Source organism: Pedobacter terrestris (genome assembly GCF_052343045.1).
GTDB lineage: Bacteria > Bacteroidota > Bacteroidia > Sphingobacteriales > Sphingobacteriaceae > Pedobacter.
On the sequence record NZ_CP180264.1, the window covers coordinates 2593356 to 2708698 of the forward strand.

Sequence of the window (115343 nt, forward strand, 5' to 3'; positions counted from 1 at the left end):
TACGCCAAAAAAACCCACTGGTTTTCCATAGGTTTTAGTTCCGGCAAGTTTAACGTTCATATACGGTTTTAAGCAGTTTATAAGCAATTCACTTGCAGATGCTGTACTTCCGGAAACGATAAAATAAACACTCTTAAGATTATCCAGAGTTCCTTTCTTACTAAAGTTGTATGTGTTAGCTGCTTCTGTAAAATCTACATCGGCCATTGTTGCCGGGCGCCCCTGGTATGTTACAGATTTGCCATTTGCATCCAGATAAGGCTGATGCCGTAAAATTAGTGCCTGATCGTTTTGCATTTGCGCATTAAATTGCTCCGAATACATTTTCTTTCCGTTTAAAGATGAAGACCCAATCAGGTTGGCAATATATTCTGCAGTTTCTACATATCCACCGCCGTTGCTGCGCATATCAACCACCAGATCGGTAACGGATGCCGCAGCGAGTTTACTAAATGTATCGTCTAAATAGCTTTGAGATTCAGCGAGTTTCGGAAAAGAGGAAAGTACAATATAACCTACTTGAGAAGTGCCTGCGGTGATGGAAGACGTTAAAGTAATCGGATTGACTGCAATGGCATCAGTCAATCCGGCAACCTGGCCGCCGCTGCTTACGCCCGCAACAAGGTAAGAGTACTTTGGCACACCTGCCACGCCCCGATACTCGTAAGGCAAGCCGGTTGATGTGTTGATTTTAAGTTGTGTAATATCAAATAACTCGGTATTAAATGCGGTCAGATCTGATGTGGTGTTGCCGTATTTTGTACGCGGATCAAAAACGGCATACGTAGGCAAAGCATCATTCCACAAATAAACCTGTTTGGCATAAAGAAAAATTGAATCCAACGTGAACTGCTTCCGGGTTCCGGTTGTTGGCGAAACAATTTCTTCAACGGCTTCACCTTCTTCCTGATCCTTTTTACATCCTGTAAAAGCAAGAACTAAAATAAAAATAACAAGAGGTAAATATTTAATGCGTTTCACAGAGTTTCCTTTTTTAATGCTAAAGCTATTGAAAAACTTTTACCGCACCAAAAACTTCAGAAAATTGCGCAAATGTATCATTTGCTGAATCTATTACCTCTTGTTGCTGGGTTTCTGTCTGGCCATTTGCATTCATGACACCAACAAATTTGCCCCACATTTCACCTGTGGCGGCGCCATAACCTGAGAAGAAAGAAACCCCTTCGGTAATGCCGCCTTTTGCCAGCATCTGCACAATAATGCTTCCTCCCATAATAGAACCTTCCATCACATACAGTGCACCCAAGGCTTGCAAAATATTGGTAATTTCCGGAATGGAAACTTCAGGAAGATCTGACGCATCACCACCCAGAGATTCAATATCCTGTTTCAAAGCACTTGCATGGCGGCGGTCTAAATAATCAGGTAGAACATCAATAGTGATAAAATGTGCAATGGCTTCTTCTACCGCGCCAAAATACGCATAGAAATGTTTCAACAAATCTGCGTAATCTGCATTGCTGCGGATGGCTTTCAATTTTAAAACCACTTTTTTCTCTAAATCCTGGTGTGCCGCTTTTGTGGCTTCTTTAATGTTTGTACTTAACATAGCATGCTGAATTAATGTTCGTTTGTATTTGTTAGTTTGAAATAGGTAGATGTATATGTTTTTTACTGAGTAACGGTAATCCGCCTAGTACTTGCTGTGATGGCCAGAACAACGTCTGTTGCCGCGGCATGATAAGTATCGGCAGTGTAACTGTATTTAAAGTACTGGTAAGTTCCTGTAGGAAAATCTGAAGGAATGGTAAATGTGATTGAGTTGCCGTTTCTGGCAGAAATTGTCAACGGGTAATAGGTACCTGTACTACTGGTTGCTAAACTGGCGGCTGTAAAATAACTTGCGTCTCCAACTCCGGTTAAAGTAAATGAACCACCGCGTTGTACCGTTTGTGCGGCAAACAAGGTGAGTGCCATTGTTGGTGCTGCGGGAGCCATTACGTAATTTGTTGTTCCGGTTACACTTTTAATTCCAGAAACCACAGTTACTTTAAATTCTGTACCTATCGGTGGAAAAGTGTTCGCGGTAGCCACAGTGCTGGTTACCCGTGTTGAGGTTACCGAACTTACAGGCATTTGATAACGCTTTCCGTTGGTTGCTTCAAGATATACGTGTGTTTTGCTGGTGTCGGCAATTAAATAATCCGTTGTACGCACCACAATTGTAGAATTGATTCTGAATAAATTAGTGGTTCCAAATACGCTGCTACCGGTTAATGTAAAAGAATTAAAATCTGGTTGTGTAAATACAGGTTTTAAATTATAGGTACTTATCGTTCCATCTTCTGCGGTAACTTTAAAGGTTGTTGCTTCTGTAAAAGCAACGCTTGTTCCTGAAGCTGGATTAACAGTAGCCCGCTCGGAAACAGAAATTGCCGGACTGATACTTGCCGGGACTTCTTGAAATGGTGGCCAATAGACCATAATATCCTGCCCAAAAATACTGGCGCTAAGTGTACTACCATCGCTTGTTTTGATACTAAAGCTTTCGATTTTATTATATGGAAAATCGGTATATTCTTTCTTACAGGCATTTAAAGCCAAGATGAGAACCAAAATGGAAATCTTGGTCAAAAAGTATTGAAAGTATTTATTTTTCATTTTAATGCTGTTTTGCGTTCAACTCTGTTGTTTATCGAATGATTTTGCCGTAGGTAGACCAAGTTTAACACTTGATTATGACGTTTTTTTATGCTGATAATCTTCCAGATTGAAGGTAATTTCCCTTGTCCATTTTTCGTATCTGAATAAAATGATTGAGGGTATAAATAACCAGATGCGATTATTTTTTATAATTTCGCACCTGGTTATTCAGGTAATAATCCGGGTTTGCTTCATGTGGCCCGATCTGATCTGCGTAGAATGGAGCTTAAGTTTTGACGGTTTAGGCCTCCGTTCTTCGTAGTTATCTATCAAGCCATAGGGTTAATTAGTTTACTTTTTTGAAATTGAAAGATACAGTTCCAAAGAATTTTCCTGTTGTTCCATCAGCTACAGTGCCAATAGTATTTAATTGAGTAACATAAACAGCGCCTTCGCCAATGAAAGAACCAGCGTAAATTACTACATAACGGCCAGGTACTTTAGAGTTTGCGTGTGTATCTAAACTGTAAACATACCATCCTGGTCCAGGTGTATTATAACCTAAAGAAGTAACGTTTGTAGCTTCTTCTACATCGGTAAGTGAAACTGCCGATAAAGCTGGACTGCTTGCAATATCAACATAAGCCAAAGTATAACCAGAACCTGCGTTAATTACGCCGTCCCAAGCGCCATTAAATAAGGCCTGGCCACCGCTTGCTACAGTTGCGTTGTTTTCCAGATCAAAATATGTTGTGCCCCAGTTTCCAGTTGAACCTGGCGTTGCCGAAAGTGGTGTTGTAAAGTTTCCGGTATATACAGTTCCTACAACAGCAGCTTTAGTACCAGTTAAAGACAACTGGCTTGGAGTTTCTGCAGTGTCTTTTTTACAAGAGGTTGCTAAGATTGCTGTTACAGCTAAAAGGCTCAAAAATTTGATTGTTTTTTTCATGTGGTTTAAATTTAAAAGATGTGTATTTATATATATTTTAGGGATGCAATCCCCGGATTATTCTGTTACCAGTAAGGCCGTTACTGAGGCATTTGCAAAACCTGTAAAGGTGCCGGTTAAGGTGACCAAATATCGGCCAGGGGCTAAATTTGTTGGAACACTGGCTGTTGCCGTTGTTTCACTTTGTGATACAATTGGAAAATTGTAGGTTACACCATCTATTACTCCGGTTAATGAGGTGAAATTTTTAAAAATAGTACCTGTAGTTGGGAAAAATGTAAAATTCGCTCCTGCTTTTGCAGTAATTGTGGTGATGTTTAGTCCAGGTTGTCGGAATTTAATTTCTAATGGCGTAGTGCCGGTTGCGGTTAAACCAAACACCCGAACTTTTACATAATAGCTTCCTTCTGCGATAGTTGCAGGAATAGCGAGTCCGTTTAAGTAGTAAAGTCCGCCTTCAGAAACATAAGTTTTACCAAAAAGATACGGTTGTAACTCTGCTGTTTCCTGCCCTGCTGCGTTTACCATCGTAACATGAATATCATCCATATTTGCAGCGTAGAAATTTCCGCCTACAGTAAGCGATGTGTACGGTGCACTATATTCTGCTGTTTGAGAAGATATATACAGTGGCGTTTCCTGTTGCACAACAATCTTCAGTTTATAGGTGCTTGTACTTTGATCTGCACCAACAACGGTATATGTTGTTGTCGTGTTGGTTAATGCTACCGGAATTACTTCTGTTTTAAGTGTTGCACCTGTAGATACTTTTATTTCAGGATCAATAACGCTTAGCTTGAAGTAAGCCGGGAGGTAAACGGTAATGGTTTTATCACTTTCTGTAATAGCGCCATATATGTCGCCATCTAATGATGAAACTTTGAATTGTGTAATGAGATTTGCTGGTAACGGATCAAGGCCGATTGTTTTTTTACAGGCGGTAATTCCGGTTACCATTAGGATGAGGGCAAGAATGATGAGGTAATTTTTTTTCATCTGTTTAACTTTGTGTTTTCCTTTTAATTGTTGAATGTTGTTTTTCTGGTAGATTGTTGATGTAAAGGATTATTTAATTTCAAATTTTGTACTTCCGGCAGGCACCAAAACATATTCAAAAGTGAAATACATATGAGGCACATCTCTGCTCCATTGTGCCAATGTAAATGCATCTTTATAGCAGCTTATCATTTTAATTTTTGCGTAATTTCCTTTTGCTGTTTTCACTACAATGGTACGTGGTTTTATAACCGTTCCGTTGGCGAGGGTTAAAGCTGTAGACAGTGCGTAGGCTACATGTTGTTTATCGTAACTGCCGTCTCCAACTTTTAATCCGTTAAAATCGTAGAGGTACCAGCCCATTCCAACACCATAATCTCCGGCATCGTCTGTACCAACCACATCTTTCCCGGTTTTAAAAAGAGCATCAGCAGGCACATCTGTTACATCATCAAAAGCTTGTTCCAGAATTAATATGCCGCCTTTTCCGCTGGTTCCATAACCATAATTGGTTGTTGCGCTGCCATTGTTTCCGCTAAGAAAACTATTGTAAAGCCCGCCGAAAGCAACGTCCCACCGGTTGGTTTTTGCATAATCTGTAGTTACTGCAGCTTTGCCTTCCAGACTAAAATATATAGTTGGCGGTGTTGTGGTTGCATCATCTGTTAAGGTCGCTGCAAAATTTTCTACACGCAGCAACTTATTGTAGGCAATGGTAGTTGTAGGTTCTGTTACTTCTGGTTCTGGCTCTATCACATCCGATTTTTTACAGCCAAAAGTGCATACCGCAATGAGTAGTATAAAAATGGAGGTTTTCATGTTTATGTATTTCTTCTGTGGGTTTATCTGGTCATTCTTATTCATAATGTGTTTGTTTTTATTTAGTTCTCAAATTGCGGCTTCCATCCTGCTGTGCGTAATACCTGAAGGTTAAATATGGCGCGGGCCAGTTTAAGTCTGTTACCGCCGGTGGATTGCCTTTATACACACTAATCAATTGTAGTTTTGCGTACTTTCCGTCTGGCAGGCGAATGGCATAACAGCGGTTTGGAACGGCTTGCATAATGTGTGTATTTAAACTGTAGTAAAACCATCCGCTTGTGCCGTCACTTACTGCCCAGCCAATTTTGGTCATATCACTTGCATTAAATTGTGCATCGGTTGGCGCATCGGTTACCGAATCATAAGATTGTGGCAACATCACGACTTTACTTTCTGCCGAGCCACCATAACCCGGATTGTACATATAGTTTTTATCATTCACATACACTTCGCTATTGTACGGGCCGGTAAAAGCAATATCCCAGTTTTTGGTTTTTAACCATTGTGCAGAATCTGCTGCCGTACGAATCCAGATTTGTTTCTGATCGCTAAAGCGGAATAAAAAAGTATAAAAATCGCGTTGTACTTTGCCTGGCGTGTTTGTAGACATAGATGCTTCTGTATCTCCAGCCAAATCGCTGATTACCGTACTGCTTCCATCCTGCAAAAGTGATGTCGGATCTTCTGCATCTTTAGAACAACCAAACAACATGGCGGCAACAATACACAGTAGAAAGATTAGTCTGTTTATTTTCATAACTCTTTAGTTTAATCTTTAAAAAAGCGATACGTCAATCCGGCAAGTATTACCCTTCCCGGCTGTCCGGGCATGAGCATATCTGTGTAATTCATAATGTTATCGGCGGTTACGCGAATAGAAAAATGCCTTTTCCAGAGTTTCTTTTCTATGGATGCATTGATCAGAAAGAAACCATTTACAAAAGTGTCATACCGGTCGATAAACTGATTGCCGTTGCTGTCTCCAAACGGATATTTTCCACGATAATTTACCCTTCCGGTAATGCTTAAATCAAGCGGCCGGTATTCATAAAATGCCTGAAAATTGACCATATGCCTCGATCTGTTTTCTATCCCCCAGTAATCTGAAGTGCTAACGGGATAAGAATTTCCGGTTTTTGGATCGTGGATATTCTGGTTGTAAGGATAATTGCCCTGACGGATGCTATCCAGTACGCTTAAATCTTTAGCAATCAGATACTGATATCCCATACTGATTTCCAGACTTTTTAAAGGACTGAGCTTCACCGATGCATCAATACCTTTGTTTACAGCTTTTGGCAAATTCTGATAGGTGTAAATAATTCTGTTGTTGCTGCCTGTAGCAATTTGAATGCTGTTGAGCTGGTTGCGGAGTTGATGGTAGAAAACGCCACCTTCAATTTTCAGGCCTTTCCCCGCATTCCAGACAAAGCCAGCATTGAGAGAGGTGCTTCGTTCTGCTTGGAGGTTTTGATCCAAAGAATTCAGCAAATATTGTCTGATTTCGCTAATCTGACCTTGATTCTGCAATTGCGTTAAGGTGCTGCGCAAAACTTCGTTTCCTATGACCAAATAATTAGCCACCGGATTGTAGAACACCAGATAACGGGTTTTAAAATCTGGTGCTTTGAAACCTGTACCTACTCCGGCTTTCAACGTTAATTTTGGTAGAAGCTGGTATTGCAGGCCGAAACTTGGGTTTACTTTACCGCTGTAAGAATTGGTATAATCATATCGTAAACCACCAACAGCACCCAGTTTATCGTTGATCTTCCAATCGCCTTGCGCATAAATAAATGCAGTATTCAAAGCACCCGGAGCAGTTAAAGATTGATCGTTCATGGTTTCGTGACTTCCACCAAAACCACCGGTAAATTTTAAATTATCTGAAAAACCATAAGCAAACTGCTGTTCAAAGCGGTGGAGGTTTTGTTTAAACACATCATTCGTTACGGTAGAATTGGTTTGTTCCCAATTTACATGTACGTCTGATTGAAAATCGGTAAAGTAATAGCGTGTCATACTGCGTAAGCCAGATCTAAAATTGTAATCGTAGCTTGCAGAAAGATTTATTTCTTGCTCGTCTTGGTTATCACCAGAAATAATCCCCAGCCCGAAATCCTTCTCCATAAAAGATTTACGCAAACCAAAACGGCCGCTAACGCCTAACGTTCCATTTTTACTCAACTGGTAACGAAATCTACCTTGCAAAGCATAATTATCATAAGGCGGCGCGGTTGTACCGGCCTGTATATATTTCGGATTGGTATTAAAACCGTCACTGTGGTAGTAATTGGCAGAAAAATTTGCAGAGCCCCGCTGACTGGCAAAAGGCGTTTCGCCTTCTAAAGTGGCATCTACAATATTTAAACTTCCGTAGGCTACAGAAGCCATGCCTTGAGGTTCTATTGCGCCATGCCTGGTGATGATGTTAATTGCGCCTCCAAGTGCCTCACTACCGAAAAGACAAGATGAGGCGCCTTTTAAAATTTCTATCCTTTCGATATTGCTTACGCTGATTCTGGAAAGATCAAAATTTCCATTATTCCGGCCAACCATTGGTTGTCCGTCTATTAATACCATAACATATTCGCTGCTAAACCCTTGCATCTGAACGCCAACAGAGCGTGCTCCACCAGAAATATTGTTTACAATGGCAATTCCGGTTTGTTCTTTTAAAACTTCATCCAGCCTTCTGCTACCCATCAACTCAATGGTTCTGCGCGTAATTACCGTTACGGGCATCGCACTGCGTTCTAAACGCATCAGGTTATCCGGACTTTCTCGCCTTTTCGCAATTTCTACTTCATCCAGCTGATGCTCTGCCGCAACAAGTTTTACTTTTAAAGTGGCGGTTTGATTAGAAATGATATTTACTTTACCTTCAAAAGATTGATGCCCGATCATTTGCACAAAAACCTGATAAGTTCCGGCATAAACTTTCTTAAATACATAACTACCGTTTTGATCTGTTTCTGCCAGATGCCTGTCTGGCTCTAAACGGATTGTTGCACCGGGTAAAGCTTTACCATTCCCTTCTGTAACCACGCAACGCAAGCCACCGAAAGATTGCGCATGTATTTTGAAAGAAAGAACAGACAGGATTAGCAAAATATTTAAGGTTTTCATGTATCAATCGTAAAATCTTATCCATTTGTTATTTTTAATCATTCTAAATAAGACCGATACAAACATCCGTAATCGTCTGCACAATTGGTTTGTGCAATCCGTATTTAGTTTTGTGCAATCCGTATTTTAATTTGTTCAATCCGTATTTTTTTCAGCAAGACGAAGAAACACATGAGCGAAAAACAGATCACAAAACACTATATATCAAACAATTAAAAAATATACAAATACCTTTAGGTTATTTCAAAAACTAACTAGAAAGCAGTCAGCTATTTGTAATTAGTATAATTAAAGAGTTGTTTTGTTGAAACAAAAGGAAAATCCTGATGATGAGAAAAAGAATTCTGGTGTTGTGTTGTTTGGTTTCGCTATGCTTTTGCAGCTTTGCGCAACCGAAAAGGATTGTGACACTGAGTGCCGCAATTAGTGAAACCGTAAATGCACTCGGACTGGGCAAAAACATTGTTGCTGTAGATGTAACCAGCGAATATCCGGAGAATATCAAGCGACTACCGAGAGTTAGCCGTAATCGCTCGCTATCTGCAGAAAGTATTGCCGCTTTTCGCCCCGATTTAATTCTTGCGCCATCTGGCGACCTTTCTAAAGAAAACCTGGAGCAATTCAAATCGCTCGGTATTCGTGTGGTTCAGATTACTCAAGAATATTCTGCGAAAGGTGCGTTAAAATTTATCAGGCAAATTGCAGCCGCAACAAATACAATTGAAAAAGGCGAAATACTGGCGAATGCTACAGCGCGCCGACTAGAAAGTGCATTAGCCCAGTCCAAAAAAAATACAAAATTGCCCAAAGTATTGTTCATTTATGCCCGTGGTGCAGGTACAATGAATGTTGCAGGTAAAGGCAGCAGTTTGGATGCAATTATAAAACTTGCCGGCGGCAAAAATGCCATTCAGGAATTTAACGAATTTAAACCCTACAGCTCCGAAGCCCTGATAAAAAGCAATCCGGATGTGATTTTAATGTTTGATTTTGGCATAAGCAGCCTTGGCGGTAAGGAAGCCATTTTGCAAATGCCCGGCGTTCAATACACCAATGCCGGCAAGAATAAAAAAATTGTAGATATGGATGGTCCACTACTGATCAATTTTAGTACACGTTTACCAGACGCTATTAAAGCGCTAAATTTTCAAATCCATTAAATGCGCCATACTCTAATTTATATTTTCCTGTTTTTTGTTTTAGGTTTAACCATTGTAGCTGCGCTGGCTTTGGGCGCCATGCAAATTTCTTTTGCCGAAGTTATTGCCATTCTGGCTAAATCTGCAGGTTTCAAATCTTCGTTATCTATTGATCCGGTAAATGAAGGTGTTGTACTGATGATTCGTTTGCCCCGGTTACTCATGGCGCTTCTCGTTGGTGCTGCTCTGGGAATCTCCGGTGCCGCAATTCAAGGAATATTCCGCAATCCGTTGGCAGAGCCAGGTTTAATTGGCATTTCTTCTGGTGCTTCTTTAATGGCTGTGGTCATTATTGCTTTTGAGACGCTGTGGTTTTCTACCATGAGCCAGGTTTTAGGCTATTACCTTTTGGCACTGGGCGCATTTGTTGGCGCAGCAGTCTCAGCATTACTGGTTTACAATCTATCTAAAAGCAATGGAAAAGCAAATGTAGTAACCATGTTATTGGTTGGCATTGCCATAAACGCACTGGCAGGCGCACTAACCGGATTGGTCAGTTATCTGGCCGATGAGCAGCAATTGCGTAGCATTACATTTTGGATGTTGGGTAGTTTAAGCGGTGCATCCTGGCAAAATGTAAGTTGCATTGCGCCGTTCGTTGTAATCGCATTAGTCGGTCTTCCGTTCTTCAGCAAAGGTTTAAATGTATTTGCTATAGGCGAAAGACAAGCAGAAATGATTGGATTAAATCCCGATTGGATTAAAGGATGCGTAGTACTTTTGTCCACAATGGCGGTTGGTGCGTCGGTTTCTGTTTCGGGCATTATTGGTTTTGTAGGTCTGTTGGTGCCGCATTTGGTGCGTTTGCTTGGCGGTGTAAACCACCGTTTTGTATTGCCAGCTTCTGCCCTGCTGGGTGCATTGGTACTCACAGTTTCTGATTTGATTTCACGATTGATTGTTCAACCAATTGAACTGCCAATTGGTGTTGTAACGGCGTTGCTCGGAACACCTATATTTTTATATATCCTTATCCGCGATAAAAAGAAATTAATCCATTAAAATATGCTTAGAGTAGAATCGGTCAGTTATCAGGTAAATAAGCGTTTTCTGCTTCGCGATATTTCTTTTAGCGCCAAAGCTGGAGAAATCATCGCGATTCTGGGTGCAAATGGTGCCGGAAAATCAACACTGATGCGTATCATTTCCGGAGAACGCAAAGCGAGCAGCGGACGGATTATGCTGGATGGAGAAGCACTTGAAAATCATCCGCGCAGGCATCTTGCAACCAGACGTGCAATGTTGCAACAACAAAATACCCTTAATATTGGTTTTACTGTAGAAGAAGTTGTAATGATGGGCCGCTACGGACAATACAAAAACAGACCCGCAGAAAGCGACGAAACAGCGTTAAACGAAACTTTGCAGATTTGTGGCCTCTGGGATTTGAAAGACCGATCCATTTTACAGCTCTCTGGCGGCGAGCAGCAACGTGTACATCTTGCCCGTACACTTGCCCAGGTTTGGAATAGCTCAAATGCATTGCTTTTGTTGGATGAACCACTCAACAATATGGATTTGCAGTTTCAACATCAAACCCTCGCGATTTCTAAAGCGCTGGCAAAAAAAGGCTTTATCATCATTATGGTGCTACATGATGTAAATCTGGCCGCGCAATACGCCAACCGATTAATTATGATGAAAGACGGCAGAAAATGGTGGGACGGTTCTCCGTCCGAAGTTTTAACACCAAAACATATGTACACAGCTTTTTCCGTTCATGCTTTGGTTCATACAGATCCGAGGAGTTTAAAAACCGTTGTCGTTCCGCAAGAAATTGTTTTAGATGCATCGGTATTCAACTCAAACATAAAAGCACAATTGGCTGAAAGTACACCGCCCTCAGGCGAATGCAGCCAAAATGAACATCTTAAAATCCCCTCACCTACCAACAAAAACGAATCTTATGGAAAGACAGCTGAAGTTTAACCAACTTTTACCAAGTACTGATGTGCTCCTGAACCGTGCGGATGTTTTACATCCTACAACAGCAATTTTGCATAAAATAGCCGCGTATTGTAAACAGAATAATCTACTTTTTTTGCCCAAACGATTTCTAATTGCCGAGAAATTATGCATGCAGAAGCGTTACATCACAGCAGAAGACTTATTTCTGGAACTGAAAAAAGACAACTGCCCAATCAGCATCAGCTGTGTATACCTGAATCTTAAAACGCTGGCAAAAGCCAATCTTCTTATTGTGCAAACAGATAAAAACGGATTAACGCATTATCGGATTATACCTTAATTTCACTCGGCAAAATGCCGTAGTATTTTTTAAAGGCATTGGTAAAACTGGCCTGATGTTTAAAACCCACATACATCCCTACTTCATACATATTCTTGCGTTCTTCGATAATCAGCTTTTTCGCCATTTCCATTCTAAGTCGTGTAATGTAATCGTAAATGGTGCTGCCAAAGTACTTTTTAAATCCATTACGGAGTTTAAATTCGTTAAGCAATACCATTTTAGACAGTTGTTTATGCGTAGGTGGATCAATGTATTGTTGCTCCAGTATTTCGCGTGCTTCTTCTAAACGTGGAATATCGCGCTCAATTAAATCATCGCGTTCGTTGTCTGCATGCTGACTAAATTGTTCCAGTTGAAAGAAAATCAGTTCGGTTATACGTGCATCTGTAAATAAACGTTTCAACTCACCTTCTTGCTTACATGCCCTGATGGCTTCTATTGTTCGCCGCATTTCATGCGTTGCATACAAATCCTGCTCGCCAAAAGATGCCGATTTGCCTTTTTGCATTTCCTGCATAAAATGCTCATGCAGCGGCGAATATAAATCGACAAGATTAAAATAATAGTCTTTAGAGAGCACAATCATGAAATATACAAACTCTACATTTGGCCGTACTTCGTAGCTTTCATTTGAAGAGGGAATATAGCGGATATTGTGCCGACTGTGCCCATAACCAAAGTTTCCTTTTTTATTGGCCAGCGGATTTTCTTTACTGAGGATGAACTGACTGGTAATCGCCTCGCCACTTACTTCGGTTAAAATCCGGGTAGTTTCGTCAAATTTCATTTCTGAATACACCAGAAACAATCCGTTGGTTGATAACTGATAGGTGTTAATCCCTATCGGCGCTTCTTTTATTGTTAATATTTTCTCAGACAGGCGATGATCGGGGATGTATTTGTCTGGTATCTCTTCCCTAAAAAGAAAATCTTTATGATGTTCTATTCGCGCACTTACAATCATTTTCCAAGAGGTTTAGATATTTTGGTTATCGGTGAAACCCGATTAGTTTGCGAATATACGTATTATTTATATTCATTCTAAACAAAAATAATCAAAGGAAGGTTAAAAATTGTACATGGCGGCAGATGATTGTCGCTTAGCCTTTTTTATCGGAATGGCCTAGATTTTTATCGGGGCTTACCCAATCGCGGATCAATTGTTTTAACTCCTTTATTTCAGGAAAACGCCCGATTTCTTTCCGGTCAAATACCAGTTTTTCATCAACAGAAATTAGAAAACTCCCGCCAGTTTCACTTGGCTTTAAGGTCACGCCATTCAATTCATCGCTAAATGTCGTCAGTAATTCTTGCGCCATATACGCTGAACGCAGCATCCATCCGCATTTCGGACAATATTCTATGGTTATAGTTGGTTTCATATGGATGGAAAGTTAACCTTTTACAGTTTAACACGCAATACAGCTAAAACAACAAAACCCGGCAATAGATATAGAGTTATCTATCGCCAGGTTTTATCGGACTAATAAATTAATTTACGGAAACATCCATCAATTTTAGCCAGCCTGTAGTTGTGATATTGTTTTTTGCAGAAATATCTAATCCTTTCTGGTTGTTTTTGGTTACATCGACCAATGCAACTGCCCAAGTATAATCGCCGTTGGTTACATTTTGTAAAGCCGGACTAAACTCATAGCTGGTTGGTGCTTCTTTGAGCCATTTGGATAAATCTGTATTGGTATCTACAAAAGTGTATTTGACTTCCAGCGTTGTTTTATCCAGCAAAGCGAAAGCAACTTTATACTTCTGATTCCATTGCGGAAGATTTGTTGGGCAGAAACCAATGCCGAGATTTTTCCAGCGGTGCGCAATTTTAATTGGAACGGTCTTATTTACTGCTGCAGGAAGTGACAACTGATCCGGATATAATCTGTAAGCGCCAAGGGCGATGAATTTATTTACTAAAGAATAAGCATCTCCAAACCAGGATCTGGCCTCTTTTATGTCTCTTAAATCCATTACATTTACCCGCGCATTCATGGCATCGTCATACTCACCTTGCCAAACATCTCCCCAGTTCTGATAACCGCGCGGATCTGCCAGATAACCGTTTCCATTATGCAACCAGCCACCTTCACAAATGATTGGACGATTTGGGAAATTTTGAGACGCCATGTTTCGCTCCCAGTTTGCATAATAGGTAGTCATACCGAAAGCATCTTGCCGCAACATGTAACCTTTATTAAAGGCGCTTACCAATAAAGGTTTACTGTTTGCATCTGGTCCGCCCCAGCCTTGTGTGGTTCCAATAAGGCGGTGATAATTAATGGCTAAAGGCACTTTTGTGAAGTATTGGGTATACAAATCTGTAATCCAATTGAACACTGAAGCACGATTGTTTACATCCAGATACAATACGGTATGCGCTTCTCCCCATTTGCCGAGGCCATAACCATCTACAAAATCGACCACATCCGGATCATTAAATTTTGCGGCAAAAGCTTGGATAAAATTGGCATATTTCTGTTGAAAAATGGGATCATCAGGATATGGCGACCAAACGGTTTTGCTTCCGGTTTGCGTGTAATATCCTTGTGCGCCGGCATCGCGTACAAAAGAGGGCGTAAAATCACGAGGTTTATCTCTGCTATCTACTACAATTCTGAATGCCAGTTTTAATCCGCGGGCCTTTGCTCCGTCGATTAACATTTTAATGGTTGCATTATTGTCCCAGGCATACTGACCTTCTGTAGGCTCAAAATCTGCCCACCCAGAACGGATGTACAAAATGTTGGCATAATCTGCCGCTTTGATTGGATTGGCTAATCCCGGAACGGTAATATTTTCGAGAACGCTCCAAAAATCGGCAGTTACGCCTGCACTGCCATAAAGTGCCCATCCGGTTAAAGGATTCCGCAACATTTTTACAGAATCGGGTTCTACCGTAACAATGGTATTTCCGCTGATGTTTGGATCGGCAGTAGCGGTAATCTGGCCTTTTAACTCAGGTTTGGTTGTTTCCAGCTCAGTTTTTGTACAACCCAAACCCGCACAGGCGAGCAACAGCAAAATGAAGTTTTGTTTTTTCATAGTGACTCATAATTTGATTAGAAATGGTTAGAATTAGTCAAATATATAGCCGGAAGGAATAGATAAATAACTGATAACAAGTTATTTTACTTTGGGAACGGTACCAAACTTTGGGAACGGTACCAAAGCGAATGCACGTAGCACTACATTGTATTTATTAAGCAACTACAGCACAAATTTGCATGTACATACAAGTGATGAATAACAAAACCACGTAAAAAAAGGGCATCCAAATGGATACCCTTTCCCGCTCCCAAACAGGAACTTAGAGCGCCTAAACATCTTTTTGGGCGACGAATTTATTTTCTAGCCTAGAAGCGTAGGCGTAGATTTAATTCGAAACTGCCGTTGCTGTAACTATTAAGCACCGAAGTGTTTGAGGTGTATTGTGCAGTAACCAGATATTTTTTGCGGAAATCCATTCCAACGCCAAAAGTGGCACTTTTTGTACTGTGGTAAATAGTAGAAAGCAAAAGCTGACCAGACATATTTAACTGTGCGCCGGCATCCCACATATTGTCATAACCGTAAACACCTCTGTACGCAACCAATGGTTCAACAGAACTGGCATCTTCACCTCCTTCCAAATTAATTTTATAACTGGCCGCCGTGTAAAAACTGGTTAAATCGGCATAGGTAATGTCGCGTTTAAAAACTTGTTTCAGGTTTGGAATCGAAGCCTGAAGCGTCAAGTTAGATGCGGTATATGCCGCGCCAAAACTGCCATCAAGATACGTTTCCCGATCATTGTAACGGCCAACCAATACATCGCCCTGGTTGCCGATAATATCGCCCTGGTTGATTCTCTGATTTGTAAACCCCATAGAAATACCAAAACTTAAGCGATCGGTTTCACCAAGTGGTAAATGATACGCAAAACTTCCAGCAATATTGGTTTGCCTAATCAAACCAGCCTTATCATTGGAAACATTTAATCCCAGTCCAACTTTTTCAAAACCATGATCGAGGGTTAGACTTTGTGTAATTGGTGCGCCAGGAATATTGTTCCATTGGCTCCGGTATACCATATTTAACCGGGTATCTTGCTGTGCACCTGCAAACGCAGGATTAATTAAATACCGATTGTTAAAATATTGAGCGGTTAATGGATTTAACTGAGCAAAGCATGCCGCAACAGGCAGCATAAACAACAGTAATCCAAAAATTTTATGTTTAATCATTTTATGTCAGATTATAATTTACGGAGCGCGTTGATACGCTCCGGGATTGATTTTTATTTGCCTTCTCTAATAATGGTAATGAATCCTTTTTGTGTGAGCTTACCTGCACCAAAATCAATAATGTAGTAATATGTACCTTCGGCAAGTGGATTACCATTGAGCATACCTGCCCAGGTATTGTCATATCCTTTTTTACTGTACAACATTCTTCCGCTTCTATCAAAAATTTTGACGGTGTTGTTCGGATATAAATCGATATTCTCGATTACCCAGGTATCATTTATTCCATCGCCATTTGGCGTAAGCAAATTGGTAGCTTTAATTTTATAGTCCTCTTCAACCTGTATAGTAATGCTTTTCGTTTCTGTACAACCGTTTGCATTGCTCACCGTAACTGTATAAGTTGTGGTCTGACTTGGGCGAACCGTTAGCTGTGCATTGTTAGAACCGCTGATGATTCCGGAAGCCGAAGCCCATGAATATCGTACGCCGCCTGTTGCAGTTAATACACTTGCATCGCCCCTACTCACCGAAGTACCCAAACTGCTTGAGATTTCTACCACCGGAAGCGCAAATACTGTTAAGGTTGCATTTGTGTAAACAATTGTATAATTATCTGCCGTTGCACCGCTTACCACAATCGGGAAGTTTCCGGCCGCACTGTTGCGTGTGGCCGTTGTTGTCGCTGCCGCTGAGGTGCGAAGTACAGAAACACTCTCGCCATTTACAAAACCAGAATAATTCAAGTTGAACGTAGGATTTGCTTGTCCGTAACAACGGGATTGATTTGTCGCCGCAATGGTTAAGGTTGCTTTATTTACGGTTAATGTTCCATTGTTGAAATTAACGATGTAATTGGCAGCAGTTAATCCCGAAGGAATAATTGTGTAGGTTCCTACATTTTTTGCAGATTGTGCAGTTCCTGAAAAGGCCAAAGTTCCACTAACACTATTTTGGGAATTATCTTCATTGATAAATCCGGAGTATGCGATTCCGTTTTCACCAGTGAAGGCCAAACCATCGTAAATTTTGCTTTGGTTATTTGCCGTGATGGTCAATACTGCTTTACCGATTGTTAAAGAACCATTTACGTAAGTGATCGCGTAATTGGCTGCCGACAAGCCTCCTGGAATAATGGTGTATACACCAACATTTTTTGCCAACTGTGCAGTTCCTGTAAAGGTAACTGTTCCGGTTAAGCTATTCAAGGCATTGTCACCATTTACGAAACCATTGTAAGAAAGTCCGTTTCCGCCGGTAAAGGCAGCACCATCATATGTTTTTGAGGCGTTTTTAGCCGTAACGGTTAACGTTGCCGGTGTAATCGATAATGATCCGTTTGCATACGCAATCGCATAGTTTGTAGAAGTTAATCCGGAAGGAATGATTGTGTATGTTCCAACATTCTTCGCCGATTGTGCAGTTCCGGCGAAAGCGATTGTTCCGCTTAAACTGTTTGAAGCGTTATCGCCTGTAGCAAAACCCGCATAGGTTAATCCGTTTCCGCCGGTGAAAGCAGTTGCATCATAAACTTTAGTGGCATTGTTTGCGGTAACGGTTAGAGCAGCTTTTGTGATCGATAATGATCCGTTTGTGTAGGTAACCGCGTAGTTAGTGGAAACTAATCCTGAAGGAATGATGGTATACGTTCCCACGTTTTTTGCAGATTGTGCAGTTCCAGCAAAAGCGATTGTTCCCGTTAAACTGTTTGAAGCGTTATCGCCTGTAGCAAAACCGTCATAGGTTAATCCGTTTCCGCCGGTGAAAGCAGTTGCATCATAAACTTTAGTGGCATTGTTAGCCGTAACAGTTAACGTTGCTGGCGTAATCGATAAGGATCCGTTTGCATACGCAATCGCATAGTTTGTAGAAACTAATCCTGAAGGAACAATAGTATACGTTCCGACATTCTTTGCCGATTGTGCAGTTCCCGCAAAAGCGATTGTTCCCGTTAAACTGTTTGAAGCGTTATCGCCAGTAGCAAAACCCGCATAGGTTAATCCGTTTTCGCCGGTGAAAGCAGTTGCATCATAAACTTTAGTGGCATTGTTAGCCGTAACGGTTAATGTTGCCGGCGTAATCGTTAAGGATCCGTTTGCATACGCAATCGCATAGTTTGTAGAAGTTAATCCGGAAGGAACGATCGTATACGTTCCCACGTTTTTTGCAGATTGTGCAGTTCCAGCGAAAGCGATTGTTCCGCTTAAACTGTTCGATGCGTTATCGCCAGTAGCAAAACCTTCATAGGTTAATCCGTTTTCGCCGGTGAAAGCAGTTGCATCATAAACTTTAGTGGCGTTTTTAGCCGTAACGGTTAACGTTGCTGGCGTAATCGTTAAGGATCCGTTTGCATACGCAATCGCATAGTTTGTAGAAGTTAATCCGGAAGGAACGATCGTATACGTTCCCACGTTTTTTGCAGATTGTGCAGTTCCAGCGAAAGCGATTGTTCCCGTTAAACTGTTCGATGCGTTATCGCCAGTAGCAAAACCCGCATAGGTTAATCCGTTTCCGCCGGTAAAGGCAGCACCATCATATGTTTTTGAGGCGTTTTTAGCCGTAACGGTTAACGTTGCCGGTGTAATCGATAATGATCCGTTTGCATACGCAATCGCATAGTTTGTAGAAGTTAATCCGGAAGGAATGATTGTGTACGTTCCGACATTCTTTGCCGATTGTGCAGTTCCAGCGAAAGCGATTGTTCCGCTTAAACTGTTCGATGCGTTATCGCCTGTAGCAAAGCCTTCATAGGTTAATCCGTTTCCGCCGGTGAAAGCAGTTGCATCATAAACTTTAGTGGCGTTGTTAGCCGTAACGGTTAGAGCAGCTTTTGTGATCGATAATGATCCGTTTGTGTAGGTAACCGCGTAGTTAGTGGAAACTAATCCTGAAGGAACAATGGTATACGTTCCCACGTTTTTCGCAGATTGTGCAGTTCCAGCGAAAGCGATTGTTCCCGTTAAACTGTTTGAAGCGTTATCGCCTGTAGCAAAACCCGCATAGGTTAATCCGTTTCCGCCGGTGAAAGCAGTTGCATCATAAACTTTAGTGGCGTTGTTAGCCGTAACGGTTAACGTTGCCGGTGTAATCGATAATGATCCCTTTGCATACGCAATCGCATAGTTTGTAGAAACTAATCCTGAAGGAACAATAGTATACGTTCCAACATTCTTTGCCGATTGTGCAGTTCCAGCAAAAGCGATTGTTCCCGTTAAACTGTTTGAAGCGTTATCGCCTGTAGCAAAACCGTCATAGGTTAATCCGTTTCCGCCGGTGAAAGCAGTTGCATCATAAACTTTAGTGGCATTGTTAGCCGTAACGGTTAACGTTGCCGGTGTAATCGATAATGATCCGTTTGCATACGCAATCGCATAGTTTGTAGAAGTTAATCCTGAAGGAACAATGGTATACATTCCCACGTTTTTTGCCGATTGTGCAGTTCCAGCAAAAGCGATTGTTCCCGTTAAACTGTTCGAAGCGTTATCGCCTGAAGCAAAACCCGCATAGGTTAATCCGTTTCCGCCGGTGAAAGCAGTTGCATCATAAACTTTAGTGGCATTGTTAGCCGTAACGGTTAACGCTGCCGGCGTAATCGTTAAGGATCCGTTTGTGTAGGTAACCGCGTAGTTAGTGGAAACTAATCCTGAAGGAATGATGGTATACGTTCCCACGTTTTTCGCAGATTGTGCAGTTCCAGCAAAAGCGATTGTTCCGCTTAAACTGTTCGATGCGTTATCGCCTGTAGCAAAACCCGCATAGGTTAATCCGTTTCCGCCGGTGAATGCAGTTGCATCATAAACTTTAGTGGCATTGTTAGCCGTAACAGTTAACGTTGCTGGCGTAATCGATAAGGATCCGTTTGCATACGCAATCGCATAGTTTGTAGAAACTAATCCTGAAGGAACAATAGTATACGTTCCGACATTCTTTGCCGATTGTGCCGTTCCAGCAAAAGCGATTGTTCCCGTTAAACTGTTTGAAGCGTTATCGCCGCTCGCAAAACCGTCATAGGTTAATCCGTTTCCGCCGGTGAAAGCAGTTGCATCATATGTTTTTGAGGCGTTGTTAGCCGTAACGGTTAACGTTGCCGGCGTAATCGTTAAGGATCCGTTTGTGTAGGTAATCGCGTAGTTAATGGAAACTAATCCTGAAGGAATGATGGTATACGTTCCCACGTTTTTTGCAGATTGTGCAGTTCCGGCGAAAGCGATTGTTCCGCTTAAACTGTTTGAAGCGTTATCGCCTGTAGCAAAACCCGCATAGGTTAATCCGTTTCCGCCGGTGAAAGCAGTTGCATCATAAACTTTAGTGGCATTGTTAGCCGTAACAGTTAACGTTGCTGGCGTAATCGATAAGGATCCGTTTGCATACGCAATCGCATAGTTTGTAGAAGTTAATCCTGAAGGAACAATAGTATATGTTCCGACATTCTTTGCAGATTGTGCAGTTCCAGCGAAAGCGATTGTTCCGCTTAAACTGTTCGATGCGTTATCGCCAGTAGCAAAACCTTCATAGCTTAATCCGTTTCCGCCGGTGAAAGCAGTTGCATCATAAACTTTAATGGCGTTTTTAGCCGTAACGGTTAACGTTGCCGGTGTAATCGATAATGATCCGTTTGCATACGCAATCGCATAGTTTGTAGAAACTAATCCGGAAGGAACAATAGTATACGTTCCAACATTCTTTGCCGATTGTGCAGTTCCCGCAAAAGCGATTGTTCCGCTTAAACTGTTCGATGCGTTATCGCCTGTAGCAAAACCCGCATAGGTTAATCCGTTTCCGCCGGTGAATGCAGTTGCATCATATACTTTAGTGGCGTTGTTAGCTATAACGCTTAGAGCAGCTTTTGTGATCGATAAGGATCCGTTTGTGTAGGTAACCGCGTAGTTAGTGGAAAATAATCCGGAAGGAACAATAGTATACGTTCCGACATTCTTTGCAGATTGTGCAGTTCCAGCGAAAGCGATTGTTCCGCTTAAACTGTTCGAAGCGTTATCGCCTGTAGCAAAACCGTCATAGCTTAATCCGTTTCCGCCGGCGAAAGCAGTTGCATCATAAACTTTAGTGGCGTTGTTAGCCGTAACGGTTAACGTTGCTGGCGTAATCGTTAAGGATCCGTTTGCATACGCAATCGCATAGTTAGTGGAAAATAATCCTGAAGGAACAATTGTATACGTTCCGACATTCTTTGCCGATTGTGCAGTTCCAGCGAAAGCGATTGTTCCGCTTAAACTGTTTGAAGCGTTATCGCCTGTAGCAAAACCTTCATAGCTTAATCCGTTTCCGCCGGTGAAAGCAGTTGCATCATAAACTTTAATGGCGTTTTTAGCCGTAACGGTTAACGTTGCCGGTGTAATCGATAATGATCCGTTTGCATACGCAATCGCATAGTTTGTAGAAACTAATCCGGAAGGAACAATAGTATACGTTCCAACATTCTTTGCCGATTGTGCAGTTCCCGCAAAAGCGATTGTTCCGCTTAAACTGTTCGATGCGTTATCGCCTGTAGCAAAACCCGCATAGGTTAATCCGTTTCCGCCGGTGAATGCAGTTGCATCATATACTTTAGTGGCGTTGTTAGCTATAACGCTTAGAGCAGCTTTTGTGATCGATAAGGATCCGTTTGTGTAGGTAACCGCGTAGTTAGTGGAAAATAATCCGGAAGGAACAATAGTATACGTTCCGACATTTTTCGCAGATTGTGCAGTTCCAGCGAAAGCGATTGTTCCGCTTAAACTGTTCGAAGCGTTATCGCCTGTAGCAAAACCGTCATAGCTTAATCCGTTTCCGCCGGCGAAAGCAGTTGCATCATAAACTTTAGTGGCGTTGTTAGCCGTAACGGTTAACGTTGCTAGCGTAATCGTTAAGGATCCGTTTGCATACGCAATCGCATAGTTAGTGGAAAATAATCCTGAAGGAACAATTGTATACGTTCCGACATTCTTTGCCGATTGTGCAGTTCCAGCAAAAGCGATTGTTCCGCTTAAACTGTTTGAAGCGTTATCGCCTGTAGCAAAACCTTCATAGGTTAATCCGTTTCCGCCGGTGAAAGCAGTTGCATCATAAACTTTAGTGGCATTGTTAGCTGTGATTGTTAACGCTGCTTTATTGACAACTAAACTCCGGGACACATCAGTTGCAGCCAAAAAGCTAGAATTTCCGGCTTGTTTGGCAATGATATTAACCGTACCTGCTTTTAGAATGTGTACAGTATTCCCACTTACCGATGCAATAGTTGGATCGGAACTTTCAAACGTTACCGTTAAGCCAGAAGTTGCCGTTGCTGAAAGTGTAAAATCTGCATCACCATAGCTTCTTGCCGTTAAGGTATTGAAAGTGATTGTTTGCGTATTATTAACGGTAACCGCTGATGCAATATTTGAATAAGTACCCTGTAAATTTACGCTCGTTTTATTCGCTTTTAAACGGTAATAATAGTTTTTACTTGGCGTTAAACCTGTAACATCGAAAGTCATTACATTTCCAACATCCTTATTTTGATAGCCGCTTACGAAGCTCGCGAATACGTTCGATTCGGAGACATCCAGAATATAGTTATTTATAACGCCCGTTTCTGGTGCATCCCAGTTTGCAGTGAAACCGTTCGCGGCAAGATTTGTTGCGTCTTTCGCAATTGGAGCAACTAAAGCATAACTTTCAGTATAATTTGATGCTGTTCCGGTTTTAGTAAAGCCAGTTAACATACTCGAATTGCCTTTAGCCAAATCAACGGTTGCAGTAAGCGCTGTATTGTCGCCATTTGCAACTCCTTCAGAAAAACGGTAGTATGCGGTTAAGCCAGAAGTTGCCGGATCGATCTCGTGATACATATCGGCTTTGATTTGTGCCAACGTACGCTGAACATTCCAAATACGCACTTCATCCAAACTTCCATTAAAGTATCGGCCAGCATTACTCAATGTACCGTTAGCATTCCATTTACCTAAATGTAATGGATTACTTGAATTGGTCATCGCAGAGGGTGTAGTTGTCGTACCAATTAACGTACCGTTCACAAACAAACTTAGAGTAGAATTTGCACCGTTGTGGGTTGCCGCAACATGGTACCACACATTTGTTTTTAAGTTTGTCGTAGGATAATCGACATGCTGATCAAGTCCGCCACCCATCGCAAATACGGCGAGTTTACTTCCATAAATAATCAATTCCAAACCGTTACTGCTGGTGCTTTTACTAATGATTTCCTGATCGCTGACCAGGTTATTGAATTTCACCCAGGTTTCTATGGTTTTCATGGTTCTGGCATCAAACGTAGTAGAAGAACCAATTTCTACAAAATCGCCATTTCCATCAAAAGTTAAGGCATTTCCGGGTGGCGCAGTTGTAACGGTTAGTGTAGAAGTTGTAGTACCTGAGGTATAATATCCGGAAGCAGCTTGTGTGGCGGTAATGGTTGTACTGCCTGGCCCGGTTACGGTTACTGTATTCCCAAAAATTGTGGCAACTGCCGGATTACTGCTGGTGTAGCTGAATGCGCCGTTGCTATTGCTGCTTGGTGCAGTTAATGTAAATGTAGTTGTACCGATTGGCTTATTGATATTGGCAAAAGTGCCAATAGTTGGGGCACCAGTAACGGTAATATTAAAATTCTGATCTGCACTTGTTGTGCTGTTTGCAGCGCGAAGAACAACATTATGCAAACCAATATTGCTTTGAGTGGGTGTACCCGCAAGTGTTGCCGACGACACTGAAACTCCGGAGACAAAGGCATTTCGGTAATCACTGAAATAAACTGCACCAGATGGAGTAGTCAATACGCCATAAGACTGTAAGCTACTTAAGCTTGTTGAATTGATCAAGTTTGGACTGTATTTAAGAATACCACCACTAAGTTGTGAAGTGTAAGCATTCCCAGATGCATCAAACTTGATGTCGACAACATTTATAATTCCACTTATTGCCGTAGTTACACTGGTTCCATCAAACTTTAAAACTGATGACGTAGAGCGTTGCGCGAAGTACAAATTTCCAGATGGATCAAAACCCAAGCCCCAAATGGAAAGTGCCGGCTGCCCCGTAACGTAATCTGTTGCGGTAAGAGATGTTAAGTTAAATTTAATGATTTTTCCGGCACTGTAATTTCCAATGTACAGGTCATTATCCTTAATTGTTAACCCTATTCCGGCAGCACCAAGACTGTACACAATTGTTGATCCCAGGCTCGGGTTAGTGAGTGACATCCGATATACAGTTCCTGTATTGTATATTAAATAATAAAGATAATTCGCATCAACTGCAATCGAATACACTGTTCCAATTGCTCGCGTTCCAAAAATACTAATGGTACCATTTGGAGAAATTTTTGAAATAGTTGTATTTGTAAGAGAGGCAGAATATAAATTTCCGCTTGCATCCATCGCCAGACCAGTTGGACTTATATTTACCGGATAAGAAGCTGCGCTTCCTGCCGAGGATGAAAAAGTGAGCCACGCTGGTAGTGTTGGCGCAGTATATGTTAACTGACTATTATTCGGATCTGTCGCTGTAACTGAATAACTGTAATTTGAACCAACTGAGACCGATGTTACGGGTGTTGATGTAAAGGTTGGCTGCTGTGCAACAACTATAGAAGTTGTAAAGAGCAGTAAAAGTGCGAGCAGCGACTGCTTCCACTTTTGGCCGGTTTTTTCAAAATGATAATTTTTGTAGAGTTTTACCATAAATAAAACATTAGATATTGGGATGAACAATTTGCAAACATTCCGTTGTAGAATATCGCTGTAAAGTTCTGCCAATAATCTGATGTAATGGCTCATACAGTAGACTGTATTTGTACCGATTTAGTAAATCAGTACATCAAAAACTACGCTGCGGAGGCTTTTAAACCCGAAAGATAACTGGAAGGCGAAAGACCTTTCACTTTTTTAAAAGCGGTAAAAAATGTATTTCTCGACGTAAAACCAGCATCATTTGCAATCGCTTCCAATGTAAACTGACGCCAATCGCCCTGATCCAACCGAGCTAGAATATAATCAATTCTTAACGTATTGATGTAAGAATTAAAATTTTGCTTAAAGTGGCTGTTAAACAATTCGGAGAGTTTGTGATTTGGAATTTCGAGCACCGAAGACAATTCGCTAAGTGTAAGCCCGCTTCGCCTGAAAATCTCCGTTTCAAACATACAACTTTCTACTTGCTCTATTAAACGGCTGTCAATCATTTTGACCTCACTCGCTTCTTCTCCGGGCGCTGCAATTTCATCCGCCACTGCGTAAGTTTCTACCAAAATCGATTGTTTTTCTTGCGCAGCTACCGGAATAAAGCCGTAAAGAAATTCTGGATTGATAAAGAACAGCGTACTTAATCCCAGAAAGCAAAAACAAAGAAAAATAATGAATTTACTGGAGGTGAGTATTGGTCCGGCTTCATCAATATTATGCAATATAACAGTGTTTATCAGCAATAAGCCCAGAAATATCAATGCGCAAATACCGGTAAACAAATACACCCAACCTAATTTCTTTTTACCTCTTTTAGAAACCATTAGCGTAAACCTGAACTGTAAAAAGGTGTAAAACAATGCACTGATTGGAAATGCAAACCAATGCCATGCCCCAACAATATATGTGCTGTCGGCAAATGCAAACCGAACATCAGCAACTGCTTTGGCCACCACTTCAGATTGCGCACTTAAACTCAAAAAGGTATAAGGTAAAATTGATGCAACTGCAGGAAGTGCGATTAAGAAATGAAGATAATCCAACTTACGCGGCCTTTCAAATCGGATATCTAAAGCCCCCCTTATGTATAAATAGAAACAAGGCGCAACACAATAATATAGCGGCAAACCCTTATTGAATAATATAGGGTAATGCTGGATTTGCTTGCTCACCGTTAACAGGTAAACCAAAGCATACCAGACAATTCCAAAAATGCCAATGCATAGCAGGGTATTTAGAATGGCTTTTTTACGGCCATAAATAACAAGTTTAACAATCGCCAGGCACAATATAAATATTGCACCTACTACTGTAAGAAATATGGGATTCAACTTCTAGTGGTTTGTTTGCAGTTGTAAAAATAGAGATAACATTTCATGTGTAACGAATAATATTACAAAATACACTAATTACATTGCAAAAAATTTGATTTACAAAGACTTAGATCAAAAATATGGATTTACAATACTACTCCATCAAAAATAGGCCAGTGTTTATTTTCAGGTTATTTATTGGCCACAATTACGCATAATATATTATTCATAAAATCTTCATCTGCCTGCAGTAGTTTTGTTTTCAGAGAGCGTTAATTTAGATGAGGGGATCGGGTTTTAGGACCTGTCCCCTTTTTTATTGGTCATCAGTTCATTGGTTGATTTGTTTACCAGTTTGTATGTCTAAGGACGGATACATTTGTCATGTTTTTCAATGCCACATCTTAATGGTATTTCAAGCCCACTTACTCTTGCATGGTACAATTGTTTCAAATCCAGATATCAAATAGCACATCTGGCTCAATCTCGAATAATTCAAAACGATCTTTCATGCTTCCCGTTACTAGGAAAACATGAAAACGATAATATGAAAAAGTTAGAGCAAAACATCGCGGTGGTTACCGGTGCAAGCAGAGGAATTGGACAAGGTATAGCACTTAGCTTAGCTAAAGAAGGTGCTAAACTGGCCTTGGCCGATGTAAGTTTAGAAGCCCTTGAAGAAACTAAAAAACTAATTGAGGCTGAAGGCGTAGAAGTAAAAACCTATGAAATTGATGTGAAAGATGAAGATAAAGTTTCTGATACCTTCAAAAAAATTGCAGCAGATTTTGGAACAATTGATATCGCTGTAAATAATGCAGGCGTAATTGGCATTCATAAAACGGTTGAGATGACCGCAAACGATTGGGATAAAATTATGGATGTGAATGCACGTGGCGTTTTCTTGTGCGCAAAAGCTGAACTGGAAATTATGCTTCCTAAAAAATCTGGAAAAATCATTAACGTAGCCTCTATTGCCGGCAAAAAAGGAATGGAATTGCTGTCTGCTTATTGTGCATCAAAATTTGCTGTTGTAGGTTTTACCAACGCACTTGCATTAGAAGTAGCCAGTACTGGCATTACCGTAAATGCTTTATGTCCGGGTATTGTAGGTACAGGAATGTGGCGTGGCGAAAACGGACTGGCGAAAGCCTATGCCAATGAGGGCGAAACCGAAGAGGCTTCGTGGGAACGTCAACAAAAAGCTTTATTGCCACAAGGCGAAGCACAAACACCAGAAGATATGGGGCAACTTGCTGTATTTTTGGCTACTGCGCCACATGTAACCGGGCAAGCCATTTCTGTAGATGGTGGTTTCGGGATGTAATCGAATCGGTATCTTCATACAAAAGCCAGATGCATTTTTGTACACATCTGGCTTTTTTTATGAAACGACTTAACTTAAAATTACTTGGTACTTTTTAACGCCCAATAAATTAACACTGGCTGAAAAAACAAACGTGCAAATCTTTTCTGATCGGTATTTAAGCCGAATGCACTTCTCTTGTGTGTATATTGCGCAATGTTTCCGGGAAAAACCGCAGTAAAAAGAGTAGCCGCTAACATACCGACTTCTTTCCTATATTTTTTTGGCGAGAAAATTAAAGCCGCGCCCAAAGCGATTTCTACAAAACCCGATGAAACCACGGTGTCGTCTTTTTTCAGCGGAACCCAATTGGGCACTTGTGCCCGAAAAGCTTTTCTGGCAAAACTAAGGTGGCCTGTTCCGGCAAAAACCAATGCGCTTCCAAGTGCTACCCGCGATATATTTTTCAATGTTTTATCTGTCATGATGATCATTCTTTCTAGCAGAACACCAGGATCTGTACTTTGGTTTTTTGGCGGTTAGAAGAACCATCAAGATGAATTAATTGCCTATTGAAATTGGTATCTTAACCAGATTATATCGTTTTCAACTTGCTTAATTGATTTGAGTTTAGCGTGTTTTGCCATATTCTTGTTCAGGTGTTCCGAAACTTCAAATAAGCTTGGTGATTTTGGTGTTCCATCGGCAATGGGCAACAAAAGTAAACTCAGCTCATCAATTAAACCAGCGTTCATTAAAGAACCATTCAGGTGACCGCCGCCTTCTAACATCATCGTTTCGATAGGAAAGAATAAAGTAAGTTGTCCTAAAACAACAGCAAAATCAAGCGTATCTTCCCCGCCAAAAATGTAAGAAATTTTCAATTGCTGAAGATAGTGGAGATAGTCATCGCTTACATTTTCGGTCAGAACCTCGATAATATGGTCGCCGCCGGTTTCGTTACTTTCCCATTCCAGTTTGCCATGTGCATCTACCGCAATTGCGAAAGATTTCGCTTCTGCATTGCCAATAAAAGCTTCTCGAGTAATCGAGATTGGTGCCTTATCCAATGTCGAAATCAAACCTTTAGCGAAATCTCTTTCCATGGTTATCCTTCCACACATCCAAGCCTGATTTTCAAAGGTGTTGTGGTATTTTTCAAATGCGCCACCGTAGATTGCCTGCAAATTTTCGCCCCAGTTTGAGGTAAGTATTTTACCATCTAATGTGGTCATCATGTGGCAAATTACATAAGGTTTTTTCATGTTTTTAAGTGTATTGATAACAAAAAACAAACAGCCTTCCGGTTAAAAAAGCTGTTTGTTTAAATCACAATAATCCTGTTTAAGCGCGATATTGCTCTTCCGTGACAGGTTCGAGCCAATTTACAGCACCTTTTTCTGTATTGATGTTAATGGCGATATGAATCATCTGTTGTTCTGGCGATGCGCCGTGCCAATGTTTAATTCCGGGCAAAATATTGATAACCGAACCAACCGGAAATTGCTTAACCTCCTGCCCTTCTTCCTGGTAAAGACAAATTCCTTCTTTAACAATCAGAATTTGGTTACTTGGATGCGTATGCCAGTTGTTGCGCGTACCGGGTTCAAATAAAACATCGCTCACCATACAATTGGTAATTTCATCTGGCGTAACAAAACTTTTTAACCAGGCTTTTCCGGTAAAATAATTTACAGGTGCGGGTTTGTAGCCTTGTGCCTCAAAATCTTTCTGATGTTCCATAATGCAGTTTAATTTAATGCTTTTAAAGAGGCCATATCAATAACGAAACGATATTTAACATCGCCTTTTAACAGGCGCTCATACGCTTCATTAATTTGATCAATATTAATCATTTCAATATCGGCAGTGATATTATGTTTGCCGCAAAAATCAAGCATTTCTTGGGTTTCTGCAATTCCGCCAATAGCAGAACCAGCAAAGCTTTTCCGGCCGGGGATTAAGCTAAAAGCAGCAACAGGAAGTGGATGTTCTGGTGCGCCAACCATAGCCAAAGTTCCATCAACTTTAAGCAAGCTCAGGTAGGCATTAATATCGTGCGCAGCAGAAACGCAATCTAAGATAAAATGTAAGGTACTGGCATTTTCTTTCATTTGTTTTTCATCAGACGAAAGGATAATTTCATCGGCACCAAGGCGTTTTGCATCTTCAATTTTGCTTTCAGATGTTGTGATTACCACCACATGTGCGCCCATTGCTTTTGCAATTTTTACGCCCATGTGGCCTAAACCACCGATACCTACAATACCTACTTTTTTACCCGGACCAACATTCCAGTGGCGCAAAGGAGAATATGTAGTAATACCCGCACAAAGCAATGGCGCTGTTGCTGCAAGGTCTAAATTCTCTGGAACATGCAAAGCGTAACTTTCATCTACCACAATACTTTCAGAATAACCGCCATAAGTTTGTGTACTTAAATGTTTATCGGGCGAATTGTACGTTTGGATATTGCCTTCTGCGCAATATTGTTCTAAGCCTTCTTTGCAATATTCACACTCGCGACAAGAATCTACCAAACATCCTACTGCGGCAAGATCACCAACTTTAAATTTCGAAGATTGATCGCCAACTTTTACCACCCGGCCAACAATTTCATGTCCGGGTACAACAGGATAAATTGTTCCGTGCCATTCATTTCTGGCGGTGTGTAAATCGGAATGGCAAACGCCACAATATAAAATTTCGATTTCAACATCCGTAGGCGTTACTTCACGGCGCTGAATATCCATCTTTTTTAAAGGTGCTTCGGCAGCGGTTGCACCAAAAGCTCTTGCATTTGTTGTCATACTTGTTTCTGTTTAATGAGTTTACCGTTAACGGATTTAAAGTGTTGTTAAGCTTACTAGTAAACGGGCAGACCGCCGGAAGGTTTCGTCGTTTACTGAAATACAGATTTGTTTTTTTTCGATCGGCTTTGCTGCATCTTTAATTCCTTAACCAATACAAAGGTTGTTATTGTGGCTCTGGCAAGGTTAACGACAATCAAACATAAAACTATAAATTTCAAACAATCTGTTTACGCAAAGATTTAGGTACCGTGCCTGTTGCCTTTTTAAAAAAATTGTTGAAGTAAGTAGAATATTCAAAACCGAGCGCGTAGGCAATTGCTGCAACACTCCAATCCGTATGTTGCAATAAAGCTTTGGCTTCTGTGATAATGCGTTCAGATATATGTGTAGTGGTCGATTTGCCGGTAACTTCTTTTACAGAACGGTTAAGATGGTTTACGTGCACAGCTAAGGAAGAAGCAAAATCATTTGCACTGCGCAATTTCAGCATATCTTCGGGGCTTTCTATCGGAAACTGTCTTTCTAAAAGCTCTAAAAACATTGCTGTAATACGGGATGAGGCATTATTGTGTTTCTGATAATTGCTTGCTGGTTCCATTTTCAGCGCTTCATGAATCATAAGATTGATATAATTCCTGATCAACTCATCTTTAAACGCATAATCAGAATCCTGCTCGGCCAACATTCGTTTAAACACACCCAATATAAATTCTCTCTGCTCTTCGTTGATGTGAAAAATTGGCGTACCACTTATTTTGAACAATGGCGATTGCTGCAAACTTTCTGTGCGCTCATTGTTTTTCAAAAAATCTTCTGTAAATAAACAGGCATGACCAGTGTAATCAGAAGAAATAACTTCCCATGAATACGGAATATGCGGATTGCCAAAAAAAAGTATGCTTCCTTCGGTTTCAATTCCGCGGTCGGCATAATGAATGCGATTTTTCCCTGTAGTTAAACAGATTTTATAAAAATCACGTCTGCTATAGTTTGGCACCTCATTTACACCATTTGCAATGGCATAAACTTTAAAGCCTTTTAATTTTAAATCGCTATTTGTACTTTCTTTACGCATAACACAAAGCTAAGAAAAACAAACAGTTTTCATTTCAGAAAATAATCCTGACACTTATTTTCAGAACCCTAACAAACGCTCAGTATTTCTGTAAAAGACCTTAAACACAATTGGCGATTCTGCCGAACATTTGTATTTTAGTCCAAATCAAAAATATGTTCACAGATTTTCCTTTTTACCTGATCCTGATTCTGATTATTGTGTTCCTGATTATGGCCGCAAATAAAATCAAAGTGGCGTATCCAATTTTATTGGTACTTGCAGGTTTAGGCATCAGCTTCATTCCGGGCATTCCGCAAATCCATATCGATCCGGAGCTTATTTTTATCATCTTCTTGCCTCCACTTTTGTATGATGCTGCCTGGGCAATTTCCTGGAAAGAACTTTGGCGCTGGCGGCGAATTGTAAGCAGCTTTGCCTTTATTGTTGTTTTCTTTACGGCACTCTCTGTTGCCTTTGTGGCCAATCATTTTATCCCAGGCTTTTCTTTGGCACTCGGTTTACTTTTAGGCGGCATTGTATCACCGCCAGATGCCGTAAGTGCCGGTGCCATTTTAAAATTTGTTAAAATACCCAAAAGGATGGCCTCGATCCTGGAAGGCGAAAGCTTGCTGAACGATGCTTCATCGCTAATCATTTTTCGCTTTGCGCTGATTGCCGTAGCTACCGGCCAGTTTGTATGGTACGAAGCCGCGTATAATTTTGTTTGGATGGTTGTTGGTGGCGTAGGAATAGGTTTAACGATTGGTTTTTTATTTATGAAGCTGCATAAATTTTTACCTACAGATTCCAATATGGATATTGTTCTTACCTTTTTAACGCCGTATTTTATGTACATCGCGGCAGAAGAGTTGCACAGTTCTGGCGTGTTGGCAGTTGTTGCCGGCGGATTGCTGCTCTCCAACAAACGCCATTTGTTTTTAAGCAGCAGCTCTCGCCTACGCGGGGTAAATGTTTGGGAAAGCCTTGTTTTTATTCTAAATGGTTTGGTTTTTATGCTGATTGGTTTGGATTTACCCGAAATTACCAACGGTTTAGGCAACGTAAGTGTGGTGGCCGCAACGGGTTATGGCGTGCTCATTACGCTAACATTGATTTTAGCGCGGATGGTTTCTGCATATGGTGCAGTTGTGGTTACCTTAATTGCCAGAAATTTCATCACAGTGGCCGATGCCAGTAATCCTGGTGCAAAAGTGCCTTTTATACTTGGATGGACAGGCATGCGTGGTGTAGTATCGCTTGCCGCCGCATTATCCATCCCGATTCAATTGGAAAATCACGCGTTTTTTCCTCAACGAAACTTAATTTTATACATCACTTTTGTTGTCATTTTACTCACCTTGCTGGTGCAAGGTTTAACCCTTCCATATCTAATTAAACGCATCGGTATTCCGGATAACGACCATAGTTTGCCAGAAGAGCAAGAAGAATTGCACCTGCGACAACAACTAATGGGTTATGCACACAGCTATTTGAAGGACAAGTACAGCGCAGACCTCAGCCAGTTTCCTTTTTTACAACAAATGGCCAACAAATGGAAATCGCACAGTCCGCTAAGCGATACTCCTCCTATTTCCGAAAAAGAAAAAGCTGCATACCTGGATATTTTAGACGCACAACGCAGGTGGTTGCTAGATAAAAACAAATCAGAAAGTTTGCTGAACGAAGATTTGATTAGAAAACAACTTACTTATCTCGATCTTGAAGAAGAAAAAATGCATTTTGTTTAGAAAAATTAATTCTCTCAAGAAAATTAATTAGCTTAAATAACACAATAAGTCTAGGCTATTTTAGAATTCCAATGATGTCATATTTTAGCCATAATCCTGAATACGATTATTGTTTAAAGGCATTTAACCGCCATATCTGGCACCAGATTTTATAATGACGTATAATTAACCCACAGGAAATCACCACTTTTTGTAACAAAAAGCTTACTTTCGTTCTCCGAATATTATTTAGCAGCAGATGATTAGGTGTATAGCAGTAGACGATCAAATTAGTTCATTAGAAGGCCTTCGTGGATATATAGAAAATAGCCCTGGTCTGGAATTAGTACAATCTTATACCGATTCCGTACTGGCTTTATCTGAAATTAGTAAAGGCGAGCAGGTAGATATTATCTTCCTCGATATCAATATGCCCAATATTTCTGGATTAGAGCTGTCTAAAAGTTTAAGAGCAAAAACGAAAAGACTTATTTTTACCACTTCCCATCAGGAATATGCTTTTCAGGCTTTTGAGGCAGAAGCAGATGCATATTTACTAAAACCTTACAGTTTCGCAAAATTTGCCATTACGCTTAACCGTCTGTTTCCGGATGATGAAGTACGCCCAACTGCTGGCCGCGCACAAAATGACTATTTTCTGGTAAAAAACACCGAGGAAGGTTTGCGCGCAGAAATGGTTAAATATCAAGACATTATAGCTTTTGAAAGCTTCAGTAACTACGTTAAAATCCACACGGTAAAAAAGACCATTATCGCGTATCTCGGATTAAAAGATGTAAAAGAACAAATTGGCACAACAGACGATTTTATGCAACTGCACCGTGGTTACATTATCTCTTTAAACCATATTGAACATATAGACGGAAACCAGATTGCGCTAACCAATAATCTATCTTTCCGCGTTGGCGAAAGTTACAATGCCGAATTCAAAACATTCCTGGCAGATAAAATGCTGAGAACGAACAGAAAAAAGTAAATAATTGATATATTTATACTTGTTTTTAAGTTGATGTAAACGTTTTTACACAAATACATCAAATCATCCCCCGATTAAAACAAAGTGAATGAATAACATTTTAGGCAGAAGTATCCCATCATCAGGGCTGAATAAAATCCTTCAGTTCTTTGCTGCCTATCAGATTCATTTTATTGCATGGGCGATATTTATTGGCTTCGAGATTTCTATACTTTTCGCTTCCGGATCAACTAACCACACAATTGTATCGTATATTACGTTTTATAGCCTGAACATTTCACTTTTTTACATCCACGCATCTACCCTTTCTAAACTGCTGAATCAATCGTCGAAAAAAAATGTGTTAATTTTCGCCTTTCTGATCTTCGAAATTGCAATCTATAACCTTTTAATTCTTGGATTGGAAATCTCGCTAAGTTATTTTGATCTCTTAGTGAAAATACCGGTACAACGGGTTAAGATTAATTTAAAGGACATTCTTTCTACCACTTGGCGTTGCACATATTTCATCTTTTACGCCACCGCATATTGCTTTCTGAAACGGTATTTGAGTGAACGCAGAGAACGCCTAAAGGCTGAAAAGCAGCGTTTCAAATTGCGCTTGGATAGAGAAACTCTTGAGAAAGATCTCTCGCGTTCAAAACAAGAATACCTGAAAACGCAAATTAATCCTGATTTAATTTTTAATACACTCGGCATTTTGCAGCGCGACGTTGGAAGGATATCTCCTGAAGATGCAAAAATTGTTTCCTACTTATCTCAATTAATGCAATTTGTATCTTCTGATGAAATGCAAAAAGGCGATGTTGCAATTCATAAAGAAATTGAACATTGTTTTCTTCTGATTGCACTTCATAAAACCATACTTGGAAATATCCATATCAACATTAACCATTCTGCAGAACTTACTGATGTGCACATTCTGCCCTGTTTATTAATTTCTGCTTTGGAAAATATGTTTAAACATGGCGATTTAAGTGATCCCCGCATTCCTGGTCAACTGAATATTCATCTTGACGGAAATGAACTTTTTATCCAAACCGTAAACCAATTCAATTCGGTTAAAAAGCGATCCGGACTAAACTCTGGTTTACTGAATTTGAAAAAACGACTGGAATACAGTTATGGATCTTCTGCAACGCTACACACGCGGTACAGCGATTTTCTTTTTATGCTGGAGATTAGAATTAACAGTAGATTGATGAAAAACCAAAATTCTAAATCTGCCACTCAAAACCGGGTTAACGATGCATCAAAATAAATCCAACATCCGGCACGCTTTCTTAAACAAGCCTTTTCAATTCAATCAAATTGCAAGCTACAAACTGCATATTTTATTTTGGGCAGCTTTTATCTTTTGGGAAGTTATAGCCAACCTGGCCATGTTTGAAACTGGAAAACAAATGTTTTACATTATCTTTCTGGTTTTCGGGATTGGATTATTTTACTTCCATGCTTATTGGTTAAATAAAATTCTGGAACAGAACCAATCTTTAGCGTGGAAAATCCCGATACTTATTGCTACAGATTTTTTGCTGTATTTTTTGTTGTCATACGCGGTAATCCGTTTCCTTTTTTCCTTCACAGATTTGCTCTCTCATGCCCCAATTTATACTTTAGGCAAGCGTCAATCCATTAGTATGCTTTGGCGGGCGTCTTATTTCATCATCCATTCTACAGGGTTTTGTTTTATTAAACGTTATCTGGCAGAGCGTGTAGAACTGGAAAATACAGAAAGACAGAAACTGGAATTGGAACTTCAAAAAGAAGTTTTGGCGAAAGAACTTGCCATTTCAAAGAATGAATTTATGAAAGCGCAGGTAAGTCCACATTTACTCTTTAATGTATTGGAATTGCTGCATCAAAGAGTAAAAACATATTCTATTGCAAGCAGCGAACTGATTTTAGATTTGTCAGAAACCATGCGTTTTATCGCCTCTGGCAATGAGCATCACCAGAAAATTTTTCTGGAGAAAGAAATTGTACACTGCGAAAGCATGCTAAATCTTCACCGAATTAATGGACGCAGTTTCTGTTTGGATATTGTGTATGCGGCCAATGTAGCCAATGTAAAAATTGTGCCTTTTATCTTACTCTCTGTTTTGGATAACATTCTTAAACACGGAAGTTTATATAATGAAGACAGAAGAGCTTCGCTTTCTATTTATTTTGATCGCGATGCCTTGTACATAGAATCGGTCAATCAAATTAAAAGTTTACCTAATCTGCTTAAGCAAAACGGTGGCTTGCATACCATAAAAAAGCGCTTGGAGCATACATATGGAAAAAATGCTACTCTGATTTATGGCATAAAAGCCGAAGATTATTTTGTTCTGGAAATCAGAATAGAAAAGTCTGTATTAAATGATTTTGATTCTTCTGCGGAAATGAAGTATGCATTTACCGAGAACGAAAACTAGCAAGGGATTTTACTTTTCTCATAAACCCCTTGCCAAATTCCATAGATTAGTTTTCTCGTAAAACTATCCTTTCTCCATCTTCTTTTGCAATTCCTTTTTTGATGGCAATTTGTACACCCTCAAGCATGGCACGTTCTACATTCGTTCCAATTCTTGCATAACCAAAAGCGCGTGCCATCTCGCGGATTAAATCCGATTTAGATAAACCAATTTGATTTCTTACGATGCTTTCTGCGACTACAGCGACTTCTTCTGGCGGAAGATCATCTGCATCTCGTTTTTCAGATTCCTGTTCTGATGTACGATAGATTGCATAAGTTTCAGGTTCCTGGTTTTTCTTCCAGAAAAATACGTTTCTCTCTCCTGCTTTGCTTTTAATATCCAACTGCGCAAAAACAGAATCAAGATAATCGTTAATTCTTCCGCCCAATCTGTTTATTCCCCAGGCATTCAAAATTCTTTTGGTCAATAGCGTTTTACTAATTGGCGCTTCAGTTTCCATCACATTAAAAATTTGGGTTTTAATGCGGACTTTATTCTGCGGTGCCATCAAATCGTCAGCGGTTTGCAAAGGCATAACATCCAGCATACAAACCTCATAAATTACGGGTTTCAAAGCGGAATCTGCAATTTTGACGGATCGCTCTGCGCTTCCTTTTATCTGATCTGAAAGTGAAAGGCTTTTGAGTTCATCAACGCGAACTTCGGGTTTCATCAATACTTCCGGTTTAATTTGCTGGGCAGTTTCTGTTTCTGCAATTTGGATTTGAGCCAAAATACCGTTCAGCACTTTCTCTCTATTTTCCCACCATTCTAACAGCCAAACTTTGTGTAATTTCCAACCCAGCATTGCAAGTACATCAACCTGAACAATTTCGCGATCGCGCGAGGTTGGCGCTGCATGGTAGTTTTTTCCATCGGTTAAAATGCCAAGAATATAATTTCCGGGGTCTTTTTTATCTACAATGGCCAGATTTATTTTATAAGTAGACGCACCAATTTGTGTATGCACTTCATAACCATGTTTACGGATTTCATTGGCAATTTCATTCTCCAGCGCGTTAGTTTCGGCTGTTTTTTGCTGCACCGGAAAAGGCAAAGCCGATTTTCCTTTCTCTGCATAAGCCAGAAAAGCTTTTAATCCTGCAACACCTTCAGAACCTGTACGGTTCAAATTAATCTGATCTGCTTTAAGCGTAGAAAAAACTTTCATTTCATAACGGGCGCGAGACACAGCTACATTAAGCCTGCGCCAGCCGCCTTCGCGGTTAATTGGCCCAAAATTTAAACCCACTTTGCCGTTTTCATCAGGCCCATATCCAACAGAAAATAAAATTACATCGCGCTCATCTCCCTGCACATTTTCCAGGTTTTTAATAAACAGCGGTTCATCTGAATCGAGCGCTATTTTTTCCAGATCGGGCCGCAAGCTAAACACTTCATTCAGCAAATCTTCTATTAAAATTTGTTGCGTAGAACTAAAGGTTACAATGCCAATACTGCGCGTAGCCAGTTGCGGATCTGAAAGTCTTCTGACAACTTCATTCACAATTTCTTTTGCTTCAAAACGGTTTTGCCTGCTTTTTCCTTTATCATAATGGCCCTTAACATGTACAAACTGCACCTTGCTGGATAAATCGTCTTTCGATGGAAAAGTAAGCAATTTATTGTCGTAATATTTGGCGTTACTAAAAGCAATTAAACTTTCGTGTTTACTGCGGTAATGCCACAGCAGATGTTGCGAAGGCATAGAGAGGGCAAGGCAATCGTCCAAAATACTTTCCAGATCTTCTTTTTCAATATTTTCTTCGTCGATGGTATTGGTATTGAAAAAATTGGTTGGCGGCATCTGTTTCGGATCGCCCACTACAATGACGTGGCTTCCGCGCGCAATGGCACCCACAGCTTCACAGGTTGGCATTTGCGATGCTTCATCAAAAATTACCAGGTCGAACCGGGTTTCGTTTGCATCAAAATATTGTGCAACAGAAATCGGACTCATGAGCATGCAAGGTTTTAAACGAGGCAGCAATAAAGGTATGGAATCGAAAATTTTCCTAACGGATAAAGCTCTTCCATTATTCCGGATGGCTTTTTGCAAAAGCCCGATTTCTGAGCTTTGCGACGCTTCTTGAACAAATGACGGTATTTTTGCTGCCAGGCGTGCATAAATTTCGTCTTTGGTTAGTTGCTCAAAGCGGTTACTGATGTCTCTGAACTTTTTAATTTTCTCATTAAAAAGCGTTCCGTTAAATGTTGCAAGTTGAGGTTTCTGTGCAATAATATGTTCTGCCGCAGCGCGGTAAACACCTTTTAAATAAGCAGAAACAATTTGATCGGGTTGCAATAAACCTTCTTCAAAAACTTTAACCAAAGGTTGTAGACCATTTGTTAATGCGCGTTTTTTTAAATCGAGCCAGTTGTACCAATCTTTCAGTTGATCGATATTGTCCAGCCATTGCGTACCCAACGTAATCAACGTTTTCTGTTGAGACAGATTGACATCGCCCTGCGCGGTAAAGTCCAATCCGACTAAATTCTGCAGCTGTGTTTTTAGACCAGAATAATGCTGCTGTACATGCAAAAACTGATCAAGTACTGCGCCGTGCTGTATCAAATAAGCTTTGCTGCCTTCAGCAAATTCTGTACTTAAACGTCGCCGCCACGCCGCTACACCATTTGCACCAAACAATACACTTGCCGTACGGTTTAATTCTACCAGTGTGGCGCATAAAACTTTAACCTCACTCCAGTCGCAGGCTCCATTTTTCCACAGAAAGCCTAGTGTTTGCGGTAAAAAATGTGCCTGATCAATGGTCGATTGTCGATCCTGGAAGTCCATAAGTTTATTCAGCAACGCCGGAATTTCTGTTTTTTCCAAATTACCCGCTTTAGTATACACGCGCAGCGATTTCAGAATTGAATTTTGTTTAAACCAGCGCGAAAGAAACCACCGCTCTGCAGCCATATTCCAGTTAAGCAAGAACTGAGATGCAGGTAATGTCAATCCTTCGCGGCTCAGTGTTTCAAGCAGTTCATTTCTTAGAAAATCGCGTTGTATTCCAATTTCGGCAACTCCTTCTATCTGCGCAAGCGTTTGTTCAAACGCATCAATCTGGAAAATCGAGGCTGGCACATCGCCAAGTTTCAGAAGTAAAGAAGCCAGCCGAACCAGCGCAACCTCTTCCCCTTCTGTATCTATTGAAGAATCTATTTTCAATACAGATTTAACTTTCTCTATTTGCTGCATCAATTCCGGCAAAACCTGCAACAACTGCTGCAACCCTGTTTGAACTTCTTGCTTAAACCCAGAATGGTATTCTTTTGGTTTTAATACTTTTAGCGGATGAATATCCGGCTGACCAATAACTGTCGCAATTCCTTGAATTTCTTCTGCAAGGTCTTGCCATTGCTGAAGTTTTGCTTCTGTAAGTTCTGGAACAATAGCATCCGGAAAGTAAACCAGATCGCCTTTGGCAATTTGGGCTGAATAACGCGAAAACAAATCATAAAGTGATAATCCAAAGTTTTGCTTCTGGTGTAATGCGGCAACGTATGCATTCAATTCTGTTCGCAATTCATGCAAGCGTGAGGCTTCTGTCTGAAAATTTTCAGGCAATTGATGTGCGGCAATTTCTGTTGCCGTTTTTAACTGCTCTAATACCGCTGATTTTTTTGATTTATTGGAGTGCAGTTCCAGGCAAAATGGAGAAAGACCGATGGATTTTAACCGGCTTTCTACCACATCTAAAGCGGCCTTTTTGGCGGCAACAAAAAGCACCTTTTTCCCAGCATATAAAGCATTTGCAATAATATTGGTAATGGTTTGAGATTTCCCCGTTCCCGGCGGGCCGTGCAAAACAAAACTTCGGTTACGCCCGGAATTAAAGATGGCATGCAACTGCGAAGAATCTGTGCTAATGGGCAATGCAATATCTTCTGGGCGAAGTTCAACATCAGAAATTTCAAGCGTGTCGAAATCTACTTCGGGTTGCCATTCCAATTTTCCAGACATTAAACTGGCTACAACTTTATTTTTCTGTAACTGATGTGCATTGTGGTGTATATCGTTCCAGAGAATAAATTTACTGAAAGAAAATGTGCCCAAAACCGCTTGTTCTTCTACATCCCAACGTGATTTTGCCATAATGGCCTGGCGGATGGTATTGAAAATCAATTTGACATCTACGCCATTCTCATCTTTCGGCAAGGTATCAAAACCGCTGATTGTAATACCGAAATCCTGCCGGATCATTTCCAGAAGTGTAATATTCATAATCGCTTCTTCCTCGCGACTGCGGATTACATATCCTTTTTGAGCAGTTTTTCGTATAATTTCTACGGGAATAAGTAAAATCGGCGCAAAACGCGGGCGCTCACTTATATCTGTTTCGTACCACTTTAGCAAACCTAAACCCACATAAAGCGTGTTTGCGCCATTTTCTTCTATAGATAAACGCGATGCGCGATAAATATTTGTTAAACTAAGTGCCAAATCCTGATCAGACAGATACGTACGGATTCTTTTGTGCGCCAACTCGTGCTCAACCAATTGTGTTATCGGATCTGTTTGATGAATAGCGGCATATAAGCCGGCATCGCGTAGGTTGTTTTCCCAATCTGAGGGTTTAGAAAGTACCTGAAATTCTGCACCATCTGCAAGTGCATCTTCCAATTTATGTACATTATTAAGCATAAATTGTACAACACTTCGGGTAATGCGCACATTTAACAAACTGTTGCGCAAGGTTAAATCAAGCAGCTTACGCTCCCACAAACGCTGTTTTGTCAGTTCAATTTTTTCTGAGTACACCAGTTTATCCCCAACAGAAATATCTTCAGGTAAAATATTGGTGCGCAATTCATCTGGATGATCGGCAATTTGCCATCCACTTGCGGTTGCAATCCGAATCGGTAATGGCCTGATTCCACTAAAGCGACTGCGTTTTACATCTACAAAAAGCAGAAATTCTTCTGTAACGTTCATTTTCTGATCTGCAGACCGAACTGCATCATCAAAACTCATGTGCTGCCCGGCATTCATTCCAGTTGCTTCAACTACAACGATGTCATTAATTCCATCCGCTGTGCGTTTGGTAATTAAGGAAGGATCATCGTTTACAGAATCGGCAAAAGATTCATCAATCAGCCATGCGCCTGCAAAAGCGTGCCCTTTAACTACAACCACTAAAGGATGAATACCAACAGCTTCAAGGCAAGCGGCATAAAGGAAAGTCAGATCGAGGCAATTGGCCAAACGGTCTTTAAAAATTACATCTGCCAATCGCACACGCTGTCCGCGTTCTTCAAAACTAGCTGGCGCACTGCAGTAAATAATATTCATTTCTGCAATGGCTTCATAAATGGCAGCCATTTGCTTGCGTACACGATCTGGATTGCGCGTTTGATATTCATCAAAAGAGGGATTGCCCGTCCATCGTTTTAAAATTTCTGCGGCTTTACGAATGACCTGAGGAATTTCTGGATGATTTGGCGTGATAAACGCCGAAAGCAATTCGGGCAGTAAGGCTGCGCCATTCCATTGCTCATACGTGAGTAAATCGATCTGAACATTTTGCTCAATTACTTTTTCACCTTCAACAAAGGCAGACAAAACCAAATGCGCAGAACTTCTTTCGGTTAAACTGGCCAGATAATCTCCAGAAACCTTAAACATTGTATTCTTTATTTCTATCCGTTCTCCGGCTTGTACCGATGGAATTGTTTGTGTCCAAACGGTCATAAATTCTGGTTCAGAAACAATTTGTAGCGTTATATTGGTGAGTAATTCTGCTCCGTTGTTCTGTACAAAAAGCGTTCTTACAATGGGTACGTGATTTTGTTGAAGTGCAAAATTTAATGTGGGCAGGCAAGTAAATTCTATCTGCAATGCTGTAGTGATATTTTTCGCAACCTGTTCAATGTTATTCATATCGGAATATTAAGTGCTTTGAGCACAATCATCAAGTAAATTCTATAGATTATTTCGCAAACGAAAGGCGATAATGTATGCGTATTAAACGCCCGGAAATTACTTTATTGTAATAGATGGCAGAAAAACCATTTTCTTTATTGGATAAATGTACATTCATTGTTAGCGAGATTAATCTAGAGAATGCAAGATAAGAATTATTTTAAATCAGACCTTTTCTATCCCTTTTTTCCGGAACTTCGTTAAACAAGCTCATTTTTAAACTTCGTTAGTAAATCTATGTTGGTAGAAAACCTAAAAGAAGGTGAGCAATGCGTGGTGATTTCTGGAACATCCAAAGGGAAATCTGGATTTGTACACGATATCCATAGAGTAAAACCGGCCACATGATTATAACTGTTGTTCAGGGCAACGGTATTCGTTTTAAAACATTGGCTAGAAACGTAAAAATCCTGGTTGAGTAGATTAGTTTTAACCTCTATTCAACCAGGATTTATAACCGTATTTCTTAAATGCCGCTGCTTTTATCAATAGTTAAATGTTAATCCGGCTCCATAACCCATGTCGCTATCGTAATGTGTAGATAACGAAATGTATTTCGTAGCAATGTAACTTAATCCAGCCATGTACTCTGTATCTGTATTGACCATGAATTGAAAACGCAAACGCTTGGAGATCGGAATATCTTCTCTCCTTAATTGAATCCGAACATTTCCTTTGTTATCTACAGATGCATCTGCTGTGATGAGCATAGGCAAGGTATATTGAAAACCAACATGCACCACCTGACGGAAATTTTTGGTATTTCTTTGTCCAAAAATATTCTTTGCTGGCGAAAGACGCTGACCAAAAAGATTTTTCTCATCAAAGCCAACGGTACGTTTCCTGAAATCCCAACCTACATACGGGAAAAACCATTGGTTGCGGCCAACATAACGCCCAAAGTGAGTTTCAGATTCATAGCCCATTTCTTTATTAAAACCAACGCGCCATTCTGTAGAAAACTGATAACGGGTATTTGCCAGCATGATTGTGCCGTCACTGCCATTGCTTTCAATACCAATACGAGCCATCGGATGAATTTCACGATCGTCCATAAACAACATGCGTTGTGCCATTTTCGGATCTGGAAGTTCAGGATTTGGAGCAGAATTTTCATAACTGACCACGCGCCCCATTCCGCTCATCATATGATAAAGAATGTGGCAATGGAAAAACCAATCCCCTCCCGGTTCTGTTGCGGCAAACTCAATCGTGTCTCGCTCCATTGGCATAATATCCAGTACGTTTTTGAGTGGCGCGTAATCGCCTTGACCATTTAAAACTCTGAAATCATGGCCGTGTAAATGCATCGGGTGGCGCATCATGCTGTTGTTGTATAAGATAATGCGCAAGTTCTCCCCTTTTTTAATCAAAATTTTATCACTTTCTGAAACCGTTTTATTGTCCATACTCCACACATAACGGTTCATATTTCCAGTAAGTTCAAATTTCAGTTCTCTAAGCGGCCGATCTGGCAAAGTTGTTTTTTGAGGTGCACGCAACATATCATAATTCAGTGTTATCAGCTTCGGATTGTGTTTTTGCATATTCATCCCATCCATCTTGCCATCTGCATTTTTGTTTTTATAGTTTTCTTTGCCAGAAATTTCAGGATACATAACGGTATTCATATCCATAGTTTGATTTTGCATTTTCATTCCAGCCATTTCTACCATATTGCCATTCATATCCATCATGCCATTCATCATTTCCATTCCGGCGAAATACTTCAGCTTCGGCATTTTTGGTGCATACACTTTATTGCCTTTCCCCAACCATAAAGAAGCAAATTTGGTGCGATCTTCTGGTGTTACCAAAAATTCATAACTCCCGTCTTTTGGAATGTTTACCACTACATCATATGTTTCTGAAACTGCAACAATCAGGCGATCAACTTCAACGGGTTCCACATCGTTTCCATCATTGGCAACAACGGTAATTTTTCCACCAGCATAACTCAGCCAGAAATAATCTGAGGCGCCTCCGTTAGATATTCGCAGTCTAACTTTAGTTCCGCCCTTAAACTGTTTTTCTACAAGTTGGTTTTCGCCATTTAAAAGAAAATTCTCGTAATACACATCGCTCACATCCATTGCATTCATCCGTTTCCATTCATTAGAGAGTTTAGTTTTAAAATTGCCGCCACGTATTGCTTCGGCATAACTTTGAGTCGTTCCTTTCTTAATTGAAAACCAATCGTTAGCACTTTTCAGGTTGCGCATTACCTCTTTCGGTTTAGTATTAGTCCATTCGCTAATCAAAACGGGCAAAGTCGGGATATCCCATTCTTTACGTTTGTTGATGATAAACGACCCGTACATACCAATTTGTTCTTGTAAACCATAATGACTGTGGTACCAATGGGTACCGCTTTGGACGATCGGAAATTTATACATATACGTAGAATCCGGAGCAATTGGCATTTGCGTCATAAACGGAACGCCATCCATACGGTTTGGTAAAAAAAGGCCGTGACAATGCAACGCTGTTGGCTCTTTCAGTAGATTATGCACGTATATCAAAGCCGTATCACCTTCCGTAAAAGTTAACGTAGGCATCGGAATTTGCCCATTTACAGCTATCGCTCTTTTTGCTTTACCGCCATAATTTACAGTTGTGTCGGCAACATATAAATCGTAGCGCACTGTCCTAGGTTTTAGGTCGGCTAATTTGAAGTGAATTTCGCCAAGGTTATTTTTCGCCTGACTGATCTGTTCTTTCAAACTCCGTTTTCCGGATTTATGTGTAGGCGTTGCTTGGTCATGAGTATTAATATGTATTTTTTTCGCCACTAAGTCCATTCCGCATTTAGGGCATTTTCCTGGATTTTCTGATAATATCTCCGGATGCATCGGACAGGTAAAAACCTCGCTCGTTTTGTGCGTAGCAGGCATTTCGGTTTTCGTACTGCTTTGTGCCGAAACTGCAAAAGCAACAAAAACCAGATAGATTGTGAATATCGTTTTCATTTGTTTTTTTTGATGGATAAACTTGTGCTCCACTTTATGCTGAAGCGATGATTTTACGCCGCGAAGGCGTTTGCATTTTATTTGTCCATTCTAAATCTGAAAACGCTGTAAGCGAACACCAATATCCGTATCTAAATGAACCGCGTATTGCTTTAAAGTGAAGTACAAATTTGAAGGATTACCGTGAGGTTCCGCAGAAAAGAAAACACTAAATCCAGGCAGTAAAACTACGGGTTGAGAAAATTGCGTATGGTATTCCTCTGGCGCAGACGCATTTCCCTGTCGCGCTTCAGCACTCATCAAATCACAACGGTAAGCAGAATCTGCTTTAAAAGTTTGATTTTTCTTTGAATTGGTTTGCCAGATATGTTTTGATATAGAGGCCGCGCGCAAACCATCAGCCATGCGAATTGCACACATTAAACCTGCAAAAAGGTTGAATAACAGAACAATCAAGAGTAAACTGATTTTAATTTTCGCCACGATACAAATCTCCGCATTAAGTTTGCGTCGCACTTACATAATTTTAAAATTTTGTTATATAATTTCCTATCGGCAAAAGCGCTGGCAAATAAATTTTCCTTATAATTTGAGCACTGACATAGGGTTGTCAGTCGCGCTGGTTTTCTTTGTAGAAACAAAACGAAAAATGAGAAACTTATACAATCAGGAAGAAACGATGCTGATTTTAGACAGGCTGGAAAAACTGAATCCAGATGCACAAAAACAGTGGGGAAAAATGAATGCGGCACAAATGCTTGCACACTGCAGTGCATCATTAGAAACTGCGATGGGGCGCAATACACCAGAAAAACTGCCATTTTTTATCCGGATGATTGGCAGAATGCTAAAAACGCGTTTTCTTGGCCCTAAACCAATGCCAAAAAATTCCGGAACCGATAAAAGTTATATCATTACCGATGAGCGGAACTTTGAAGTGGAAAAAAATAAGGTAATGCAACTGATTAAAGCATTTTCTGAAGGTGGTCCTTCCAAATGTACCACCGCTCCACAAGTATTTTTTGGAAAAATGACTCCAGATGAATGGGCAATTATGCAATGGAAACATTTTGATCATCATTTAAGACAGTTTGGTGCTTAAACTAAATACATCTGATGGTCATCTATCAGATGTATTTTTTTTGGAGCATTTGACGCTTAAACGATATATTGAGCGCATTAATTATCGTACGAAACAAATCAACGTCCTAATGTTATGCAGGATAAAACAATATTGATAACCATAACATTTCATGCAAAAAACAGATTTATGAAGAAGACGGTGGGATGAGTGTTATCTTCAAATGAATTTGCTTTTGGTACACAACCCAATAACTTTCTTCAAGGGCATTTAAAGCAAATTAAGCCAAGCAATATCCTTCTTCCTGCTGAAGGCGAATTTTGCAAGATTAAAACGAACTTTTGATTGTATTGCATTAATTTATGCTCATTTTCCTGCATCAATAAAATTTGTATACCATAAACGATTAAGCAATATTCACGCATTGGCGGAACAATTATTTTTGAAGCTTTCAGCAAAACACACCTTGATTATCTAGCGCTCAATGAAAAGTTGATGGCCAAAAAGATTTGGCTTCATTATTTTCTATTGAAGAAATCCCTGCAGACTTTCCCGATTATGAAATTGGAACCTTAACGGAAACAGAAATCGACCTTTCTGAAGGATTGTACCACAATGGAATAGGTTCTGTTATTCGTTTTGATGGAAGAAAAACAAAATAAGTAAACGCATGAATTGCCATTCGGGCAATTTCTGTATTTTAGCAAGCAAAGAAACTGATCTAATCTATATGAGAATCATTTACGCGCTCCTCTTTATATTTTTTAGCTACACCGTTCACGCGCAAAACAAACTTCCGGTTGTACATGCAAACTCAAAAAGTGCACTGATTTTTGAAGAAGACAATTCTGTTTCCCGTTGGAGCATTAATCCAAAACTTAAAACGGACATTTACATCACTGGCAAGATCACGAAACCAAAACTTGTAAAGTTCAAAACCGATATTGATTCCATTTCATTAGTAATAAAACCCGGAAAACAGGAGAATTTTATTGTCTTGTTGAATGGTAAAGATTCTTGTTTCACCAGAATACAAAGTCCAGAAAAGAAGAACTACAGTAAATTAAAACCTGCAATTCACGATTCTATTTTTTTCTATATAAATACCTACAACACCAATTTGGTACATGTTGTCTTCAACCAAACAGATTCTTTAATCCTCAACTTTGATACTGGTGCAACAGAAGTTTCGTTAACTACAGATGCTTTAGAAAAAAGAGTAAAATCTAAACCCCAGCTTTACAACAAATTTTTAGAGATTAAACTTGGCAAGCGTGTGTACAATAGCAAAGTATATGACACACAAATGGTTGGCAACGAAGCCGATGGTTTGCTTGGATGGAATATTTTTGACGGAATGATTGTGGAGTTAAATTACGATAAAAATCTTATGATACTTCATTCCGAAATGCCAAAAAAAATCCGGAATAACCCGCAAGTTTCAAAGTTTAACATCCGTTATATGAACAATAAACCTTTCATAGAAACATCTATTATACAAGGTGGAATTGTAAATAAGGATTGGTTTTTGTTTGATTTGGGCTATCAAAGCACCGTGATGTTGGATAGCGATTTGCTCGCTGAGGGCCATTTCCCTGCAGAGGAAATGAAAGTGATTAAAAAAGTCATTTTACATGGTACAAAAGGCAATGAAGTACCAGTTATCACGGCTAGTTTAGACAGACTACAACTGGGTGCATTTAATCTGCAAAACGTTCCGGCGCAGGTATTGGGACAAAGTAAACCAATGCCAGGAAAAAACGTACACATCCTCGGAAATGAAATACTGAAACGTTTCAATACCTTTCTGGATTTTCAGAAAAACGTTATTTATCTGATGCCGAATTCCGGTTACTATCTGGATTATAAAACCGCAACAAAGAGTTAAATTGCTAAACAATTTTTACTAAACATTGTTGCTCAAACACTTGATAAATAGTATCTTTGAGATATGGAAAAGAATAAGAATTTCGATAATATCATCCATTCCGATAGCAGTGGCCGTTTATATATCAAAAGTCACGATTTTTTCAATCAACCTAAAGTTCGTGAAATGGTTAGCGCCATGATGGATTCCAGCATCTTCAAAAAAATTACAGAAGATAAAAACAAACGTTAATCAACATGCCGTTTAACCTGCTTCTTTTTCCTTTAGTAGGCGGCTATTATATTCTCACACATTTTGCATATTTACGCTACGTCCAATACAGGTTGGAAAGTCAGCGCATTCTTTTAAACTCTGCGCTCGCCGGCATTGTGCTTTTAGGTTTTTGTTTTTTAATCCGGGAAATTTTAATAAACTATTGTCCGGAGACAATCAAACACATTGGCCGGCTTTTACCAATCAAAACGCCATATTTCGGAACACAAGCCTTTCTTTATTTGTTGCTGTGCTTGGAACTGAATTTGCAAATTTGTTTGTAAAGCGAGAGAAAGCAATTAAAAAAGCGCTGAAAAAATCGGGAAATGAAATGGAATTGCTGTTGAGTTCTTCGTTTTTCGATGCCCATTTGCTTCAATTTACGATGGACAGCGGCAAAGTATATATTGGATGGGTAAAAGAATTGCCTAAACCTTTTGTTACCAATTATATCCGTATTACGCCTGCGTTCAGCGGCTATCGCGATGAGAAAAAAGAACTGATTTTCACCACTCAATATCTTTCTGTCTATGCTTCTTACATAGACGATGGTTCGGTAACGCATCAAAGTGAATTGAATACAGATTTAATTTTAAAAGTAGACAAAATCAACACGGCAAGCTACTTCGATATTGATATGTACAAAAGGTTCAATCCCGATCCGGCTGATGGTTCTGACACAGAATCTTAGTTTTATTTACAATGGTGCTTTTTTCGCATCAAGCGTTTAACTTAATTTCTTTGCATTAACCAACAGCTGTTCGCAGAATGCCGCAACGGCTTTTTTCACATAAATATCTTTTACAGACAAAAGCATTGCTTTGCGCGCCATGTTTTTCCCTTTTATTGGTGTACACACTAAATCATCTGCGGCACCTACAGTTGTTTTGGCCAACATGGTAAACCATTTACCGGTTCTAACCAAATCCAGCAGCGTTGGAATATCATTAATTTCTACCGAAATATTGGGTTGCTGCCTGCTTTTGATTAAAGTATCGTCTATAAACTGGCGCGTACTATAGCCTTTGGCCGGCAAAACTAAGGGCAGCTTCATCACTTCTGTCAAATTGATTTCCTTTCTATCCAAGGCAACCGATTTTGACGAAATCAGGCACAGCGGCGATTCAAAAAGTAGTGTATACACCAAACTATTATCGTGCACAATTTCTTCGAAGGTTAACAATATATCCAACTGCTGGTCTAACAACATTCCTCTAAGTTGCTGCGAGGTTCCAAACAGCACTTCTACTTTGATTGATGGATACTGCTCTAAAAACTCCAGCAAAACCGGCGTCATCAAATCGCGCAAACCATACGTTACACCGATTAACAATTTACCAGTTGTTAATCCGTTTAGCTCTTTTAACATCGCGATGCCGTTATTTGCCCGGTTCAAACTTTCCTGTGCATGGCCGTAAAATAAATCACCGGCTTCTGTCAACGTGATTCTTTTTCCAACACGATTAAATAAAGGAATACCAAGCTCCAGTTCCAGCTGGGCAATTTGCTGAGAAAGTGTACTCTGACTAATATTAAGCGCATTTGCAGCTTCTGTAAAGTTGAGTAGTTCTTTTGCCTTAACAAAATAACGAAGTTGTCTGAGTTCCATTTCTAAATCGGTTTTATCGATTGATGTTATAGAAAAATACCTTTTTACAAATATAACATGATTGAAGATATTTGCAGCGCAAGACAACGATAATATTTGGCTGCACAAATCATGGATATTTTCAGATCACTTAAATACAGAAATTTTAAACTTTTCTTTTACGGACAATCCATTTCTTTGATGGGAACCTGGATGCAGAAAACAGCTGTAGCCTGGCTGGTGTACAGACTAACCGGATCGGCATTTTTACTTGGCATGGTTACATTTGCAAGTTTAATTCCGTCACTTTTTTTATCGCCATACGCCGGTAGTTTTATCGATCGTCACGATCGGTTCAAAACAATGATTAACAGCCAAATCATCTCTATGTTGCAGGCGGCAGCTATTGCGGCAATCATTTATTTTAAGTTTTACAACATTACTGCCATTATTATTTTAAGTCTGGTTCAAGGTATTGTAAATGCTTTTGATGTAACCTGCAGGCAATCGCTGATGATTGATATGGTAGACAACAAGGAAGATTTGCCCAATGCAATTGCACTAAATTCTACCATGACTAACCTGGCGAGAATTATTGGTCCAGCTTTGGCAGGCGTAATCCTGAGTACTTTTGGTGAAGACTTTTGCTTTATTGGCAATTTTCTAAGCTACATCCCGGTGCTCATTTGTTTATTCATGATGCGGATGAATACAGTGGTTACCAATCCTCCGGAAAGTAAAATCTGGACAGGTTTGAAAGAAGGTTTTGAATACATCAGGAACGAAAAAGAATTAAGAAGTTTGATTTTACTCTTAGGTGTGAGCAGTACCTTTGTTATTCCTTTTAATACATTGATGCCAATTTTTGCGAAAGATCTTTTTCATGGAACGGCGTCTACTTTTAGTTTGTTTGAAAGTGCAATCGGTATTGGGTCTGTTCTCAGTGCTATTTATCTGGCGAATTTAAAATCGGCACATTTATTAATTAAAATTGTCAGCATTTCAACGCTTTTGTTTGGCGTTAGTGTTTTGCTAATTGCATTTTCCAACATTTTGATGCTATCGCTGGTATTTATGGCGATGAGCGGAATTGGTATGATGGCGCAAACGTCTGCAATCAATACCTACATTCAAACACATGCCGTTCCGCACATGCGTGGTAGAGCCATAAGTTATTATATTATGGCTTATCAGGGGATGATTCCGGTAGGCAGTTTACTAATTGGATCGATGGCTGATCTGGTAGGCGCAAAACTTGCTGTAGCGGTTGGCGGCGCAATCGGGATGATTTCTGCCGCTGTATTTTTATACCATTGGAGCCATAAAAACGAAAAAAACAGCATTTTTGCAATTGCATCTGCAAAACATTAACCCAATTTAGATTAGATAAAATGAAAATTACTGCGCTGCATCAGGGCATTTTTACTGTTGACAAACAAAAAAACTTCGTGCGCAGAACAGCCGGTTCTGGTGCGCAACAGAATACTTTAACCATGGGCATTAGCCCGTTTTTAATTGAAATACACAACGAGGTGATTTTACTGGATACAGGTTTAGCACTTCTGGAAAACAATGAACCTTTACTCTATAATCAGCTTGCGGATTTGGGTTTGCAAAAAGGAGACGTTACAAAAATATTACTCTCTCACTTGCACAAAGATCATATTGGCGGAATTGGTCAAGTAGAAAACCAGCAATTGATCTTAAATTTTCCTTCAGCAAAAATTTATCTACAACGCCGTGAAATGGATTTTGCTTTACAACAAAAGGGAAATCCATCATATATCCTACCACTACTGGAAGCGCTTTCTGCATCAGAAAATGTTGAATTTATGGAAGATGACGAAGGAAGTATTTCTGACGAAATCAGATTTGAAGTTACCGGCGGACATTCGCCTTTTCACCAGGCTTTCTGGATTACAAAAAATGCAGAAACAGCATTTTACGGCGCGGATGATCTCCCACAGGTTGGTTATCTGAAATATCATATCGCATATAAAACAGATTTCGATGGTAAAAAGGCACTTGCTATGCGCAATAAATGGCAACGAGAAGCGCTAGAATCTGACTGGACAGTTTTATTTTATCACAATCTTGGCGAATCTATCCTAAAACTGACCCGTTAATATCTTATGATTTGTATTTACTAAAACATTTTTGCCAGAGGCTTATTTTACTTTTTGACCTTAATGCTTAACTTTGCAGCAATGATTCTATACAAAACGAACGAAGAGGTTGAGCTAATGGGCATTAGTGCCAAGTTGGTTAGCGCCACACTTGCAGAGGTTGCAAAAGTTCTTAAACCGGGCATGGCCACAATTGAAATTGACAAACTGGCAAACCAATATATTTTAGACCATGGTGCAGTGCCATCTTTCTACAACTATCATGGTTTTCCTTTCCATATCATCACTTCAGTTAACGACGTTGTTGTACATGGTTTCCCATCGTCATATGAATTAAAAGATGGCGACATCATCTCTGTTGATGTGGGCACAATTAAAAACGGATTTCATGGCGATCATGCATATACTTTCATTATTGGCGAGGTTGATGCAGAAATTCTAAAACTCGTAAAAACCACCAAAGATTCTTTGTTTGTGGGCATTAAAGAAGCCGTAGTTGGTAAACGTTTAGGCGATATCGGCCACGCAATACAGGCATTCAACGAAAAAGAAGGTTACGGCGTGGTACGCGATTTTGTTGGCCATGGCTTAGGAAAAAGTATGCACGAAGATCCGCAGGTGCCTAATTATGGCAGAAAAGGTTCTGGCACTATGCTGAAAGAAAACCTGGTAATGGCAATAGAGCCAATGATCAATCTGGGAACAAAAGATGTGTTTCTGGAAAAAGATGGCTGGACAGTTAAAACTGCCGACGGAAAACCTTCTGTACATTTTGAACATGATGTTTGCGTTAAAAAAGGTGAAGCCTTGATCTTATCAGATTACGCACCAATTGAAGCAGCAGAGAAAGCGAATATCAACCTGAACACTTCTTACTTTTAGGTTCATTAGTCGAAACTCAATTTAGAACTCTGGTTTCAAAAAATAATTAAAAGGGCAATCTTCGGATTGCCTTTTTTTTTGCAGAAAATTACACTTCTTATGGCAGATCAGGCAAGGTAACGTCCTTTTGGAACGGCCACTCTCGGTTTACTTTCGCTTTGATAAAATACACAATGGCGCCAAGTGCTGTGGTAAACAATCCGCCCAATACCATTGTAACACCGGTAGAGACCAGAATACACAGCCACATCGCAATGGCGAGATACACCGGTAGTGGAAATAATGGCATTTTAAAAGGGAAGTCTTCAGATTTCCGTTTGCGCCGCAGTAAAATTAAACCCACAGCCTGAGAAATAAACTGAACTAGAATGCGCATTGCCAGAATAGCGCTAATCACATCGCTCAGTTTAAAAAGTAAACTAAACACAAATGCAACGGCACCAATAAAAAGCAAAGACACGTAAGGAAAATTGCCTTTGGAATGTAGTTTGGCAAATACCGGAAAAAATGAACCATCGGCTGCCGCCGCATATGGAACACGACTATAGCCTAAAGTTGCAGAAAATACGGATGCAAATGCCACTATAAGCACCATACAGGTAATTACATTTGCGGCAGTTGGACCGGCGATTTTTAGCATATAATCGCTAATTACAAACTTGCTGTCTTTTGCTTGCTCCCATGGTATCACGCTTGCAACACTTACATTCATCATCAGGTATAAAATGGCTATACCGATAATAGATAAAATCATACTTTTAGGGATATTTTTAGATGGATTTACGATTTCGCCACCCAAATGGCAAATATTATAATAACCCAAATAACTGTATACGCTTTTTACACTTGCAAAACCTATGGCCGATACAAAAGCATAATTAAGGGTCAAACCATCGTTAATGTGTTTAATAGGGTACATAAAATTGCCATGCAGTATTCCTCCCCCAATTATCCAAAATAAAGTCAGGATAACAATGGCCCACATCGCCACACTAATTTTGCCGATATCTTCTATTTTGCGATACAAGAGTGCAATAATCAATACCACTACTCCCCCGCTTAATAACTTAGAATAAAGCGTACTTAAAGGAACGAGGTAGGAAAAATAGTACGCAAAGCCTATAGAAGCAGATGCAATAACCAGCGGTGCCTGAATCATTGTTTGCCATACAAATAGAAAACTCATTAATTTACCAGCTTTATTTTTACCGAAAGCTTCCATCAGAAAGTTGTAAGAGCCGCCGGCTTTAGGAAATGCTGAACCGAGTTCACTCCACACTTGTGCATCAATAATCGATAAAAAAGCACCAGCCACCCAAGCGTATAAAAAGTAAGGTCCATTCATCATGCTTATAACCAATGAAAGCGTAATAAACGGGCCAATACCAACCATATCGGTCATATTTATTGCAGTGGCCTGGATTAAACCCAAGCTTCGTTTCTGGCCTGTAGACATGATAATTGCGTTACGGAAAATTAATAGTTGTTTGTTGCGGTGAATATAGAAGTAAAGTTTTGCACTGACTAAAACGCGTACCAAATATGACGTACTTTAAACGAAAAAAAGCCTCGCGTAAGCAAAGTAAACAAGCTAAACGGCCATAATTTTAAAAAAATTAAAACCAATTTTAGAGATTTGAGTTATTACAATTAAGCTTTAGATTAAAATTCTATTAAAACATTGGGACCGCAGGGATGTGGCCCTTTTTTTTAAAAAAACATGCGTAAGTAACAACAAAGTATTTTTGGAGATAAAAATACTAAGCTTTAGGTTTATAAGGCCTTGGTGCTTGTCCGTCTTTTTTGAAAGGCATTTTCCTGGCAGGCGAAGATTTTACACCTTGGTCTGCTTTTTTAACATCTAACTTGCGGCCTTTAAAAGTAATACCATTCAACGCATCAATAGCACGTTCTGCACCTGCCAAATCGGTCATTTCTAAAAAAGCGTAACCTTTACCCTTACCAGTTGCCCTGTCGCTCACAATATTCACAACTTCTACTGTTCCATGAATGCTGAACAACTCTACCAGCCCCATCACGTCTACCTCGTTGCCAAGGCCCGCTACAAATAACTTAACCATATATAAATAGGAGAATTTTCGACGCTAAAATAAACATTTTTCCTGTTTTCAATAGCTTATTTTGATTTAGGCCAAATTATTCGGCATAAGTGCCACAAATGTTTTTATTCTGAATTAACCGGCCTGCTTTTATGTAATGTGCATAAGAAAACCGACCCTTTGATTTCGCTTTTCAAGGTTATAGGTTTTATTTTACTGGCAACAATTCCCCGTTCAGACATGTCAATTTCATATTCAACTAAATCTCCGCGTGTGCAGTCGATATTATTGTAATATTTAATGCGTTGTCCATTTTCATCTTCGATAAGACCAACTTTTGCATACCGGTTGTACGCCAAAACCATTCCCGTCATGTACAAATAATAAGGTGATAGACTTTTGTTTAAAACGTGATTTCATGGTGGCCCTAAATTGCACTGCCCGGATTTCACCACGATGTAACGCAGGAATTAGAAAATAGTTTGAGAAAATAATGAAAAAGATATCAGGTCATCAAACGTTTTAATAAATAACAGGTTTACAAGTGCCAGAACAAATTGGTATTTTAGATGTTAACAAGTAAAAAATACGGTTTATATTTTGATAAAATACGTAATTACAAAATTGCATTTGATAAAAGTCAATATAAACAAAACGTTAACCAAATTCACCAGAACATGTTGTTCTATTTTGTCTAAATTGTATTACAACTAATTATTAAGTCTATCGAACCGCAAAACAACCTTCGAAATCTGGTCCGCCTTAAATCCGGACTTAAAACCATAGGGCCAAAAGAATGTCTTGTGCTATCGGAAGCGATAATGAAAGAAACCAAGCGTTACCTGAGCGAAACCACTATCAAAAGATTTTATGGTTTTGCAAAGGTTAATCACCAATATTCTGCCTTTACCTTAGATACACTTTCCTTATATAGTGGTTTTACCAATTGGTACGATTTTGTAGAGAAACACCGGGAAAAGAACGCGGCAGAATCTACAGTATGGAAAGCGTTTGCTGCCATTGCGCAAGAATTTTCTACCAGCTCTGTAAATGAGATCAGAAATCGTTCAACTGTGCCATATCGTTCTACAACGCCAAGACCAACAATTTCTGGCCAATTGGATAATTTTAGGAACAGTAACGAAAAACTGGCGTTTCTACGTGGCGATGCTGCACAGGGAAAATCATTAGCGTTAGAACATTGGGTTTCCGGAACACAAAAAAAAATCTGGCAGATGACCAGGAAGTTTTACTTTTCTTAACTAAAGGAACCCGAAAAGCCAGACTGGAAAGAGACCGCAATCTGAGTGCATCCATATCACACCAACTTGGTTTCGGCGGTTTGGATGAACTGTTTAGACACATCCAAACGCATGAAAAAAAACATGGAAATCTACTGATTATTCTGGATGGCTTTGATAAATTCATGAAATCGATAACCTACCAAAAAGAATTTGCTGAATTTTTATCAACTGTAGCGTGCTTCGATTACATTAAAACAATTGTTTCTTTGCGTCCGGACTCGATATCTTTGTTTAACAACAGTTTATTGACTCATACAGATAAGCCTGTTTCTGCCGCTTTAAAACATCCTTTTTATATTGATATTGAAGAACTTACTGGAGAAGAAATCATCAAGGTTGTGAATTCGTTGCAACAGACAAAAGTAGAACTTGAAACACTTGAACCAAGTTTGTTTTCTCTATTGAGGAAACCGCTGTTTCTAGGTACGTATTCAATTTTGATTACAATCGAGAAAAATATTCAGCCAGCTTCCAGAACAGTATTTTACCGATTACTGCATTTATATTTTCAGAATCGGATTTTTCTCGGCCGCAACAGCTCCAATAAAGTTTTGCTGCTTAAAAATATCGCCAGCAACAAAAGCGATTATCACGTAGATGAGCAATCGCTGTTGAACCTGGATGATCTGATTGAAGACGGAACTGTAATTTCTACTTATGAAGACAGCGAACGAAAAAATGCATTTGTCCATTTTGCGAATAAAAACGTGAGCGATTACTTTTTCTACCTTACGCTGCGCGATCAATGGTTAAACCTTGGAGGAAGTTCTTCTTTTTACAACTTCCTTAAAGAGAAGAAGCAAACAGACAATATTTCTCTGTTAGAGTGGGCAGTATTTTATGCCTGCAAAGACAAACATCTAAATTCTATTCAGAATTTATTTTACAGCGGTTGTCCAACAGTTTGTGCTGATTTAATAGATTTTCTAAGTACACTTTTGCTGGAGTTGCACAAATCGAGAGAAATTTCTTTAGACAATACATTTAACGATAGCTTAATCCATATTTTGCTTACCGGAGATCGGCCTGGCGGCAATATGATTGAATTGCTTTATCTTTTCAGCAATGATTTATCATCACCAGAAAAAACTTTTTATGCCAATCTTATTTTGGCAAAAAATTTGATTTTAAATGGTAATGTACAAGCGGTAAAGGCCTTAATTCATGATCTTAATCGCGGCAGAGAAGTTGTGAGAGAAAAATTCATCTACAACCCTGTAGTTTTGATTAAAGAAATGGTGGGTTTATCCAAACAAGATGTTTTCGGTTTTACCCATTCTGATACAATAACAGCACATTATCAGAACCTCATTCAGAACGTCGGACTTAAAACTAACGAAAGTACGCCGAATCTAATTCTTGAAAACTTGTTTCAACAATATTTCAAAATGATCAGTTCACAGTCTGCAATCACCTAATTTTCTGTATGTACTATTAAAAGGGAACAATTAAGAAATTATCATTTTGCATAATTCAATCCCGAATTAATACTACAAATACATTTTTTATTGCGTATTTATTCCCTATAATCTTTATCTTGGCAATGAATATGCAGCTCTTAAATCTTTTAGTGAGCACTTGTTGTCTCTTCTTATTGTTGTTTGCCACGCATTTGTTTTTTGCAAACAAAGGCAACCGGTTATTTAATATTTTACTGTCTGTAATTTTTTTCAGCAGATTTGGCCAGGCACTTACTACATTGTTAATCACGTCGAAATCGTTGCCTGCAGCAGCAATCATTTTTCAAATTTGCACACCGTTATTTTATGCATCTCCGGCATGTTTTTACTTGTACATTGTATGTTTTACATCCGATAGAAATAAACTAAATATTAAAGAGTGGCTGCATTTTATTCCGGCTTTGCTTGCATTAATACACATTATTCCGTGGCATAATTCTGTTCCAATAGATTGGCCTTCATTAGCAAAACAATTGACAGAAAGCGGATATTTCGCTTTGCGCGCAAAAAGCGGACTTTTCCCTGCTTACTTTCAATACGTTTTCCGGCCGTTACTGGTATTAACTTACTTAGTTTTGGCATGGATTGAATTATTTGGAATGAAGAAAAAGGATCGTAAAAATATAACGAAAAATGACGGCGACTGGATCTTGTTTTTTTTGAAAATCGCAACAGTTTTCCAAACAGCAAGTTTATTGCCCATTTTGATTAAAGGATTACACTGGCCGTATTCGCACACTTTTTTCGTGGCATTAAACTGCCTGATGCTTTTATCACTTTTCGCCTACACCATCCACAAACCACATATTTTTTATGGATATTTACTCGTCGCGGTAGATTGGGCCAAGAAAAATAACATGGAACAGATTATTGATTCTGTATCAGAAAATTTTCAATCGACCGCAATTTTACCCGCGCCTGTTAAACACACACGAAAACTTAATTTGCCCCAAAAACAAGGCGAGGATTATGCACTTTTGATGAAAAATCTGATGGATGATGAAGCCGTATATCTAAATCCAGATTTGCAAATTATTGATGTTGCATCTAAATTAAATCTCCCAATGCACCATTGTTCTTTTGTATTGAATAACGTAATCGGGAAGAATTTTCGAGACTGGATTAACAGTTACCGGATAGAGTATTTCTTAACTCAGTACCCGATTAAAGGAAATAAAATAACCATTGAAGCCATTGCACGCGAATCTGGTTTTAAAAGTCTCGCCACATTCTACAATGCCTTTAAAAAGGAAAAAGGCTCAATGCCAAAGGTTTACTTTAATGTTGAGGGCAATCCAGATTCAACAGAACCAGCCAACAACTCTAACGATTGAATCGTTAGAGACAACTTAGGGCCTTTCCATCGCTTAAAGCAGAATTAGCAGATAACTTTGCTAAGCGTCTATTCAATTTTGCGCTACAGCATAAATAGACGTATTAGTTGCTATCCCATTTTCAGAAATTTAAGGAGGTTATCAAAATGTCCAAAACGGCTATTCAATCTGCATTATTTCCTTTGCTCGGTTACTTAGGGCAATTTCATCATCTATCTGCAGAATTTATTGCGCTGCATGAAAAACAATGCAAAATCATCCACATCAAAAAATATAAATACATTTTATCGCCATTAGACCATAATGCTAATCTCTATTTTCTAGTTATTGGAATGGTGCGCGGTTTTATAAAAGAAGGCGATAAAGACATTAGCACCTGGTTTAGTTTTGGGAATGAAATTATCGGGGCAATGCGAAATCCAACCGCTGCAAACCAACCTTCGATAGAATACTTACAAGCCTTGGATCATTGCGAATTGATTATTATTCCGCGCGCCTTAATAGAAAACGCTTACATGTCTTATCCGGAAGGGATTATAATCAACAGACATTTGATGGCTTTAAGCTATTATTCTGCATCAGAAAGAGCCATTCTGGCGCGTATACCAAATGCGTCTGAACGTTACCGTAAACTGGGAGAAGAAGGATTTGATTTTTCTAAAATTCCGATGCGTTATCTGGCCAGTTACCTGGGGATGCGCCTGGAAACATTGAGCAGAATACGACATAAGTTTACGAATGCACACCTACAACTGGCTTAATGGCTTTTCTTGATTTAAAGAACAAAGCCAATTGCAGGCAAATTCTTTAACAAAAGACACCATCCGAAAATGAAATTGTAAACAAACAATATCATTCTTGTAGTGTTTACCAATCTATCAAGACAAGCATTTATGACAAACGAATATCCAGTAACCGTTAAAAGATCTGTAGAGCTATTAGGTTTAGTTACCCTTCTCGGTGTAGTTTACATTGGCAAAGACGTAATTATGCCCATTTTAATGGCTTTTTTTATCAGCATTATGCTGCTGCCCATTTTCAGGTTTTTATGTAAACGAAAAATTCCGGAAAGTATTTCCATTGTTATTTGCATAATTTTAGTCGCATTGTTTGTAGCCGGAATCGTTTGGTTCTTCAGCAACCAGGTCGGGATTTTGGTTAAAGATTTCCCTCAGATCAAATCAAACGTGAGCAAACACATAGACAGTTTAAGCGACTGGATTAGCCGCATAACGCATTACGACGATAAACAACAGGAGGCTTTCATTAAAGACAAAAGCGATGATTTAATGAATATGGGCACAAAACTGGCTGGTGGTGCGGCGGTTACACTAAGTGGTGTTTTTGTTTTTATCGGTTTGTTGCCTATTTACATCTATTTGATGCTTTTTTACAAAGACATTCTGTTGCGTTTTATCTTTATGTGGTTTAAACCAGCAGATCATCCTAAAGTTAAAGAAGCGATTTACGAAACTGAATCTATCATTAAAAGTTACCTGATTGGTTTGCTGATCCAGATTACCTATATGACCATTTTACTTGGTGGTTTACTGATGCTTTTTGGAATAAAACATGCGCTGTTGATAGGTGTTATTTTCGCTATTTTAAACTTGATTCCTTACGTTGGTGCGCTAATCGGGAACATCATTGGCGTTTTGTTAACATTAACTTCTTCTCAAGATTTGCTTCCGGTAATTACTGTATTGGCGGTAATTGCTGCAGTTCAATTTCTGGATAATAATATACTGATGCCGCGTATTGTAGGCTCAAAAGTAAAAATCAACGCATTGTTTTCTATTCTCGGTGTATTTGTTGGCGGAAGTATTGCCGGCGTATCCGGAATGTTTCTCGCGCTCCCGATTATTGCCGTACTGAAAATTATTTTCGATAGAACTGAAATGTTCAAACAATGGGGCGTTTTATTTGGCGACGAAAGACCTGCAAAAAGCCCAATGAGCTTTTCAAGTTTCCGAAAAAAGAAACCTGTAGCAGTAAAAGCGGGAATTGAAAAGGAAAAAGGATAAAAGAAAGCTTTACACAAAGCTTCGAAAACAAAACGCATTGGATATTTCCCAATGCGTTTTTTATTTTAAAGAATTGAAAATGCAATCAAAACAAAGCGGTTTACACTTGCTTTCCAAGTAAACCTTAGCTTTTCTATGATGCAACTACATTCTCTCCGGACAAGTAATGCCCAATATCTTCATTCCTGAAAAAAGAACATCCGCCGTTTTCTTGCACAGATTTAAACGAAACTGTTTGGCTTCTCCTGCTTCTGTTTTTACAATTGCCGGAACTTCGTGATAAAACTTATTAAACAATTTCGCCAGTTCGTAAATATAGTTGGCCAAACTAGCCGGACTAAAAGCCTTCGCAGCGATAGCCAGCTCGTCCGGATATTTTGCCAGCAACTGAATCATTTCCAATTCTACAGGTAAAACATCTGCATGATTTGCTGTTTTTTCTAAGCTAAAATTTGCTTTATTGAGCAAAGATTTGATCCGCGCATGCGTGTATTGTATAAACGGACCGGTATGACCTTGAAAATCTATACTTTCTGCCGGATTGAATAACAAGCGTTTTTTCGGTTCTACTTTTAACAAGAAATACTTTAAAGCGCCCATACCAATGTTGTGATACAATTCTTCACGCTCTGCCTCAGTAAAATCATTTATTTTGCCCAGTTCTACGGTTTTCTCTTTTGCCGTAGCCACCATATTCGCAATTAAATCATCAGCATCTACTACAGTACCTTCTCTGCTTTTCATTTTTCCGTTAGGCAAATCTACCATTCCATAAGATAAATGATACAAACCTTTTGCCCAGCTTTTGCCTAGTTTTTCGAGAATAAGGAACAATACTTTAAAGTGATAATCCTGTTCGTTCCCAACCACATAAATAGACTCATCCATACCGAAATCGTCATATTTCATTTGCGCGGTGCCTAAATCCTGTGTAATGTAAACAGAAGTTCCGTCCGCGCGCAACACCAGTTTCTGGTCTAGTCCGTCTGCTGTAAGGTCAATCCAAACAGAACCGTCATCTTTTTTAAAGAAAACGCCTTTAGCTAAACCTTCTTCTACTGTATCTTTTCCAAGCAAATAGGTATTGCTTTCGTAATAAAATTTATCAAAATCAACGCCAAGTGTTTTATATGTTACGTTAAAACCATCGTATACCCAGCCATTCATTTTCTCCCAAAGGGAAATTATGTCTGTATCTCCAGCTTCCCATTGCAGAAGCATTTGTTGCGCTTCTCTAATTAACGGTGCATTTTTCTTGGCCTCTTCTTCTGTTTGTCCGTTGGTTACAAGGCTTTCAATTTCCTTTTTATACTCCTTGTCAAAAATCACATAGTATTTTCCAACCAAATGATCGCCTTTAAGGCCAGAACTTTCTGGCGTTTCTCCATTTCCCCATTTCTGCCAAGCCAGCATCGATTTACAAATATGAATACCACGATCATTTACTAGATTTACTTTTACCACATCATAACCGTAAGCTTTAAGCAATTCAGAAACTGAATAACCCAATAAATTATTGCGCACATGCCCTAAATGCAGTGGTTTATTGGTATTTGGTGAAGAGTATTCTACCATCACTTTTTTACCATTTGCCGGGTAAACGCCGAAATCACCGGCCAAGACATGATTATTGAAAAGGTTAAGGAAAAAACTTTCAACCAAACTGAGGTTCAAGAAACCTTTAACAACATTAAAGTTGCTTACCTCTTCTACATTTGCCTGCAAATAAGCACCAATTTCTGTAGCGGTCTGCTCCGGTGATTTTTTAGAAAATTTGGTAATTGGAAACACCACAATAGTCACCTGGCCTTCAAATTCTTTCCGGGTTTCCTGTATATTGATCACACTTTCATCCACCTCTGTTCCATAAAGTTCAGCAACGGCTTTCTGTGTAGCAGTAATAATAAAGTTCATGCGCCAAAAATAGCGATTAAAGCGTAAAGCTGAAACATCAGAAATATTTATTTAGCATCTGTGCAGACCAAGTTTTCCCTATACCTGGAGCGCTTTGCCTGATACTCCAAAAATTCTGATAAATTTGTACTGACTACTTATTATGAGCGAGCCTAAACAAGAATTTAAAATCGATGTCAATACAGAGATTGGCAGATTACGTAAACTACTGGTGCACAGTCCGGATAGCGGATTGGGAAAAGTTGTTCCATCCAAAGCACAAGATTGGCTTTTTGAAGATATTGTACACTTAGACACTATCAGGAAAGACGAGTACGATTATTACACCAAATTGCTCATGTATTTCCTGGATCCGAAAAAGATAAAAGGAAAACTTGCCGAAATAGATTCTCCAGAAGCCGATCGTGCGTTTTTTAAACCGAACCATCCAGATTTCCACAATTCTTCTGAAGTCATTGAAATTCAAAAGCTGCTGATTGATATCCTGGAAATGGAATCCATCAGAAAAAAACTGGTTGCCGCAGTAGCTGCTATAGAAGGTTGCACCTACAAAGTGCAAATGCAACTGGTAAATACAGACCCGAAAGTACTTGCAGAGATTTTTATCTCCGGAACTCTGGCAGACGATACAATGATTTTTGCGCCTATTCCAAATCTGATTTTTACACGTGATGTTGGCACAACCATCAACAATTATATCTTACTCAATAAGCCAGCTAAAAAAGCCCGCGTTCGCGAAACTTTGTTAATGCGCTATATCTTTTTTAACCACCCTATTTTTGAAGGATACCAAAACCATGTACTTGAAATACCAGACCCAACTTATCATTTTCTGAGACCAGGCGACGAACCTGAATTTAGAACCACACTTGAAGGTGGCGACGTTATGATGGTAAGTCCGAAACATGTATTGATTGGCTGTAGCGAACGGACATCTGCAGAAGGTGCCAATGAAGCCATTAAACTGCTCTTTGAAAACGATGTGGTAGAAAAAGTTACGGTGGTAAAAATCCCTAACAAACGGGATTATATGCATTTAGACACCGTTTTCACACAAGTTAAACGAAATGTTTGGGTAATTTTAAATTCTATCGCACATTCGCCAAAATACAATCCGTATGAGCCGATTAACTTTTTAAAAGAACCGGAAAAACTGGAAGCTACAACGGCTTTACAATTTGTAAAAGGAGAAAATGAACCACGCATTTTTGCACATGTAGAAGCTTTACTGAATGACATTAGCCAGAACGATTTGCAAAGTACAGAACCAACTAAAATCATTTACAGCGGAAATAATATTTTCCCTTATGATTCAAGGGAACAGTGGACAGACTCTTGCAACCTGGTTGCTTTAAAAGAAGGTGTTGTTTTGGGATACGACCGGAACGATAAAACAGTAGAGGCATTTAAAGAAAATGGTTTTAACGTGGTGTATGTTCAGGATTTAATTCAGAATCTTGAGACAGGAAAGGCAGACGCAGAAACCGTTAAAGATACGTTAATACTGATGCCTTCTGCAGAACTTTCACGTGCGCGTGGTGGTTTCCATTGTATGAGTTTGCCACTTCTACGCGATCATTTGTCTTAAACCTGAACACAAAAAAAATATGCAAGCAACCAATCAGTTATTGATGATTCGCCCGGTCGATTTCAAATTCAATACACAAACAGCAGGAAACAATAAATTTCAGGTAAAATCGGTTCAGGCAGATGTACAAACAAAAGCTTTGGCAGAGTTTGATGGTTTTGTTGAAATACTTCGACACAATGGCGTACATATTCTGGTTGTAGATGATACTATAAATCCAGAAACTCCAGATTCTATTTTCCCAAACAATTGGGTATCTTTCCATAATGATGGTTCGGTATTTTTATATCCAATGTTTTCTGAAAATCGCCGCCAGGAAAGAAGATTGGACATCATAGAGCAGCTTAAAAACAGATTCGAAGTAAACCACATCGGCGATTTGAGTTTTTTTGAACAACAAGGCGTGTATCTGGAAGGCACTGGCAGCATGGTGTTGGATCGAGATGAAAAAATTGCATATGCATGCATCAGCGTCCGTACAGATATTGACGCATTAAGTAACTTTTGCATGCTTTCCGGTTACAAACCGGTATATTTTGATGCTGCAGATGCTGCAGGTTTTCCAATTTACCACACCAATGTAATGATGTGCGTAGGCAGTCGTTTCGCCGTGATATGTTTACAATGTATTCCGGATGAGCTGGATCGAGAAATGGTAAAACGTTCATTAAACGCCGGAGGAAAAGAAGTGATTGAAATTACTTTAGACCAAATGAATCATTTTGCCGGCAACATGCTCGAAGTAAAAAATGATGATGGTGAAGCATTATTGGTCATGTCTACACAAGCATATTCTGTATTGGGGACTGAGCAAATTGAAAAACTGGAACAATATTGCCGAATTATTTATGCGCCATTAAATACTATTGAGCAGAACGGCGGCGGCAGTGCACGTTGCATGCTTGCAGAAATTCATCTTCCGCTACGCGAAAATTAAAAATAGCCGATTAATTTGCGGCTTTAGAAAATGCAAAAGTAGTTGCCACACATCAAACACAAATGTGTAAAACGTTAAATCATCAGCCAATTGGAAATTTATAACGATTCAAATTAAGAGCTTAAAAAACTAAAAAACAATCAATTACATCTTCTTCATTTTAAATCGACCACAGGTTCATTTAAAAAAAATGTTAAAGGATTCGTGAAATTAAAAAGTAACCCTATATTTGTCCTCGAGAGCGTTAATTTAGATACGGGTATATGACTTAGGTTATATGCCCGTTTTTTATTTAGGGCTATTTTCAATGTGTTTGGCTACCTCGTCCAGGCAAATTCTTAACCAAGGCGTAAAGCGCTCCGGTTTCATTAAAATATCTTCTCGAAGTTTTTTAAGAGAAACGTATGCATAATCCTCTACTTCTTCAATATTGATGTTTGGCCGCTCGTCTGTAACACCAAAAAAAACATGATCAAATTCATGCTCTATTAAACCATCGTCAAAAATAGCCTTGTAAACGAAATTAAATCCGTAGGTAAGCACGCAACTCATGCCCATTTCTTCATTTAAACGGCGGTTTGCTGCATCAAGATTATTTTCATTTTCTCGTGGATGGCTGCAACAGGTATTTGTCCACAAGCCGCCAGAATGGTATTTGTTTAACGCACGCTTTTGCAACAGCAACTCCCCTACGCTATTAAAAATAAATACCGAAAACGCGCGATGTAAAACTCCTTTCTCATGCGCTTCCATCTTTTCCATCAAACCTTGCGGCCTGTCACACTCATCAACCAGTATAATCTGTTCCACTTATATCACTTTTAATTTATGTCGGATTACAGAATCAAACATTAACCCAATTTTTCGGCGGTTAGAAATCCTGATGCGCTCAGACATAATCCTTTCAGCAGTTAAACCTTTTATTTTACAAAACAACTTGAGGTAATAAATATAGGATAGATACACACCTCTTCCAGAACCTGCCGGAAGCATCTTAATGCCAATTAAGGAATCTGCCAGTTCACTTTCTATTTCGCGTTCAATATCTCTTTTTTGGTTATCGCAAAATTCTGCAAGATTTACATTCGGGAAATAATTTCGTTTCAATGCAAAATGATCGGCTTTAATATCGCGAAGGAAATTGACTTTCTGGAAAGCAGATCCCAACTTCATGGCGTAAGGTTTTAGTTTTTCATACGCAGCAATATCGCCCTGTACAAATACTTTCAAACACATTAAGCCTACAACTTCTGCCGATCCGAGAATGTACTCTTTATATAAATTCCGATCGTAAATTTGATCTTCTAAATCCATTTCCATACTGCGCAGAAATAGCCGAATCAATTCATGATCAATCCGATATTGGTTTACAACAATTTGAAAAGCATTTAAAACCGGATTGAGACTGATCCCCTGTTCGATAGCTTCAAAAGTATCTTGCTTAAATTTTTCCAACAGATACTTTTTATCAAACTGATGAAAGCTATCTACAATTTCATCAGCCAAACGCACGAAGCCATATATTGAATAAATGGGCTGTCGCAGTTTTCTTTCCAAAAAGTAAATTCCCAGTGAAAAACTGGTGCTGTATTTTTTGGTTGTTATACGGCTGCATTCTGCCGAAAGTTCATCAAATATTTTCTTCATATCGTTTTTGGATTGGATAAAGCGGCCACAAATTCATCAAGATTTTTCACCTTGTTTAAAAGAGTATCATTGGGTAATTGATCAAGCATTTGGCGGTTTCCGGCCAGGTGTATTTTAGAATTTTTAGAAATCGCCATCAACTGGTTGATATATTGCCGGATAATTTTTGTTGATTTTAAACGAACAATAAATAAAAAAACATGATCAATCGACATGTCTTTCATGACGCTTTCTACAGATTTTAAAGGCATTTTGGTACCCAGAAAAACGACTTTCTGGTTATGAAGACGCAACAGATAACTCGCAAACAATAAACCAATATCGTGGTCATCATCTTCAGGAAGAAAAAGCAACCAAGTAGCAGCGGGTTTTTGGCAAAGCGGCAAAGCTTCCAGCTCGCGGCAGATCTTCTGGCGGATTAAATTGGAAATAAAGTGTTCATGCGCAGGGCAAATATCACTTTTCTGCCACATCATCCCCAGCTTGACCAAGAGTGGATAAAAAATATTTTTATAACAAATTGTTAAACCATGTACGCTGATATTGGAATCGGCCAATGAATGGAAAGTATTTTCATCAAACGCAAAAGCCGACTGGATTAAGCTATTAATAACATCATCAAAACTACTGATTGCAATATCTTGAATAAGTGCACGGTCTAGCAACGTTTTAAAACGCTCTGCAGTGAGTTTACAGATTTTAGAAATTTTTAAACCCGCTTTATTAAGCGTAACAATATTAAGCAGCTTTTTAAGTTGTTCATCATCATAAGCGCGAGTATTTCCGGCAGATCTTACCGGTTTAAGCGCATTATATCGTTGTTCCCAAATCCGGATGGTATGGGCTTGAATGCCAGAAAGCTGCTCCAGATCGGAAATGGTATACATTGTTTTGTTTAAATATCAGAATTGTAAATCTAAACAAAAAAGCACACACAAAGTTTCTTTCAGGAAAAAATTCTATGACACTTCTTTCTCCGTCAATAACACGCCACGCTCGCCATTTCCTGTTTCAATGGTATGGACATGTTTGTAGCAATGGCTGAAGAAATCATAACCATGTTCAAGCTTTTGTATATAAAGGCTACTCAGTGGATAGATAAAATTGGTTTGCATACACAATAAGCTTCCGTTTGCAAGCAGTAGAAAATCGCAATCGTAACCTTGCTCCTGCAATTCGATAACTTTTTTTGTGATAGAAACATTCATTCTGTTGGTTTTGGTTTTAGACATTGATCTTTTCATGGGATGTCATTTTTGATTTTTGAAAACTAAGTCACACCTAACTAACTATAGTACAATAACTTATTTAAAATTGTTTGAAATTGATTGTTTTTTTTTTACGTATTAAGTTACCTCAGAATATCGTTAACCAAAAAAATGGCGTTTTGAGGTTGCGGACGAAGAATATAATTTGATTTTTTTCTGTTTTTTCCGTAGCGGAAAACAAATACGTATACTAACTTCATCAAAGAATGCTAAAAAATGCTGCTGTTTTTATGGGAAAGATTAGAAGCACATTAAAATCGATCAAATTATGCATCGTCTTACATTTTATAAACAAAAAACGAGTGGTAAAGCACTATATTCGTAGGTTATTGGCTGTAAAACAAATTTCACAGCTACTTAAAATTACCTATTAAAACGCTAAACAACATGTCTATAAGCTGTATTGCTATTGATGATGACCTCGACTCTTTAGAAAATCTAAAATCATATTTAGATAAGGTTCCTGATATGCAATTGGTTAAAACTTTCACTGAACCCATGAAAGCATTGAAAGAAATTAAGACCGATGCGGCTGTAGACATTATTTTTTTAGACGTAGAGATGCCAGCGCTTTCAGGGATAGAACTTGCTTCGCTTTTAAGGCAAAAAACAAAACATTTAATTTTTACCACCGCACATGCAAAATACGCTATAGATGCTTTTAAGGTAGAAGCAGATGCTTATTTATTAAAACCATATTCGATTCTTCATTTTGCCAAAATCATTAACAATTTATATCCAACCATCAACCAAAATAATGAAGCATTTGCATTAAATGACCAGAACTTTTTCTATATTCCGGTTGTTAATGAAGGCGGGCAATTGATCAGAATGAATCTGAATGATCTTATCGTTGCCGAAGAATTGAATGAAGATATTCGCTTTATTACGGGCGAAGGTCTTTTTCTAAGTGCAAAAACCAATTTTAACAAAATGATTAAAATGCTTAGGCGGCATCCGGCATTTATCCAAATTCAACCCACGGTTATCGTTGCAAAACAACACATAAAGAGTATCCTGGACCACACTCAGGTGGTGATTACCACAGGTTTAACTTATGCAATTGACGAAGCTTTTAAAGATCGTTTTGCAGAATTTATCCAGCAACAAAATTAAAATTCCCTTCCTGTAGTATTCAAATTAAACGTATCGCAAACATTCAGGTAAAAAAATTGTATTAGCATATACCATTTGCAATAAATTAATTTAAAATTTTGAAAAGAATACTGGTTGTTGATGACGATCCTGATATTTTGGAAGTCTATCAACTCGCGTTGGAAACGAATAATTATACTGTTTATCCACTTTTATCGCCTCGCTACATTTTTAAAACCATAGAAGATTTCCATCCAGATATGATAATTCTGGACATTATGTTAAATGGAATGGACGGACGTGAGGTTTTTAAACAACTAAAACAAAAACCGGAAACGTCTAAAATTCCAGTCATGCTGGCTTCGGCTCGTTTTGATGAAAGGTATATTGCCGCACAGCAATACCATCCGGATAGTTACCTGGAGAAACCTTTTAATTTGACAGAGCTACTTCAAAAAGTGAACCTTTTAACCAATAACTGAAAAACATGAAACTAAAAAAATTGAGCCTGGCATTAACTTTAAGTTTAGGCATTGCACTGCACGCGCAGGCACAAAGGCCAGATAAATTATATTCTATGAGCGGCATAGGAACATCTATTCCCATCGGTGAAAGCGCAGATTTTCTAAAACCTAAAATTTCTACCACGCTTGGTGCCAACATCGGACTTGGAGAAGGCGGATTATTTCTTTATCCAAAACTAAATTTACATGCCTTTAAGTTTAACCAGCAAATACCAGATGAAGGCTATACCTATAATGTACAAGGAGGCCGCTCTACAACATATTTACTTAATCTCGCCTTAGGTTACAGAAAAATTGTAAATAAATGGGGCTTTTATGGTTTCGCCGGCGGCGGAGGTGGTTTTGTATTAACACCGCAAGCAGCAGTAACCCAAAACAATTTACAAGTTACAATGAACAACCGCACTATTGGAATGGGTGTTATTGAAGCCGGTGCCGGAGTAGAATACAGTCTTGGGGGCGTAAACCTCTTTATAGAGTCTAGCTATATGCGCGGACTAAGTAAAATTCAAGACCGCACTTTTAATACCGTTCCGGTTTCATTTGGGATTAAGCCAAACCTAAGTAAATTAGTTAGAAAAAAATAAGGAATACGCCTATAAAAAAACGGCTGCTTTTAATAATGCAGCCGTTTTTTTTTGTTTTGGATTACTTTTAGTTTCGCCACAGGTAGTAGATCAAATTATGCATGGAATATTAAATTTTCAAAAAACTTGTTTGTACTAATTTTTTTAGCATAAATTTGTAGTCGTAAAGGAATTTGAAATGTTATATGCAATCGTCGATATTGAAACTACTGGTGGCCATGCTTCTGCAAATGGTATAACCGAAGTAGCCATTAACATTCATGATGAACATGAAATTGTAGAGTCATTTAGTACACTAATAAATCCCAAGCAATCTATCCCCGATTACATCACTGCCCTAACCGGCATTGATGACGAGATGCTTGTTGATGCACCAACTTTTGAAGATGTTGCATTGCAGATTTACCAACTCCTTAACGATAAGGTTTTTGTAGCGCACAATGTAAACTTCGATTATTCCTTTTTAAGGCATCATTTAGCGCGCTGTGGCTACGATCTTAACTGCCGAAAACTTTGTACGGTGCGGATGAGCCGTAAACTTATTCCGGGAAAACCTTCTTACAGCTTAGGGAAATTATGTGCTTCTTTACAAATTCCTATTGAAAACAGACACCGTGCTATGGGCGATGCCAATGCCACCAGTATTCTTTTCAATTTATTACTCGAAACAGATCAAGAAGGTGTTATGGCAGAAATGCTAAAAAAAACATCAAAAGATCAGGTTTTGCCACCCAATTTGGATAAACGCATTGTAGCAAAACTACCAAGCCAACCCGGAGTTTACTATTTTAAAGACAATAAAGGCAAAATTATTTATGTTGGCAAAGCCAAAGACCTGAAAAAAAGAGTATTCAGCCATTTTACCGGAAATAAATCTAACCGACAAAGGCAAGATTTTTTGCGTACAATTTACGATGTAGATTTTGTTGTATGCGGTACCGAACTGATGGCGTTAATACTTGAAGCAAATGAAATAAAGCGTTTATGGCCAGAAAATAACCGGGCCATGAAACGTTTTGAACACAAATATGATCTTTATGTTTTTGAAGATCAGAACGGTTATTTAAGGCTCGCAATAGATAAACATAAGAAAGAAAACAAGGCTATTCAAAGCTTTACAAACCTTTCTTCTGGCTACAATTTCTTGAACCAGATGGTAGAAAAATATCAACTTTGTGCAAAACTATGTTATCTGCAAAAACGATCTGTTACCTGCATTGCGCATCAAAACGGAGAATGTTTTGGCGCGTGCAGCGGTATAGAAACCGTTGCCGTATACAATAAACGGTTAAAGCTTGCACTTGAAGAATTTCAGAACTTACAGCCAAGTTTTGCTCTTGTTGACGAAGGAAGAGCTGAAGATGAATTGAGTTGCCTGGTGGTAGAAAATGGCAAATTTTACGGAATGGGCTATTTTACAGATCGAAATTATTTATCAGAAGGTTTATCGACAGTGAAAAACGACTTATCGGTTTATCAATCTAACGGATACATCATCAATTTGATTTTAAATCACGCAGAACAGTTTCCGCAAAAATTGTATCGGCTTTAAAGGTTGTATAAAATTTTAGATTTCTCTTCAAATCCCTACCATTATAATCGATGGTTTTCTATCTTTAGGAAAAAACCTCGTCCCATGATAAAATCTCTTTGGATTAATCTTCCAGTAAAAGATGTAAATAAATCAAAAGCCTTTTTTACTGAAATTGGCTTTCGCCCCAATGCCGGATTTGGTGGAAATGACATTTCTGCTTCTTTTGTAATTGGTGATAGCAATCTAATCTTAATGCTTTTTGAAAAATCGTTATATGAAAGTTTTGCCGGTGGCCCCGCCGTAAATCCAAGTACAGGAAACGAAGTACTGTTTTCTTTTGATGCCGAAAGTGAACAGGAAGTTGATGAACTGGCGCAGAAAGTTGTGGCTGCAGGCGGCACCATTTATGGAGAACCCGGTTATAAAGATGGCTGGATGTATGGATGCGGATTTGCTGATCTTGACGGACAACGCTGGAATATTTTATACATGGATACCACAAAAATACCTTTGGGCGACGAATAAAATAAATCTAACGCGATGGAAAACCAACCAATTTTTGTAAAAGCAATTTACCACGTGCCTATTGACAAAGTTTGGGCTGCATTAACCGAAAATGAGCAATTGCGGAAATGGTATTTCCAGTTGGAAGAGTTTAAACCAGAAATCGGCTTCACCTTCGAGTTTTCTGGCGGCCCGGATGAAGGTCCGCAATACGTTCACCAATGTGAAGTTATAGAATTGGTGCCAGGCAGAAAAATTGCATATACGTGGCGTTATAAAGGTTATGCCGGAAATTCTGAGGTAACCTGGGCACTATCGGAAGACGGCGATTTTACCAAATTGGTATTAAGTCATTCCGGAACGGAAAGTTTTGCATCTGGAGGTGCTAATTTTACCCGCGAGAGTTTTACTGGCGGTTGGAATTATTTCGCTAATGATGCGTTGAAAAAATACCTTGAGCAGCTTAATAAATTACTTTAGGCAAAAGCCATAAATACGACAGGTTAAAGAACAAAGGGAGATTAAATTCTGTTTTAGGAATTCAATCTCTCTTCATCGCCGACGAAAATTGAGCCTTTAACATCTCTGCAACTTTTTTATCTGTTTTAAAAGTGATTTCTTCAACATCCAATTCTGAGATAGAAACCCACCTAAATGCTTGCAGCAATTCTCCTTCAACACCGAAATCAAAAATCTTGTCTTTAAATGCCAATTCTAATGGAGCTTTTTCTTTTACCAGATAATAAATACTGATAATCTGACTATCGTTGAAAGCAGATTTTTCATAAAAATCTGTTGTGTAGAAATGAGCTGTTACGTCAATTTCTGCATGGCATTCTTCTACAAATTCACGTTTCAAACCGTCAATCAATCCTTCACCAAATTCCAATCCGCCGCCCGGAAATTTGCTGAACCGAAATCCATATTCTTCTTCATCGCTCACCAACACTTGATTTTGCGCATTGATGAGCAACCCGTAAACCCGAACATTAAAGTAGCTCATTTTCGAAATGTTTTTTGTTTTTGATTACAATTTCTGGTGTCCAAACAATTTCGCCTCTAAACGTTTCGGCCCTTACGCTACATTCGCTCATGTGGCAATAATGGCAACATTCTGGCAAGCACGGATCTGCATGGATAAAGAGTTCAGCTTTGCGCACGCCGCTACTATTAATGAGTTCATCAATTTGAGAAATTTCCCGATGAACTTTGTTAAGGTCAAAATAGTACGGCAAGGTTACGTGGCAATCAATATGAAATTCTGGCCCATATTGTTGTGTACGCAGATTGTGTACATCAATCCATGGATTATGGCGGTTTTTCTGCAAAACGTCTACTACTTCTTCCACCAGTGTAAAATCGCTTTCATCCATTAATCCGCCCACAGAACCGCGCGTAAGTTTATAACCGGTGTAAACAATATAAAAACCAACCAGAATGGACAACAAACTATCTAACCAAATGAACCCTGTAAAATGAATTAAGATTAATCCGAAAACAATTCCGGCACTTGTGTAAGTATCTGTTAAAAGATGTTTACCATCGGCTTGTAAAGTAACAGAATGTTCGCGTTTTCCAATCCGGATTAAATACATCCCAACCACCATATTAATAAGTCCGGTAACACCGATAATTAACGTTCCGTAAAGCAGTTCACCAATCTGATGTGGATAAATTAAGTTGAAAGAAGATTTAAAGATAATGATAACGCCCGCAATCAGAATTAAAATCCCTTCAACAAAAACCGAAAAAAATTCAACTTTTCCATGCCCGTAAGGGTGATTTTCATCACGCGGTTGCGTGCTTAAATAAATGCTGTAAAAGGCAAAACTACCTGCAATTACATTGACAATACTTTCTGCGGCATCTGTTAAAATGGAGTTTGAGCCCGTGATAAAGTAAGCTGCGAATTTTGCCAGCATCAATACTATACTAATGAGCAGGGAGATTACAATCGCTTTCTTTTTCACTGTGGAAGAATTTTTTCCAAAAGTACGCTTATCGGATAAATTAAATGATAAATATTATTCCTTTTTCAGCGCAGAATAATATTTGGTTTATATATTTGCGTTCAAAGTAATTAACCATGAGCATCTTATCACAAAGAATCAATAACCTTTCAGAATCTGCAACCCTAAAAATGACCAAACTTGGCCGCGAATTGGCTTCCAAGGGAATTAATGTCATTAGTTTAAGTGTTGGCGAACCCGATTTTAATACGCCTGACCATGTAAAAAATGCTGCAAAAAAAGCTTTGGATGAAAACTATACCCGATACTCTCCGGTACCGGGATATCCTGATCTTCGCCAGGCGATTGTTGCAAAATTAAAAAACGAGAATAATCTGGATTACGACATTTCGCAGATTGTGGTGTCTAACGGCGCAAAACAATCTTTATCAAACGTAATTTTAACCTTGATTAATCCGGATGATGAAGTCATTATACCTACTCCTTACTGGGTTTCTTACTCAGAAATGGTAACACTTGCAGAAGGTAAATCTGTGTTTATCAATACAGATATCGAAAGCAACTTTAAAATTACACCAGCTCAGTTGGAAGCAGCAATTACGCCAAAAACCAAGCTGTTTATGTTCTCTTCACCTTGTAATCCGACAGGTTCTGTTTACAGCAAATCGGAATTGGCTGCATTGGTTGAGGTTTTTGAGAAACATCCGGATATTTTTATCCTTTCTGATGAAATTTATGAGCACATCAACTTTGTTGATAAACATGAATCTATTGCACAATTTGACAGTATTAAAGAACGCGTAATTATTGTAAACGGATTTTCTAAAGCTTTCGCGATGACAGGATGGCGCCTGGGTTACATTGCAGCAAGTAAAGAAATTGCCGCTGCAAATGATAAACTTCAGGGGCAAACCACTTCTGGTAGTTGCTCAATTGCACAACGTGCCGGAATTGCAGCTTATGAACAAGGCTTAGAAAGTGTGTTGGAAATGAAAAAAGCATTTGCACGCAGAAGAGAATTGGTTTACAATTTGTTGAATGAAATTCCGGGTGTAAAAACAAACCTGCCAGAAGGCGCATTTTATTTCTTCCCGGAAATCAGTTCATTTTTTGGAAAGAAAGATGCAGAAGGAAATGAAATTAAAAATTCATCAGACCTGGCTTTATATTTACTAAATGTTGGGCATGTAGCTACTGTAGGTGGAGATTCATTTGGAAATGACAATTATATCCGCCTTTCTTACGCCGCTTCTGATGAGAGCTTAACAGAAGCGTTAAGAAGAATTAAAGAAGCTTTAGGAAAATTATCCTAGTTGGCTTTACATAAAAAAATGCCTTGCTGTTTAGCAAGGCATTTTTTTATGTCGTCTATTTTTAAAAGATTAAGAACGGATCGCTTCTACAGGATCTAATCTCGATGCAGAAAAGGCCGGCCAAAATCCGGAAATCGTTCCAATGATGACGGAAATCCACACGCCAAGATTAATATTTTTTAAACCCAACGTAATCTCAAAACCAAAACCATACGTAGAGAGCAGGGTTCCTAGATATACCAGTAACAAACCAAGAACCCCGCCCATTAAACACAGCGTAATCGATTCAAATATAAACTGCAATAAGATAAAATAATTTTTAGCGCCGAGTGATTTTTGGATACCAATAATATTGGTTCGTTCTTTAACAGAAACAAACATAATATTGGCAATACTGAAACCACCAACCAGAATAGAAAAGCCACCAATAATCCAGCCGGCCAGATTCACCACGCTAAACATGGTATCCAGTTGATTGGAAATCAGGGTTGTTTTATTCAATGCAAAATCATCTTCAGCTCCCGGTCTTATACGATGAATGGAGCGCATTAAACCGCGTAGTTCACTTTCAATTTCGTCTAAACTCACATTTTCTGAACCCCGAACGGTAATTTGCGGATTATACCGCTCATTACGGATGTCTAAAATACCTTTTGCAAAGTTGATGGGAATGTATAAACTTTTGTCCAGTGAGGTGCCAAACATATCTTCACCTTCTTTTTTAAACACCCCAATAACAGTTACACGGCGACCTAAAACCAATACCTGCTTTCCAATTGGGTTATCGCTGCCAAATAATCCGTCAGAAATATCTGCACCCATTAAACAAACCGGCGTTCCGTATTTGCTTTCGTTTTCTGTATAATATCTCCCATCCTGCAATTCAAAACTCCAGGTTTTATTAAAATCTTGCGATGCGCCAGAAACATACACACCTTCAACAGAACTGCTTCGGTATTTTACTGTACGGTCGCTCGTCGAGATTTCAAAAGTAATGCCATCAGCATGTACCATACGTTCTTTTAAAGCATCGAAATCTCTGAGTGAAGGTTGCGGCCGGTTCATATATTTCCACCAGGGATAATCTCCAAAAATCCAAGGCCATTTTTGTACGTAAATGGTATTAGAACCCAATTTATCTACGCTTGCTTGTAATTTACCCCGAAAAGTATCAACCGCAGAAAAAACTGCAATTATGGTAAAAATCCCGATGGTGATGGCCAAAAGGGATAACATGGTGCGCATTTTATTTTGGCGCAGTGCATCAAATGCAAAACGGAAACTCTCGCCTATTAGCCTGAAGATTATCATAATTGTAGATTAGACCGCATTAAGGATGAAACGTTACAGCCTATACCAAAACTAATCAAATTAAATTTTGAAGTCCTTTATCCGGGCAACAATTTTGATTGTTAAGCAATTAAAACATAATATAATCGATATGCGTTTGATAAAATATTAAAAAGAAAAATTAAATTCGTATTTTTGCACCTCAAAAAATTCATCAGGAATGAAATTATCACAATTCAAATTCAACTTACCAGAGTCACTTATTGCACACAATCCATCAGAAGAACGCGATGAAGCGCGTTTAATGGTTTTGCACAAAGACAGCGGTAAAATTGAACATAAAATTTTCAAAGACGTTTTAGGTTACTTTGATGACCAGGATGTTATGATCTTGAACAACACGAAGGTTTTTCCTGCCCGTTTATATGGAAACAAGGAAAAAACTGGTGCAACTATTGAAGTTTTTCTATTGCGTGAATTGAATAAAGAATTGCGTTTATGGGATGTTTTGGTAGATCCGGCACGTAAAATCCGAGTGGGAAACAAATTGTATTTTGGAGATAATGATTTATTGGTTGCAGAAGTTGTAGACAATACGACTTCACGTGGCCGTACCATCCGTTTCTTATTTGAAGGTACCGACGAGGAGTTTAGACGCAATGTAGAAATATTGGGCGAAACACCTCTTCCTAAATATATTAAACGTAAAGCAACTTTAGAAGATAAAGAGCGTTACCAAACCATTTTCGCAAAACACGAAGGCGCTGTAGCCGCTCCAACTGCTGGTTTGCACTTTAGCCGCGAATTGATGAAGCGACTGGAATTGAAAGGAATTAACTTTGCAGAAGTTACTTTACATGTTGGTTTAGGTACTTTTAGAACTGTTGAGGTTGAAGATCTGACTAAGCACAAAATGGATTCTGAGCAGTTTATTATTGAGCAGAAAGATGCGGATATTGTAAATAAGGCAATTGAAGAAAAAAGAAGAATTTGTGCCGTTGGTACGACTTCTATGCGTTCTATAGAATCTGCGGTTTCTGCAAACAGAACATTGAAAGCAGCAAACGACTGGACGAGCAAATTTATCTTCCCTCCTTATGATTTCAGTATTGCAAATTCCATGATCACCAACTTCCATACACCTGAATCAACATTATTAATGATGATCAGTGCATTTGGTGGTTATGACCATGTAATGAATGCTTATGAAGTTGCTGTAAAAGAAAAATATAAATTTTACAGCTATGGTGACGCCATGCTGATTATCTAATTAGATTCAAGTAGCGAGTATCAAGTAAGGAGTACGAATCTCAATACTTGATACTCTTGTCTTGATACCTACAATATGAAACACTACGCCATTATCGTAGCCGGCGGTTCAGGCAATCGAATGCAAACCGAAACGCCCAAACAATTCCTTCTACTCTGTGGGATTCCGGTTTTGATGCATACCATTAAAACTTTTGCTCAAAGCAGCTTTTATCCTGAAATTATTGTAGTAATCCACCCTGATTATCATCAGCTTTGGCAAAACCTATGTCAAGAATTTAATTTTCATGTTCCACACCAGATTGTTGCTGGAGGAAAAGAACGTTTTCATTCGGTTAAAAATGCACTTGATTTGATCAATGGAGATGGAGTAGTTGCCGTACATGATGCCGTAAGGTGTTTAACATCAACCAAACTTATTGACGATTGTTATAGCCATGCGCTGGAATTTGGAAATGCCATCGCCGCTGTGAAATCAACTGATTCCATCCGTCAGCTTGTTGGCACATCTACAAAAATGGTTAACCGTGATGATTTTTATCTGGTGCAAACGCCACAAACTTTCAAGATAGATTTGCTTAAAGATGCGTACAATCAAGATTTTTCGTCAGATTTTACGGATGATGCCAGTGTGATTGAACAGCAGGGACACGCCATTCGGATTGTGGAAGGAGAAAAAAGCAATATTAAAATTACTTACCCTATAGATCTGGAGTTTGCAGAATTAACACTCCAAAAGAAAGCCCTTTAAGCAAACTTAAAGGGCTTTGCTATGTTTTAGGCAGCCCGGCCAATTACTTTAAGTAAAATCGCAATTACTGCGATAACCAATAAAACGTGGATGATCCCACCTACGTCGCCAAAGCCATGAAATACAAATCCTATAAGCCAAAGTATTACCAATACTACCGCTACTAAATACAATAAATTTCCCATCGTGTTAATTTTTAAGTAAATGATACTGTAGTAACACGAACAGTCGTTTTTTGTTTAAAAAATGTCATCAAAGCTAAACCCTATTGCCAAACAATTGAATATAAAAAGCCTCTCATTTCTGAGAGGCTTCATCAATTATTTTAGTATTCATCTTCGTTAAAGAAGAAGTCTTCTTTCGTCGGATAATCTGGCCAAATTTCCTCAATCGTTTCATAAGGTTCGCCATCATCTTCTAGTGCTTGCAAGTTTTCTATCACTTCTACCGGTGCACCAGAGCGGATTCCATAATCAATTAATTCGTCTTTAGTTGCAGGCCAAGGTGCGTCTTCCAAGTGCGATGCTAATTCTAATGTCCAATACATATCTTTATTCAGTTAATTGCTTTTTCGTTGCGCAAATTATATCAAAATTTTCGAGCAAAACAAACTTATTTTTCAACCTTTACACACGCGGGATCCAAATGTTTTCTTCCACATTAAAATCCATTGTCAGTTTTCGTGCCAAAACGAATAAATAATCGCTCAGACGGTTTAAATAAATGGTTATACGCTCATTTACAACGCTATTTTCTGCAAGTTCAACCGTAAGTCTTTCTGCGCGTCTGCATACACAACGGGCAATATGGCAGTATGCAACTGCATTATTGCCACCTGGTAACACGAAATGTTTTAAAGGCGGTAGCAACTCGTTCATTACATCCATCTCAGACTCCAGTAAAGTGATGTCAGAATCATGCAAATCCGGAATTTTCATTCTTGATTTCTCAGGGTCAGCGGCAAGGTCTGCGCCAACGGTAAACAAACGATCCTGAATTTCTTTCAACAACTTTTGATGATGCGGATCTATTGGCTGGCACATAATTAAACCAATGTGCGAGTTTAGTTCATCTACTGTTCCATAAGCTTCAATTCTAAGGTGATATTTAGGAACACGCGTTCCACCAATTAAAGACGTCTGGCCTTTATCGCCAGTTTTTGTATAAATTTTCATATCCCAAATCCCTAAAGGGGAATTATTATGCAAAATCCTAAAAGTCCCATACCAGGAATTTATGGCTTAATTCATTTTCTCCCAGTCGCTACCACTTTCGTTTAGTGCCTGTAATCTCGGAGATACAGATTTCACCTCTGTATTTACATAATCATTTTCAATTAAGCCATCACGCATCCGTACAATACGGTGGGCGTGTTGTGCAATATCTTCTTCGTGCGTAACCAAAATAATGGTGTTTCCTTTGCTGTGAATTTCTTCAAGCAGCCCCATAATTTCTATAGATGTTTTAGTATCTAAGTTTCCGGTAGGTTCATCGGCCAGGATAATAGAAGGATTATTAATCAAGGCACGTGCAACAGCCACACGTTGGCGCTGACCTCCAGAAAGCTCGTTGGGTTTGTGATCCATCCGATTGCCCAGGTTTACACTTTCTAAAGCAGCTTTGGCTTTTTCTTCTCTAACTTTCCGACTAAAACCCGCGTAAATTAAAGGAAGAGCAACATTATCTAAAGATGTAGAACGTGGCAAAAGATTAAATGTCTGAAAAACGAAACCAATTTCTTTGTTTCTTACTTCAGCAAGATCGTCATCACTCATGCGGCTGACGTCAGTTCCGTTTAATATATAAGAACCGCTGGTTGGCGTATCCAAACAACCCAAAATATTCATCAAAGTAGATTTTCCCGATCCTGATGGTCCCATCAGAGCAACAAACTCGCCTTTATTAATATCTAAGGAAACGGATTTCAATGCATGGATTACTTCTGTTCCAATAACATATTTACGTCCGATTTCTTTAATTGTAATGATTGGTTTTTGCATGGTTTTTCTCTTTTTGACCACGTTGTGGCTGGGATGTTACAAAGGCCGGATTACTTTTCGATAATTTTCGGTACCATGAAAAACTGATCGTTGTGTTTGGCGGCGTTTTTCAATCCATCAGCCGTAGAAATTTCTTGTTTTACTACATCTTCTCGCCAAACATTTGCAGTTTCATTCATATATACAAGCGGCTTAACATTACTTGTATCCAGCTCGTTAAGTTTCTCCATAAAAGATAAAATCTTATTCATTTCCGGAATTAATGTTTCTACTTCTTTTTCTTCGATCTGAATACGTGCCAGATCGGCAATTTTATGAATGGTTTGCGCGTCTAAAATCATGCTACACAAGTTTACTGTTTATTAAATTAAAAACCTGGTCTTTTAAAAGATCAGCGTCCTCTGCTGTCATTACAGAAGTATCAATGGGTTTATGAATGTAAATATCGCAAATCCCCGGCTTACTTCCATATTTAGCGCCATCATCCCAGTTAATTTTCCAGATGTTCGTGATGCTTACCGGAACCAGAGGAATATTTTTTTCTATCGCCAATCTAAAAGGGCCATTTTTAAACTCGCCCAAACGCGGCGGATAATGGTCATCAATTTTCCCTTCGGGGAAGATTACCAAACTCATTCCTTTTTCCAGATCATCACCGGCCCTTTTAAATGCGCGGAATGCAGAAATCTTACTTTCCCGGTTTACGGCAATATCAATGGTGCTAAAAAATATCCTTAATATGGGGCTTTGCAAAAGTTCATCTTTTCCCATAAAATGATAGTTTCCACTGGTCATGACACAAAAAACCATAATATCCAGATTTGAGGTATGATTGGAACAATACACGTAGGTTTTATTTCTACTTAGCTTTTCTTCAAAAGTGTACCGGTAAAAAACGCCAGAAAACAGGCTTGGAAAAAAGCTATTTAACTTTCGTCCAAAATTTAGCCAGCTATAATATTTCGGATTTTTTGATGTAAAATAATACAAAGGATACAGCAATAGGAAGAAAAAAAGAATCCAGAACAGAAACCAGGCGCGGTGGATACGTTTGAGAAATCGAATCATAGGTGTCCAAAAATATAAAAAGGATGAATATAACCTATACCTGTGCAGAATATTTATTGACTTTGCTCGGGTTAGTTAATCTAAAAGTTAAATGGTGTATCTAATTTCGAAATCTCCTTCGATAATTATCGCTTTATAATCCAATTTATTTTTAATTTCGTGCCATTATGAAAGAAACAGTGGTGAGTGGCATCAGGCCAACAGGAAAGCTACATTTAGGAAATTATTTTGGCGCGGTAACCAACTTTGTGAAGATGCAGTACGATTATAACTGCTATTTTTTTATTGCAGATCTTCACTCGTTAACAACTCACCCAACTCCTGGCGATTTACATGGTTATGTTCGCCACGTTTTAGTAGAATATTTGGCTTGCGGAATTAATCCGGAAGAGACAACTATATATGTACAATCTGACGTTCCGGAAGTCTCTGAACTTTATCTTTATCTAAATATGAATGCGTATTTGGGCGAACTTGAGCGCAGTGCTTCATTTAAAGAGAAAATCAGATCCAATCCAGATAATGTCAATGCAGGTTTATTAACCTATCCAACTTTAATGGCTGCAGATATTTTAATTCACCGCGCTACAAAAGTTCCGGTAGGTAAAGATCAGGAACAACATTTAGAGATGACACGTAACTTCGGTAACCGTTTTAACAGAATGTATAATGCAGATTTCTTCCCAGAATCTTTTGCTTTTAACTATGCAGATAATTTAGTTAAAGTACCCGGCTTGGAAGGCAAAGGAAAAATGAGTAAATCTGACGGGGATGGAAACTGTATTTATTTATCAGACAGTCCGGAGATTATCCGTAAAAAAGTTTCCAGAGCGGTAAGTGATAGCGGCCCGACTGAAGAAAACCAGGAGAAACCAGAAGCGATTCAAAACCTGTTCGATTTAATGAAAATTGTTTCTACACCAGATACCATTGAGCATTTTGATGGTTTATACAACAAAATGCAAATTCGCTATGGTGATTTAAAAAAGCAATTGGCTGAAGATATGATTGTTTTTAACACGCCAATAAGAGAACGTATTGAAGAATTGTCTAAAGATGATTTATATTTAAGACAAGTAGCAAAACACGGTGCGTTAAAGGCGCGTGAAAGTGCACAGAAAACGATAAAAGAAGTGCGCAAGTTAATCGGTTTTAAAAGTTTTTAATTGAAATTGGGTTAAGCGCTTAGCGGTTGGTATGTAAAATACCTGACGCAAAAGGCTTATCTGCAAGCAAAACAATATATGCATATAGCAATAGTAGGAAATATAGGCGCGGGCAAAACAACCCTTACAGGTTTATTGGCCAAAAACTACGGCTGGGAAGCGCTTTATGAAGCGGTAGATAATAATCCTTACCTGGAAGACTTTTACGGAGATATGAAACGCTGGAGTTTTAACCTTCAGATTTATTTCTTAAACAGCCGTTTCCAGCAAATCACCGATATTGAAAAAAATAGCCGTAATGTAATTCAGGATCGGACTATTTATGAAGACGCCCATATTTTTGCAGAAAACCTGCACGACATGGCGCTGATGACCACACGAGATCACGAAAATTACCGCGCTATTTTTGATAACATTACTTCTTTTATTAAACCACCAGATTTATTGGTTTATCTACGCGCTTCTGTACCAACGTTGGTGAACAATATACAACGCCGTGGCCGCGAATACGAAGCGGGTATACGCATTGATTATTTGTCTAAACTAAATGAAAAATATGAGGCTTGGATTAAAGGCTATAAATTGGGTAAACTTTTGATTCTTGATAAAGACAAATTGGATTTTACCAATAACCCTGAAGATTTAGGTACGGTTATCCAAGCAATAGAAGCCGAAATTCACGGCTTATTTTAAAACACTATCCAGCCGTTGATAGCTTTGAGTGCTTAATACGCCTACACTATTCTTTTGCCAGATTGAAATTACATTTTCAATCTGGTAAATTAACTTAACAGCCGTTCGGCTTTTTACAATCCATCACATTAACCACATGAGCGATCATAAGAAATTGAAATTTATCGGCATCATTCCGGCGCGTTATGCTTCTACCCGTTTCCCGGGCAAACCGCTTGTACAAATTGCCGGAAAAACCATGTTGCAGCGCGTGTATGAGCAGGCATCAAAATGCGAAAGTTTAAGTAAAGTTGTGGTGGCAACAGACGATGAAAGGATTGTAGAAGAAGTTAAAAAATTTGGTGGTTTATATTGCTTAACCAGCCATGTGCACCAAAGTGGTACAGACCGTTGCGCAGAAGTTGTTGCGCATTACCCAGATTACCAGGTTGCGATCAATATTCAGGGAGATGAACCTTTTATTGATCCGGCTCAAATTGATTTATTGGCTTCGTGTTTTACAGGTGGACAAGACACCGAGCTGGCTACGCTGATTAAACCTATTGTCAGTACAGATGAATTGTTTAATGTGAATAGTCCGAAAGTGGTGATCAACACCCAACAGGAAGCGATATATTTTAGTCGGCATCCAATTCCTTTTATCCGCAATGCGGAAGAAAAAGACTGGATTAAAAGCCATTCATTTTACAAACATATTGGCATTTACGGTTACCGGGTTGAGGTTTTAAATGCAATAACCAAACTGGCACCTTCAGCTCTTGAAAAAGCCGAAAGTTTGGAGCAACTGCGTTGGATTGAAAACGGGTACAAAATTAAAACGCAAATCACAAATCTGGAAACGATTGCGATTGATACTCCAGAAGATTTGTTGAAACTAAATTTACCTGATGCATAAAAAAAATCCGGCAAGCAGATGTTTACCGGATTTTAAAGAACAATTTTCTCCCCTTGCCTATTTAATGTTCAATTCCATTTGGATGTTGCAACGCGCATAAGGCGTTGGTTTACCGACAACCTTTTCGAAACCCAATTTGTGGTACAAGTTAATTGCCGGAGCCAGTATGGTATTGCTCTCCAGATAAATTTTAGTTGCGCCTAACGTTTTGGCTTTTTCAATAACGGCACTTGCTACCAAAAAACCAACATTTTTTCCCTGGGCTTTTGGAGATACAGCCATTTTAGCCAGCTCAAAATCATAGCCTCCTTCCATTTTGATCATGGCACAAACACCAACCGGCTCGCCTTCAAAAAGCGCAACTTTAATGAAACCACCTTTATTTAAAATGTAGCCATCAGGATTATCAAGCGCTTTATAATCCGATTCTTCCATTGTAAAATATTTAGAAATCCATTCCTCATTCAGTGCTTTAAAAGCCGGATGGTGTTCTGCAGTATAATCTACAATTTGAATTGAAAGACTATCTCTTTCTTTTTTCTTTTCCATTACTCTTTTTAATAAACTTTTTCTTTCTAATAAAAATTCCCATTCTTCAATGGCTTGCCACAAATCATGTGTGGCCTGTGCAGAAAGCTCTTCTACCGCAGCATTTACATCAATCAGCTGGTTTTCAATTTTTGCAGATACTTCTTTCCCCGCTTCAGAAAGTCGTACCACATTTCGGCGTGCATCCTGGCTGTCGCGTTTATCATCCACATAACCTTTCCGTAGCATTTCGCTGATAATCTTGCTTACTGAAGGATGGGAATGGCCAATCTCGCGTGCAAGCTCCGTTATTGTTTTTTCCTCGCCATTGGCTAAAGCATAAAAAACAGGAAACCATTTGGGTTGCATATCTACATCGTAAAGCTGGTAAATCTGGCCTGCATCTTCTGTCACTTTATCCGTCAGCATTCTTAAACGGCTGCCGATGGCAACCTTTCCGGTTTTTCTAAAAAACTCCATAAACTAATTACGTAACTAATTACACAAATATAGAATTATGATTTTATTATCCAATTTTATTACATTTAAAAAAAATCACTCTATGAAAAAACTTGTATGCCTTTCGATCCTATTTTGCACTTTATACGCATGTCAACAAGACCGCAACAGCGCAGAAGATAAAGCTGCTGCCGCATTTAAAGGATCTACAAGTGTACAAAAGAATTTTTCTGACACTACGGCGCTGGATACTTTTGTTATTGAGCTTAAAGGAGAGAAAACGGATGATATGCTGCTAAAATTTAAAATTATTACAGCGGCCGGAAAAGAGATTTACAATGTGGATTTAAATGCAAAATCGCTTGTAGACAATACCGATCCGAACATTGATTTACGCAAAGAAAAAGATCGCCAAAGTTTCATTAAAAATATTGCCGCGAATTTTTTTGATGAAGAAAATTTTCTTGAACCGGCAGTTTTAGAAGATCAGCAATCTGACAACAACACACCAGATAAAACTTTTTTTGAAGAACTGAAAAAAAACCAGTTAAATGGTTTTCGATACAGATTGGGCAAAGAAAGTAACCTCTATATTGCCTGGAGCACTGCAGACCAAAAAGTGAAGGTATATTATAAATGTTGTTAATTTTCTGATTTGTGGCTACGGATCATTTCTCCATAAGTTTGTTGCTTATCCATTGCCGTTAACGTTTGTGTAATGCGTTTGGTACGTGTAACTTCCGTTTTTGCCTGATTGATCCAATTGATGTAATAGTTGCGGTGCGATTTGGGTAAACGCATAAAATTCTCCATCAGCCGTGTTTCTTCGCTTAAACAAATTTCCAGGTCTTCTGGCATTTCAACTTTGAAGTCTACATCTTCTTCTAAGCTTAACGTTACTTTACTTCCTGCTTCCTTTTTAAGCTTTTTACGCACTTCGCTTTTTAGCGCAAGAATAAAATTGCCTTCGCCCATTGGCATTACGGCCATACCACTAATTTCAAGCTGGTCAATTTTCCCGCGGATGCGGAAACTGCTCTTACAATCTTTTTTAATTTGTTGCGCAAGTGCAGCAGGAAGAAAAATATAACTCCATCCTGTTTTCTCGCCCATTTTATCAAACTTCTCAATTTCTGATTTAAAATGTACCATAAGTTAAAATTAGAATTTTAAAGGTTTTGATACAAAAAAGCACAAACAAAAAACGCCTGCTTGTGCAGGCGTTTTATTTCTATTTATTGTTTTACAATTTTAAATTCTGTTCGTCGGTTCAGTTGATGTTCATTGTCGGTGCAATCTACACCATTTGCACAGCGGTTCAGAAGTTTGGTTTCGCCATAACCTTTCGCGCTGATTCTGTTTTTGTTTATGCCTTTAGAAATAATATATACCACCGCAGCATCCGCGCGTTTCTGAGAAAGTTTTAGATTGTACGCATCGTTGCCTCGGCTATCGGTATGTGAACCAAGCTCAATCCAGATGGTTGGATTATTGGTCATTATTTTAACCAGTTTATCCAATTCTGCAGCGGCATCTGGCCGGATATCCCACTTATCGAAATCATAATAAATATTTTCAAGACGAATGGCTTTATCAATTTCAATTGCTTCCAGATAGAGGTTTTGCACCAAAACTTCAGAGCTGTTTAGCCCAATTGTAGCGAGGTTTTCTACATCAGACTGATAACCTGTTTTATCTGCAGAAACGTTGTACTCGGTTTCTTTTGCAAGGTTAAAAGCATAATGTCCGTTATCATCGCTAATGGTTTTAATGCTGGTGCCATTTACTTTCGCAAGCGTAACAATTGCATTGCTGAGTGGTTGCGTGCTTTTGCGATCAAAAATTCTGCCTTCCAGTTTAAAACTCAAAATCTGTTTTTGATCCAATTCGTAAATATCGTCATTTCCGCTACCGTTACTTCTGTTAGAAGACAGATAAACAGTACCAGCTTTTTCGCTAAAGCTGAAAGCAAAATCATCTTGAGGCGAGTTAAATGGATAACCCATATTTTCGATAACACCAATATTTCCGGATTGGCGCAAAGCACGATACACGTCTAAACCACCCATACCTACGCGGCCATCACTTGAAAAATAGAAGTTATTTTTACTGTCAAAAGCCGGACTGCGTTCATTTCCTTCAGAATTAATTTCTTTCAGGTTGATGGGTTTTCCCCACTCTCCGGCATCGGTTTTTTCACTTACATAAATATCTGTTCCACCTTTTCCGCCAGGCATATTCGAGGCGAAATAGATGCTTTGACCATCTCTGGTAATGAAAGGATCACCTAGCGAATATTCGTTAACATTATTATACGGAAACGAAACCGGCTCGCGCCAAACACCATCTTGATCTTTCGTGCTGCTGTAAATTTCTACGTTAACCGTGATGGGTTTCCCTTTTTGTTTTTCCAGTCTTTCCGGGATTTTAGTTAAAGTGAAATACATGGTTTTTCCATCGGCAGTAAAACTGGCTGAGCCTACATGATAATTGGTACCCGCGGCCAAAGGAAAAAGTTTTAGACTATCGTTTTTGGATTTATAATAGAGCTTCAAATAGCCGTTGCCTGTCCATCCGTAAAGCCGTTGATTGGGTTCTTTAACGCCATCAAACTTTAAAAACGGACGGCTATCACCTCCAGACAAAGTTGTATTTGCACGATCTGAAGTAAAAACAATACCATCTTCAAATTCTACAGCACCCCAATCAGACTGCGGACTGTTCAGCGCAGAAAAGTTGGTAATCTCCAGCAATTTTGGATGTGCCATCCATTTTATGGCAGAATCGCAGGATGATAACCAAACGTTTTGCTGTTTTTCAGAGATATCTTTTTTCAGGTCGATATAATTCTGATACTCTACTTTTGCTTCAACATATTTTGAATTGTTTTGCAACGAACGGGCATAACCGAGAATATTTTCCGGGTTGCTGCCAGACATTTTGGAAGCAATTGCATACCAGCTTTCGGCCTGCAAATAATTATTATTTAAACTGTATGCATTTGCCAGTCGTTCTGCGGCATGTAAACTTGCTTTCTTTTTATAAGCTTGTTCATACAAATCTATTGCTTTGGCGTAATTGAAAAGCTCATATTGTTTATCGGCCTCTTTCATTGCGTATTGAGCACTTGCGGAGAGCGAAAATGAACCTATAACAAACGCAGCGATTAAAATCTTCTTCATTATATAGTTTGGATAGTCGTCGAAATTACTGATTTAATTTAGTTTAAAAAACCCTTGGTGTTGCCAAACGTATATTCGGTTTAATGAATGAAAAGGCAATTGAAATCTCGTGCGTTCCGCTGCTGTACCCTTGCAACGGGCCGATAGAAAAATCATAAGCATAACCAATACGCAGTTTCTCTGAAGCAAAAATCTGCACCGCTGCAACTGCAGAGTTACGGGGTGTAAGATCGGTTTGCAGATAACTTTTATCGTACAATTTTACACCTGTACGGTAAGAACCACCAACCCAGAGAATATCTTTCATAATCAAAAATGCATTAATATCTAAACTGGTTGGCCCCCCACGATCATCTTTTAAAAGAAAAGATGGTTTCAACTGAAAATCATACGACAAAGGGATTAATGTGCCGGCGGTTAAATAATAATGCGGTTTTGGTTGCGGAATAAATGCATATCGATCAATATCTACATATTGTGCAATTAAGTTATCGACAGAAAAACCGGCAAAATAACGGTCGTTCGCAAAGTAAACTCCGGCACGTGCATCTGGAACAATTGTACTTTGTATACCTACAGGTTGGTTAAGTTCAGGGTCATTTGTATTTAACAAAGAACCATCAATACCAAGCTGTACCATACCAACACCTAAGCCCAATGCAAGGCGAGAACTTCCGTCATCATTCATCGCAATGCGATAGGAATAATTTCCGTAAGCAGCAAGATTGGTTTGTGCACCAAGCTTATCGCTAGATACTTGCAGAGCTAAACCCACATTACCATTGTTTGCAATTGCATCAATAGCCAACGACATGCTTTTCGGTGCACCCGTTATGCCTGTCCATTGGCTTCTGTAGAAACCATGCACATTTAAGACTTCTTTATAGCCCGCATAAGCCGGGTTGATATAAATACCATTAAACATGTACTGACTGTACTGCGCATCTTGCTGTGCAAAAGCCACAGAAAATACCGACAGCATTAAAATTAATTGTATGATTATTCTTCTCATCATCATTGTTCTTAGAAGGGAAACCGGCATTTCGGTTTCCCTTCGCTCCTATCTTAGTTTTTAAACGCCCTGATTAATGTAATGTATCCTTTGAATACGGTCCACTCATTGCTTCCGGCTCTCTTCGCACGAAGCAAGTAATAATATGTTCCTTCATTCAGACCTTCACCTGTCCAGTTGTTTTGATATCCTCTTGAGTGATAAACTTCATTACCCCAACGGTTAACAATACTCAATTCGGTTTCCTGGTATTGATTCAATCCTCTGATTTCGAACGTATCATTTCTTCCATCTCCATTTGGTGTAAACAGATTCGGGATGGTGATATCCGTAAAGTTAGATGTGATGGTTACTGTAGCCACATTGGTGTAGTAACCATTGGCATCTTTAACTCTATACGTGAAGGTATCTTCACCGGTATAACCTGGTCCTGGCGTATATGTAACAGTTCCATCACCGTTAACGCGTACGGTTCCGAATTTAGGTTGAGAAACAATTTCTATTGATGTACGATCAAAAGTAGAGTTACCCGGATTATCATTCGTCAATACACTAATCACCACCGGAACATTTGCCGCTGTTTGTGCTTTATCATCAACAGCAACCGGAGAAACCGGGAATGTAATTACTGTTGGTGTATTGTTGGCTTCTGAGGTTCCTGAAATATCAGACACTACCGCGCCAGCAATGGTTAACGCACTAACAGATGCGGTATTGGTTACTGTACCGGCATCTTTATCTGCCTGAGTAAGTGTGTATACCTCAGTATCTGTAACGCTTGCACCAGGAAGTAAGCCGCCTGCTACTGCAATTACTTTATTTGACAAACGAAGTTTTGCATCTGTAAGCGTAATTGTGTTTAAGGTTTGGCTACCGGTGTTTTCAATGGTAAACGTATACGTTACAGTGTTGCCGCTGTATGTTGCCGTTTTAACCAATGCAATCGATGCATTTGCTGCAATCGCGGTAACTGTTGGCGTATCGTTATTTTCTGCAGTACCGGAAATATCTGATACAGCGATGTTATCTGGCGTCTGACCGGTAATTGTAGCTGTATTGGTTATACTGGCTGCATCTTTATCTGCCTGGGTAAGGGTGTATACGAAATTGTCGCTTACCGATGCACCTGGTGCCAGAGTTCCTGGTATTACCCGGTTCAGGTTCAATTTAGAATCTGTAAGTGTAATTACGTGTAAGGTAACATTACCGGTATTGTGTACGGTGAATGTATAGTTGATGCTGTTTCCATCGCTGCTTAACACGCCGGTTTTAACTAATGTAATGGTACCTGCTGGTGCAATTTTAGTTACAGTAGCATCGTTTAACGCCGGTGTATTCGGATCATCAGACAACTGATTCAGCACAGTTCCGGTTGGTGTTTGGGCAACCACTGAAGCCTGATTACTAAATGCGCCTGAATTTACTTCCGTTAACGTAAGCGTATGTTTAGCCGTTGCAGTGATGCTGGCACCCGGTGCAAGGTTTGCAATTCCGGATGGTGTAATTGAACCAACATCAGCACCGGCATCTGTAATCGCTATATTGGTAAGTGTTACATTACCTGTATTGCTTACAATGATTCTATAATTGATTACATCGCCAACTTTACTTACTGAATTTGTGGCAATTTTGGTCAGGCTGATCGAGGCAGCATTTACCTGATTCACGGTTACATTTACCGTTGCAGTTGTTGTACCGCCTTTGCCGTCACTCACAGTCACCACAAAACTATCGGTTCCTATATAACCATTTGCTGGTGTATAGGTATACGTTCCGTTCGCATTCAAGACCACTGTTCCATTTGTTGGTTGCGTAGTTACTGTAAATGTCAATGGATCGCCATCGGCATCTGTTGCAGTAATCGTTCCATTAACCGGAATATTTACAATCGTAGAAATTGCAGGTGCAGTAACTACCGGTGCACGGTTACCTTGGGTAACGCTAACATTTACAGTTACGGTGGTTGTTCCACCTTTGCCATCGCTAACCGTTACCGTGAAACTATCTGTTCCAACGAAACCATTTGCTGGTGTGTAGGTAAATGTTCCATCAGCGTTTAATACTACTGTTCCGTTTGCAGGTTGCGTACCAACAGTAAACGTAAGTGGATCGTCATCTGCATCTGTTGCAGTAATCGTTCCGTTAACCGGAGTATTTACATTAGTAGAAATAGCAGGTGCAGTAACTACCGGTGCACGGTTGCCTTGGGTTACGCTAACGCTGATGGTTACCGGCGTTGTGCCACCTTTACCGTCGCTAACAGTCACCACAAAACTATCGGTTCCTATGTAACCATTTGCTGGTGTATAGGTATACGTTCCGTCTGCATTTAAGACTACTTTTCCATTTGTTGGTTGCGTGGTTACTGTAAATGTTAATGGATCGCCATCGGCATCTGTTGCAGTAATCGTTCCATTAACCGGAGTATTTACATTCGTAGAAATTGCAGGTGCAGTAACTACCGGCGCACGGTTGCCTTGGGTTACGCTAACGCTGATGGTTACCGGCGTTGTGCCACCTTTACCGTCGCTAACAGTCACCACAAAACTATCTGTTCCTACGTAACCATTTGCTGGTGTATAAGTATACGTTCCGTCTGCATTCAAGACTACTGTTCCATTTGTTGGTTGCGTGGTTACTGTAAATGTCAATGGATCGCCATCGGCATCTGTTGCAGTAATCGTTCCGTTAACCGGAGTATTTACATTCGTAGAAATTGCAGGTGCAGTAACTACCGGCGCACGGTTGCCTTGGGTTACGGTTACATTTACCGTTACGGTAACTGTGCCGCCTTGTCCGTCGCTTACAATTACGGTGAAGCTATCTGACCCTACGAAATCAGTTGCCGGTGTGTAGGTAAATGTTCCATCAGCATTCAATACAGCCGTTCCATTTGCAGGTTGTGTACCTACAGTGAACGTTAATGGATCGCCATCCGCATCTGTTGCGGTAATGGTTCCGTTCGCTGGTGTATTACTTGTAGTGGTAATCGGTGTGGCACTTGCAACTGGAGCTTCATTTACAGAAGTTACAGTGATGTTTACGGTTACGGTTGTTGTTCCCCCTTTACCATCGCTTACAGTCACCACAAAACTATCGGTTCCATTGTAATTTGTTGCCGGAACATAAGTAAATGTTCCATCTGCATTTAATACAACAGTACCGTGTGCAGGTGCAGTAGTAACGGTGAAACTTAGTGGATCACCATCAACATCGTTCGCAGAAATTACTCCGTTCACAGGTGTATTTTCCGGCGTTGTCACTGCAGGTGCGGTTGCAGTTGGCGCATCATTTACAGGTGTTATTGTAATATTTACGGTTACTGTGGTATTTCCACCTTTACCATCGCTAACGGTTACCGTGAAAAGATCTGTGCCATTATAATTTGCATTCGGTGAATATGTAAATGTTCCATTTGCATTCATAACAACTGTTCCGTTTGCAGGAGGTGTAGAAACCGCAAATGAAAGCGGATCTCCATCAACATCACTTGCTGTAATGGCACCACTCACTGGTATATCCTCTGCGGTTGTTAGTGTTGGTGCGGTTGCCACTGGTGCATCATTAACCGGTGTAATGGTCACGCCGATTGTAACGGTTGTACTGCCTCCATTGCCATCACTTACAGTTACTGTAAAGCTATCCGTTCCGTTGTAATCTTTTGCTGGTGTATAAGTGTATGTTCCATCGGCATTTACTACAACTGTGCCATGTGCCGGAAGTGTAGTTACCGTAAAAGTAAGCACATCGCCATCTGCATCGCTCGCAGTAATGGTTCCGTTTATCGGCGTATCTTCTGCTGTTGTAATATTTGGTGCACTTGCAACCGGTGGATCATTAACAGGCGTAACGGTCACATTGATAGTTACTGTAGTTGTGCCGCCTTTTCCATCACTCACGGTTACGCTAAACACATCTGTTCCGTTATAATTTGCTGCCGGAGTATACGTATACGTTCCATCCGTATTCACCACAATGGTACCGTGACCCGGAGCTGAACCGATTGTATAAGTAAGCGGATTTCCGTCTGGATCACTCGCTGTAACTGTTCCGCTAACCGGAGTATCTTCTGCCGTTGTAATATCTGGCGATGTTGCAACCGGCGGACGGTTATCTAAAATATTCACTACCGCTGGTATTGTACTTGCTTTAATCGAAGTATTGTTTGTTGCTGCAAGCATGGTCAATACAACAGTTTCTGTTCCTTCCTGAATATTATCGTCCAGAACTGGCACGCTCAAAGCAATTGAAGTTTGCCCCGCCGGGATAGTAATTGTTGCTGGCAACGCTGTATAATCGCTACCTGGCGTTGCTGTTCCGCCAACAGTAAATGTGACTTGAGTATCTGTACTAGAAGGTGTACTTAATGTGAACGTAAACTGACCTGGCGTATTTGGTTCAGCACCATCGGCTGTTGCTGCAACTGTAACCGTTGCAGTATTGGCATCGATTATATTTATTGTTGCCAAACTTGCATTTACAGTTATTGCGCTATTATCTGTCGACAACAATTTCACCGTTATGGTTTCATTGCCTTCAACCAAATTATCGGTTAATACCGGAATCTGGATCGTTGCTGTGGTTTCACCCGCCGGGAAAATTACTGTAGTTGTAACCGGACCATAATCAAGTGCAGAAGCTGTACCGCCAAGCTCAAAAGTAATTTTGGTATCTGTTGATGATGGATTGCTTAAAGTAACAATGAATGTTCCGTTTTTAGGGCCAGATTCATTTCCATCGACACCAGCTGCAACCATAGCCACGGCTGTGTCATCATCCAAAATTGAGGTTGTTGCGGTTGCTGTCGCAATTGTAACCAGTCCTCCGCTTACGTTACTGATCGTTGCAGAGAAAGTTTCACTCGGTTCTACCAGTTTATCATTAATTACCGGAACGGTAAAGGTAAGCGCCGTACCCGCTGCAGAACCTGCAGGGAAAGTAAGTGTGCCTACTGTTGCAGTATAATCTGCGCCAGCTATTGCAGTTCCATCTACTGTTGTATAATCTACCGTAAATGCATTCTGAACAGCATTGTTTAACGTTACGGTAAAGGTTGCTGTACCTGCCCACTCATTAACGTTTGTTGCGGTAGAGATGCTTAACGAAGCGGTATTGTTGTCGGCAATGGTGATTGTTGCCGGCACTTTACTTACGGTAATTAGCGGATTACCAGATGCTACTAAAGTGGCGATCACAGTTTCCGTTCCTTCTACAAGAGCATCGGCCAATACCGGGATATCGATGGTTGCAGTAGTTGTACCAGCCGGTATAGTTACCGTTTTTGTAATTGCTGTATAATCTGAGCCTTCAGTCGCGGTTCCGCTCAACTCAAAAGTGAGTTGCGTATCTGTAGATGAAATGTTACTCAACGTAACCTCAAATGTTCCTTTTTGCAAACCATTTTCGTTTCCGTTTGTACCGGCAGTTATGGTTGCAATAGACGATCCGCTATCTGTAATATTCACAATTGCCGGCGTTGTGCTTGCAGAAATTGACGGATTGCTGGTAGCCGGGTTCATAGTTAGAATTACTGTTTCTGTGCCCTCTACAACGTTATCATTCAATACAGGCACTGGAAGTGTGATAGATTTCTGTCCTGCCGGAATTGTAATTGTTGTAGGTAATGCCGTATAGTCTGCACCGCTTGTTGCAGAACCAGAAATACTGAAACTTACTCGTGTATCTGTTGTAGATACATTACTTAATGTAAATGTAAACTCGCCAGGTGTGGCCGGCTCAGCACCATCTGCAGTTGCTGTAACCGTTACTATCGATTCTGTATTGTCAAAAATATTGATCGAAGCATTGGTATTGCCAAGCGTTACTGTTGGGTTATTTGACGAAGTTAGTGTTAGAGAAACATTTTCTGTGCCTTCAACAACATCATCTGCCAAAGTTCCAATATTAAGGGTTACAGAAGTTTCACCTGCCGGGATAGTTACCGTTTTGGTTGCTATTGCAGTATAATCTGCACCTTCTGCGGCTGTACCCGCTAGAGTGTAACTTATCTGAGTATCTGCCGATGCCGGATTCGTTAAACTAAATATAAACGTTCCATTTACCGGACCTGCTTCATCTCCATTTAAGCCTGCTGCAACACTTACTTTGGCTGCATCATTATCTACAATTGTAATGGTTGCGGTATTGTTGGCAATAGTAACCAAACCACCAGTTACGTTACTGATCACAGAACTAAATGTTTCATTTGGTTCGGCAATGTTGTCGTCAATAATTGGTACGGTAAAGGTTAAACTAGAACCTGCCGCTGTACCTGCTGGGAAATGTAAAGTTCCGCTAGTAGATACGTAATCCAATCCGGCGGTAGCCGTTCCATCTATCGTTCGGTAATCTACGCTAAATGCATTCTGAACCGCTCCGCTCACCGTTACTTTAAAGGTTGCAGTACCTGCGGCTTCATCAACACTGGCAGCGGTTACAGTAAGTGTAACCGATACCGAATTATCATCCAGAATATTAATTGTTGCCGGTGTAGCATCAACCGTAATTGCCGGGTTACTGGTGTTGGTTAATGTTGCAATAACCGTTTCATTCCCTTCTACAATATCATCTCTCAATACCGGAATGGTAATGGTTGCTGTGGTGGCATTTGCCGGGATGGTTATGGTTTTAATTACTGTAGTGTAATCATTTCCTTCTGTTGCAGTTCCGCCTAAGCTGAAGGTAAGTTGTGTATCTGTTGATGATGGATTGCTCAGATTAACCGTGAAAGTTCCATTCACCGGACCTGCTTCATTTCCATTTGTCGCAGCCAATACTGTAGCCACAGCGGTATCATTATCGATAATACTTACTGTTGCAGTGCTGTTTCCGAGTGTAACAACAGAACCGGTAACATTACTTACAGATGCACTGAAGGTTTCTGTTGGTTCTACCAGATTATCGTCATTAATCGCTACATCAAAAGTAAGTTTAGTACCTGCCGGAGAATTGGCAGGGAATTTCAATGTACCCGATGTTGCAGTATAATCAGATCCGGCCAAAGCTGTACCATTTGTGGTCGTATAGTCAACATTAAATGCTGCCTGAACCGCGTGATTTAAAGTAACCGTAAAGGTTGCAAAACGTGCATCTTCATTAATTACCGGAGTTGTAGAAATACTTACTGTTGCTACGTCTTCATCTAAAATATTGATGGTTGCCGGAGAATTGTTTACCGATATTGCGGCATTAGATGTACTTAATAAAGTTGCAATAACGGTTTCTGTGCCCTCTGCCAAAGCATCTTCCAATACCGGAATGGTAATGATTGCAGAAGTTTCTCCGGCCGGGATTACTATCGTTTTGGTTACAGCACTGTAATCTAAACTTTCTGTTGCTGTACCTGCTAATGAAAATGTGATTGTTGTATTGGTTGAAGCCGGATTACTCAAAGCCACTTTGAACTGACCATCAATTAATCCGTTTTCATTACCATCTCCAGCTGCCGTAATAGTTGCAATTGCGGTATCATTATCTGCAATTACAACTGTAGCCGGACTAGTACCTATAGCAACATCTGCGCCGGTAACGTTGCTTATTCCAACGGTAAATGATTCAGATTCTTCAACAATATTATCGTCGATAATCGGAATAGATACCGTAAGCGTTGTACCTGCCGGAGAGTTTGCCGGGAAAGTTAAGGTTCCGCCGGTTGCTGTGTAATCTAAACCAGCAAGTGCTGTTCCGTTTGCTGTAGCATAATCTACAGTGAAACTATTTTGAACTGCAATACTCAGTTTTACAGAAAGTGTAACACTGCCAACGCCTTCACTAACGCTTGGTGCGCTGATAGAAATGCTCACATTTGCAGTATTTGCATCGATAATATTAATGCTGGCTGGTGTTTTATTTACGGTTACAACATTGTTATTGCTTGTTCCCAAAGTAGCGATTACGGTTTCGGTACTTTCGGCAACCTCATCTGTAAGCACTTCAATCTCAATAGTTGCAGAAGTTTTTCCTGCCGGGATAGTTACTGTTTTAGTAGTAATGGTTTTATAATCGCTTCCTTCTGTGGCGGTACCTGCTAACGTATAGGTAATTTGAGTATCCGTTGATGAAGGATTGCTTAACGTAATAATAAAAGTTCCGTTTGTAGGGCCGGTTTCATTACCATTTGTTCCTGCGGCAATAGATGCAACAGAACTGTCGTTATCGGTAATGGTTACCGTTGCTGTAGCCGTTGCAATTGTTACTAAACCACCTTGAATATTGCTCAATGTTGCCGAGAAAGTTTCAGAAGGTTCTACCAAATTATCATCAATAATTGGCACACTAAAAGTCAACACTGTTCCTGCCGGAGAATTTGCCGGGAAGGTCAGCGTTCCGGTTTTAGCCGAATAATCAGCACCTGCAATAGCGGTTCCATCTGCTGTAGCATAATCTACAGAAAATGAATTTTGTACTGCCGCGCTTAATGTTACGCTAAACACTGCTGTACCTGCAGATTCGCTAATGGTTGGCTCTGTACTTATACTTACAGAAGCTGTATTGTTATCCAATATATTGATGCTTGCAGAAGTGGCATTAACTGTTATCGCCGTATTATTGGTTCCGGTTAAAGTTGCCACTACAGTTTCTGTACCTTCAACAATGGCATCAGCCAGTACCGGAATCGAAATTGTTGCCTGAGTAGCTCCTGCAGGAATCGTTACCGTTTTGGTAGGAATAGCGGTGTAATCGCTACCTTCTGTGGCTGTTCCGCCAAGCGTAAATGTAACCTGGGTATCTGTATTGGAAGGATTACTTAGGTTTACGGTAAAAGTTCCGGACACCTGTCCGTTTTCGTTTCCATTGGTACCAGCAGTTATGGTAGCCACTGCGGTATCGTTATCTGTAATATTTACTGTCGCTGGTGTAGTACTTGCAGTAATTAACGTGTTGTTGGTTGCTGCATCCATTGTTAAAATTACCGTTTCAGTTCCTTCAACAATGTTATCGTCAATAACCGGAACACTCAAAATCGCTTTTGTCTGGCCAGCCGGAATAGTTACAGTATTGCCGGTGATGGTATAATCTGTTCCGTTAACTGCTGTACCGCTTAAACCAAAGGTAATTTTGGTATCTGTTGTCGATACATTACTTAAAGTAAAGGTAAACTGGCCAGGCGTGTTCGGTTCTGCTCCGTTAGCAGTTGCTGCAACAGTAACGGTTGCTACCGTATTGTCGGTAATATTGATAGTAGCCGGCACATTGCTAATTGAAATCAGCGGATTAGTACTCGATGTTAGCGTAGCTACAACCGTTTCTGTACCTTCAACCAGATTATCAGCCAAAACCGGAATAGTAATGGTGACAGAAGTCTGGTTGGCCGGGATAATAATGGTTTTGGTTGTTAACGATGTATAATCCAAACCTTCTGTTGCCGTTCCGCCAAGTGTGAAACTGACTTGCGTATCTGTAGCAGATGGTTTTGATAAGGTAATGGTAAATGTTCCATTCACCGGACCATTCTCACTACCTTGATTTCCGGCAGTAATAGTTGCCGTTGCGGTATCATCATCATTAATATTAAGTGTTACTGGTGTGGTATTTGCCGTAATTGAGCTGTTGTTTGTTGCAGCCGTTAGTGTTAATACTACGGTTTCTACGCCTTCAACAAGATTATCATCAATTACCTCAACAGGAAGTGTCGCTGTAGTTTCTCCTGCAAGGATGGTTACCGTATTTACCAGTGTTTTATAATCTATCCCGCTGGTTGCTGTACCAGAAACGGTAAATGAAATTTGCGTATTTGTTGTTGATGGATTGCTTAATACAAAAGTAAACTGGCCTGGAGTGTTCGGTTCACTTACGTTTGCACTGGCCACCACAGTAACTGTAGCAGAAGAATTATCGATAATGTTGATCGATGCCGGAACGTTGCTGATTCCAACTAAAGGATTATTAGAAGTAAGAAGTGTTGCAATAACCGTTTCTGTGCCTTCAACAATGTTATCGTTCAGTACCGGAATGACAATTGTACCCGTGGTTGAGCCAGCCGGAATCGTAATTATTTTGTTCTGGATTGATGTAAAGTCGCTTCCTTCCGTTGCTGTACCTCCTAAAGAGTAGCTGATCTGCGTATCTACCGATGATGGATTGCTCAATGTAACCACAAACGTCCCGTTAACCGGGCCGTTTTCATTGCCCTCGTTTCCTGGTGTGATAGCGGCAACTGAAGTATCGTTATCTACAATATTTACAGTTGCAGGCGCAGTATTTGCGGTAATTGCCGCGTTGCTGGTTGCCGCAGTCATTGTTAAAATAACCGTTTCATTGCCCTCTGCAATGTTATCATCCAGAACAGGTACAGCAAGTGTAGCCGAAGTTTTTCCTGCCGGGATCACTATTGAAGTACCGATTGAAGTATAATCTTTTCCACTGGTTGCTGTACCAGAAACGGTAAAGTTAATCTGCGTATCTGTAGTAGATACATTGCTTAGCGTAAATGTAAACTCGCCTGGTTTTAATGGTTCTGCACCATCCGCAGTTGCGGCAACAGTTACGGTAGAAAGCGTATTGTCTTGTATGGTCAGTTGTGCTGGCGTTCCGTCTACGCTAACCAGGTTATTTGCAGATGAGGTTAAGGTTGCAATAACCGTTTCATCTCCTTCTACAATATCATCCGTTTTTACCTGAATCAAAATGGTTGCAGTTGTTTGCAACGCAGGGATGATAACGGTTTTAGTTGTGATGGCTGTATAATCTGCACCTTCTGTTGCAGTGCCGGTTAAGGTATAGGTAATTTGTGTATCAACAGATGATGGTTTGCTTAACGTAACTACAAATGTTCCGTTGGTTGGACCATTTTCTCTGCCATCTAAACCTTTGGCAATTGTAGCCACAGATTTGTCTTGATCTACAATTGTTGTGGTTGCTGTTGCATTGCTGATCACCACAACGCCGCCCGTAATACTCGTTAAAGTTGCTGAGAATGTTTCTGCAGGTTCTGTAAGATTATCTGCAAGCGTCTGAACTGTAAAAGTCAGTTGTGTGCCTGCCGGAGAATTTGCCAGAAACTCTAAGAAACCCGCTTTTGCCGTGTAATCTGATCCGGCTTTAGCTGTTCCATCTACTGTTGCATAATCTACGCGGAAAGCATTTTGTACCGCATTATTCAATGTTACGGTAAATGTCGCCAAACTGCCTTCGTTTACATTTGGATCTGTTGAGATGCTTACGCTTGCTGTATTTGCATCAATAATATTGATGGTTGCCGGCGTATTATCAATTGTAATTCTCGCATTGCTTGAAGCCTGAAGTGTAGCAATTACAGTTTCTGTAGATTCGCTAATCGCATCAGCCAATACCGGTATTGTAATAGTAGCTTTGGTTTCTCCCGCAGGGATCGTAATGGTTTTATTGGTTATGGTTGTATAGTCCGAGCCTTCTGTTGCAGTACCTGCTAAAGTGTACGTAATATTGGTAGCGGTTGATGATGGGTTACTCAATGTTACGATAAATGTTCCCTCTTTCGGACCAGTTTCATCACCATTAACGCCCGGTGCAATGCTGGCCACAGAGCTGTCGTTATCCGTTATAGAAACAATTGCAGTTGCAGCATTAATGGTTACTAATCCGCCAGTTATGTTACTTAATGTAGCACTAAAAGTTTCTGAAGGTTCTACCAAATTATCATCAATAATCGGAACGCTAAACGTTAAAACTGTTCCTGCAGCAGAACCTGCCGGGAATTTTAGTGTGCCGCTTGTTGCAGTATAATCAGATCCGGCAAGTGCCGTACCATTTGCAGTTGCGTAATCTACTGTGAATTCATATTGTACTGCATTATTCAAGGTTACAGAAAACACAGCATTACCTGCAGATTCTTGCACACTTGGTGCAGTGGTAATGCTTACGCTGGCTGTATTGTTATCTAAAATATTAATTGTTGCAGGATTGTTGTTTACCGAAACTAAAGGATTAGATGAATTACCCAAAGTAGCAATTACGGTTTCCGTTCCTTCTAGCAAATTGTCGGTTAATACCGGAATAGTAATGGTTGCTGTTTTTGTACCGGCCGGAATAGTTACCGTTTTGGTCGTGATTGTAGAGTAATCGCTTCCCTCTGTAGCCGTTCCAGCTAAAGTATAGGTAATCTGCGTATCTGTTGCAGATACTTTGCTTAGTGTAACTATAAATGTACCATTAACTGGACCGTTTTCATTTCCGGTAACGCCTGCGGCAATAGTTGCCGTTGCGGTATCATCATCGGCAATGTTTACTGTTGCAGCTGTAGTACTTGCAGAAATTACAGCATTATCTGTTGTTGCTGCCATTGTAAGAATTACAGTTTCCTGCCCTTCTACAATATCATCGTCAATAACCGTAACCGGAAGTACCAACGTTTTCTGACCTGCCGGGATAATAACAGATGTACCCAGCGAAGTATAATCTATTGCGCTTGTAGCGGTTCCTGTAACAGTGAAAGATACTTTAGTATCGGTTGTAGAAATATTGCTAAGCGCAAAGGTGAAGCTACCTGTAGTATTCGGTTCTGCAGCATTTGCCGTGGCAGTAACTGTAACGACAGAAGTTGTATTGTCTGTAATGTTAATCGTTGCAGGCGTTGTATTTGTGGTCACTGCCGTGTTGCTTGATGTACCAAGAGTTGCAATTACAGTTTCTGTACCTTCTACCAGATTATCGGTTAATACCGGAATGGTAATGGTTGCTGTTGTTTGGTTGGCCGGAATGGTAATGGTTTTTGTTGTGATTGGACTATAATCACTTCCTTCTGTTGCTGTGCCAGCCAATGTATATGTAATTTGCGTATCGGTAGCAGAAGGTTTGCTTAATGTAACGGTAAACGTTCCATTCACCGGTCCGTTTTCCGATCCGTTTGTACCTGCAGTAATTGTAGCAGTAGCGGTATCATTATCTACAATAGTTACTGTAGCCGTACCAGTAGCAATAGTCACTAACCCACCGCTAATATTACTTATGGATGCGGAGAAGGTTTCGTTGCCTTCAATCAGGTTGTCGTCATTAATAGGAACGGTAAAAGTAAGTTTGGTATTTGCCGGAGAATTTGCCGGGAAACTTAGTGTTCCTACAGTTTCAGTATAGTCTTGTCCGGCGCCAGAAGTCGCCGTTCCATTTGCCGTAGCAAAATTTACGGTAAATGCTTCCTGTACCGCATTGTTAAGCGTTACAGTAAAAGTCGCCACACCGGCAGATTCATCAACAGATGTTGGCGTTGCCGAAATGCTTACAGTTGCAACATCATTATCGGTAATTGTTCCGATACCTTCTGCCTGAGAAATTGTAAGTGGAGCAGTTGGATTGCTTAATGTTACTTTGAAATTTTCTGACGGTTCGCGAACCAAATCATCAATGATCGAAATAGAAATTGGTTGGGTCGCTCCGCTTCTTGATCCCGCAGGGAAAGTTACGGTACCCGTTTTCGCGATATAGTCTGATCCGGCCGTTGCTGTATTATCAGATGTTGTGTACGTTACGGTAAGCGCATCCTGAATATTTCCGGTTAATGTAACCGTAAACATCATATTGCCAACATTTTCTGATGCAGTTACACTATTGATTGCAACGCTTGCCGCATCGTTATCTAAAATAGTTGCCGTTCCGGTTGCACCTGCATTCGGAATGGTAACCGGCGAACCGGCACCAACTGAAGTTAACGTTACCGTGAAGGTTTCTGTAAGTTCAGCAATATCATCATTAATAATCGGAATGTTAAATGTTTGCGTAGCGCCGCTAACAGAATTTGCCGGGAATGTAACGCTTGATGTTGTTGCGGTATAATCCGATCCGGAAAGTGCTGTGCCATTTGCAGTAGTAAAATTAACGGTAAATGCGTTTTGAACATTTCCGGTAAGGGTTACTGTAAATACAGCATTGCCGGCACTTTCGTTAACAGTAACACTATTTACGGCAACCGTTGCCACATCGTTATCGGCAATATTAACCGTTGCAGGTGTAGTGCTGGCTGTTATAGCTGCATTGTTTGTAGCAGCGGCCATTGTTAAAATAACGGTTTCATTACCTTCTGCCAATAAATCATCCAGAACGGGAACACTTACTGTAGCCGTTTTATCTCCGGCTTTTATGGTAACAGATGTTCCGATAGAAGTATAATCTACGCCGCTTGTTGCGGTTCCGGTTACGGTAAAATTAATCTGAGTATCCGTAGTAGATGCATTAGTCATTGTAAATGTGAACAAGCCCGCTGTTGCAGGTTCTGCTCCATTTGTAGTGGCCACAACCGTTACGGTTGATTTGGTATTGTCTAAAATGTTTATCGTTGCCGGAACATTGCTAAAGCCAACGGTTGCATTGTTTGAGGCCGTTAATGTTGCAATTACCGTTTCAGTTCCTTCAACCAGGTTATCAGTCAATACCTGAATCGGGATGGTAATTGTAGTCGTATTAGCCGGAATAGTAACTGTTTTAGTGGTAATAGCGGTATAATCGCTGCCTTCCGTTGCTGTTCCTGTTAAAGTAAATGTAAGTTGTGTGTCTGCGTAAGACGGATTGCTCAAAGTAACAACAAATGTTCCGTTTGCTGGTCCGTTTTCATTTCCATCAACACCTTTTGCAATAGTAGCTGTAGCTTTATCATCGTCTATTATCGTGGTTGTTGCTGTGGCATTCGAAATCAATACAGCACCTCCGCTTACATTACTTATTGTAGCATTGAATGTTTTATTTGGTTCTGCAATATTGTCGTTTATAATCGGAACGGTAAAAGTTTTAGTTGTTCCGGCAGGTGAGTTTGCAGGGAAAGTTAATGTTCCGCTTGCTGCTGTATAATCAGAACCTGCAGTTGCTGTTCCGTTTGATGTAGCATAATTAACGGTAAAAGCATTTTGAACAGCATTATCCAGCGTTACCGTGAAAGTTGCCAAACCAGCAGACTCATCAATTGTTGCAGCCGTAGAAATACTTATACTCGCTGTATTGGCATCGATAATATTGATTGATGCAGGCGCGGTGTTCACAGTAATATTTCCGGTAGTTGGCGCTGTTAAGGTTGCGATTACAGTTTCTGTACTTTCTGTAATATCATCTTTAAGTACTTCTATTGTAATTGTTCCGGTAGTTGTACCGGCTGGTATGGTGATGGTTTTTGTGGTAATGGTTTTGTAATCGCTTCCTTCTGTTGCCGTGCCCGCTAAGGTATAAGAAATCTGAGTATCTGTAGCAGAAACCTTGCTTAATGTAACGGTGAAAGTTCCATTTACCGGACCGGTTTCGTTACCGTTTATACCTGCAGTTACTGTTGCAACAGCTATGTCGTTATCTGTAATATTTACAGTTGCAGCGGTTGTACTTGCCGTAATTGCAGCATTGCTTGTGGCCGCTGCCATGGTCAGGATTACTGTTTCGGTCGGCTCAACAATTTGATCGTCAATTACTGTTACAGGTAATCTAAAAATCGTCTGTCCTGCCGGGATAGTAACCGAAGTACCAATTGACGAATAATCAGATCCATTCGTTGCAGTTCCTGAAATAACAAAGTTAACCTGGGTATCCGTTGTGGATACATTGCTTAATGTAAATGTAAACTGGCCTGGCGTATTTGGTTCTGCTCCATTTGCTGTTGCAGCAACTGTAACGGTTGCTTTAGTGTTGTCAATAATATTGATGGTTGCCGGCGTAGTATTGATTGATACCAGGTTACTGGTTGAAGTTCCTAATGTAGCAATAACCGTTTCTGTTCCTTCTACAATAGCATCTGTCAAAGTCGGGATCGTAACTGTGGCCGTTGTTTGTCCGGCCGCAATTGTAACGGTTTTAGTTGTAATGGTGGAATAATCCAATCCTTCAGTAGCTGTTCCGCTGAGTGTGTACGAAATGGTTGTTGCCTGAGCAGCCGGGTTACTCAATGTAATGGTAAATGTTCCGCTAACTGGTCCCTCCTCTTTTCCATCAATACCTGAAGTTATTGTAGCTACAGATGTATCGTTGTCAATGATGTTAACAGTTGCCGGACTCGTACTTGCCGTAATGCGGCTATTGTTTGTCGCCGCATTCATAGTCAAGATAACAGTTTCTGTCCCTTCGGCGATATTGTCGTTGATTACAGGAACAGAAAGTTTGTATGTTGTTTCTCCTGCCGGGATGATGATAAATGTACCCAGATCTGTAAAATCTGCGCCCGATGTTGCTGTTCCTGAAACTGCAAAGTTAATCCTCGTATCAGTCGACGACGCTTTGGTCATCGTGAATGTAAATTCACCAGCAATATTCGGTTCTACACCATCTTTAGTTGCTGCAACACTAACAGTTGCTACATCATTATCAATTATATTAATTGTTGCCGGAGTTGTATTTACAGTAATGCTACCTGTTGTTGGTGCAGTTAAAGTTGCAATTACAGTTTCTGTACCTTCTACCAGGCTATCATCAATTACCGGAATGGTGATAGTTCCGGTTTTTGTATTGGCTGGAATTGTGACGGTTTTTGTAGCAATAGTATTGTAATCCGATCCTTCAAGTGCAGTCCCACTCAAGGCATAACTTATGGTTGTTGGCGTACTGCTCAGTTTGCTTAACGTTACTGTAAATGTTCCGTTAACCGGACCAGTTTCATCTCCATTTGTTCCCGCAGTTATTGTAGCAACAGAAACATCATCATCAGCAATATTCAGCGGAACTGAAGCCATATTTGCCGTGATTAACGGATTGTTTGTAGCTGATGCCATTTTAAGGATCACTGTTTCTGTACCTTCTACCAAATCATCGTCAATTACCGGAACAGAAAGTGTTGCAGTAGTGGCCAAAGCAGGAATGGTAAATGTTGTACCAATTGATGTGTAATCGGTTCCGCTTGTAGCCGTTCCGGTAACTGTAAAGGTAACTGTGGTTGGTGTAGAACTGGCTTTGGTCATTGTAAACGTAAACACACCGTTTGTTGCAGGCTCCGCAGCATTTGTTGTTGCGGCAACAGAAACCACAGAAACGTCATTATCTAAAATATTGATGGTCGCCGGTGTTGTGTTTACGGTTACAGTACCCGTTGTTGGGCCCGATAAGGTTGCAATAACCGTTTCAGTTCCTTCTACAATGCTATCGTCAATTACCGGAATCGTGATGGTTCCGGTTGTGGTGTTTGCAGGAATTGTAATGGTTTTAACTGCTATGCTTGTATAATCAGAACCTTCTGTTGCAGTTCCTGAAAGTGTATAGCTTATAATTGTTGGGTTAACACTTGGTTTACTCAGTGTAACCGTAAAGGTACCATTAACCGGACCAGTTTCATTACCTGTTACACCAGCTGCTATAGTTGCGACAGAGACATCATCATCGGCAATGTTTACAGTTGCAACCGCATTGGCGGGAGTCTGTGTAATCAATACACCATTATCGGCGGTTGATAAATTCATGACTACCGTTTCCAGACCCTCAACCAAATTGTCATCAATTACCTGAACCGGCACAACTACTGATGTGCTGCCAGGAGGAATCGTAGCTGTTCCACTTAATGTAGTGTAATCGCTGCCTGGAGTTGCGGTACCTGAAATGGTATATCCAATAACAGTAGGATTTGGCCTGCTGTTTTGAATACTGATGGTAAACTCTCCGTTGGTGCCCGGTTCTGAAGCATTCGGTTTTGATGCCACAAGGCTTGCAAAATTGTTTACTGCAACCGCAGTATTGTAAGCAATGTTATTACAGCTTTCTGTAGTTCCACCGTTTTTACATTCCAGATGTGGGTCTGTCGGCGTCGATTGTGTTGTTGGATCTGTCGCATCCGGATCGGTTGTATCTGCCGGACGAAGCATACTCGCTTCAACGGAAATATTTGTACCCGCTAATGTTGTACCAACTGTTCCGGTAATGGTATACGTAGCGGTTGCACCGCTCGACATGTTTAATCTGGAATTGTAGGCAGAGCCCGAAATTGTTCCGCTTGTTTGTGAAACCGTTCCGGTGCTTGAGGTAAGCACTGCATTTGTTATAGTAAAACCTGCAGGTGCTGTAAAATTGAAACCCGCACCCGTAACCGCACTTGTACTTCCGGTTGAGGAATTGTTAATATTTTCGACAACGACGGTGTAACTTACCGTATTTCCGGCTGAAACTGCAGCCGTGGTAGATGGAGTAATGCTTCTTGTTCTTAAATCGGCTACTGTAACGCTGATGTTTACACTTTTAGTTTGTTCCAAACCAGCAATGTATGCGTAGGTATCCATCAATTTTTCATTACCGAAATCATAAACCCCGGTACCATTATTTGTTGTACTACCTTGCACACCTCCAAAATTATTAGTTGTGGTGACATAAGCACCCCATTTGTGACCATTATTATTGGATGAAGTACCCGCGGTTTGTACAGGAGGAGAGGAACTTCGAGGATAAGTGCCGGCACCTGTAATATCAGAATCGTTCCAATATACGATATCACTGTATACCGTTGCGTCTGAGTTGCCTGTTCTGATTACATAATTTGTAGTATTTTCAGCAAGTTCAACGATTACACCGTTTGGATTAATCTCCATATCGATGTAAGGGAAATGGACTTCTGCGGTTTGCAATTTAACTTTCAAACTACTGATTACAGTTCCTGCTGGCATAGAAACTCCATTTCCATCCTTTCCGTCCCAATATACCCTATTGCTTCCTGCGGTTGCATCACCTGTAAGTATGCGCGGTACCGGAGTTGGAATAGTGATAATATAAGTTCCGTTTTCGGAAGCATCAAAGGTGATGTAACCACCTTTTTGGCCAGCTTGATTGTTTGTTCCCTCCACTCCCGTTAATCCAATGTTAGAAATGGTTGGCGTTGTTGCTGTCTTCTTGAGCCAGGTAGTTGTCGGCGTTGTGCCGCTTATACATACAGGTTGATCTGATGTCGGCAAATCTGCGGCCGGTGCGGTATAAAATATTTTATGTGTAACCTGAATACTCGGACTGCTCTGATCCTGTGTTGTCGGATCGTTTATCGCAGCAACAACGCTGTTTCGGTCAGATGTGTTTAAACTCTTAAATGTTGGCGCCCCATTCGCATCTACAACCCCTTTATTATTGGCAAAAAAAGCAAAACCGGCTCCGTGTAGACCGTTTGTTTTTACCCGATATGCCCTTCCGTTTTTGGTTAAAACCCAGTTTGTACCGTAGTAGCCTACTCTAAAATCTGTATTGATTACCAAAAGGTTAAGTAAATTAGTATAAACTCTTCCTGGTAAGTAAGCATTTCCTGCTGCATTTCTTACTGAAACATCCCATGCGGCAATTAAGCTAAAACTATTTGTAGTAGTAGGCGCATCCCAATCGTCTGTTGATAATTTATTTATCGTTCCGGTTTCCGCATTCGTTACATTCGCAGCATCTGCTGCGCCCACAGGCAGAAACTCAATCTTGTAAATACCGGTGGTTAATACAGGGTAGTAGGCAGGGAGATAACGATTGGCAACATTATCGGTTGCAGTTATTTTAGGTCCGGCAGCTTCCTGTGCTCTATTGGTAATTTTACCTACAGTCGCACTGGTTAAAACAGTGGTCTGGTTTCCGGATGGATCTGTAACCCGAATGGCCTGATTACCACCGCTTACCCCGGCTGCACTAAAGGCAAGTGCTAAAGTTTCTCCGCTTTGCGCATATGCAAAATGAGTGCCCAAAGTTTTAAATGGCCATGATGCAGTAGTTGTACCTGTTAAGTTATTGTTACTGTACATGTAGGCGCGTTTCCCAACTGTTGCGCCCTGGTACAAATCCTTACTTCCATCCGCAAAAGCAGGAGCAGTAAAAAAAATAAACGTTAAGGAAACAAGTAAGGAATATGCGAAATATTTAAACGATTTGTGCGTTAAAAATTTATAGCAGAAGAAAGATAGAGACAGGGCAAAGCCTACCAATAGTAAAGGTTTATTCATACACGGAACGAGAAAATGCAACAATTGGGATGATGCAGTTAAATTGTAATAGCTAAGTCTTAAAAAATTATATTCTGGGTAATAAGTTGCGTTAAAAAACTTTGAATAAAATGAACAACCTCAATCATGGCTGAACCTTAACAAAAGTATATTATTTTCGTTACAATAAAATAAATTTTATTTTTTTGTCTGTTATAAACTACAGATTTTAGACTAAAATGACAAAACAAATTTTAGTTCTCTTGTAAATTCTATTTATAATGCAAACATAATCAAGTATTTGATTTGCGGCAAGAAAGACTATACAACCGATAGTTGTATTTTTAAAATTAAAATCAGATTAGAACTTTACCTGATAATCAGACACATTACTCACAAATCGCATCTGAATCCAAATTTTATTCAACCATTTTGTTCATATTACGTAATAATCTTCGCAATAGTGAAGTTTCTTCGGTGATGATTTCTGCATCGGCGAGCATTCCGTTTTTGAGTTGGACTTGTCTTTGAGGGTCTTTATTTTCGTATTTATTAAAGCTTACCTTCGCGATGAAGACGCTATCTTTATAAGCCGCGTCTGAAATGTATGTAAGCTTTCCTCTGATCATTCCAAATTGTTCATACGGGTAACTTCTCAGCTTAACCAACGTCTCTTCTCCTACTCTGATTTTTCCCATATTGTTTTGTGGAATCTGCAACTCTCCAAAGAAATCAGTGTTCCCTGGATTAATAACAAAAACTTCCTGATTGACGAGAAAGTTTTGATTTTGCTGGACAATGCCCGCAAAGCTAACTCTACCTGCAAAAGGCGCATCCAAAACGTATTTTTGTATCCAAGAATCACTGTCTGTAATGCATTGATTAAGTGATTGTATAAATTTAGCTTGTTCTTCAGCAATAGTATGTCTAATATCCAGCAGTTCTTTTTCCTTTGCTGCATACGTTGTTTCATTATTAACCAGAGCTGTTTCAGTTTGTTGCAAGGGATACTTGGCATTCAAATAGGTGTTTTCTTGTTGTATGAATTCGCTTCTGGAAATCACTTTGTCTTTGTACAATTTCTGATAAGCATCATATTCTTGCTGCTGATTTATATATTCCTTTTGTTGAACACTCTGCTGGCGCAAGATCTGCGCTTTCAACTTTCTTATACCTTCCAGATCTTTAGACAGATAGCGCATTTTTTTCAAATAGTAGCCATTTTTCTGAGTGGATTGATACTGCAGATATTGCTGATAAAAACTTTGATAACTTCCCTGCAATTCTCCCAAGTTGAGTCCAGTTGGCAAAGCCGATTGATTTTCAACAAGATTCAGTAAATTATTCTGAAAGTTCTTTAAAACAATATTCAGGCGTAAAACATCTTCATGAGATGCGGTACTTTCGAAGAAGGCTAAAGTTTGATTCTTTTTAACCACCTCACCGTCCTTCACTAAAAGTCTAATAAGTTTCCCATTTTGCTTCGCCAAAACTGGTTTAGGTGAATTTAAGCTGTTTACTTTTAGAGTTGTTTTCACAATATCCGGATACTGAATTAACGCTGAAAGTAAAACAATACCAAAAACAACTGAAAATATCAGTGTTATCCCCCATCGTAAAATCCATTTCGGAACAGAAGTAATGATCTCTTGCACTTCATCACTTATCTTTTCATTTTGATATATTGTACTGGTTCCCTGCGTATTTTCATCTTGATCTTCCATAATTAATTTCCAAGTTCTAACTGATTTTGCACCAATAAATAGTATTCGCCTCGCTTTTTAGTAAGCTCCAGATGCGTACCTTGTTCAGTAACTTTACCTTTATTCAAAACAATTATATTATCTGCATTTCTAACCGTACTTAGACGATGGGCAACTACAATAACCGTTCTGCCTTTGAAAAAATTTTCAAGATTTTCCATTATTATCTTTTCATTATTGGCATCGAGCGCATTTGTAGCTTCGTCGAAAAAAATGTATTCCGGATCTTTATAAACAGCGCGTGCAATTAATATCCGCTGTTTTTGTCCCTGACTAATTCCGTTACCCGCAGCACCAATTTTAGTATGTAGACCTAAAGGCAAACTGTCGATAAACTCGTTTATATTGGCTACGGTTATTGCATGTCGCAACTTTATCGAATTGGGGTAATCATCACCTACAGCTATATTTTTGGCAATGCTATCTGAAAAAATAAATCCATCCTGCATCACCGTTCCACATTTCCCTCTCCAAAAACGATAACCTATTTGCCTTAATTGAACTGGTCCTATCTTTAAATCTCCCTTTTGTGCTTCGTAAAACCTCAATAATAATTTTAAAATCGTCGTTTTCCCACTTCCGCTCATACCCACAATTGCGGTTGTTTTTCCTTCAGGAATCGTCAAATTGATATTAGATAAGACAGCTTCATTTCCTGCTCCGGGATAAGTGAAGGTTAGATTATGAATACTAATGCTTCTGTCATTTGGCAATTCGTTGGCGAATACTCTGTCTACAGGTTCTTCATCTTCGAGCTGATGAATCTCATTGAGTCGCTCCAAACTTATTTTTGCGTCTTGTAACTGTTGTAAAAAACCTAGTAACTGTTCTATAGGACTATTTAATTGGCCAACAATTGATTGTATCGCCATCATTGCTCCTAAGGTTAAATCTCCATCAATTACAGCCTTTGCAACAATAAAGGTGATTAAAATATTTTTTCCTTCATTAATGAAAAACGTACCTGTTTGTTGAATTTGGGTTAAGGATAAACTTTTGATACTGAACCGAAACAAGCCCGCTTGTACTGACTCCCATTCCCAGCGCTTTTGCTGCTCAGAGTTATTTAACTTAATTTCTTGCATACCGGTTATTAATTGTACCACAGCACTTTGGTTCTTTGATGACATATCAAAACGTTTAAAGTCCAGCGTTCTTCTTTTACTTAAAAACAGGATGGTCCAAATTGTATATAAAATACTGCTGATCAGAAAAATCAAAAATATAGTAAGATTGTACCAGGCCAATACAAAAGCAAAAACCACCAGATTGAATAGTGAAAAAACAACATTAAGTGTAGAGCCGGTAAGAAACGATTGTATTCTATTCTGATCTTGCATGCGCTGCAGAATATCACCGGTCATTTTAGTATCGAAAAAACCCATCGGCAACCGCATCAACTTGATGATAAAATCAGTAAGAATAGAAATGTTAATGCGTGTACTAATGTGCAGTAAAATCCAACTTCGAATAAATTCAACAAATAACCGACCAACAAAAAGCATGGTTTGCGCAATTACAATAACATAAATGAAATTCAAATTGCGTGTATTGATTCCGGTATCTACAATACTTTGAGTTAAAAAAGGTAAAATTAATTGAAGTAAGCTACCAACAGCGAGCCCTACAAAAAGTTGGAAGATCAACTGTTTGTAGTTTCTCAAATAACTGAGTAGGTAGCTTAGATTTAGGCCATTTTCACGATCGCCATCATGTAGATAAAACCGTGGAGTAGTTTCTATAGTCAGTACAATTCCTTCACGATTATTTTCCTGAATTGTACTTGCCCAGTGTCTCAAAAATTCTTTTTCACTGTAAATAATCAGGCCTTTTGCAGGATCTGCGATATAGAAGTTTCCTCTCGCAATGCGGTATAAAACAACAAAATGATTCTGATTCCAGTGCAAGATTACCGGCAAGTCAATTTCTGACAAAAGCCGTGGTGTTATTTTCATTCCATTTGTCCGGAAGCCGATTTTTTCTGCGGCCTCACTAATCCCCAATAAAGAAACACCTTCTCGATTTATACCACTGATATCACGAAGTCGTTGTAAACTGAAGTTTTTTCCATAATGTTTTGCAATCATACGAAGACAAGTTGGACCACAATCCATTTGATCGGGCTGTTTGTAGTGAGGAAAGGCTTTCAATATGGGTTTGCTTTAGTTCAATCGAAATAAATATAGCTAAAGCAATCCAAAAAAATAAAACAAAATAGACATAAATAAACATAATAGTTGTTGAAAATAAACTCAAGAAACTAGATTAATCCAGATGTGTTTTCAAAAATTCGTGGATTTGTATAGGCAATAAATTCACAGCGACGATTGTTCCAGTTTCATCCAGCAGAAAATTAGTCGGAAAGACATGAATATTAAGTTTAGAAGTTTCTACACCGCCCAAATCTATAAATTGTGGCCAGGTGAGGCTATGCTTTTCAATGGCATCTAACCAAGCTTGTCTTTTATTCTCATTGTCAATAGATATTCCGACGATGTCAAATCCTTTAGAAATAAATGTACTTCGAATTTTCGCCAACTGAGGCGCCTGTGCGATGCACGGCCCACAACTGCTGTACCAAAAATCAATCAATGTGTATCTGTTTTTGGCGTAAACTGCCTTATTTAACGGTTGCTTATTTTGAGTATATGCTACAAAATCAGGAAAAGTATTCCCTTTTGAAACCCGTTTGGCCATGTTCATTTTCTTAAATATCATTTGCCACATGGTGGATTCTTTTAGGTTATCGGAAAATGTATCAACAGCAGTCTCTAATACTGGTCGGTAACCTCCAAGAAATGCACTTACTAAAGTGGACAACGCATAATAGGAATTTGGATGAAGCTTAACATAGTTCAACGTTACAGAATCGATGCGATCACCGTTCGCAGTCACATCGTTCATCATCTTTAATTCAATACCGTAAGGAATATCGTTTCCATATTGATCGTAGATCTTATTTCTTTCCATCCGTTGAAGCGATCCTTTATTAAAAACCTCTTTGAAAAAAGCATTATAAGCAACGCTTTCTTGCGTAACCGCATTGGTATTTTTAGGCTCTTCATAATTAGAATCAACGTTGAGGGTAATAGATTGTGCACCTGTATCCAAAACTGTTCGGTATGATAAATAGCTGCTGCCAAACTTAA

At 39.5% G+C, this 115343-nt stretch carries 85 protein-coding genes (2 of these 85 cut by a window edge); 37 read left to right on the top strand and 48 right to left on the bottom strand.

What is annotated here, in order from left to right:
- From ACJVDH_RS11045 to ACJVDH_RS11080, 8 genes are all read right to left on the bottom strand, one after another.
- A protein-coding gene (locus tag ACJVDH_RS11045) for a S41 family peptidase (protein WP_443943458.1) crosses the window boundary here: on the bottom strand, nucleotides 1-981 show its 5' portion. The gene continues 309 nt to the left of window position 1, outside the view; 981 of the gene's 1290 nt are visible here — the first part of the coding sequence; its start codon is at nucleotides 979-981; its stop codon lies off the left edge, out of view.
- 25 nt (nucleotides 982-1006) lie between these two features.
- The gene (locus tag ACJVDH_RS11050) at nucleotides 1007-1570 is read right to left on the bottom strand and encodes a biliverdin-producing heme oxygenase (protein WP_443943459.1); all 564 of its coding nucleotides are present in this window, start codon (nucleotides 1568-1570) and stop codon (nucleotides 1007-1009) included.
- A gap of 62 nt (nucleotides 1571-1632) precedes the next feature.
- Nucleotides 1633-2622, bottom strand: a complete 990-nt coding sequence (locus ACJVDH_RS11055; RefSeq protein WP_443943460.1) for a hypothetical protein — start codon at nucleotides 2620-2622, stop codon at nucleotides 1633-1635.
- A 328-nt stretch (nucleotides 2623-2950) separates the two neighbouring features.
- Entirely contained in the window at nucleotides 2951-3553 is a 603-nt protein-coding gene (locus tag ACJVDH_RS11060; protein WP_443943461.1) for a hypothetical protein, read from the bottom strand.
- A 57-nt stretch (nucleotides 3554-3610) separates the two neighbouring features.
- Complete coding sequence (locus ACJVDH_RS11065) at nucleotides 3611-4549, bottom strand: hypothetical protein (RefSeq protein WP_443943462.1); 939 nt, start codon at nucleotides 4547-4549, stop codon at nucleotides 3611-3613.
- Nucleotides 4550-4618: 69 nt separating this feature from the next.
- Complete coding sequence (locus tag ACJVDH_RS11070; protein ID WP_443943463.1) at nucleotides 4619-5413, bottom strand: HmuY family protein; 795 nt, start codon at nucleotides 5411-5413, stop codon at nucleotides 4619-4621.
- Between the two features lie 13 nt (nucleotides 5414-5426).
- Entirely contained in the window at nucleotides 5427-6128 is a 702-nt protein-coding gene (locus ACJVDH_RS11075) for an HmuY family protein (RefSeq protein ID WP_443943464.1), read from the bottom strand.
- A gap of 11 nt (nucleotides 6129-6139) precedes the next feature.
- A complete protein-coding gene (locus ACJVDH_RS11080; protein WP_443943465.1) occupies nucleotides 6140-8500 on the bottom strand; it encodes a TonB-dependent receptor in 2361 nt (786 codons plus the stop codon).
- Between the two features lie 326 nt (nucleotides 8501-8826).
- Between ACJVDH_RS11080 and ACJVDH_RS11085 the strand changes: the two genes are divergently transcribed.
- Genes ACJVDH_RS11085 through ACJVDH_RS11100 form a run of 4 tightly spaced genes read left to right on the top strand, consistent with a single transcriptional unit; the run spans nucleotide 8827 to nucleotide 11947 of the window.
- Entirely contained in the window at nucleotides 8827-9660 is an 834-nt protein-coding gene (locus tag ACJVDH_RS11085) for a heme/hemin ABC transporter substrate-binding protein (RefSeq protein WP_443943466.1), read from the top strand.
- A complete protein-coding gene (locus ACJVDH_RS11090; protein ID WP_443943467.1) occupies nucleotides 9661-10701 on the top strand; it encodes a FecCD family ABC transporter permease in 1041 nt (346 codons plus the stop codon).
- A gap of 3 nt (nucleotides 10702-10704) precedes the next feature.
- Entirely contained in the window at nucleotides 10705-11628 is a 924-nt protein-coding gene (locus ACJVDH_RS11095) for a heme ABC transporter ATP-binding protein (RefSeq protein ID WP_443943468.1), read from the top strand.
- Nucleotides 11606-11947 (top strand): transcriptional repressor, encoded by a 342-nt coding sequence (locus tag ACJVDH_RS11100; RefSeq protein ID WP_443943469.1) that lies wholly within the window; start codon nucleotides 11606-11608, stop codon nucleotides 11945-11947. Before ACJVDH_RS11095 ends, ACJVDH_RS11100 begins: the two co-directional genes overlap by 23 nt.
- Here ACJVDH_RS11100 and ACJVDH_RS11105 read toward each other — a convergent pair.
- The 6 genes from ACJVDH_RS11105 to ACJVDH_RS11130 form a co-directional block, all read right to left on the bottom strand.
- A complete protein-coding gene (locus tag ACJVDH_RS11105; protein ID WP_443943470.1) occupies nucleotides 11937-12914 on the bottom strand; it encodes a helix-turn-helix transcriptional regulator in 978 nt (325 codons plus the stop codon). The two genes, ACJVDH_RS11100 and ACJVDH_RS11105, sit on opposite strands and share 11 nt — an antisense overlap.
- 136 nt (nucleotides 12915-13050) lie before the next feature.
- Nucleotides 13051-13332 (bottom strand): SelT/SelW/SelH family protein, encoded by a 282-nt coding sequence (locus ACJVDH_RS11110; protein WP_443943471.1) that lies wholly within the window; start codon nucleotides 13330-13332, stop codon nucleotides 13051-13053.
- A gap of 109 nt (nucleotides 13333-13441) precedes the next feature.
- A complete protein-coding gene (locus tag ACJVDH_RS11115; RefSeq protein WP_443943472.1) occupies nucleotides 13442-15001 on the bottom strand; it encodes a DUF4832 domain-containing protein in 1560 nt (519 codons plus the stop codon).
- Between the two features lie 311 nt (nucleotides 15002-15312).
- Nucleotides 15313-16182 carry a PorP/SprF family type IX secretion system membrane protein gene (locus ACJVDH_RS11120; RefSeq protein WP_443943473.1) on the bottom strand — a complete coding sequence of 290 codons (870 nt, stop codon included), beginning with the start codon at nucleotides 16180-16182 and terminating at the stop codon, nucleotides 15313-15315.
- A 53-nt stretch (nucleotides 16183-16235) separates the two neighbouring features.
- Entirely contained in the window at nucleotides 16236-24959 is an 8724-nt protein-coding gene (locus tag ACJVDH_RS11125) for an MBG domain-containing protein (RefSeq protein WP_443943474.1), read from the bottom strand.
- A 47-nt stretch (nucleotides 24960-25006) separates the two neighbouring features.
- On the bottom strand, nucleotides 25007-26194 hold the full coding sequence (locus tag ACJVDH_RS11130; protein WP_443943475.1) for a helix-turn-helix domain-containing protein: 1188 nt from the start codon (nucleotides 26192-26194) through the stop codon (nucleotides 25007-25009).
- 529 nt (nucleotides 26195-26723) lie between these two features.
- Here ACJVDH_RS11130 and ACJVDH_RS11135 point away from each other — a divergent pair.
- Nucleotides 26724-27503: an SDR family NAD(P)-dependent oxidoreductase gene (locus tag ACJVDH_RS11135; RefSeq protein ID WP_443943476.1), complete on the top strand. Its 780-nt coding sequence runs from the start codon at nucleotides 26724-26726 to the stop codon at nucleotides 27501-27503.
- A gap of 80 nt (nucleotides 27504-27583) precedes the next feature.
- Here ACJVDH_RS11135 and ACJVDH_RS11140 read toward each other — a convergent pair whose 3' ends face one another.
- The 5 genes from ACJVDH_RS11140 to ACJVDH_RS11160 all read right to left on the bottom strand — a co-directional run bounded on the left by ACJVDH_RS11140 (nucleotide 27584) and on the right by ACJVDH_RS11160 (nucleotide 31370).
- The gene (locus ACJVDH_RS11140; RefSeq protein WP_443943477.1) at nucleotides 27584-27967 is read right to left on the bottom strand and encodes a DoxX family protein; all 384 of its coding nucleotides are present in this window, start codon (nucleotides 27965-27967) and stop codon (nucleotides 27584-27586) included.
- Nucleotides 27968-28051: 84 nt separating this feature from the next.
- Nucleotides 28052-28747 (bottom strand): dihydrofolate reductase family protein, encoded by a 696-nt coding sequence (locus tag ACJVDH_RS11145; protein ID WP_443943478.1) that lies wholly within the window; start codon nucleotides 28745-28747, stop codon nucleotides 28052-28054.
- 79 nt (nucleotides 28748-28826) lie between these two features.
- Nucleotides 28827-29225: a cupin domain-containing protein gene (locus ACJVDH_RS11150; RefSeq protein ID WP_443943479.1), complete on the bottom strand. Its 399-nt coding sequence runs from the start codon at nucleotides 29223-29225 to the stop codon at nucleotides 28827-28829.
- An 8-nt stretch (nucleotides 29226-29233) separates the two neighbouring features.
- On the bottom strand, nucleotides 29234-30292 hold the full coding sequence (locus ACJVDH_RS11155) for an NAD(P)-dependent alcohol dehydrogenase (RefSeq protein WP_443943480.1): 1059 nt from the start codon (nucleotides 30290-30292) through the stop codon (nucleotides 29234-29236).
- A 217-nt stretch (nucleotides 30293-30509) separates the two neighbouring features.
- Complete coding sequence (locus tag ACJVDH_RS11160) at nucleotides 30510-31370, bottom strand: helix-turn-helix domain-containing protein (RefSeq protein WP_443943481.1); 861 nt, start codon at nucleotides 31368-31370, stop codon at nucleotides 30510-30512.
- A gap of 155 nt (nucleotides 31371-31525) precedes the next feature.
- On the opposite strand from ACJVDH_RS11160, the gene ACJVDH_RS11165 reads away from it, so the two are divergent.
- From ACJVDH_RS11165 to ACJVDH_RS11180, 4 genes are all read left to right on the top strand, one after another.
- Nucleotides 31526-33100, top strand: a complete 1575-nt coding sequence (locus ACJVDH_RS11165) for a Na+/H+ antiporter (protein WP_443943482.1) — start codon at nucleotides 31526-31528, stop codon at nucleotides 33098-33100.
- Between the two features lie 238 nt (nucleotides 33101-33338).
- Complete coding sequence (locus ACJVDH_RS11170; RefSeq protein ID WP_443943483.1) at nucleotides 33339-34076, top strand: LytR/AlgR family response regulator transcription factor; 738 nt, start codon at nucleotides 33339-33341, stop codon at nucleotides 34074-34076.
- 88 nt (nucleotides 34077-34164) lie between these two features.
- Nucleotides 34165-35337: a histidine kinase gene (locus tag ACJVDH_RS11175; protein WP_443943484.1), complete on the top strand. Its 1173-nt coding sequence runs from the start codon at nucleotides 34165-34167 to the stop codon at nucleotides 35335-35337.
- Nucleotides 35324-36496, top strand: coding sequence for a histidine kinase (locus ACJVDH_RS11180; RefSeq protein WP_443943485.1), 1173 nt, complete (start codon nucleotides 35324-35326; stop codon nucleotides 36494-36496). Before ACJVDH_RS11175 ends, ACJVDH_RS11180 begins: the two co-directional genes overlap by 14 nt.
- Nucleotides 36497-36542: 46 nt before the next feature.
- Here ACJVDH_RS11180 and ACJVDH_RS11185 read toward each other — a convergent pair whose 3' ends face one another.
- The 3 genes from ACJVDH_RS11185 to ACJVDH_RS11195 form a co-directional block, all read right to left on the bottom strand.
- Nucleotides 36543-42428, bottom strand: a complete 5886-nt coding sequence (locus ACJVDH_RS11185) for a DUF3320 domain-containing protein (RefSeq protein ID WP_443943486.1) — start codon at nucleotides 42426-42428, stop codon at nucleotides 36543-36545.
- Between the two features lie 527 nt (nucleotides 42429-42955).
- Entirely contained in the window at nucleotides 42956-45439 is a 2484-nt protein-coding gene (locus ACJVDH_RS11190) for a multicopper oxidase domain-containing protein (RefSeq protein WP_443943487.1), read from the bottom strand.
- Between the two features lie 90 nt (nucleotides 45440-45529).
- Complete coding sequence (locus ACJVDH_RS11195) at nucleotides 45530-45955, bottom strand: hypothetical protein (RefSeq protein WP_443943488.1); 426 nt, start codon at nucleotides 45953-45955, stop codon at nucleotides 45530-45532.
- A 133-nt stretch (nucleotides 45956-46088) separates the two neighbouring features.
- Between ACJVDH_RS11195 and ACJVDH_RS11200 the strand changes: the two genes are divergently transcribed.
- The 5 genes from ACJVDH_RS11200 to ACJVDH_RS11220 all read left to right on the top strand — a co-directional run bounded on the left by ACJVDH_RS11200 (nucleotide 46089) and on the right by ACJVDH_RS11220 (nucleotide 49351).
- On the top strand, nucleotides 46089-46541 hold the full coding sequence (locus ACJVDH_RS11200; RefSeq protein ID WP_443943489.1) for a DUF1569 domain-containing protein: 453 nt from the start codon (nucleotides 46089-46091) through the stop codon (nucleotides 46539-46541).
- 488 nt (nucleotides 46542-47029) lie between these two features.
- The gene (locus ACJVDH_RS11205) at nucleotides 47030-47182 is read left to right on the top strand and encodes a hypothetical protein (RefSeq protein WP_443943490.1); all 153 of its coding nucleotides are present in this window, start codon (nucleotides 47030-47032) and stop codon (nucleotides 47180-47182) included.
- A gap of 68 nt (nucleotides 47183-47250) precedes the next feature.
- Nucleotides 47251-48408, top strand: coding sequence for a hypothetical protein (locus ACJVDH_RS11210; RefSeq protein WP_443943491.1), 1158 nt, complete (start codon nucleotides 47251-47253; stop codon nucleotides 48406-48408).
- A 63-nt stretch (nucleotides 48409-48471) separates the two neighbouring features.
- Nucleotides 48472-48639 (top strand): hypothetical protein, encoded by a 168-nt coding sequence (locus ACJVDH_RS11215; protein ID WP_443943492.1) that lies wholly within the window; start codon nucleotides 48472-48474, stop codon nucleotides 48637-48639.
- 184 nt (nucleotides 48640-48823) lie between these two features.
- Entirely contained in the window at nucleotides 48824-49351 is a 528-nt protein-coding gene (locus tag ACJVDH_RS11220) for a hypothetical protein (protein WP_443943493.1), read from the top strand.
- Between the two features lie 36 nt (nucleotides 49352-49387).
- On the opposite strand, the gene ACJVDH_RS11225 is transcribed toward ACJVDH_RS11220, so the two are convergent.
- Nucleotides 49388-50269: a LysR substrate-binding domain-containing protein gene (locus ACJVDH_RS11225; protein ID WP_443943494.1), complete on the bottom strand. Its 882-nt coding sequence runs from the start codon at nucleotides 50267-50269 to the stop codon at nucleotides 49388-49390.
- A 111-nt stretch (nucleotides 50270-50380) separates the two neighbouring features.
- On the opposite strand from ACJVDH_RS11225, the gene ACJVDH_RS11230 reads away from it, so the two are divergent.
- The 3 genes from ACJVDH_RS11230 (at nucleotide 50381) to map (ending at nucleotide 53256) form a co-directional block, all read left to right on the top strand.
- Complete coding sequence (locus ACJVDH_RS11230; RefSeq protein WP_443943495.1) at nucleotides 50381-51619, top strand: MFS transporter; 1239 nt, start codon at nucleotides 50381-50383, stop codon at nucleotides 51617-51619.
- A gap of 20 nt (nucleotides 51620-51639) precedes the next feature.
- Complete coding sequence (locus ACJVDH_RS11235) at nucleotides 51640-52374, top strand: MBL fold metallo-hydrolase (RefSeq protein WP_443943496.1); 735 nt, start codon at nucleotides 51640-51642, stop codon at nucleotides 52372-52374.
- Between the two features lie 81 nt (nucleotides 52375-52455).
- Nucleotides 52456-53256, top strand: a complete 801-nt coding sequence (gene map / locus ACJVDH_RS11240; protein ID WP_443943497.1) for a type I methionyl aminopeptidase — start codon at nucleotides 52456-52458, stop codon at nucleotides 53254-53256.
- A 97-nt stretch (nucleotides 53257-53353) separates the two neighbouring features.
- Here the strand turns inward: map and ACJVDH_RS11245 are convergent, their stop codons facing one another.
- From ACJVDH_RS11245 to ACJVDH_RS11255, 3 genes are all read right to left on the bottom strand, one after another.
- Nucleotides 53354-54712, bottom strand: coding sequence for an APC family permease (locus tag ACJVDH_RS11245; RefSeq protein ID WP_443943498.1), 1359 nt, complete (start codon nucleotides 54710-54712; stop codon nucleotides 53354-53356).
- Between the two features lie 304 nt (nucleotides 54713-55016).
- Nucleotides 55017-55337, bottom strand: coding sequence for an RNA recognition motif domain-containing protein (locus ACJVDH_RS11250; protein WP_443943499.1), 321 nt, complete (start codon nucleotides 55335-55337; stop codon nucleotides 55017-55019).
- Nucleotides 55338-55441: 104 nt separating this feature from the next.
- Entirely contained in the window at nucleotides 55442-55690 is a 249-nt protein-coding gene (locus tag ACJVDH_RS11255) for a hypothetical protein (protein WP_443943500.1), read from the bottom strand.
- A 447-nt stretch (nucleotides 55691-56137) separates the two neighbouring features.
- On the opposite strand from ACJVDH_RS11255, the gene ACJVDH_RS11260 reads away from it, so the two are divergent.
- From ACJVDH_RS11260 to ACJVDH_RS11280, 5 genes are all read left to right on the top strand, one after another.
- Nucleotides 56138-56578: a hypothetical protein gene (locus ACJVDH_RS11260; RefSeq protein ID WP_443943501.1), complete on the top strand. Its 441-nt coding sequence runs from the start codon at nucleotides 56138-56140 to the stop codon at nucleotides 56576-56578.
- Nucleotides 56518-58038 (top strand): hypothetical protein, encoded by a 1521-nt coding sequence (locus tag ACJVDH_RS11265; RefSeq protein ID WP_443943502.1) that lies wholly within the window; start codon nucleotides 56518-56520, stop codon nucleotides 58036-58038. The genes ACJVDH_RS11260 and ACJVDH_RS11265 overlap by 61 nt, the downstream gene beginning before the upstream one ends.
- 125 nt (nucleotides 58039-58163) lie before the next feature.
- A complete protein-coding gene (locus tag ACJVDH_RS11270) occupies nucleotides 58164-59414 on the top strand; it encodes a helix-turn-helix domain-containing protein (protein WP_443943503.1) in 1251 nt (416 codons plus the stop codon).
- 146 nt (nucleotides 59415-59560) lie between these two features.
- Entirely contained in the window at nucleotides 59561-60175 is a 615-nt protein-coding gene (locus ACJVDH_RS11275; protein WP_443943504.1) for a Crp/Fnr family transcriptional regulator, read from the top strand.
- A 132-nt stretch (nucleotides 60176-60307) separates the two neighbouring features.
- Complete coding sequence (locus tag ACJVDH_RS11280) at nucleotides 60308-61438, top strand: AI-2E family transporter (protein WP_443943505.1); 1131 nt, start codon at nucleotides 60308-60310, stop codon at nucleotides 61436-61438.
- 144 nt (nucleotides 61439-61582) lie between these two features.
- Here ACJVDH_RS11280 and argS read toward each other — a convergent pair whose 3' ends face one another.
- Complete coding sequence (argS, locus tag ACJVDH_RS11285; RefSeq protein ID WP_443943506.1) at nucleotides 61583-63352, bottom strand: arginine--tRNA ligase; 1770 nt, start codon at nucleotides 63350-63352, stop codon at nucleotides 61583-61585.
- Nucleotides 63353-63494: 142 nt separating this feature from the next.
- On the opposite strand from argS, the gene ACJVDH_RS11290 reads away from it, so the two are divergent.
- Together ACJVDH_RS11290 and ctlX are read left to right on the top strand one after the other, a co-directional pair.
- Entirely contained in the window at nucleotides 63495-64940 is a 1446-nt protein-coding gene (locus ACJVDH_RS11290; RefSeq protein ID WP_443943507.1) for an arginine deiminase family protein, read from the top strand.
- A 19-nt stretch (nucleotides 64941-64959) separates the two neighbouring features.
- Entirely contained in the window at nucleotides 64960-65877 is a 918-nt protein-coding gene (gene ctlX, locus ACJVDH_RS11295) for a citrulline utilization hydrolase CtlX (protein WP_443943508.1), read from the top strand.
- A 288-nt stretch (nucleotides 65878-66165) separates the two neighbouring features.
- On the opposite strand, the gene idi is transcribed toward ctlX, so the two are convergent.
- From idi to ACJVDH_RS11315, 4 genes are all read right to left on the bottom strand, one after another.
- Entirely contained in the window at nucleotides 66166-66687 is a 522-nt protein-coding gene (idi, locus tag ACJVDH_RS11300; RefSeq protein ID WP_443943509.1) for an isopentenyl-diphosphate Delta-isomerase, read from the bottom strand.
- On the bottom strand, nucleotides 66688-67524 hold the full coding sequence (locus ACJVDH_RS11305; RefSeq protein WP_443943510.1) for a phytoene/squalene synthase family protein: 837 nt from the start codon (nucleotides 67522-67524) through the stop codon (nucleotides 66688-66690).
- Complete coding sequence (locus ACJVDH_RS11310) at nucleotides 67521-68411, bottom strand: MerR family transcriptional regulator (protein ID WP_443943511.1); 891 nt, start codon at nucleotides 68409-68411, stop codon at nucleotides 67521-67523. The genes ACJVDH_RS11305 and ACJVDH_RS11310 overlap by 4 nt, the downstream gene beginning before the upstream one ends.
- A 72-nt stretch (nucleotides 68412-68483) precedes the next feature.
- Nucleotides 68484-68768: a hypothetical protein gene (locus ACJVDH_RS11315; protein WP_443943512.1), complete on the bottom strand. Its 285-nt coding sequence runs from the start codon at nucleotides 68766-68768 to the stop codon at nucleotides 68484-68486.
- A gap of 411 nt (nucleotides 68769-69179) precedes the next feature.
- On the opposite strand from ACJVDH_RS11315, the gene ACJVDH_RS11320 reads away from it, so the two are divergent.
- The 6 genes from ACJVDH_RS11320 to ACJVDH_RS11345 all read left to right on the top strand — a co-directional run bounded on the left by ACJVDH_RS11320 (nucleotide 69180) and on the right by ACJVDH_RS11345 (nucleotide 73516).
- Entirely contained in the window at nucleotides 69180-69908 is a 729-nt protein-coding gene (locus tag ACJVDH_RS11320; protein ID WP_443943513.1) for a LytR/AlgR family response regulator transcription factor, read from the top strand.
- Nucleotides 69909-70006: 98 nt separating this feature from the next.
- Nucleotides 70007-70369: a response regulator gene (locus ACJVDH_RS11325; RefSeq protein WP_443943514.1), complete on the top strand. Its 363-nt coding sequence runs from the start codon at nucleotides 70007-70009 to the stop codon at nucleotides 70367-70369.
- Between the two features lie 5 nt (nucleotides 70370-70374).
- A complete protein-coding gene (locus ACJVDH_RS11330; RefSeq protein WP_443943515.1) occupies nucleotides 70375-70998 on the top strand; it encodes a hypothetical protein in 624 nt (207 codons plus the stop codon).
- 178 nt (nucleotides 70999-71176) lie between these two features.
- Nucleotides 71177-72550 carry an exonuclease domain-containing protein gene (locus ACJVDH_RS11335; protein WP_443943516.1) on the top strand — a complete coding sequence of 458 codons (1374 nt, stop codon included), beginning with the start codon at nucleotides 71177-71179 and terminating at the stop codon, nucleotides 72548-72550.
- Between the two features lie 84 nt (nucleotides 72551-72634).
- Nucleotides 72635-73057 (top strand): VOC family protein, encoded by a 423-nt coding sequence (locus ACJVDH_RS11340; protein WP_443943517.1) that lies wholly within the window; start codon nucleotides 72635-72637, stop codon nucleotides 73055-73057.
- 15 nt (nucleotides 73058-73072) lie between these two features.
- Nucleotides 73073-73516 carry an SRPBCC family protein gene (locus tag ACJVDH_RS11345; RefSeq protein ID WP_443943518.1) on the top strand — a complete coding sequence of 148 codons (444 nt, stop codon included), beginning with the start codon at nucleotides 73073-73075 and terminating at the stop codon, nucleotides 73514-73516.
- 61 nt (nucleotides 73517-73577) lie between these two features.
- Here ACJVDH_RS11345 and ACJVDH_RS11350 read toward each other — a convergent pair whose 3' ends face one another.
- Nucleotides 73578-74039 carry an NUDIX domain-containing protein gene (locus tag ACJVDH_RS11350; RefSeq protein ID WP_443943519.1) on the bottom strand — a complete coding sequence of 154 codons (462 nt, stop codon included), beginning with the start codon at nucleotides 74037-74039 and terminating at the stop codon, nucleotides 73578-73580.
- Nucleotides 74026-75006, bottom strand: a complete 981-nt coding sequence (locus ACJVDH_RS11355; RefSeq protein WP_443943520.1) for a cation diffusion facilitator family transporter — start codon at nucleotides 75004-75006, stop codon at nucleotides 74026-74028. The genes ACJVDH_RS11350 and ACJVDH_RS11355 overlap by 14 nt, the downstream gene beginning before the upstream one ends.
- 116 nt (nucleotides 75007-75122) lie before the next feature.
- Between ACJVDH_RS11355 and ACJVDH_RS11360 the strand changes: the two genes are divergently transcribed.
- Entirely contained in the window at nucleotides 75123-76319 is a 1197-nt protein-coding gene (locus ACJVDH_RS11360; protein ID WP_443943521.1) for a pyridoxal phosphate-dependent aminotransferase, read from the top strand.
- Nucleotides 76320-76388: 69 nt separating this feature from the next.
- On the opposite strand, the gene ACJVDH_RS11365 is transcribed toward ACJVDH_RS11360, so the two are convergent.
- Entirely contained in the window at nucleotides 76389-77630 is a 1242-nt protein-coding gene (locus ACJVDH_RS11365; RefSeq protein ID WP_443943522.1) for an ABC transporter permease, read from the bottom strand.
- A 199-nt stretch (nucleotides 77631-77829) separates the two neighbouring features.
- Here ACJVDH_RS11365 and queA point away from each other — a divergent pair, with 199 nt between their 5' ends.
- Entirely contained in the window at nucleotides 77830-78879 is a 1050-nt protein-coding gene (queA, locus tag ACJVDH_RS11370; protein WP_443943523.1) for a tRNA preQ1(34) S-adenosylmethionine ribosyltransferase-isomerase QueA, read from the top strand.
- Nucleotides 78880-78954: 75 nt separating this feature from the next.
- Nucleotides 78955-79629, top strand: coding sequence for a 2-C-methyl-D-erythritol 4-phosphate cytidylyltransferase (locus ACJVDH_RS11375; RefSeq protein WP_443943524.1), 675 nt, complete (start codon nucleotides 78955-78957; stop codon nucleotides 79627-79629).
- Between the two features lie 26 nt (nucleotides 79630-79655).
- On the opposite strand, the gene ACJVDH_RS11380 is transcribed toward ACJVDH_RS11375, so the two are convergent.
- From ACJVDH_RS11380 to ACJVDH_RS11405, 6 genes are all read right to left on the bottom strand, one after another.
- Nucleotides 79656-79814 carry a lmo0937 family membrane protein gene (locus ACJVDH_RS11380; protein ID WP_443943525.1) on the bottom strand — a complete coding sequence of 53 codons (159 nt, stop codon included), beginning with the start codon at nucleotides 79812-79814 and terminating at the stop codon, nucleotides 79656-79658.
- Nucleotides 79815-79954: 140 nt separating this feature from the next.
- Nucleotides 79955-80176 (bottom strand): DUF2795 domain-containing protein, encoded by a 222-nt coding sequence (locus ACJVDH_RS11385; RefSeq protein WP_010603503.1) that lies wholly within the window; start codon nucleotides 80174-80176, stop codon nucleotides 79955-79957.
- A 79-nt stretch (nucleotides 80177-80255) separates the two neighbouring features.
- Complete coding sequence (locus ACJVDH_RS11390; RefSeq protein WP_443943526.1) at nucleotides 80256-80804, bottom strand: cob(I)yrinic acid a,c-diamide adenosyltransferase; 549 nt, start codon at nucleotides 80802-80804, stop codon at nucleotides 80256-80258.
- A gap of 66 nt (nucleotides 80805-80870) precedes the next feature.
- On the bottom strand, nucleotides 80871-81629 hold the full coding sequence (locus tag ACJVDH_RS11395) for an ABC transporter ATP-binding protein (RefSeq protein ID WP_443943527.1): 759 nt from the start codon (nucleotides 81627-81629) through the stop codon (nucleotides 80871-80873).
- 50 nt (nucleotides 81630-81679) lie between these two features.
- On the bottom strand, nucleotides 81680-81970 hold the full coding sequence (gene gatC / locus ACJVDH_RS11400; RefSeq protein WP_443943528.1) for an Asp-tRNA(Asn)/Glu-tRNA(Gln) amidotransferase subunit GatC: 291 nt from the start codon (nucleotides 81968-81970) through the stop codon (nucleotides 81680-81682).
- A 1-nt stretch (nucleotide 81971) separates the two neighbouring features.
- A complete protein-coding gene (locus tag ACJVDH_RS11405; RefSeq protein WP_443943529.1) occupies nucleotides 81972-82697 on the bottom strand; it encodes a lysophospholipid acyltransferase family protein in 726 nt (241 codons plus the stop codon).
- Nucleotides 82698-82864: 167 nt separating this feature from the next.
- Between ACJVDH_RS11405 and trpS the strand changes: the two genes are divergently transcribed.
- From trpS to kdsB, 3 genes are all read left to right on the top strand, one after another.
- Nucleotides 82865-83863: a tryptophan--tRNA ligase gene (gene trpS, locus ACJVDH_RS11410; protein WP_443943530.1), complete on the top strand. Its 999-nt coding sequence runs from the start codon at nucleotides 82865-82867 to the stop codon at nucleotides 83861-83863.
- Nucleotides 83864-83941: 78 nt separating this feature from the next.
- On the top strand, nucleotides 83942-84556 hold the full coding sequence (locus ACJVDH_RS11415; RefSeq protein WP_443943531.1) for a deoxynucleoside kinase: 615 nt from the start codon (nucleotides 83942-83944) through the stop codon (nucleotides 84554-84556).
- 154 nt (nucleotides 84557-84710) lie between these two features.
- The gene (kdsB, locus tag ACJVDH_RS11420; RefSeq protein ID WP_443947621.1) at nucleotides 84711-85451 is read left to right on the top strand and encodes a 3-deoxy-manno-octulosonate cytidylyltransferase; all 741 of its coding nucleotides are present in this window, start codon (nucleotides 84711-84713) and stop codon (nucleotides 85449-85451) included.
- 57 nt (nucleotides 85452-85508) lie between these two features.
- Here kdsB and ACJVDH_RS11425 read toward each other — a convergent pair whose 3' ends face one another.
- On the bottom strand, nucleotides 85509-86459 hold the full coding sequence (locus ACJVDH_RS11425) for a bifunctional helix-turn-helix transcriptional regulator/GNAT family N-acetyltransferase (protein WP_443943532.1): 951 nt from the start codon (nucleotides 86457-86459) through the stop codon (nucleotides 85509-85511).
- Nucleotides 86460-86541: 82 nt separating this feature from the next.
- Between ACJVDH_RS11425 and ACJVDH_RS11430 the strand changes: the two genes are divergently transcribed.
- The gene (locus tag ACJVDH_RS11430) at nucleotides 86542-87084 is read left to right on the top strand and encodes a hypothetical protein (RefSeq protein ID WP_443943533.1); all 543 of its coding nucleotides are present in this window, start codon (nucleotides 86542-86544) and stop codon (nucleotides 87082-87084) included.
- On the opposite strand, the gene ACJVDH_RS11435 is transcribed toward ACJVDH_RS11430, so the two are convergent.
- The 7 genes from ACJVDH_RS11435 to ACJVDH_RS11465 all read right to left on the bottom strand — a co-directional run.
- Nucleotides 87081-87590 carry a YdeI/OmpD-associated family protein gene (locus tag ACJVDH_RS11435; protein WP_443943534.1) on the bottom strand — a complete coding sequence of 170 codons (510 nt, stop codon included), beginning with the start codon at nucleotides 87588-87590 and terminating at the stop codon, nucleotides 87081-87083. The genes ACJVDH_RS11430 and ACJVDH_RS11435 overlap by 4 nt on opposite strands.
- Nucleotides 87591-87673: 83 nt before the next feature.
- Nucleotides 87674-89620 (bottom strand): OmpA family protein, encoded by a 1947-nt coding sequence (locus ACJVDH_RS11440; protein ID WP_443943535.1) that lies wholly within the window; start codon nucleotides 89618-89620, stop codon nucleotides 87674-87676.
- Between the two features lie 43 nt (nucleotides 89621-89663).
- Nucleotides 89664-90662 (bottom strand): PorP/SprF family type IX secretion system membrane protein, encoded by a 999-nt coding sequence (locus tag ACJVDH_RS11445; protein ID WP_443943536.1) that lies wholly within the window; start codon nucleotides 90660-90662, stop codon nucleotides 89664-89666.
- 23 nt (nucleotides 90663-90685) lie between these two features.
- Entirely contained in the window at nucleotides 90686-110452 is a 19767-nt protein-coding gene (locus tag ACJVDH_RS11450; protein WP_443943537.1) for a Calx-beta domain-containing protein, read from the bottom strand.
- Between the two features lie 398 nt (nucleotides 110453-110850).
- Complete coding sequence (locus ACJVDH_RS11455) at nucleotides 110851-112155, bottom strand: HlyD family secretion protein (protein ID WP_443943538.1); 1305 nt, start codon at nucleotides 112153-112155, stop codon at nucleotides 110851-110853.
- 2 nt (nucleotides 112156-112157) lie between these two features.
- Complete coding sequence (locus tag ACJVDH_RS11460) at nucleotides 112158-114344, bottom strand: peptidase domain-containing ABC transporter (protein ID WP_443943539.1); 2187 nt, start codon at nucleotides 114342-114344, stop codon at nucleotides 112158-112160.
- 115 nt (nucleotides 114345-114459) lie between these two features.
- On the bottom strand, nucleotides 114460-115343 hold the 3' portion of the coding sequence (locus ACJVDH_RS11465; RefSeq protein WP_443943540.1) for a redoxin family protein. 214 nt of this gene lie beyond the right edge of the window; the window shows 884 of its 1098 coding nt (coding positions 215-1098); its start codon lies off the right edge, out of view; its stop codon occupies nucleotides 114460-114462.

What these genes read in the sequence shown, in the direction of transcription:
- ACJVDH_RS11050 (WP_443943459.1), bottom strand. Translation starts at nt 1,570, where the DNA reads ATGTTAAGTACAAACATTAAAGAAGCCACAAAAGCGGCACACCAGGAT.
- ACJVDH_RS11055 (WP_443943460.1), bottom strand. Translation starts at nt 2,622, where the DNA reads ATGAAAAATAAATACTTTCAATACTTTTTGACCAAGATTTCCATTTTG.
- ACJVDH_RS11060 (WP_443943461.1), bottom strand. Translation starts at nt 3,553, where the DNA reads ATGAAAAAAACAATCAAATTTTTGAGCCTTTTAGCTGTAACAGCAATC.
- ACJVDH_RS11065 (WP_443943462.1), bottom strand. Translation starts at nt 4,549, where the DNA reads ATGAAAAAAAATTACCTCATCATTCTTGCCCTCATCCTAATGGTAACC.
- ACJVDH_RS11070 (WP_443943463.1), bottom strand. Translation starts at nt 5,413, where the DNA reads ATGAATAAGAATGACCAGATAAACCCACAGAAGAAATACATAAACATG.
- ACJVDH_RS11075 (WP_443943464.1), bottom strand. Translation starts at nt 6,128, where the DNA reads ATGAAAATAAACAGACTAATCTTTCTACTGTGTATTGTTGCCGCCATG.
- ACJVDH_RS11080 (WP_443943465.1), bottom strand. Translation starts at nt 8,500, where the DNA reads ATGAAAACCTTAAATATTTTGCTAATCCTGTCTGTTCTTTCTTTCAAA.
- ACJVDH_RS11085 (WP_443943466.1), top strand. Translation starts at nt 8,827, where the DNA reads ATGATGAGAAAAAGAATTCTGGTGTTGTGTTGTTTGGTTTCGCTATGC.
- ACJVDH_RS11090 (WP_443943467.1), top strand. Translation starts at nt 9,661, where the DNA reads ATGCGCCATACTCTAATTTATATTTTCCTGTTTTTTGTTTTAGGTTTA.
- ACJVDH_RS11095 (WP_443943468.1), top strand. Translation starts at nt 10,705, where the DNA reads ATGCTTAGAGTAGAATCGGTCAGTTATCAGGTAAATAAGCGTTTTCTG.
- ACJVDH_RS11100 (WP_443943469.1), top strand. Translation starts at nt 11,606, where the DNA reads ATGGAAAGACAGCTGAAGTTTAACCAACTTTTACCAAGTACTGATGTG.
- ACJVDH_RS11105 (WP_443943470.1), bottom strand. Translation starts at nt 12,914, where the DNA reads ATGATTGTAAGTGCGCGAATAGAACATCATAAAGATTTTCTTTTTAGG.
- ACJVDH_RS11110 (WP_443943471.1), bottom strand. Translation starts at nt 13,332, where the DNA reads ATGAAACCAACTATAACCATAGAATATTGTCCGAAATGCGGATGGATG.
- ACJVDH_RS11115 (WP_443943472.1), bottom strand. Translation starts at nt 15,001, where the DNA reads ATGAAAAAACAAAACTTCATTTTGCTGTTGCTCGCCTGTGCGGGTTTG.
- ACJVDH_RS11120 (WP_443943473.1), bottom strand. Translation starts at nt 16,182, where the DNA reads ATGATTAAACATAAAATTTTTGGATTACTGTTGTTTATGCTGCCTGTT.
- ACJVDH_RS11125 (WP_443943474.1), bottom strand. Translation starts at nt 24,959, where the DNA reads ATGAGCCATTACATCAGATTATTGGCAGAACTTTACAGCGATATTCTA.
- ACJVDH_RS11135 (WP_443943476.1), top strand. Translation starts at nt 26,724, where the DNA reads ATGAAAAAGTTAGAGCAAAACATCGCGGTGGTTACCGGTGCAAGCAGA.
- ACJVDH_RS11140 (WP_443943477.1), bottom strand. Translation starts at nt 27,967, where the DNA reads ATGACAGATAAAACATTGAAAAATATATCGCGGGTAGCACTTGGAAGC.
- ACJVDH_RS11145 (WP_443943478.1), bottom strand. Translation starts at nt 28,747, where the DNA reads ATGAAAAAACCTTATGTAATTTGCCACATGATGACCACATTAGATGGT.
- ACJVDH_RS11150 (WP_443943479.1), bottom strand. Translation starts at nt 29,225, where the DNA reads ATGGAACATCAGAAAGATTTTGAGGCACAAGGCTACAAACCCGCACCT.
- ACJVDH_RS11155 (WP_443943480.1), bottom strand. Translation starts at nt 30,292, where the DNA reads ATGACAACAAATGCAAGAGCTTTTGGTGCAACCGCTGCCGAAGCACCT.
- ACJVDH_RS11160 (WP_443943481.1), bottom strand. Translation starts at nt 31,370, where the DNA reads ATGCGTAAAGAAAGTACAAATAGCGATTTAAAATTAAAAGGCTTTAAA.
- ACJVDH_RS11165 (WP_443943482.1), top strand. Translation starts at nt 31,526, where the DNA reads ATGTTCACAGATTTTCCTTTTTACCTGATCCTGATTCTGATTATTGTG.
- ACJVDH_RS11170 (WP_443943483.1), top strand. Translation starts at nt 33,339, where the DNA reads ATGATTAGGTGTATAGCAGTAGACGATCAAATTAGTTCATTAGAAGGC.
- ACJVDH_RS11175 (WP_443943484.1), top strand. Translation starts at nt 34,165, where the DNA reads ATGAATAACATTTTAGGCAGAAGTATCCCATCATCAGGGCTGAATAAA.
- ACJVDH_RS11180 (WP_443943485.1), top strand. Translation starts at nt 35,324, where the DNA reads ATGCATCAAAATAAATCCAACATCCGGCACGCTTTCTTAAACAAGCCT.
- ACJVDH_RS11185 (WP_443943486.1), bottom strand. Translation starts at nt 42,428, where the DNA reads ATGAATAACATTGAACAGGTTGCGAAAAATATCACTACAGCATTGCAG.
- ACJVDH_RS11190 (WP_443943487.1), bottom strand. Translation starts at nt 45,439, where the DNA reads ATGAAAACGATATTCACAATCTATCTGGTTTTTGTTGCTTTTGCAGTT.
- ACJVDH_RS11200 (WP_443943489.1), top strand. Translation starts at nt 46,089, where the DNA reads ATGAGAAACTTATACAATCAGGAAGAAACGATGCTGATTTTAGACAGG.
- ACJVDH_RS11210 (WP_443943491.1), top strand. Translation starts at nt 47,251, where the DNA reads ATGAGAATCATTTACGCGCTCCTCTTTATATTTTTTAGCTACACCGTT.
- ACJVDH_RS11215 (WP_443943492.1), top strand. Translation starts at nt 48,472, where the DNA reads ATGGAAAAGAATAAGAATTTCGATAATATCATCCATTCCGATAGCAGT.
- ACJVDH_RS11225 (WP_443943494.1), bottom strand. Translation starts at nt 50,269, where the DNA reads ATGGAACTCAGACAACTTCGTTATTTTGTTAAGGCAAAAGAACTACTC.
- ACJVDH_RS11230 (WP_443943495.1), top strand. Translation starts at nt 50,381, where the DNA reads ATGGATATTTTCAGATCACTTAAATACAGAAATTTTAAACTTTTCTTT.
- ACJVDH_RS11235 (WP_443943496.1), top strand. Translation starts at nt 51,640, where the DNA reads ATGAAAATTACTGCGCTGCATCAGGGCATTTTTACTGTTGACAAACAA.
- map (WP_443943497.1), top strand. Translation starts at nt 52,456, where the DNA reads ATGATTCTATACAAAACGAACGAAGAGGTTGAGCTAATGGGCATTAGT.
- ACJVDH_RS11245 (WP_443943498.1), bottom strand. Translation starts at nt 54,712, where the DNA reads ATGTCTACAGGCCAGAAACGAAGCTTGGGTTTAATCCAGGCCACTGCA.
- ACJVDH_RS11250 (WP_443943499.1), bottom strand. Translation starts at nt 55,337, where the DNA reads ATGGTTAAGTTATTTGTAGCGGGCCTTGGCAACGAGGTAGACGTGATG.
- ACJVDH_RS11255 (WP_443943500.1), bottom strand. Translation starts at nt 55,690, where the DNA reads ATGACGGGAATGGTTTTGGCGTACAACCGGTATGCAAAAGTTGGTCTT.
- ACJVDH_RS11260 (WP_443943501.1), top strand. Translation starts at nt 56,138, where the DNA reads ATGAAAGAAACCAAGCGTTACCTGAGCGAAACCACTATCAAAAGATTT.
- ACJVDH_RS11270 (WP_443943503.1), top strand. Translation starts at nt 58,164, where the DNA reads ATGAATATGCAGCTCTTAAATCTTTTAGTGAGCACTTGTTGTCTCTTC.
- ACJVDH_RS11275 (WP_443943504.1), top strand. Translation starts at nt 59,561, where the DNA reads ATGTCCAAAACGGCTATTCAATCTGCATTATTTCCTTTGCTCGGTTAC.
- ACJVDH_RS11280 (WP_443943505.1), top strand. Translation starts at nt 60,308, where the DNA reads ATGACAAACGAATATCCAGTAACCGTTAAAAGATCTGTAGAGCTATTA.
- argS (WP_443943506.1), bottom strand. Translation starts at nt 63,352, where the DNA reads ATGAACTTTATTATTACTGCTACACAGAAAGCCGTTGCTGAACTTTAT.
- ACJVDH_RS11290 (WP_443943507.1), top strand. Translation starts at nt 63,495, where the DNA reads ATGAGCGAGCCTAAACAAGAATTTAAAATCGATGTCAATACAGAGATT.
- ctlX (WP_443943508.1), top strand. Translation starts at nt 64,960, where the DNA reads ATGCAAGCAACCAATCAGTTATTGATGATTCGCCCGGTCGATTTCAAA.
- ACJVDH_RS11305 (WP_443943510.1), bottom strand. Translation starts at nt 67,524, where the DNA reads ATGAAGAAAATATTTGATGAACTTTCGGCAGAATGCAGCCGTATAACA.
- ACJVDH_RS11310 (WP_443943511.1), bottom strand. Translation starts at nt 68,411, where the DNA reads ATGTATACCATTTCCGATCTGGAGCAGCTTTCTGGCATTCAAGCCCAT.
- ACJVDH_RS11315 (WP_443943512.1), bottom strand. Translation starts at nt 68,768, where the DNA reads ATGAAAAGATCAATGTCTAAAACCAAAACCAACAGAATGAATGTTTCT.
- ACJVDH_RS11320 (WP_443943513.1), top strand. Translation starts at nt 69,180, where the DNA reads ATGTCTATAAGCTGTATTGCTATTGATGATGACCTCGACTCTTTAGAA.
- ACJVDH_RS11330 (WP_443943515.1), top strand. Translation starts at nt 70,375, where the DNA reads ATGAAACTAAAAAAATTGAGCCTGGCATTAACTTTAAGTTTAGGCATT.
- ACJVDH_RS11335 (WP_443943516.1), top strand. Translation starts at nt 71,177, where the DNA reads ATGTTATATGCAATCGTCGATATTGAAACTACTGGTGGCCATGCTTCT.
- ACJVDH_RS11340 (WP_443943517.1), top strand. Translation starts at nt 72,635, where the DNA reads ATGATAAAATCTCTTTGGATTAATCTTCCAGTAAAAGATGTAAATAAA.
- ACJVDH_RS11345 (WP_443943518.1), top strand. Translation starts at nt 73,073, where the DNA reads ATGGAAAACCAACCAATTTTTGTAAAAGCAATTTACCACGTGCCTATT.
- ACJVDH_RS11350 (WP_443943519.1), bottom strand. Translation starts at nt 74,039, where the DNA reads ATGAGCTACTTTAATGTTCGGGTTTACGGGTTGCTCATCAATGCGCAA.
- ACJVDH_RS11360 (WP_443943521.1), top strand. Translation starts at nt 75,123, where the DNA reads ATGAGCATCTTATCACAAAGAATCAATAACCTTTCAGAATCTGCAACC.
- ACJVDH_RS11365 (WP_443943522.1), bottom strand. Translation starts at nt 77,630, where the DNA reads ATGATAATCTTCAGGCTAATAGGCGAGAGTTTCCGTTTTGCATTTGAT.
- queA (WP_443943523.1), top strand. Translation starts at nt 77,830, where the DNA reads ATGAAATTATCACAATTCAAATTCAACTTACCAGAGTCACTTATTGCA.
- ACJVDH_RS11375 (WP_443943524.1), top strand. Translation starts at nt 78,955, where the DNA reads ATGAAACACTACGCCATTATCGTAGCCGGCGGTTCAGGCAATCGAATG.
- ACJVDH_RS11380 (WP_443943525.1), bottom strand. Translation starts at nt 79,814, where the DNA reads ATGGGAAATTTATTGTATTTAGTAGCGGTAGTATTGGTAATACTTTGG.
- ACJVDH_RS11385 (WP_010603503.1), bottom strand. Translation starts at nt 80,176, where the DNA reads ATGTATTGGACATTAGAATTAGCATCGCACTTGGAAGACGCACCTTGG.
- ACJVDH_RS11390 (WP_443943526.1), bottom strand. Translation starts at nt 80,804, where the DNA reads ATGAAAATTTATACAAAAACTGGCGATAAAGGCCAGACGTCTTTAATT.
- ACJVDH_RS11395 (WP_443943527.1), bottom strand. Translation starts at nt 81,629, where the DNA reads ATGCAAAAACCAATCATTACAATTAAAGAAATCGGACGTAAATATGTT.
- gatC (WP_443943528.1), bottom strand. Translation starts at nt 81,970, where the DNA reads ATGATTTTAGACGCGCAAACCATTCATAAAATTGCCGATCTGGCACGT.
- ACJVDH_RS11405 (WP_443943529.1), bottom strand. Translation starts at nt 82,697, where the DNA reads ATGATTCGATTTCTCAAACGTATCCACCGCGCCTGGTTTCTGTTCTGG.
- trpS (WP_443943530.1), top strand. Translation starts at nt 82,865, where the DNA reads ATGAAAGAAACAGTGGTGAGTGGCATCAGGCCAACAGGAAAGCTACAT.
- ACJVDH_RS11415 (WP_443943531.1), top strand. Translation starts at nt 83,942, where the DNA reads ATGCATATAGCAATAGTAGGAAATATAGGCGCGGGCAAAACAACCCTT.
- ACJVDH_RS11425 (WP_443943532.1), bottom strand. Translation starts at nt 86,459, where the DNA reads ATGGAGTTTTTTAGAAAAACCGGAAAGGTTGCCATCGGCAGCCGTTTA.
- ACJVDH_RS11430 (WP_443943533.1), top strand. Translation starts at nt 86,542, where the DNA reads ATGAAAAAACTTGTATGCCTTTCGATCCTATTTTGCACTTTATACGCA.
- ACJVDH_RS11435 (WP_443943534.1), bottom strand. Translation starts at nt 87,590, where the DNA reads ATGGTACATTTTAAATCAGAAATTGAGAAGTTTGATAAAATGGGCGAG.
- ACJVDH_RS11440 (WP_443943535.1), bottom strand. Translation starts at nt 89,620, where the DNA reads ATGAAGAAGATTTTAATCGCTGCGTTTGTTATAGGTTCATTTTCGCTC.
- ACJVDH_RS11445 (WP_443943536.1), bottom strand. Translation starts at nt 90,662, where the DNA reads ATGCCGGTTTCCCTTCTAAGAACAATGATGATGAGAAGAATAATCATA.
- ACJVDH_RS11450 (WP_443943537.1), bottom strand. Translation starts at nt 110,452, where the DNA reads ATGAATAAACCTTTACTATTGGTAGGCTTTGCCCTGTCTCTATCTTTC.
- ACJVDH_RS11455 (WP_443943538.1), bottom strand. Translation starts at nt 112,155, where the DNA reads ATGGAAGATCAAGATGAAAATACGCAGGGAACCAGTACAATATATCAA.